Source organism: uncultured Marivirga sp. (genome assembly GCF_963974845.1).
Lineage (GTDB): Bacteria > Bacteroidota > Bacteroidia > Cytophagales > Cyclobacteriaceae > Marivirga > Marivirga harenae.
In genome coordinates this window covers 115,344-230,686 of record NZ_CAXBEQ010000001.1, presented here as the reverse complement: position 1 = coordinate 230,686, position 115,343 = coordinate 115,344, and the positions used below count along the sequence as shown (strand labels likewise).

Annotated in this window: 99 protein-coding genes (2 of these 99 cut by a window edge); 28 read left to right on the top strand and 71 right to left on the bottom strand. The window is 35.8% G+C overall.

Translation table 11 applies throughout. From position 1 onward, the window contains the following. The 13 genes from AAC601_RS00975 to cmk form a co-directional block, all read right to left on the bottom strand. A protein-coding gene (locus AAC601_RS00975; RefSeq protein ID WP_340152231.1) for an efflux RND transporter permease subunit crosses the window boundary here: on the bottom strand, positions 1 to 3,912 show its 5' portion. 3 nt of this gene lie to the left of the window's left edge; only the first 3,912 of its 3,915 coding nucleotides appear in the window; it begins with the start codon at positions 3,910 to 3,912; its stop codon lies off the left edge, out of view. Between the two features lie 79 nt (positions 3,913 to 3,991). Then, complete coding sequence (locus AAC601_RS00970; RefSeq protein WP_340152230.1) at positions 3,992 to 4,423, bottom strand: hypothetical protein; 432 nt, start codon at positions 4,421 to 4,423, stop codon at positions 3,992 to 3,994. A 74-nt stretch (positions 4,424 to 4,497) separates the two neighbouring features. Continuing rightward, positions 4,498 to 4,938, bottom strand: a complete 441-nt coding sequence (locus AAC601_RS00965) for a peroxiredoxin (protein ID WP_340152229.1) — start codon at positions 4,936 to 4,938, stop codon at positions 4,498 to 4,500. A 131-nt stretch (positions 4,939 to 5,069) separates the two neighbouring features. Then, complete coding sequence (locus AAC601_RS00960; protein ID WP_340152228.1) at positions 5,070 to 7,895, bottom strand: PD-(D/E)XK nuclease family protein; 2,826 nt, start codon at positions 7,893 to 7,895, stop codon at positions 5,070 to 5,072. 564 nt (positions 7,896 to 8,459) lie between these two features. Next, complete coding sequence (locus tag AAC601_RS00955; RefSeq protein WP_340152227.1) at positions 8,460 to 11,705, bottom strand: UvrD-helicase domain-containing protein; 3,246 nt, start codon at positions 11,703 to 11,705, stop codon at positions 8,460 to 8,462. A 347-nt stretch (positions 11,706 to 12,052) separates the two neighbouring features. After that, positions 12,053 to 12,619: a DUF502 domain-containing protein gene (locus AAC601_RS00950; RefSeq protein ID WP_303271928.1), complete on the bottom strand. Its 567-nt coding sequence runs from the start codon at positions 12,617 to 12,619 to the stop codon at positions 12,053 to 12,055. A gap of 86 nt (positions 12,620 to 12,705) precedes the next feature. Then, the gene (gene nqrE / locus AAC601_RS00945; protein WP_303271927.1) at positions 12,706 to 13,317 is read right to left on the bottom strand and encodes an NADH:ubiquinone reductase (Na(+)-transporting) subunit E; all 612 of its coding nucleotides are present in this window, start codon (positions 13,315 to 13,317) and stop codon (positions 12,706 to 12,708) included. Between the two features lie 19 nt (positions 13,318 to 13,336). Beyond that, positions 13,337 to 14,023 carry an NADH:ubiquinone reductase (Na(+)-transporting) subunit D gene (locus AAC601_RS00940; RefSeq protein ID WP_303271926.1) on the bottom strand — a complete coding sequence of 229 codons (687 nt, stop codon included), beginning with the start codon at positions 14,021 to 14,023 and terminating at the stop codon, positions 13,337 to 13,339. 18 nt (positions 14,024 to 14,041) lie between these two features. Continuing rightward, on the bottom strand, positions 14,042 to 14,788 hold the full coding sequence (gene nqrC / locus AAC601_RS00935; RefSeq protein WP_340152226.1) for an NADH:ubiquinone reductase (Na(+)-transporting) subunit C: 747 nt from the start codon (positions 14,786 to 14,788) through the stop codon (positions 14,042 to 14,044). After that, a complete protein-coding gene (locus tag AAC601_RS00930; RefSeq protein WP_303271924.1) occupies positions 14,775 to 15,968 on the bottom strand; it encodes an NADH:ubiquinone reductase (Na(+)-transporting) subunit B in 1,194 nt (397 codons plus the stop codon). The genes nqrC and AAC601_RS00930 overlap by 14 nt, the downstream gene beginning before the upstream one ends. A gap of 53 nt (positions 15,969 to 16,021) precedes the next feature. Further along, complete coding sequence (locus AAC601_RS00925) at positions 16,022 to 17,386, bottom strand: Na(+)-translocating NADH-quinone reductase subunit A (protein WP_303272097.1); 1,365 nt, start codon at positions 17,384 to 17,386, stop codon at positions 16,022 to 16,024. Between the two features lie 120 nt (positions 17,387 to 17,506). After that, positions 17,507 to 18,424, bottom strand: a complete 918-nt coding sequence (locus AAC601_RS00920; RefSeq protein WP_340152225.1) for a 4-hydroxy-3-methylbut-2-enyl diphosphate reductase — start codon at positions 18,422 to 18,424, stop codon at positions 17,507 to 17,509. Next, positions 18,414 to 19,103, bottom strand: coding sequence for a (d)CMP kinase (gene cmk, locus AAC601_RS00915; RefSeq protein WP_340152224.1), 690 nt, complete (start codon positions 19,101 to 19,103; stop codon positions 18,414 to 18,416). The genes AAC601_RS00920 and cmk overlap by 11 nt, the downstream gene beginning before the upstream one ends. Positions 19,104 to 19,377: 274 nt before the next feature. Here cmk and AAC601_RS00910 point away from each other — a divergent pair, with 274 nt between their 5' ends. Next, the gene (locus tag AAC601_RS00910) at positions 19,378 to 19,860 is read left to right on the top strand and encodes a DUF4199 domain-containing protein (RefSeq protein WP_303271921.1); all 483 of its coding nucleotides are present in this window, start codon (positions 19,378 to 19,380) and stop codon (positions 19,858 to 19,860) included. Positions 19,861 to 19,952: 92 nt separating this feature from the next. Continuing rightward, on the top strand, positions 19,953 to 20,231 hold the full coding sequence (locus AAC601_RS00905) for a hypothetical protein (protein ID WP_303271920.1): 279 nt from the start codon (positions 19,953 to 19,955) through the stop codon (positions 20,229 to 20,231). On the opposite strand, the gene AAC601_RS00900 is transcribed toward AAC601_RS00905, so the two are convergent. Beyond that, complete coding sequence (locus AAC601_RS00900; protein WP_303271919.1) at positions 20,219 to 22,645, bottom strand: BamA/TamA family outer membrane protein; 2,427 nt, start codon at positions 22,643 to 22,645, stop codon at positions 20,219 to 20,221. The genes AAC601_RS00905 and AAC601_RS00900 overlap by 13 nt on opposite strands. 20 nt (positions 22,646 to 22,665) lie before the next feature. Between AAC601_RS00900 and AAC601_RS00895 the strand changes: the two genes are divergently transcribed. Beyond that, positions 22,666 to 23,406: an RNA methyltransferase gene (locus tag AAC601_RS00895; RefSeq protein WP_340152223.1), complete on the top strand. Its 741-nt coding sequence runs from the start codon at positions 22,666 to 22,668 to the stop codon at positions 23,404 to 23,406. 57 nt (positions 23,407 to 23,463) lie between these two features. On the opposite strand, the gene AAC601_RS00890 is transcribed toward AAC601_RS00895, so the two are convergent. The 3 genes from AAC601_RS00890 to AAC601_RS00880 form a co-directional block, all read right to left on the bottom strand. Beyond that, on the bottom strand, positions 23,464 to 24,012 hold the full coding sequence (locus AAC601_RS00890) for a hypothetical protein (RefSeq protein ID WP_340152222.1): 549 nt from the start codon (positions 24,010 to 24,012) through the stop codon (positions 23,464 to 23,466). Positions 24,013 to 24,397: 385 nt separating this feature from the next. Continuing rightward, positions 24,398 to 24,931 (bottom strand): hypothetical protein, encoded by a 534-nt coding sequence (locus AAC601_RS00885; RefSeq protein ID WP_303271916.1) that lies wholly within the window; start codon positions 24,929 to 24,931, stop codon positions 24,398 to 24,400. A gap of 49 nt (positions 24,932 to 24,980) precedes the next feature. Then, positions 24,981 to 25,604, bottom strand: coding sequence for a CatA-like O-acetyltransferase (locus tag AAC601_RS00880; RefSeq protein WP_303271915.1), 624 nt, complete (start codon positions 25,602 to 25,604; stop codon positions 24,981 to 24,983). Between the two features lie 160 nt (positions 25,605 to 25,764). Here AAC601_RS00880 and AAC601_RS00875 point away from each other — a divergent pair, with 160 nt between their 5' ends. Genes AAC601_RS00875 through AAC601_RS00865 form a run of 3 tightly spaced genes read left to right on the top strand, consistent with a single transcriptional unit; the run spans position 25,765 to position 29,282 of the window. After that, positions 25,765 to 28,134 carry a TonB-dependent receptor gene (locus AAC601_RS00875; RefSeq protein ID WP_303271914.1) on the top strand — a complete coding sequence of 790 codons (2,370 nt, stop codon included), beginning with the start codon at positions 25,765 to 25,767 and terminating at the stop codon, positions 28,132 to 28,134. Further along, the gene (locus AAC601_RS00870) at positions 28,124 to 29,065 is read left to right on the top strand and encodes a DUF4249 domain-containing protein (RefSeq protein ID WP_303271913.1); all 942 of its coding nucleotides are present in this window, start codon (positions 28,124 to 28,126) and stop codon (positions 29,063 to 29,065) included. Before AAC601_RS00875 ends, AAC601_RS00870 begins: the two co-directional genes overlap by 11 nt. Further along, complete coding sequence (locus AAC601_RS00865; RefSeq protein WP_303271912.1) at positions 29,058 to 29,282, top strand: DUF2905 domain-containing protein; 225 nt, start codon at positions 29,058 to 29,060, stop codon at positions 29,280 to 29,282. The genes AAC601_RS00870 and AAC601_RS00865 overlap by 8 nt, the downstream gene beginning before the upstream one ends. On the opposite strand, the gene AAC601_RS00860 is transcribed toward AAC601_RS00865, so the two are convergent. Both AAC601_RS00860 and AAC601_RS00855 read right to left on the bottom strand, forming a co-directional pair. After that, a complete protein-coding gene (locus AAC601_RS00860) occupies positions 29,274 to 30,440 on the bottom strand; it encodes a hypothetical protein (protein WP_340152221.1) in 1,167 nt (388 codons plus the stop codon). The genes AAC601_RS00865 and AAC601_RS00860 overlap by 9 nt on opposite strands. A 119-nt stretch (positions 30,441 to 30,559) precedes the next feature. After that, entirely contained in the window at positions 30,560 to 32,785 is a 2,226-nt protein-coding gene (locus AAC601_RS00855) for a heavy metal translocating P-type ATPase (protein WP_340152220.1), read from the bottom strand. Between the two features lie 70 nt (positions 32,786 to 32,855). Here AAC601_RS00855 and AAC601_RS00850 point away from each other — a divergent pair, with 70 nt between their 5' ends. The 4 genes from AAC601_RS00850 to AAC601_RS00835 all read left to right on the top strand — a co-directional run bounded on the left by AAC601_RS00850 (position 32,856) and on the right by AAC601_RS00835 (position 36,746). Further along, positions 32,856 to 33,161 carry a metalloregulator ArsR/SmtB family transcription factor gene (locus AAC601_RS00850; protein WP_340152219.1) on the top strand — a complete coding sequence of 102 codons (306 nt, stop codon included), beginning with the start codon at positions 32,856 to 32,858 and terminating at the stop codon, positions 33,159 to 33,161. Then, positions 33,162 to 33,791 carry a Crp/Fnr family transcriptional regulator gene (locus AAC601_RS00845; RefSeq protein WP_303271908.1) on the top strand — a complete coding sequence of 210 codons (630 nt, stop codon included), beginning with the start codon at positions 33,162 to 33,164 and terminating at the stop codon, positions 33,789 to 33,791. It abuts the gene before it with no gap. A gap of 121 nt (positions 33,792 to 33,912) precedes the next feature. Continuing rightward, positions 33,913 to 35,328, top strand: coding sequence for an MBL fold metallo-hydrolase (locus tag AAC601_RS00840; protein ID WP_340152218.1), 1,416 nt, complete (start codon positions 33,913 to 33,915; stop codon positions 35,326 to 35,328). 71 nt (positions 35,329 to 35,399) lie between these two features. Continuing rightward, positions 35,400 to 36,746 (top strand): OprD family outer membrane porin, encoded by a 1,347-nt coding sequence (locus AAC601_RS00835; RefSeq protein WP_340152217.1) that lies wholly within the window; start codon positions 35,400 to 35,402, stop codon positions 36,744 to 36,746. A 1-nt stretch (position 36,747) separates the two neighbouring features. Here the strand turns inward: AAC601_RS00835 and AAC601_RS00830 are convergent, their stop codons facing one another. From AAC601_RS00830 to AAC601_RS00790, 9 genes are all read right to left on the bottom strand, one after another. Further along, the gene (locus AAC601_RS00830; RefSeq protein ID WP_340152216.1) at positions 36,748 to 38,670 is read right to left on the bottom strand and encodes a tetratricopeptide repeat-containing sensor histidine kinase; all 1,923 of its coding nucleotides are present in this window, start codon (positions 38,668 to 38,670) and stop codon (positions 36,748 to 36,750) included. Between the two features lie 63 nt (positions 38,671 to 38,733). Next, on the bottom strand, positions 38,734 to 39,012 hold the full coding sequence (locus AAC601_RS00825; protein WP_303271904.1) for a 2TM domain-containing protein: 279 nt from the start codon (positions 39,010 to 39,012) through the stop codon (positions 38,734 to 38,736). 83 nt (positions 39,013 to 39,095) lie between these two features. Continuing rightward, complete coding sequence (locus AAC601_RS00820; RefSeq protein ID WP_340152215.1) at positions 39,096 to 41,147, bottom strand: carboxypeptidase-like regulatory domain-containing protein; 2,052 nt, start codon at positions 41,145 to 41,147, stop codon at positions 39,096 to 39,098. 42 nt (positions 41,148 to 41,189) lie between these two features. Beyond that, positions 41,190 to 41,900, bottom strand: coding sequence for a tetratricopeptide repeat protein (locus AAC601_RS00815; RefSeq protein ID WP_303271902.1), 711 nt, complete (start codon positions 41,898 to 41,900; stop codon positions 41,190 to 41,192). A 74-nt stretch (positions 41,901 to 41,974) separates the two neighbouring features. Next, positions 41,975 to 42,265, bottom strand: a complete 291-nt coding sequence (locus AAC601_RS00810) for a transcriptional regulator (protein ID WP_303271901.1) — start codon at positions 42,263 to 42,265, stop codon at positions 41,975 to 41,977. A 2-nt stretch (positions 42,266 to 42,267) separates the two neighbouring features. Further along, the gene (locus AAC601_RS00805) at positions 42,268 to 42,843 is read right to left on the bottom strand and encodes a hypothetical protein (protein WP_303271900.1); all 576 of its coding nucleotides are present in this window, start codon (positions 42,841 to 42,843) and stop codon (positions 42,268 to 42,270) included. 14 nt (positions 42,844 to 42,857) lie between these two features. Beyond that, the gene (locus AAC601_RS00800; RefSeq protein WP_340152214.1) at positions 42,858 to 43,382 is read right to left on the bottom strand and encodes a hypothetical protein; all 525 of its coding nucleotides are present in this window, start codon (positions 43,380 to 43,382) and stop codon (positions 42,858 to 42,860) included. A 264-nt stretch (positions 43,383 to 43,646) separates the two neighbouring features. Then, positions 43,647 to 44,138, bottom strand: coding sequence for a hypothetical protein (locus AAC601_RS00795; RefSeq protein ID WP_340152213.1), 492 nt, complete (start codon positions 44,136 to 44,138; stop codon positions 43,647 to 43,649). Further along, the gene (locus tag AAC601_RS00790; RefSeq protein WP_303271897.1) at positions 44,138 to 44,662 is read right to left on the bottom strand and encodes an acyl-CoA thioesterase; all 525 of its coding nucleotides are present in this window, start codon (positions 44,660 to 44,662) and stop codon (positions 44,138 to 44,140) included. The genes AAC601_RS00795 and AAC601_RS00790 overlap by 1 nt, the downstream gene beginning before the upstream one ends. 189 nt (positions 44,663 to 44,851) lie before the next feature. On the opposite strand from AAC601_RS00790, the gene AAC601_RS00785 reads away from it, so the two are divergent. After that, the gene (locus AAC601_RS00785; RefSeq protein ID WP_340152212.1) at positions 44,852 to 46,051 is read left to right on the top strand and encodes a PAS domain S-box protein; all 1,200 of its coding nucleotides are present in this window, start codon (positions 44,852 to 44,854) and stop codon (positions 46,049 to 46,051) included. Here the strand turns inward: AAC601_RS00785 and AAC601_RS00780 are convergent. The 3 genes from AAC601_RS00780 to rpsT all read right to left on the bottom strand — a co-directional run bounded on the left by AAC601_RS00780 (position 46,036) and on the right by rpsT (position 47,490). After that, positions 46,036 to 46,404 carry a hypothetical protein gene (locus AAC601_RS00780; protein ID WP_303271895.1) on the bottom strand — a complete coding sequence of 123 codons (369 nt, stop codon included), beginning with the start codon at positions 46,402 to 46,404 and terminating at the stop codon, positions 46,036 to 46,038. The genes AAC601_RS00785 and AAC601_RS00780 overlap by 16 nt on opposite strands. A gap of 15 nt (positions 46,405 to 46,419) precedes the next feature. Further along, positions 46,420 to 47,124, bottom strand: coding sequence for a DNA repair protein RadC (radC, locus tag AAC601_RS00775; RefSeq protein WP_340152211.1), 705 nt, complete (start codon positions 47,122 to 47,124; stop codon positions 46,420 to 46,422). A gap of 111 nt (positions 47,125 to 47,235) precedes the next feature. Then, a complete protein-coding gene (rpsT, locus tag AAC601_RS00770; RefSeq protein WP_303271893.1) occupies positions 47,236 to 47,490 on the bottom strand; it encodes a 30S ribosomal protein S20 in 255 nt (84 codons plus the stop codon). Between the two features lie 266 nt (positions 47,491 to 47,756). Between rpsT and AAC601_RS00765 the strand changes: the two genes are divergently transcribed. Then, positions 47,757 to 48,740, top strand: coding sequence for a zinc dependent phospholipase C family protein (locus AAC601_RS00765; RefSeq protein ID WP_340152210.1), 984 nt, complete (start codon positions 47,757 to 47,759; stop codon positions 48,738 to 48,740). Positions 48,741 to 48,799: 59 nt separating this feature from the next. On the opposite strand, the gene AAC601_RS00760 is transcribed toward AAC601_RS00765, so the two are convergent. The 4 genes from AAC601_RS00760 to AAC601_RS00745 form a co-directional block, all read right to left on the bottom strand. Beyond that, entirely contained in the window at positions 48,800 to 50,245 is a 1,446-nt protein-coding gene (locus AAC601_RS00760) for a trypsin-like peptidase domain-containing protein (RefSeq protein ID WP_340152209.1), read from the bottom strand. A 158-nt stretch (positions 50,246 to 50,403) separates the two neighbouring features. Then, positions 50,404 to 52,824, bottom strand: a complete 2,421-nt coding sequence (locus AAC601_RS00755) for a TonB-dependent receptor (RefSeq protein ID WP_340152208.1) — start codon at positions 52,822 to 52,824, stop codon at positions 50,404 to 50,406. A 331-nt stretch (positions 52,825 to 53,155) separates the two neighbouring features. Continuing rightward, the gene (locus tag AAC601_RS00750) at positions 53,156 to 54,508 is read right to left on the bottom strand and encodes an aminotransferase class I/II-fold pyridoxal phosphate-dependent enzyme (protein ID WP_303271889.1); all 1,353 of its coding nucleotides are present in this window, start codon (positions 54,506 to 54,508) and stop codon (positions 53,156 to 53,158) included. 99 nt (positions 54,509 to 54,607) lie between these two features. Then, positions 54,608 to 55,231, bottom strand: a complete 624-nt coding sequence (locus AAC601_RS00745; RefSeq protein WP_340152207.1) for a 2OG-Fe(II) oxygenase — start codon at positions 55,229 to 55,231, stop codon at positions 54,608 to 54,610. A gap of 187 nt (positions 55,232 to 55,418) precedes the next feature. Here AAC601_RS00745 and AAC601_RS00740 point away from each other — a divergent pair, with 187 nt between their 5' ends. Next, positions 55,419 to 56,177: a hypothetical protein gene (locus AAC601_RS00740; protein ID WP_340152206.1), complete on the top strand. Its 759-nt coding sequence runs from the start codon at positions 55,419 to 55,421 to the stop codon at positions 56,175 to 56,177. A gap of 13 nt (positions 56,178 to 56,190) precedes the next feature. On the opposite strand, the gene AAC601_RS00735 is transcribed toward AAC601_RS00740, so the two are convergent. The 3 genes from AAC601_RS00735 to pfkA are packed head-to-tail and all read right to left on the bottom strand — an operon-like array spanning position 56,191 to position 59,053. Then, positions 56,191 to 57,171, bottom strand: a complete 981-nt coding sequence (locus tag AAC601_RS00735) for an ROK family protein (protein ID WP_303271886.1) — start codon at positions 57,169 to 57,171, stop codon at positions 56,191 to 56,193. Positions 57,172 to 57,220: 49 nt separating this feature from the next. Further along, positions 57,221 to 58,078 (bottom strand): hypothetical protein, encoded by an 858-nt coding sequence (locus AAC601_RS00730; RefSeq protein WP_340152205.1) that lies wholly within the window; start codon positions 58,076 to 58,078, stop codon positions 57,221 to 57,223. A 3-nt stretch (positions 58,079 to 58,081) separates the two neighbouring features. After that, positions 58,082 to 59,053, bottom strand: coding sequence for a 6-phosphofructokinase (gene pfkA, locus AAC601_RS00725; RefSeq protein ID WP_303272096.1), 972 nt, complete (start codon positions 59,051 to 59,053; stop codon positions 58,082 to 58,084). A gap of 101 nt (positions 59,054 to 59,154) precedes the next feature. Between pfkA and AAC601_RS00720 the strand changes: the two genes are divergently transcribed. The 3 genes from AAC601_RS00720 (at position 59,155) to AAC601_RS00710 (ending at position 62,914) form a co-directional block, all read left to right on the top strand. After that, positions 59,155 to 59,883 (top strand): NUDIX domain-containing protein, encoded by a 729-nt coding sequence (locus tag AAC601_RS00720; protein ID WP_303271884.1) that lies wholly within the window; start codon positions 59,155 to 59,157, stop codon positions 59,881 to 59,883. 298 nt (positions 59,884 to 60,181) lie between these two features. Next, positions 60,182 to 62,002, top strand: coding sequence for an asparagine synthase (glutamine-hydrolyzing) (gene asnB / locus AAC601_RS00715; protein ID WP_340152204.1), 1,821 nt, complete (start codon positions 60,182 to 60,184; stop codon positions 62,000 to 62,002). A gap of 45 nt (positions 62,003 to 62,047) precedes the next feature. Beyond that, positions 62,048 to 62,914, top strand: a complete 867-nt coding sequence (locus tag AAC601_RS00710) for a flavin reductase family protein (RefSeq protein ID WP_303271882.1) — start codon at positions 62,048 to 62,050, stop codon at positions 62,912 to 62,914. Between the two features lie 6 nt (positions 62,915 to 62,920). On the opposite strand, the gene AAC601_RS00705 is transcribed toward AAC601_RS00710, so the two are convergent. Then, positions 62,921 to 63,310, bottom strand: coding sequence for a hypothetical protein (locus AAC601_RS00705; protein WP_303271881.1), 390 nt, complete (start codon positions 63,308 to 63,310; stop codon positions 62,921 to 62,923). A 146-nt stretch (positions 63,311 to 63,456) separates the two neighbouring features. On the opposite strand from AAC601_RS00705, the gene AAC601_RS00700 reads away from it, so the two are divergent. Beyond that, complete coding sequence (locus AAC601_RS00700; RefSeq protein ID WP_303271880.1) at positions 63,457 to 63,867, top strand: hypothetical protein; 411 nt, start codon at positions 63,457 to 63,459, stop codon at positions 63,865 to 63,867. A gap of 53 nt (positions 63,868 to 63,920) precedes the next feature. Here AAC601_RS00700 and AAC601_RS00695 read toward each other — a convergent pair whose 3' ends face one another. Next, complete coding sequence (locus AAC601_RS00695; RefSeq protein ID WP_303271879.1) at positions 63,921 to 64,466, bottom strand: acyl-CoA thioesterase; 546 nt, start codon at positions 64,464 to 64,466, stop codon at positions 63,921 to 63,923. A gap of 134 nt (positions 64,467 to 64,600) precedes the next feature. On the opposite strand from AAC601_RS00695, the gene AAC601_RS00690 reads away from it, so the two are divergent. Then, on the top strand, positions 64,601 to 65,362 hold the full coding sequence (locus AAC601_RS00690; RefSeq protein WP_340152203.1) for a tetratricopeptide repeat protein: 762 nt from the start codon (positions 64,601 to 64,603) through the stop codon (positions 65,360 to 65,362). Positions 65,363 to 65,364: 2 nt separating this feature from the next. Here the strand turns inward: AAC601_RS00690 and AAC601_RS00685 are convergent, their stop codons facing one another. Next, a complete protein-coding gene (locus AAC601_RS00685) occupies positions 65,365 to 65,514 on the bottom strand; it encodes a hypothetical protein (protein ID WP_340152202.1) in 150 nt (49 codons plus the stop codon). A 34-nt stretch (positions 65,515 to 65,548) separates the two neighbouring features. Beyond that, the gene (locus AAC601_RS00680; protein WP_303271876.1) at positions 65,549 to 65,944 is read right to left on the bottom strand and encodes a TerB family tellurite resistance protein; all 396 of its coding nucleotides are present in this window, start codon (positions 65,942 to 65,944) and stop codon (positions 65,549 to 65,551) included. Between the two features lie 282 nt (positions 65,945 to 66,226). Here AAC601_RS00680 and AAC601_RS00675 point away from each other — a divergent pair, with 282 nt between their 5' ends. Next, the gene (locus AAC601_RS00675; RefSeq protein WP_303271875.1) at positions 66,227 to 67,441 is read left to right on the top strand and encodes a bifunctional alpha/beta hydrolase/OsmC family protein; all 1,215 of its coding nucleotides are present in this window, start codon (positions 66,227 to 66,229) and stop codon (positions 67,439 to 67,441) included. A gap of 162 nt (positions 67,442 to 67,603) precedes the next feature. Next, complete coding sequence (locus AAC601_RS00670) at positions 67,604 to 69,391, top strand: sodium:solute symporter family protein (RefSeq protein ID WP_340152201.1); 1,788 nt, start codon at positions 67,604 to 67,606, stop codon at positions 69,389 to 69,391. Here the strand turns inward: AAC601_RS00670 and AAC601_RS00665 are convergent. Next, positions 69,375 to 69,695 carry a DUF962 domain-containing protein gene (locus AAC601_RS00665; RefSeq protein WP_303271872.1) on the bottom strand — a complete coding sequence of 107 codons (321 nt, stop codon included), beginning with the start codon at positions 69,693 to 69,695 and terminating at the stop codon, positions 69,375 to 69,377. The genes AAC601_RS00670 and AAC601_RS00665 overlap by 17 nt on opposite strands. Before the next feature lie 60 nt (positions 69,696 to 69,755). Continuing rightward, the gene (locus tag AAC601_RS00660; protein ID WP_340152200.1) at positions 69,756 to 70,118 is read right to left on the bottom strand and encodes a hypothetical protein; all 363 of its coding nucleotides are present in this window, start codon (positions 70,116 to 70,118) and stop codon (positions 69,756 to 69,758) included. Between the two features lie 122 nt (positions 70,119 to 70,240). On the opposite strand from AAC601_RS00660, the gene AAC601_RS00655 reads away from it, so the two are divergent. After that, a complete protein-coding gene (locus AAC601_RS00655; RefSeq protein ID WP_303271870.1) occupies positions 70,241 to 71,011 on the top strand; it encodes a prohibitin family protein in 771 nt (256 codons plus the stop codon). 132 nt (positions 71,012 to 71,143) lie between these two features. Further along, positions 71,144 to 73,174 carry a S9 family peptidase gene (locus AAC601_RS00650; RefSeq protein ID WP_340152199.1) on the top strand — a complete coding sequence of 677 codons (2,031 nt, stop codon included), beginning with the start codon at positions 71,144 to 71,146 and terminating at the stop codon, positions 73,172 to 73,174. A gap of 98 nt (positions 73,175 to 73,272) precedes the next feature. Here the strand turns inward: AAC601_RS00650 and AAC601_RS00645 are convergent, their stop codons facing one another. The 4 genes from AAC601_RS00645 to AAC601_RS00630 all read right to left on the bottom strand — a co-directional run bounded on the left by AAC601_RS00645 (position 73,273) and on the right by AAC601_RS00630 (position 78,965). Next, positions 73,273 to 74,613, bottom strand: a complete 1,341-nt coding sequence (locus tag AAC601_RS00645; RefSeq protein ID WP_340152198.1) for an AarF/ABC1/UbiB kinase family protein — start codon at positions 74,611 to 74,613, stop codon at positions 73,273 to 73,275. A gap of 2 nt (positions 74,614 to 74,615) precedes the next feature. Further along, on the bottom strand, positions 74,616 to 75,266 hold the full coding sequence (locus tag AAC601_RS00640; RefSeq protein ID WP_340152197.1) for a TetR family transcriptional regulator C-terminal domain-containing protein: 651 nt from the start codon (positions 75,264 to 75,266) through the stop codon (positions 74,616 to 74,618). A gap of 360 nt (positions 75,267 to 75,626) precedes the next feature. After that, positions 75,627 to 76,946: a sugar porter family MFS transporter gene (locus tag AAC601_RS00635; RefSeq protein WP_340152196.1), complete on the bottom strand. Its 1,320-nt coding sequence runs from the start codon at positions 76,944 to 76,946 to the stop codon at positions 75,627 to 75,629. A 144-nt stretch (positions 76,947 to 77,090) separates the two neighbouring features. Further along, entirely contained in the window at positions 77,091 to 78,965 is a 1,875-nt protein-coding gene (locus AAC601_RS00630) for an amidophosphoribosyltransferase (RefSeq protein WP_303271864.1), read from the bottom strand. Positions 78,966 to 79,194: 229 nt separating this feature from the next. Here AAC601_RS00630 and AAC601_RS00625 point away from each other — a divergent pair, with 229 nt between their 5' ends. After that, on the top strand, positions 79,195 to 81,171 hold the full coding sequence (locus AAC601_RS00625) for a tetratricopeptide repeat-containing sensor histidine kinase (protein WP_340152195.1): 1,977 nt from the start codon (positions 79,195 to 79,197) through the stop codon (positions 81,169 to 81,171). Here AAC601_RS00625 and murI read toward each other — a convergent pair. From murI to AAC601_RS00605, 4 genes are read right to left on the bottom strand one after another with little or no spacing between them, the layout of a single operon-like run. Further along, positions 81,158 to 81,970: a glutamate racemase gene (gene murI, locus AAC601_RS00620; protein ID WP_303271862.1), complete on the bottom strand. Its 813-nt coding sequence runs from the start codon at positions 81,968 to 81,970 to the stop codon at positions 81,158 to 81,160. The genes AAC601_RS00625 and murI overlap by 14 nt on opposite strands. 51 nt (positions 81,971 to 82,021) lie before the next feature. Further along, a complete protein-coding gene (locus tag AAC601_RS00615) occupies positions 82,022 to 82,645 on the bottom strand; it encodes a hypothetical protein (protein WP_340152194.1) in 624 nt (207 codons plus the stop codon). Beyond that, on the bottom strand, positions 82,602 to 82,928 hold the full coding sequence (locus tag AAC601_RS00610) for an iron-sulfur cluster assembly accessory protein (RefSeq protein WP_303271853.1): 327 nt from the start codon (positions 82,926 to 82,928) through the stop codon (positions 82,602 to 82,604). Before AAC601_RS00610 ends, AAC601_RS00615 begins: the two co-directional genes overlap by 44 nt. A gap of 17 nt (positions 82,929 to 82,945) precedes the next feature. Further along, positions 82,946 to 83,353 (bottom strand): hypothetical protein, encoded by a 408-nt coding sequence (locus AAC601_RS00605; protein WP_303271852.1) that lies wholly within the window; start codon positions 83,351 to 83,353, stop codon positions 82,946 to 82,948. Between the two features lie 132 nt (positions 83,354 to 83,485). Here AAC601_RS00605 and mce point away from each other — a divergent pair, with 132 nt between their 5' ends. After that, positions 83,486 to 83,890, top strand: a complete 405-nt coding sequence (mce, locus tag AAC601_RS00600) for a methylmalonyl-CoA epimerase (RefSeq protein ID WP_303271851.1) — start codon at positions 83,486 to 83,488, stop codon at positions 83,888 to 83,890. Between the two features lie 184 nt (positions 83,891 to 84,074). Next, on the top strand, positions 84,075 to 85,109 hold the full coding sequence (gene thiL / locus AAC601_RS00595; RefSeq protein ID WP_340152193.1) for a thiamine-phosphate kinase: 1,035 nt from the start codon (positions 84,075 to 84,077) through the stop codon (positions 85,107 to 85,109). 557 nt (positions 85,110 to 85,666) lie between these two features. Here thiL and AAC601_RS00590 read toward each other — a convergent pair. From AAC601_RS00590 to accC, 4 genes are read right to left on the bottom strand one after another with little or no spacing between them, the layout of a single operon-like run. Further along, entirely contained in the window at positions 85,667 to 86,605 is a 939-nt protein-coding gene (locus tag AAC601_RS00590) for a CPBP family intramembrane glutamic endopeptidase (protein WP_340152192.1), read from the bottom strand. Between the two features lie 41 nt (positions 86,606 to 86,646). After that, the gene (locus AAC601_RS00585; protein ID WP_340152191.1) at positions 86,647 to 87,231 is read right to left on the bottom strand and encodes a Maf family protein; all 585 of its coding nucleotides are present in this window, start codon (positions 87,229 to 87,231) and stop codon (positions 86,647 to 86,649) included. Continuing rightward, positions 87,197 to 88,501, bottom strand: a complete 1,305-nt coding sequence (locus tag AAC601_RS00580; RefSeq protein WP_303271846.1) for a DUF1015 domain-containing protein — start codon at positions 88,499 to 88,501, stop codon at positions 87,197 to 87,199. The genes AAC601_RS00585 and AAC601_RS00580 overlap by 35 nt, the downstream gene beginning before the upstream one ends. Before the next feature lie 2 nt (positions 88,502 to 88,503). Beyond that, positions 88,504 to 89,997, bottom strand: a complete 1,494-nt coding sequence (gene accC, locus AAC601_RS00575) for an acetyl-CoA carboxylase biotin carboxylase subunit (protein ID WP_303271845.1) — start codon at positions 89,995 to 89,997, stop codon at positions 88,504 to 88,506. A gap of 173 nt (positions 89,998 to 90,170) precedes the next feature. Between accC and AAC601_RS00570 the strand changes: the two genes are divergently transcribed. Both AAC601_RS00570 and AAC601_RS00565 read left to right on the top strand, forming a co-directional pair. Next, entirely contained in the window at positions 90,171 to 91,421 is a 1,251-nt protein-coding gene (locus AAC601_RS00570; protein ID WP_303271844.1) for a pyridoxal phosphate-dependent aminotransferase family protein, read from the top strand. A gap of 102 nt (positions 91,422 to 91,523) precedes the next feature. Next, positions 91,524 to 91,700, top strand: a complete 177-nt coding sequence (locus AAC601_RS00565; protein WP_013453717.1) for a hypothetical protein — start codon at positions 91,524 to 91,526, stop codon at positions 91,698 to 91,700. Positions 91,701 to 91,878: 178 nt separating this feature from the next. Here the strand turns inward: AAC601_RS00565 and fbp are convergent, their stop codons facing one another. Beyond that, on the bottom strand, positions 91,879 to 92,859 hold the full coding sequence (fbp, locus tag AAC601_RS00560; protein ID WP_303271843.1) for a class 1 fructose-bisphosphatase: 981 nt from the start codon (positions 92,857 to 92,859) through the stop codon (positions 91,879 to 91,881). Between the two features lie 77 nt (positions 92,860 to 92,936). Between fbp and AAC601_RS00555 the strand changes: the two genes are divergently transcribed. Continuing rightward, on the top strand, positions 92,937 to 94,214 hold the full coding sequence (locus AAC601_RS00555; protein WP_340152190.1) for an aspartate kinase: 1,278 nt from the start codon (positions 92,937 to 92,939) through the stop codon (positions 94,212 to 94,214). 81 nt (positions 94,215 to 94,295) lie between these two features. Here AAC601_RS00555 and AAC601_RS00550 read toward each other — a convergent pair whose 3' ends face one another. From AAC601_RS00550 to AAC601_RS00485, 14 genes are all read right to left on the bottom strand, one after another. After that, a complete protein-coding gene (locus tag AAC601_RS00550) occupies positions 94,296 to 94,706 on the bottom strand; it encodes a GxxExxY protein (protein WP_340152189.1) in 411 nt (136 codons plus the stop codon). Positions 94,707 to 95,010: 304 nt separating this feature from the next. Next, positions 95,011 to 96,204, bottom strand: a complete 1,194-nt coding sequence (locus AAC601_RS00545; protein ID WP_340152188.1) for a class I SAM-dependent rRNA methyltransferase — start codon at positions 96,202 to 96,204, stop codon at positions 95,011 to 95,013. 58 nt (positions 96,205 to 96,262) lie between these two features. Continuing rightward, entirely contained in the window at positions 96,263 to 97,081 is an 819-nt protein-coding gene (locus AAC601_RS00540) for an endonuclease/exonuclease/phosphatase family protein (RefSeq protein WP_340152187.1), read from the bottom strand. After that, positions 97,078 to 98,199: an alkaline phosphatase gene (locus tag AAC601_RS00535; protein WP_340152186.1), complete on the bottom strand. Its 1,122-nt coding sequence runs from the start codon at positions 98,197 to 98,199 to the stop codon at positions 97,078 to 97,080. Before AAC601_RS00535 ends, AAC601_RS00540 begins: the two co-directional genes overlap by 4 nt. 70 nt (positions 98,200 to 98,269) lie before the next feature. Continuing rightward, a complete protein-coding gene (locus AAC601_RS00530) occupies positions 98,270 to 99,190 on the bottom strand; it encodes an alpha/beta hydrolase (RefSeq protein ID WP_340152185.1) in 921 nt (306 codons plus the stop codon). Positions 99,191 to 99,342: 152 nt separating this feature from the next. After that, the gene (locus tag AAC601_RS00525; RefSeq protein ID WP_303271837.1) at positions 99,343 to 101,079 is read right to left on the bottom strand and encodes a sulfatase; all 1,737 of its coding nucleotides are present in this window, start codon (positions 101,077 to 101,079) and stop codon (positions 99,343 to 99,345) included. A 138-nt stretch (positions 101,080 to 101,217) separates the two neighbouring features. Next, positions 101,218 to 103,500: a beta-glucosidase BglX gene (bglX, locus tag AAC601_RS00520; protein WP_340152184.1), complete on the bottom strand. Its 2,283-nt coding sequence runs from the start codon at positions 103,498 to 103,500 to the stop codon at positions 101,218 to 101,220. A 7-nt stretch (positions 103,501 to 103,507) separates the two neighbouring features. After that, positions 103,508 to 104,296 carry a prolyl oligopeptidase family serine peptidase gene (locus AAC601_RS00515; RefSeq protein ID WP_340152183.1) on the bottom strand — a complete coding sequence of 263 codons (789 nt, stop codon included), beginning with the start codon at positions 104,294 to 104,296 and terminating at the stop codon, positions 103,508 to 103,510. After that, positions 104,286 to 105,626 carry a glucoamylase family protein gene (locus AAC601_RS00510; protein WP_340152182.1) on the bottom strand — a complete coding sequence of 447 codons (1,341 nt, stop codon included), beginning with the start codon at positions 105,624 to 105,626 and terminating at the stop codon, positions 104,286 to 104,288. The genes AAC601_RS00515 and AAC601_RS00510 overlap by 11 nt, the downstream gene beginning before the upstream one ends. A gap of 111 nt (positions 105,627 to 105,737) precedes the next feature. Next, on the bottom strand, positions 105,738 to 107,726 hold the full coding sequence (locus tag AAC601_RS00505) for a glucoamylase family protein (protein ID WP_303271833.1): 1,989 nt from the start codon (positions 107,724 to 107,726) through the stop codon (positions 105,738 to 105,740). 69 nt (positions 107,727 to 107,795) lie between these two features. After that, entirely contained in the window at positions 107,796 to 109,109 is a 1,314-nt protein-coding gene (locus tag AAC601_RS00500; protein ID WP_303271832.1) for an Ig-like domain-containing protein, read from the bottom strand. A gap of 28 nt (positions 109,110 to 109,137) precedes the next feature. After that, positions 109,138 to 110,634 carry a RagB/SusD family nutrient uptake outer membrane protein gene (locus tag AAC601_RS00495; protein ID WP_303271831.1) on the bottom strand — a complete coding sequence of 499 codons (1,497 nt, stop codon included), beginning with the start codon at positions 110,632 to 110,634 and terminating at the stop codon, positions 109,138 to 109,140. A 13-nt stretch (positions 110,635 to 110,647) separates the two neighbouring features. Further along, complete coding sequence (locus AAC601_RS00490) at positions 110,648 to 113,614, bottom strand: TonB-dependent receptor (protein WP_340152181.1); 2,967 nt, start codon at positions 113,612 to 113,614, stop codon at positions 110,648 to 110,650. Between the two features lie 262 nt (positions 113,615 to 113,876). Next, a protein-coding gene (locus AAC601_RS00485) for a 7TM diverse intracellular signaling domain-containing protein (protein ID WP_340152180.1) crosses the window boundary here: on the bottom strand, positions 113,877 to 115,343 show its 3' portion. It continues 372 nt past the right edge of the window; the window shows 1,467 of its 1,839 coding nt (coding positions 373-1,839); its start codon lies beyond the right edge, outside the window — the gene reads right to left on this strand; it ends in the stop codon at positions 113,877 to 113,879.

Sequence of the window (115,343 nt, the reverse complement as noted above, 5' to 3'; positions counted from 1 at the left end):
GGATTTTTTTATTTTACTTTCCTCCTTTAATGCATAAAGCACAGGAATCAAAAAGTATGTTAAAGATGCCATTAACATTCCACCAAAAGCAGGAATTGCCATCGGCACCATGATATCAGAACCTTTGCCAGTTGAGGTTAGAATGGGGAGCAAAGCGATTATCGTTGTGGTTGAAGTCATGACTGCCGGTTTAATCCGCTTTTTACCTGCTTCAATCACTGCACTCCTAATTCCTTTGATATTATCAGTCTTATTTTTATTGAAACTCTGATCAAGGTATGTTGCCATTACTACCCCATCATCTGTTGCGATTCCAAAAAGGGCAATAAAGCCAACCCAAACTGCAACACTCAAATTGATAGTGCTGATTTGAAATAATGATCTGAAATTGATATCAAACCACTCGAAATTGAAAAACCAATCTTGCCCGTATAACCATAGCATTATGAAGCCACCGCTAAATGCCAGCGCAATGCCTGCGAAGACCATTAAACTGGTCAAAACAGATTTAAACTGAAAATACAGAATGAGGAAAATCACCAATAACACAATCGGCACAATAATGCTTAACCTTTTCTCAGCGCGCACTTGATTTTCATAGCTTCCTGAAAATATGTAATTCACGCCTTTCGGAACCACTAATTCACCTTCATCAATTTTTTGCTCAATCAGCTTTCTAGAATCTTCCACTGCTGTTACTTCGGCAAAACCATCCCTTTTATCGAACAGCACATAGCCCACTAAAAATGTATTCTCACTTTTAATAGCTTGAGGACCACGTTCGTATTCAATATCTAATATTTGACCTAATGGGATTTGAGCTCCTGATGGAGTAGAAATCAACATTCGAGAAAGTTCTTCCGGACTCTCCCGAAGTTCTCGAGGATATCTCACTCTGACAGGAAAACGTTCCCTTCCCTCTACTGTGTTCGTGATTGTCATTCCCCCAATTGCCGTTTCAATAAATTGCTGAACATCCTCAATACTTAAGCCATAGCGGACAATTTCTTCTCTGTTAATATTGAGCAGCATATAAGGCTTCCCCACTATTCTGTCGGCAAAAACTGCTTCGGATTTAACAGAAGGCACTTCTTTAAGGATATTCTCTAATTGCAATGAAAAGGATTCTATAGTTTTCAGGTCGGGTCCGAAAACCTTAATTCCCATAGGAGCCCTCATTCCAGTTTGTAACATTACTAGCCGTGTTTCTATTGGCTGTAGTTTTGGTGCTGAAGTAACGCCAGGAATATTGGTTACTTTCTCAATTTCATTCCAGATATCATCAGGACTTTTGATCTTCTCTCTCCAATTCCTAAAATATTGCCCGTCAGAATCTGTGATCAAATAATTTTCAAATTCTCCATCAATTGAAAGTGAAATTTCATCTTGCAATTCCTTTTCAAATTCATTTGCCTCTTGATCTACAAATTTTCTGCTCTTAGGATCAAAAAATATTTTTCTCTCATTTGAATCAAGCTGCGATAATCCGTTGTCAGACTTGATATAAAAGTCATCATTTGCATTCATTTTGAATCGTTGCCTCTTCCCTTTCTGATTTAAAATGTATTCAGGTTTGTAATTGATGACATTCTCAAACATGGAAACCGGGGCAGGATCCAATGCAGATTCTACTCGACCTAACTTGCCAACAGTCAGCTCTACTTCTGGAATATTGGTCAACATCATATCTAGCTGACCTAATACTTTCCTATTATATTCAACACCTGAATGAGGCATGGAAGTTGGCATTAGCAAAAAGCTCCCCTCATCTAATGTTGGCATAAATTCTTCACCAATCCCTGGGAAGGTTGAGGACAAGAATGTCCAGCCTCTAGTTTTATCTAATTTTACACCTACTTTCTCAAATCCTGTGGCTAGGAAGCCGAAAACAGTATTAAAGCCTAACCAAATTACAATTCCTAAAAGAATAAAAAAGCTTGGTATCGATAAAAAGACCTTCTTATTGTCAAGACAAACGCTTAAGATTCTTTCATAATACGCTTCAATAAGAATAAACAGCGTTAAAATAATTCCCACGATAACAGCTACAAAAATGAAATTAGTGAGGATAGATTTAGCAGGTCCAAGGGGTAGCCAGTAATCAGCCAACAACCACAAAACTGCGAAAAGAGCAATAATCAAATCAGAATGCTTCAACGACCACTGAATAAAATTCGTCAGTTTAACTTCTTTCTTCTCTATGACTTGCTTTGCTAAACCTAATAGTCCGAAAAGCAGTACCACAACCCCAGCCCACGTATGGCCCAGTACCAAAGCTGTTAATCCTAAAAAGATCAGAACAGGATTTGATAATTTCTTCAACCAAGCATTTTTAATTTTGAAACCGAAAAACACATGTGCTAATGCTGGCAATATCAACAAGCTTACTAGTAGCGCTGCTATCAAAGCAAATGTCTTAGTGAAAGCTAAAGGACTAAACAATTTACCCTCTGCTGCTTGTAAGGTAAATACTGGAATAAAACTCACGATAGTAGTAGAAACCGCAGTTAGAATAGCACCAGAGACTTCGGCAGCTCCGTTATAAATCGTAGTGATAAGTTTTTGATCTTTTGGGGCATCATCCAAATGTTTGATTACATTTTCTGTCAGAATAATGCCTAAATCTACCATAGTTCCTATGGCGATGGCAATTCCAGAAAGTGCCACTATGTTGGCATCTACTCCGGAATAGCGCATGGCTATGAACACCATTAAAACGGCAATCGGCAATAAGGATGAAATTAAAAGTGAGGCTCTCAGACGGTAAACTGATATTGTAATGACCAGTATGGAAATCAGAATTTGCAAGCTCAAGGCATCTTCAAGCGTCCCCAAAGTTTCATAAATCAACTCAGACCGATCATAAAATGGGACGATCGTCAATTGACTCTTTCGACCATCTGCTAAAATCTTGGATGGAAGGCCCTGTGAAATCTCTTCAATTTTATCCTTTACATTATTAATTACCTGTAAAGGATTAGCTCCATAACGCGCAACGACCACTCCTCCTACTACTTCTGCTCCATCTTTATCCAACACTCCTCTCCGAGTGGCAGGACCTAAAGAGACTTTTGCAATGTCTTTAATTCGAATAGGAGTATTATCGTTAATTGCCACTACTGCCAATTCTATATCTTCTATATTTTCAATGTAACCTAAACCTCTGACTAAGTATTCGGCCTGATTAATTTCGATCGTTTTAGCGCCAGCGTCTCTATTGGAGTTTCTAACTGCGCTCATCACTGTGGAGAGTGAAATATCATAGATTTTTAGGGCGTTAGGATCTACATTGATTTGATATTCTTTCACAAAACCTCCAATAGAAGCCACTTCTGAAACATCTTCCGCGGCATTCAATCCATATTTCACATAAAAATCCTGAACCGAACGGATTTCGTCTAAATCCCAACCACCAGAAGCATTACCTTTTTCATCTCTCCCTTCTATAGTGTACCAATAAACCTGACCCAGGGAGGTCGCATCCGGACCCAAGGCTGGCTGAACGGCATCTGGCAATAGCCCACTAGGAATTGAGTTAAGCTTCTCCAGAATTCGGGAACGAGTCCAATAAAATTCTTTGTCCTCATCGAAAATAATATAGATGCTGGAAAAGCCGAAAATGGAAGAACTTCTGATCGTTTTCACCCCTGGAACCCCAAGCAAATAGGTTGTCAAGGGATAAGAGATTTGATCTTCAATATCCTGAGGGGAACGACCTTTCCATTCTGTAAATACTATTTGCTGATTTTCGCCATAGTTAGGAATAGCATCTACCGGAACAGGATCAGAAGGTAGGAAATTAATATTCCAACTGAAGGGCGCTACAGCCACGCCCCATGCAAGTAATAATGCCAGAAATAAGAAAGTAACTAACTTATTGTATAAGAAAAATTTGATAATTCGATTTAACATAAAAAATCATTGATTTAAACATAGAAATTTCATCGATGGAAATAACTTCCCCGATAAGTGGTTTAAAACAATGGTTTTATTAAATCAAAAAGCTTTGATAAAGAACTTGTAGTGGTGCTTTGTAGAGCGGTGGACTGTCAAAAATCAGAATTGCTGATTGAGCTTGAGAATCCAGTGGATTGGAAAATAAGTAATTAACCAACACATAAATTACAGAAACAAATGAAGAACCTGTTTTCAAAACAGAGTTACTCTCCTTCTGCTGCTGGATATCTTCCGTTGCTATTTGTTGTGATTCAGTTGTACAGCAGCCTTCCTTTTCTGATTCATGCTTGTGACAAGGAGGCATTTCATTATGCTCAGCATGATGTGTACAATGACTATCTGGTTCAGCAAAAGCCACTTCTTGTAGCGCATCACCATAATAATGCTTGTACATTACTGCTCCTAAACTAGTGCTGAGAATCAACACTGATAATGAGATGGCCAATATGGATTTCTGCTTTAACACAATCTTTAATTACGTTCGTAAATTTAAAAGGTTTTTCTGAAATTAAAAAGTACAGAATCTTGATAAACAAAGATTTACATTTGCTCTAACATCTGCTTTACATGCTGATCGGCTGTAAACATATTTTCGTACACTGCTTTAATTCTCAAATCCTTGTCTAACAAGTAAGTTATCCTCCTATTCATTCCTATCACGGGCACTGTTGCCTTATACAGTTTTGCGACTCGACCTTTTGGGTCACTTAATAATTCGAAGGGTAACTTATTTTCCTTTCTAAATTTATGGTGGGAAGAAATCGAGTCTTGGCTAACCCCAACGACTTTTACCTTCAAATCTCTGAATTCAGAAAATGCGTCTCTAAATTCACATACCTCAGCAGTACATACTTTGGTGAAATTCTTTGGATAGAAAAACAATATAATGGGTTCTCCAACTTGTTCAGATAATTTAAAATCTGTACCTGAAGTTGATGCTAATTCAAATTCTGGTGCTTTCTGCTGTTCTTTTAATGGCATAAGAAAATATTTTTTACCTTCTTCAAACTATTTGAAAGTAAAATGGTTATTGAAACGAGTTATTTTAGATAATAATTTAGTTTTCATGTTCAATTAGGTTTGGCAACACGTTGAAGAGCGTGTTGCTTTTTTCAACGATTGCAAATCGTTTTGTAGGGACAGTAAGCACATTTTTCTAATTTATCCGTTTGATTAAAAGCTTGGTCACTGATAAAAATCTCAGATAAAACTTCCTTTAATCCTTTTTCAAATTCCTCCATTAATACTTCTGCCCTATTCAAATCTTTACCAGCCAATTTCAATTTCTCCGAAAAGTCTGACTTGAATAAACCCTTCCCATTATACAAACCTGGTACCACATTTTTCACCCCATCATATTCTTCATTTCTGATAAACAGATAAGAATAAATAAGGGTCTGCATTGCAGCACCATTTCTTTTATCATGCTCTCGATCGAATAAACTTTCAACGTCTGAAAATTTTACTTCATCACCACCTGATTTGTAATCAATAACTCGAATCGTATTATCTTGCTCATCCAATCTGTCTATTGAACCTTTCAAACGAATTTTTTCACCATTATCTAATGGTACTGTATGTTCAAATTCTCCTTCTACCTTTTTCACAGAGAAAGGGGCAATTTTTGCATCATAATTTAAAATTTGAACCACCATTCGTTTTACCACATCTCTTATGATGATATTTCTGCCTTCAAACTCAAAATCTGACTCCTCACTTTTCTTACCATAAAGTTCAGCAAACTCCTCCCTAATGAATTTATCTATATTTTTCTTCAGGAGGTAAATCTTATTCGGATCTAAAACTTCTCCGATCACCTCTCCATACAATTTTTCCATTACATGGTGAAGGATATTCCCGAAATCTGCCGCATCCAAATCTTCACTAACCTCATCTCTTTCTTTGAGACCCGCTATGTAACGAAAATAGAATTGTAATCTACAGTCCAAGTAAATTTTTAAGGCAGAAGCAGATAGAAACCTCTCTGAACTGTATAGCTTCAATATCTTTCGTATATCCTCACTCTTCTCTATAGTAATTGGTACTGGAGCAGCTGCTTGCGGATCTTGATTTAAGCTTTGCAATTTCACCTTTTGCGATTGAATCCCCAGTTCGTATTGCAATTGCAGAAGATACCGACTTGGCTCTCCACCTTTTCCCCCACTATTATCACTATTGTAAATCAAATGCATTTGCTGACTTCGCTGCATGAGCCTATTAAATAAATAAGCATAAATGGAATCACGTTGCTCTAAAGTGGGTAATCCGTAAGCCTTTCGAATGTTATAAGGAATAAAGGATTGATTGTTCGAACCACCAGGGAAATTATCTTCACTTATGCTTAAGAAATAGATATGCTCAAAATCTAGATTTCTGGATTCTAGCACTCCCATGATTTGGATACCTTCTAAAGGCTCACCAGAAAACGGCACTCGGATGGATTGTATAATTCGATTAAATAACCGGATAAAGGAATTAATGTCCAATTCCAGTTTAAATTCTCTCACAATTTGTTCAAGCTGATTGATTTGCTTAAAAATTTCAGCCATAAACTCCTGTTCTGTAGATTCAATTTGCTCGCTGTGAACGTATTGCAAAATGGTTTTTAGATAAAGAAAATAATTAACTGAACCATCTTTAAATAAAATATCCAAGAGGGGATTTGTCGTTTCCTTCTCCGAATATAAATCCTTCAATTCTAGCCTTATGATATTATCCCGTTCAATCTGTTGAATTTTGGCTTTCACTCCTTCCCCTAACAAGTTTCCCACAAAAGGGTGTTTTAAAACTTTCAATACATCACGATGATTAAAGCTGAGCTTATTGATTTCCTGTCTTCTATTTTTTTGAAGATGAAGACAAATACTCATCAATTGATAAATCGAGGCAAATCTTAGAGGATACCCCATGGTAACATTTACTTTTTCAATAGATTCGGGCAGCGCATATAAAACCGGAAAAAGCAAGCTTTCATCTCCCAAAATGATGGCGGTTTTTTCAGGCTGTTCTATATTTTGTTCAGAAAGCAGCTGTCCTAGAAATTTTGCTTGCGCAATATTTCCTTTTACTTCAGTTATTTTAATATCTGGTGTTTCCTCAATGATTCTATTGGGCATATAAGTAGGAAAAGTCTTCCCCAAAACCGAATGATTGGCATATTCTCTAAAGAAATTTCCAGCTTCTTGCATAATGTTTTCAGGAGAAGCATAATAGGCGTCCATATCCCAAAAAACACCTGCTCCTTCTTTTACCGCTTCAGAGATTATAATTTCCTCTGTTTTGGTCAAGGCATTGAAGCCCGCAAAAATCAGTTGCCCTGAAATTTTTGTTTGTCCAGACTTGAGCCTATCAGCATAATCTCTGTATAGCATACCATTGTAAGCCTTCTTTTCTTCTTTTAGCTTATCCCTAAAATCCTTATAAACCGGATAAAGAATATTCCAATTTCGGGCAAATTTTTCTTGTGCATCTTTGGGTTTGGCTTCAAAACTCTTCCAAAATTTCTGAATTAATTGAAGTTGCTCTTCGGTTAAGAAATCAGTATCCGCCAGCTTTTTCCATTCTAGTAAATTTGCAAATAAAGGACGGGCATCTGCCATGTAGTGATCGACATCATTGAAATCTTTCACCAGCATATCGCCCCAAAAATAAAACTGCTCAAAATCTTCTTTAAAAGGTGCATGCTTTTGGAATACCTCATGCAATGAGAATACTAAGCTCAATTGATCTGGTACTGCGAAATCACTTTTTTGCCGAACAAAATCTTCGATGGCCATGGCCTCAGGTGCCCAAATGGGTTGATCTATGAGTTTTCGTAGTGCACGATTAAAAAATAAACCAGCCCTTCTATTAGGAAAAATAACAGTATAGTTAGAAATGTTTTTTCCTAGTTTGTGAAATAATGATTGGGCTAGTTCTTCTAAAAATGTGTTTTGCATAGTTTTATAATGAGAATCTTTTTAGATGTTAATGAAAGAAATCAATCTTTACTTTCACAAATCTTAAGGGCTCTTTCTTTTTTGATTCGGAAACTCGGAATAATCTTGGGAAATAAAATCTTAGTGCTAAGATTTACCATGATTCCAGTTTTCAAATTAATTATTCATTAGCATTTCAAATTTACTTTACTTTCTTTTTGCTACTATATAACAAGACTATAAACCAGCTAAAGCTGGAAATTTAACCACAAAAGAATCAAAAGAAAACAAAAGAACAGCCAAAGGCTGTTTAGCCCTCGCTCACTTCCGTTAACACAGCAGAAATTTGTTATCTTCATTGAAGTTCAGTTCAATACACTGCCAGCACTTGAACAAAAAGAAATCAGCTAGAGGCTGGTCAGCCTCTGGCTGGCAAAAATTCAAGACAATCCGCCAGCTGGCGGACATCCCAAATCCATCCGTTGGCCCGCTGTTTTGTACTTCTACTTGCCCACACAGAACACATATCACTAGTCTTTTTTTTAGTACCTATGAAATCAAAACTTCAAGATCTAAAATATAAAACTAAACCTCGATAATTTCCAAAGGATTAAGGTAGGCGATGTGGGCTGTGACTTTCTCGTAACCCATTTTCCTTAAAGTATTTCTGTAAAAGCTTACTTGCTTATGATCCTGCTCTGATTTTAAACCCGTTTTAAAATCTAAGATCTTGGCTTCATTTTCCTTTATTAAAACCCGGTCCAATCGGATTAAAGAACCATCTGTCAAAAGTACAGGGACCTCAGTTTTCACCTGCCAATCTGTTTCAAACCAAGGTAATAAAATACTGTCTTTCTCAAGATTATCCTTCACCAATTTTTGGATAGAATCAAAATCCTCCTTATTCAACATCTTTTCTGTCTTAACCTTTTTCAAAATTTCGGGAAGCTCATGCAAATCATTCAACTTAGAAAATATATCATGCACATAGATCCCTAAATCTGTTTTAGATAAACCCGCATCCTCAGCCAGCAAAGTAGAAGAATGTTTGATTTTCAATTTATCATGCCAATTGTGACTTTCATAATAAGTCAAATTCACTGAACTAACAGCAAAAGTTTCCGCACCGGCTTTTTTCTCTTTTGCCATTAAAGCAAAATCTGCTTCACTTCCTAAGCTCAATTTCATATCTGCTTCTTCCCAATCTTCTTGCTGTTCCGAAAATTGTCTAAGTAGTTTTGATATATAACCTGATTTTGCCTTTGCATGAGAATTAATAAAGAGTGCATCTCCAGCTCTTGTCATGGCCACGTACATTAAGTTTAAATTATCCAGATAACTCCGCACTTCTTCTTCCCAATAAGAACGAGCAAAATCAGAATCCTTTAAAGAGGAAGAATGCTTAATAGGTAGGTATGGGATTTCCGCAAAGTGGCCTCCCTCTGTGTTCACCCAAAGCGTAGGTGCCATCAAATGATTAGGACTTAAGGTCCACTCCAAAAGGGGAATCATACATATTTTAAACTCCAATCCTTTTGACTTATGGATGGTCATCAATCGTGCTGAATGCTCATCTGATTGCAATTTAATTGCATAAGATTGATTGTTATCTTCCCACCACTCCATAAAATCAGGAATACCACCTTTATTTCCGAAGTCCAATAAAACATCCTGAAAGGCAGATAAATAGGCCTTTTCCTTTTTAATTTCCTTTAGCTGGAACAGTTGAATTAACTGCTCACTCATTTCCAACAAACTCAAACTCATCAAATCTTTTTGAGAAGTTAAAAATTCGGCAGGTAAAAATTCATCCGTACTATTCACTCTCACAATATCGTGAATGCGTGATTCGTCATTGTGAATTATTTTCTGATAATAAAATTTAATTTGAGAAAGGGCAATTTTATCTTCTGTATACAAATACTGAAAGCAGTTCAGCAAGAAATTGACAATATGAGCGCTTGACAATAGTAAAGTTTCATCGGAGATTATATTATATTGATAATACTGTACCTTATCAGGATTTTCGCTTTTATAATGCTCCAGAAAATCCTGAATTTCGATGCCCTCTTTCTTTTTCCTTACCAATATTCCGACATCCTGTAATTTCACACCCGCATCCTGCAATCGCTCCAAATCTTGAACAAACTTTTCCAATGCCTTGGTCTGCCAGCTCAATTTTTCTCCATCCTCCGTTTCTTCTTCTTCAAAAAACTGAAGCTCTACAAAGCCCTTGTACGGATAGTCTTTTTTCTTCTGTTGCACTACTTCGTTGTAGGCATCAGGAATGTCTTGCAAAAGATGTTCAACCTCTTTCGTAAAAGCATTGGAGTTTTTATTCACCGCGTTCAACTTCACCAAATCAGGCATAGCAGTAAATAAATCATTATTAAAATCAATGATATTCGGTTTGCTCCGGAAATTATGACTCAATGCCTCTTCTTGATAAAAAGCAGGGGAAATGTCCTCTCTCAATCCTTTTAACAACAATCTCCAATCACCACCTCTCCAGCGGTAAATGGATTGCTTCACATCTCCCACCACCAAATTTTCATTTCCTTCAGCTAGTGAATTTTCAATTAAGGGTTTAAAATTCTGCCATTGCAAAGTAGATGTATCCTGAAACTCATCGATCAAGAAATGGTCATAAAAACTCCCCATTTTCTCATAAACGAACGGACTTTCGGTTGGATCGGTACCAATGATTTCATTTAGAAATTGAGTGGTATCAGAGAGGAACTGAATACCCTCCTCTTTTTTGTATTCCTGCATTCGTTGATTGAAATGCTGAGTAATTCCTAATAAATAAATGTTTTTAAGAATATTTTCAGCGGAACGGTATTCTCCTATATTCCTTTTTATGAAATCAATTGCCTCTTGGAAAGAATTCATCAAGCCATCTGAAGCCGTTTTAAAAATCAAATCTTTCTTTTTGGAGGATTTTGAGGCTAAGGATTCACCTTCCGACTCTATCGCTGTTTTTACTCTTCCTTTTACCAAATCAGCTAAATCATAATTTTTGGTCTCTTCGCTAATTTTATTAAAAAAATTAATAGCTCCTGAATTTCCATAACTAAAATCTGCGATTTCTAGCCCATTTGACTCTATTAACTGAAAGGCTTTTTTACTGATTCCATCCAAAGTCTTTTCAAACTGCGCAATTATCTTGTTCAATTTGTCCTTGAAAATTTTCAGCCTTCGATAATCATAAATTTCTTCATTCAAAGCTCTTTCTATCAGCTTGAAATCATCCTTCATCAGCTCCTCAGTAAAGGCAAGAATATCTCTTCTAACATCCCACCTACCTTTCTCTTCAAGCTTATTGATCGAGAAATCAATCACCCAACTTTTGAGCGCTACATGTTTGGGATCACTAATATCCTCCATCAACAAATCCAAAACGGACTGCCTTACTTCATCTGTATTCAGCATAAGTTCTCCATCGCCTTGGATGCTTAATTCGCGAGCAAATGAACGCATAACGTTTTGAAAAAACCGGTCAATGGTCTGGACCGAAAACCTGCTGTAATTATGTAGAATTGAAATTAATAATTGTCTTGACCGAGTCCTCAATTCACTATCTGAAAACTCCAATAAGTCTTTCAGCTGATTGGCCATCACTCCTTCACTATTCTCAGAAAATTCAAACAAATTATGAATAATCCGTTCTTTCATTTCCTGAGTGGCCTTATTGGTAAAAGTTACAGCTAAAATTCTTTTAAACTGATCAGCATTTTTAAAAGCTAACTTGAGGTATTCTCTCGTTAGCGTAAAGGTTTTACCACTACCTGCTGAGGATTTATATACTGTGAAAAGATTTCCTTTGTGCATAAAGGAAATTTACGGGATGTAGGTATAAATTAAAAGAAGTTAGTTTATAATATTCATAATTATTACTGTTGAAGCGATGATGCATTCAATAGAAATTACTACTGCAGAAACAATGTCACCAGTTGAACTAGAATTTAAGAATGATTTATATTTTGCTTTTACGTTCACAACTTCTCCCCTAATCATGATACATTTTTCATGTGTTTCAAATATAATACCCTACATCATGAGTAAAAAATACATCAATAAATAAATAGCTTCATTATAATATAATTTACATTTATTAAAGCTAAAATACTATTATTTAAATTCAAAGAAAATATTTTTTTACCTTTTCTCTACATTTCTTACATATCGTCAATACCACTAACACCACCGGAAACAATAAATTTCATTGCATTGGTACTATTGACATTCCATTCATGAACTAATTCATTTTTAACTACTAAAATATTCCCTGAAAAGTTATATGAATGTGGCATATACACAGAGCAGAAACCCTGCATCTTTACCTTTTCTAATTCACTTTGAGTAATGAAGCCAGGCTTAAATATTTTTCCAGCCTCGTCAAACTGCACCATCACGGGTTGATTAAATTTCTTTTTATCGCCTACGAAAGCACCAATTAAATCTTTTATAGAGTTGTAAATCAAACTTAGCAGAGGTACTTTGGTGATAAACTGTTCAAACAACTCAAAGAAGGGCTTCATGAAATAGGTAGAACCTAAGTAACCAACCCCAATTATTGCAGAGGCTAAAATTAGAATACCAAGACCAGGTATATTTACTGGAAGCAAACCATCAAGCCATGTAAAAACGGCTTGAATAACTAAAATCGTAAAAGCTATTGGAGCTACAAAAAGTAAGCCTCTAAAAAAATAAGCAGCAATTTTAGTAATAATCTTTTGTCGCATAATCATTTAATTATTGAATCAGTACTATAACGAAAAAAGCCTTGATGAAGTCCATCAAGGCTTAAATTATATTAAAAGTATTCAATTTATATTGAAATCCCCATGAAGGACATAAATGCAATACCCATCAGTCCTGTAATCAGCATTGTTATACCTAATCCTTTCAAGCCATCAGGTACATTAGAGTACTTCAGTCTCTCTCTAATTGCTGCTAATGCTATAATAGCTAAAAACCATCCAATTCCTGATGAAAATCCGTAAACCGCTGATTCTGCTAAGCCATATTCTCTCTGGTCCATAAATAATGAAGAGCCAAGAATAGCACAGTTCACTGCAATAAGAGGAAGGAAAATACCTAATGAGCCGTATAAGGCAGGAGAAGTTTTTTCAATAACCATTTCTACCAATTGAACCATTGAAGCAATAACGGCAATGTACATGATAAAGCTTAGAAAGCTTAAGTCAACTGTTGCCAGATCTTTACTTAACCAAGTCAAAGCCCCTTCATTCAATATGAATTCGCTCAGCAACCAGTTTGTTGGAACTGTAATTGTCAGTACGAAAACAACAGCTAATCCTAATCCGAAAGCAGTACTTACCTTCTTAGAAACCGCCAAAAAAGAACACATACCCAAAAAGTAGGCAAATACCATGTTCTCTATAAAAATTGATTTTATTCCTAAATTAATTAAATCCATTGTCTAAAATTTTTAGCGATTAATTTTCTACGTATCCTGTTTTATTTCTTTGAACCCAAATAATGAGACCTAGTATAAAGAAGGCCCCTACAGGAGTTACCATTATACCATTAGCTTGATAGTCCATACCTACCCAGCCATCTTTTGAGAAACCGATTGCCTCAAAAACCTCAAATCCAAATATTGCACCAGATCCAAACAGTTCTCTAAAAAAGGCAACAGCTAAAATGATCCATGCATAACCTAAGCCACTCCCCAATCCATCAAGAATTGAATCGTAAGGCTTATTACCTAGAGCAAAGGCCTCCAAACGACCCATAATAATACAGTTAGTAATAATCAATCCCACGAATACACTTAGCTCTTTGTACATATCGTAAGCAAATGCCTGCAATACTTCATTTACCAATGTTACTAAAGTTGCAATTACAGCTAACTGAACAATAATTCTAACACGGTTTGGTATTAACTTTCTTAATAAAGAGATGATCAAGTTTGAAAAAACGATAACGAAAATTACCGCTATTGACATCACCATAGTTGGTTTCATCTGGGTAGTTACCGCAAGAGCAGAACAAATCCCTAAAACCTGAATGGTAATCGGATTATCATCATTTAACGGGTCAGTTACAATCTTCTTTCTTCTTTTGGAAAGTAACGCTTCTGACTCCTGTTTTACTGGTTTATCTACAGTTTCTGTACTCATAACTTTAATATCTTTAAATTATAAAGTGGCAGTAGCACCTTTTTTGTTAAAATAAGACTGGTAATGCTTGAAATAATTCTTTAACATATCATTCAAACCATTACCTGTTATTGTCGCACCAGACATCCCATCAACATGATGCTCATCTAATTTGCTTTCAGGATTACTTTCTCCTTTCAACATTTTAACAGACACTAACTCTCCTTGGTCGTTGTATAATTCTTTCCCTTCAAATCTAGCTTGTACGGCATCCTCAGTAATTCTTGCGCCTAGTCCTGGAGTTTCACCTGCATGTGCAAAAACAGCACCTTTAATCACTTTACCTTCAGTATCTAGAGCAATGTACCCCCAAATATTATCCCAAAGGCCACTACCATAAACTGGAAGGATATAAGATTCAATTTCTTCCCCACCATCTTTACCGTAATATTTAAATACAGGGTAAAGTCTTTCTTCCGGAGCTTTTTTGTATTGCTTTTCAACACTTACGTTTTCAGCAATCATTTTTTTCCCTTCTTCATCTTCAGTAACCACATTACCTTCGTAGTCCGTCACCTCCGATTTAATCACTTTACCGTAAGTCTCAATTACATCCATTTCTGAAGTCACTTCCAGAACTGCACCTAAAATTTGCTTTTTAGTGTCCAATTCGATTGACTTTTGCTGAATTGGGCCCAAGCCAACTGAAGTGGCTGCCAACAATCCGCCTAATACTACTGTAAGTATGACGGAGAATAATATTACATAATAATTAGACTGTCGCACGTTTTAACCTCCTCTTTTTATTAGATTCAACAACATAATGATCAATTAACGGAGCAAACACATTCATTAAAAGAATGGCAAGCATAATTCCTTCTGGATAAGCTGGATTTACAACCCTGATTATCACTGTTAAGATTCCAATCAAGAATCCGTATATCCATTTCCCTGTTTCCGTATGAGCAGCTGAAACAGGATCTGTGGCCATAAACACGGCTCCAAATGCCAAGCCACCTATTACCAAATGATAATGCGCTGGCATATCCATAAAAGCATTATATCCGATCGCGTTAAAGCCTAATCCCATCAACCAAGCACCTGCGAAGACGCTGAAAATAATTTTCCAACTACCAACTCCGGTTGCGATCAAGATCAATGCACCGATTAAGACCATAAGAGTAGAAGTCTCACCAATTGACCCTGGTATTGCCCCCAAAAACATATTTTTAAAGGTGTACATTCCTTCCGCCCAATAGCTAGAAAAAGAACTAACTACTGTACCGGTGCCATTTAAAGCAGTATCATAAGCAACAGCTAAAGCAGTTGCTCCAGAATATCCATCAATTGGAGCGGCATCACCTAAGTAGGTCCAAACCTCCCCAGAAATGTCAGTCGGGTAAGCAAAATATAAGAATGCTCTCGCTGTTAAAGCAACGTTTAATACATTCATACCTGTTCCACCAAAAACTTCTTTTGCAATGATTACAGCAAAAACAGTAGCTAATGCAACTTGCCAAAGTGGAATACTAGGTGGCATAATAAGTGCAATTAACATACCTGTAACGAGGTAGCCTTCATTTACAGGGTGGTTTCTTATTACACAAATTGCAAATTCCGTCCCAAGTCCTACTGCATAAGAAACAATTACGATTGGAATAACCTGAATAGCTCCAATTCCTATTTTTTGGATAAAAGTGGCCGTTTCGCCTAGTGCTAAAAAATGCTGATGACCGATATTCCAGATTCCAAATAGTAAACAAGGAATCATAGCAATCACCACCGTAATCATGGTTCTCTTCAAATCGTTAGCATCTCGTACTTGCACCCCTTTCTGTCCTGTAACTAATTTAGGTCTGAAAAGAATTGTCCGGTGCCCTTCGTACAACGTATAGTACTTCTCGTATTTCCCCCCTTTCTCAAAAAGAGGTTCAATTTTATCGAAGAATTTTTGTATTGGATTCATATTTTATAGTATGATTATATTTACTGATATTAACCCTGTGGATTAATTACCTTTTATCCATTTATCATTAAATTGATTCCTTTTCTCAAAATGGCTTGAAGCTCATGTTTGGAAACATCAATAAATTCACATAATGCAACATCTTCTTCTATCAATTCGAAGATCCCTAATGCCTCCATTTCGTCAAAATCTTCTGCCATTATAGCTTTAAACAAATAATTAGGCAGAATATCCATAGGTAAAACTTTTTCAAATTCTCCTGTCATTACGAAAGCTCTTTCTTCACCGTTTGTATTAGTATTTAATACATACTCTTTCTTTTTGTTCAAGAAAGACAATAAGCCAATCGCCCTGTGAAAACTTAATTTCGAAGTGGTTGGTTTAATCCATCCCAATAATTCTTCAAAATCTCCTTCAGGCACAACAGTGATCTGCTCATCATAATACCCTAAATAACCTTCGGCATCAATTCGTTCCCCAGTCAACGGATTTCCTGAAATATATCTCACATGATCTCCAGAAATATTATCTTTTATAATATTTTTAATTGAAGCACCAACGTAGGTTTGATAATACTGAGGATCCTTAACCTCTGACCCTGTCAATGCCACTTTCTTAGAAGCATCATACTTTCCATTTAAGAATAGTTTTCCTATTTGGATTACTCCATATGGCTTTACTGTCCATGCAATATCCCCTTTGCTGATTGGATCGATATGGTGAATCTGTACCCCTACATTACCAGATGGATGTTTACCAGAAAATTTATTAATTTGAACACCTTCAGCTTGGCTGAACATTTTTAGCATTTCTTTATCCTCAGAAATGTTAATATGAACCTTACCTTCAGTAAATTTTTTGATGATTTCTAAACCTGCAGCAAAAGATTCTTCTTCGTCTTTGTATATAAAGTTATAATCTGGTGCTAGTGGATGAGTATCAAAAGCTGATATAAAAATTGCTTTTGGTGCATCTTCAGGATTTGCCACTATACCATATGGTCTTTGAATAATATTAGGCCAAACCCCGCTTTTAAGCATTAACTCCTTAGCTTTTTCAACCTCCAATGATTTAATATCCGATTTCGAATGCTTTCCAAAATCTTCAAAATCATTTTCCTTATCAGCTAAAATCCTTAATTCTAATAACTTTCGCTTTTCCCCTCTCTTAATTTCGGCTACTTCTCCACTAACGGGAGAGCAGTACAATACATCAGGAGCCATTTTATCGTAGATAAGAGGAGTACCCGCTTTAACAGAGTCACCTTCTTCTACTAATAACTTGGGCCTTGTGATTGCCGGGAAATCAGTTGGTTTAATTGCGAATGTTTCTGGTTTAGGTGCATTTGATACTTTGTTCTCGGCTTTTCCAGCCAAGTTTATATCAAAACCTTTTTTAAGTTTAATGGTATGAGACATGTCTTTGTTTAACAATGAACCCTTATTTGAAATTGAGGCAAAATTAAGAATTATTTTTCTAAAAAAAATCTTTTAATATAATAATACTCCACTTAATTTAATCAAGCTGAAACTTTCTGCTTAACAGCTTACAAGGCTTTCGTGTTCAATATTTTCCACAAAATTTTTTACTTTTTCCATTAGCCACATTGGTGTAGAAGTTGCTCCGCAAATCCCTACCCTTTCTATACCTTCAAACCAACTTAGATTCAACTCCTCTTCGCTTTCAATAAAGTAACTATTTGAATTTTGAGATTTACAAACCTGATATAAAGCCTTACCGTTGGAGCTCTTTTTACCACTTACGAACAGTATTACATCATGCTGTTTTGAAAACTCTAACAATTTTGGTTCTCTGTTAGAAACCTGCCTGCAAATACTATCATTAGCATTCAAAGTGGCAGCTTGTCCTTCCTCTACAGCCTGTTGTATTTTAAGTCTATCTTCAATTTTCTTTTTGATATCATAAAAGCCCTTGGTACTTTTAGTAGTTTGGCTAAACAGTGTTACAGGCCTACTAAAATCTATTTTCTCCAGATCCGAGTCATCCATTACTATGATAGCATTTCCATTGGTTTGCCCATCCAAACCAGTCACTTCCGCATGACCTTTTTTACCATAAATAACAATCTGCCCCTTGTCTGAACACATTTTATCGTGTGCATTTTTTACTCTGTTCTGTAATTTTAGTACTACAGGGCAACTGGCATCAATAAGTTCAATATTGTTCTCCATTGCAATCCTGTAGGTTTCCGGAGGCTCGCCATGTGCCCTAATTAAAACCTTACAGTCTTGCAAATCCTTTAAATCTTCGTAATTGATGACTCTTAGCCCTTTTTCATATAGCCTTTTGACTTCCATATCATTATGGACTATATCACCCAAGCAATATAATTTTCCGGCCTCTTCCATTGCATCTTCTGCCATACGTATGGCATACTCTACACCAAAACAATATCCGGAATCGTGATCTATGGTTACTTTTAAATTACCCATCATATTTAATCATTTTTTCTGTCGCCAATTGCAAGACATATTCTACTTGCTCCGGCAAAGTAATTTCGCTTGAATCTAAAATATAAGCATCCTCAGGAACTATCAATGGATTTTCCTTTCTTTCCGAATCCATTTTATCTCGTGCCAATAAGTTTTCTTCTATTTCTGGGATAGGAATTAATTGGTCTTTTTCCAATAATTCTTTTTGCCTTCTTTCAGCCCTAACGGCCAAGTCAGCTTTCATAAAGATTTTTAATTCCGCATCTGGGAAAACATTGGAACCAATATCTCTGCCATCCATCACTACTCCTTTTTTCTTCCCCAATTTTCGCTGCTGGCTGACCATATTTCTTCTTACTTCAGGTATGGCACTCACCTCGCTAACTTTATTTGAGATATACATTTTCCTTATCTCCTCCTCAACGTTTAACCCATTCAAATAAGTTTCACTAGAAGCTTTTCGTTCATTAAATTGAAATGAAATCTTGATTTCTTCAATCGCTTTTACTATTTCCTTTGAATTATCAATGTTCACGTAGTTCTGATGAAAATACAAAGTCACTGCTCTGTACATAGCACCTGAGTCAATGTAACTATACCCTAGCTGACTTGCCACTTCCTTGGCAGTACTGCTTTTCCCGCAAGCTGAAAATCCATCTATGGCTATTACTATTTTGCGCATTTTAACAATCTTTTACTGGACAAGGCAATGGTTTCTTTTTAGGCATTGATTTACGTCGTCCATTGTTGGCACAGGCAGACAAAAGTAAACCAATTATCAATAAAGTGAAGATCTTTAATACTATCGCTTTTCTAAGCATCTATTCGTTTCATTGAAATTCCTAACGCAAATATACAAGATACGGAAGGAATTTAATGGAATATTAGATGAAATATAAATAATAACAACAATTGAAAATATCACGTGTTGTATATAAACAAAAAAATATAAAACTATGAGAAAAGATTCAATTGAATACAACGGACTTTTAGGTGGGATACTGGTTTTCATTGGACTTACAGCTTATTTTTTGATTATGAATGCTATTGGGTTAGAACATAATTTAGAGCTTCGCGCTTTAAACATCATCATCATGGGAGCTGGGGTTTTCTTCTCCATCAAATCAATTAAAAAAAAGAACGAGAACTTCGACTATTTTAAAGGGATTGGTACTGGTATGTTGACAGCTGTAAGTTCATCATTGGCATTTGCTATTTTCATTTTCATATACTTACTATCAAACCCCGAATTTTTGCAGGAAATAAAAGAAGTTGAGCCATTCGGCAATTACCTTAATGCCTTTCTTATTTCATTTATTATCATAATGGAAGGTGCTGGATCAGGTTTTTTTCTCAGCTTTGGCATTATGCAATGGTATAAAAAAAGAACACCTGAATGGTTTTTAAAAGAGCAAAAAAACAGTAAAGAAAGCAAGTGAAATTATCTCCCTTTTAAGATTTTAGTAAATATGATTTTCAAATTCAATCATATAATTTATTAACTTTAAGTACGATTTGAAAATCAAGTACTATGGAATACAAAAAAGGTAAGGCTGAAGAATTTTTCAGCAAAGCGGGAAAAAAAATTGATAGTCTGTTTTCAGAGATTAGCCAAAGTAATATTTCAGATAAACTGGAATTAAAAGAGCGATTGCAAGAACTGAAAAGAAATAAGGAATCACTTGAAAAGGATTTTGATCGATTTACAGAAGACAATAAAGAGGTCTTTAAAGACTTAGCGAATAGCTTTGAAGAATCTTTCGAAGATATTAAAAACATCTTTCGGAAAAAGAACAATCAAAAGGGGTAACCAATTCCAATGTTGAGTGCTGGCCCGTAATTTGACCTTGTCCCCAAGTTCCATTCGCTTATGGTCCACCTGTCTCCCGAATCTCTTGCAGGATCGTACAATTTGAAAGCAAAATCAAATCGTAATATTAGGAACGAAAAATCGACTCGTAATCCTACTCCTGTTCCAATTGCTATTTCGTTATAAAACCTATCCCATTGAAAATCACTACCAGGCTCATCATTATCTGAAAAAGACCATACATTTCCTGCATCAATAAAGAAAGCACCATCCAAAAAGTTGATCAAGTTTCTTCTTACTTCTACACTGGTTTCGAAAATTATTTCTCCTGGTCGCTCGATGTTATATAAAAAATTCCCTTCATCATCTGTATCTACAAAACTTCCCGGCCCCAACCTCCTAGGTGCCCAAGCCCGAATACTGTTACTACCCCCAGCAAAATAATATTTCTCATAAGGTAAAACATCTTGTGAAAACTCTCCATAGGGTTTCGCAAAACCCACATTAAAGCGGTAGGCAAACGTACTTTTCTTTCCATAAGGTATATAGGTCCTATAATCTAAAGAAGCTTTAATAAACTGGAAATACTCCAATGATGATTGATTAACTTGCTCTCCGATAGCATTAATATTCAATAAATTACCCCCGGTTTCACCAAAGAATTTAATAAAACTAGCTCTACTTTGGGCTTGGCCATAGTTATTGAAATTTTTGGAAATAGTAATTGAGCTGCTTGAAACAAATGAAGGCAAAAACGACCTACTTAGCTGTCTGCCAAAAGTAGTTTGCTCTTCTAAAGCCCTAATAAATTCCTCTTGTAAATCTGACTCTATAAGATTTATATCAGATACGGTCAAATCAAAAATCCATCGCATTTTATTTTGCCAAGAATAACCAAATGATCCATTTAAATTGCTTCTTACATACTCTGGTCTATCTGTGAAATTGAAACCTAAACCAGTTTTGGTCTTAGGATTCAATAAAGCAAATCTAGACTTGAGCTGAGTCCCAAGAGGAAATAAAAAATGAGGAAATGTAAATGACAAATTTGCCCTAGCTTCAGTGGCAGTAGTCACATCGGTCTGATCTGAAATATTGGCTACTCCTTCAAACCCTAATCTCCCTGATAGCTCCATAACTTCTGCTCCTTTAAAAGGGTTTCTGTTCTTTAAGGAAACATTATAAAAAGGCCCAGGCAATCCAAAGGTCACGTTAACATTGACTCCAATTTCATTGCTCAACTGAAATTTATCTAAAGGACTTGTAAATATGTTAGCTACAAAGTCGCCTCCCGCTGTATCGTACTTAATATTCACAAAGCGGAACATATCTAAATTGGCTAATTGGCGCTGCGTATTAAGTGTCTTTTCTAGGCTATAAAATTCATTTGGCCTAATGAAGACTCTCTGATCAAGAATCTTCTTTCGATAAGAATAATCATAGTAAAAATAATTGATAGAATTGACCTTTTCTTCAGTCCTATTAGCTCCACCTACTTGCGTGTTTACGTCAGTAGTGAAATTGACTTTATCTAATTTGTATCGCTTATGATTTTTAGCATCTTGAGGTTTATTAATGATTATTTCTAATGCTAAATTAGTGGTGTCTGGGTCGCGATAAACGTTGTACTCCACAAATTGTCTAGAAAAAGTATAATATCCATTATTTTTCATAATGTTTTCTATTCTCTCCCTTTCCGCGGTCAATTTACTTTGGTCGTAAATGTCACCAGCTTTTATCAAACTATTTCTTTTCCCACCTACCAAAACACTCATCATTACTTTATTACCTCCGGTATTATAAATAATAGTATCTATAATATAGGATTCTCTTTCAGCTATATTATAAGTTACATTTGCTCTCTTATTTTTTATTCCCTTATATTTCACTTCATAGCCAACTTCTGCATCAAAAAAGCCTTTAGATTCCAAGAAAAGTTGAATTTGATTTTTCGTTTGCTTAGTAGCCGAAGAATCAAAAATTGCCAAAGGCTCTCCCCACCTCATAAAAAGATTACCATCTTCTAAAAGCGTTGAAAACTTATCGTTCTTTTTATTTAATTTTCTTTCTAATCGAGTGGCTTTATTGAATTTCTCAGCTTCTCGCGCTTCGGTGATCTTCCCCTGCAATTCCTCTAGCACAACTTCTTTTTCTACTTGGATTTCTTCGGGGTCATAATACTGCAGTCCAGTTTCGTATAAGGCTACATAAGGTGAAATAGGCAATAATAGAATTCGACTGTTTGCTTTCTGATTGTATAAATTTTCCAGTCGATCGGAAGAAATATTTTCATTACCTTTAATTTTCTGTTTAAAGAGAAGTTTCTCATCATTTTTCAAATAGCTTGTGCCCACACAAGAAGTGAAAAAAATGATACTGCTCAGCAGAAAGGATTTTATTAATTTTATATTCAATTTCAGTGCTATCGAAATAAATGCTTACTAAGACTCATACAAAGTTCATCAAATCTCTTCAATTAAAGAAATTCCGGCAGAAAGAAGGGCTATTTATAGTTGAAGGAGCCAAAAATACCCTTGAATTATTAAATTCTTCCTGTAAAATAAAAGATTTAATTGTTACAGAAGCTTTTTTGAAAAAGTTTCAACTAGAACTCAATAATGCAAAGGTCGAACCAATTATTATAAAAGAAAAAGAATTAAGAGGTTTAGGAACATTTCAAAGCAATACTGATGCACTAGTGGTGGCACATGATCAAATGCCTCCAACATACAAATCCAAGGGCTTTGATTTAGTATTAGATGACATAAGAGACCCAGGAAATTTAGGCACTATTATCAGATTAGCAGATTGGTATGGCATACAAAATATAATTTGCTCCGAGACTACTGCGGAATTTTACAATCCAAAAGTGATTAGCGCTTCCATGGGTTCCATTTTCAGGACTTATTTGTATCGAAGAGATTTGAAAGAATTCTTGTTTGAAAATAACAGCAGAAAAGTTTATGGTGCGTTGCTGGAAGGAAAAAATGTACATCAAGTTAATTTTGACACAAATGGACTTCTGATAATTGGGAATGAATCACACGGAATTGATTCAGAACTTATTTCATTTATTGCAGATAAGATCACCATTCCAAGAATTGGAAAAGCTGAATCATTGAATGCCGCAATGGCTACTGCTATAATTTGTGATAATGTTTTTAGAAATCAGTAGGCATAAAAAACCTGCTCTCAGCTTGAAAACAGGTTTTAAACAATAATTTACAAATTTTTATTGAACGCCAGCTTCAATAGTGGCTTCCATAGTAAAAGTAATGGTATAATCCATTGGAACATCTGCATATCCTTCAAGAGTAATTTCTAGTAAGGTACCATCATCAAGTACATATTCCTCAACTGCTTGTTTGAGAGCAGTAACATACTGAGGACTAAGGCTGTTTAATTGTTCTTCAAATGTTGAACCACTAAGAACCCCCGTTCCAGTTCCTACTCTATTCTCCCCTGCATAGAACAAAAGCTCTACATTAGTAGGAATACCACTGCCTCCTTCTAAGTTATCAACTACTGCAAAGTTAAAAGACTCAACTGTGAAATCCTTCATCTGCTCACGTCTTTCAGCAATCTCATCAGATGCCAAATCAACTTGTTCTATAATTTCAAAAGTACCAGTTTCTGTACTTGATACTCGAAAAGTTTTTGTTAAATCAGTTGGAACATCTACAGTAACTTCCTCTGATAAATCTTCACAAGAAATAGCCATGAGGCTAAACATCCCTACAAAGGTAAATGCATACAACAATACTTTTTTAATATTTTTCATCTTTTTTAGTTTTATTTAAAAGTTCAAAAGTACAGTTTAATATTAGATAATTGAATTAACCCCAATCAAATATTCTATTTTTTCGATAAACACCACTCAAAACTAGGAGAAAAGGTTGACTTGAGCCAATCAGATACTGAAAAGGCTGCTAAAATGGACGGATATAATAGCATGAATATGCATAAACCCAAGTCCATAAAAGAAGAAAAGCTCTTGATTGAGCAATTTAAAAAATCAATTTAATTTAATTCCATGATTGGTTAGACAGTAGCATTGAATCTTGTACAAGCTTCGGTTATTTTTTTATTATAAGGTTTATAGAATAAAAAAGTAAAAAACCTATTAAATAAAAAAAAGCTAAGAGACATACTATTTCTTGACACTGTTAATTTGATGATACTGCAGAAACAGTCATTACCCCTTCTATTGTAATTCCAACAGTATAACTAATAGCTCCATCGGATGTCAATTCTAATTGAATGTCAAAAGGTTCAAAAGCTTCCAAGCTTCTCGCAATTGCATCTTGTATATCAGCATTCAAATCAATTTGTGTTCCATCTAGATCATTAATGTCATCTATCGTCAAAAACGAGAAATCGCCATATTCAGAAATTAAGATAATCTCTCCAGATCCAATATTCCCTTCTGAGCCATTATCCGTAACATCAATAATTAATTTATTAGCAGAAATATTTATTATCCTGTCCTTATATTCATCAATTTCCTCTCCACTTGGATTTACAGTTTCTGTAAATGAGGTGTCTTTTGCCTCAGTGGTCGTAATATCAAATGAACGCTTTATATCAGTGGGCACATCAACATTTAATAAATCATCAGTATCTTCGCAGGAAATCGCAGTTAAACTAGACAACCCTATAATTGCTAGTGAAAAGGTGAAAAATCTTTTGAACTTTATCATATTCTAAATAATTTCTATATAACAAAAATACAGTTTATTATATGAAAAATCACGTTCGATTAAATAAACTTTCCAATTTTTCAATAAAACACCCTAAATGATAGCCATCCACCAATGCATGGTTGACGTGGACTGAAAACGGCATAAATATTTTGCTATGTTCCTTATAAATTTTTCCAGTTGAAATTTTAGGCATGCTATCTTCTACAGCAAAATGACGGGCATGCGAAATGGAAGTAAATTTGATCCAAGGAATAGCCGTAAAATGAATAACATCCACCATTCCTTTCATCACATCTAAACCAGACTCAGCTTTTATTCTATCAATTTCGGCTTTAACATTAAGTGAAAAGACCTTCAAATCTTCATCAAAAATCATCCTGGAATACCCAAAAGTTTTATCATCTCTCAAAACGGTGGCAGAAGCATGAACCGTCTCCACATCATATACTTCTTGTTCAATTAGCCTATAGCGCATTTCGGGGATTGCATTTACTGCCGTTAGTATCTTATGCAAATAATAATGGTAAAATGATATCCCATCCCTTTTGCAGTAACTATAAGCATCCGTGCATTCCAAATTAATGTTTACACCATAAAATGGTTCGTCAAATGCATTAAAAAAATTAAAATGGTCTTTGCGTGGATGTTTCTTAAAATTGAGTTTATTCACTAATGAATAGAGTTTATCTTAATCAGAGTTAAAATCAAATTTACTTTTAAAAACACACATTTTATAAGATGCTGGAAAATTATATTATTTATTTTCATAATACCATCCTTTGACTTACGTTTGTATCCAAAAATAGAACTATCAACCCAATCCAAATTTGATGAAACAATTACTATTGCTAATAACTTTATTTGTTTTTAGTCAACTTACCCTTGCGCAAATCAGAATAAGCGGCTATATAAAAGATGCGCGAACCGGTGAAAATTTAATTGGTGCCAATATTTGGCAACCTGCCACTAAACAAGGAACTGCCAGCAATACTTACGGCTTCTATAGCTTAAACATAGGTGGAGATACTGCCACTTTGGAAGTTTCTTATGTAGGCTACCAAACCATCAGAAAATCTATAAAATTAGAAGGGGATACCAATATCAATTTTGAATTGGAACTCTCTGATGAATTGTCTGAGGTGGTGGTCAAAGGTACCCGACCAGATTTAGAACTCACTAAGATGAGCAGTATGAAAATCAGTGCTCAAGACATTAAAGCCATTCCGGCATTATTAGGAGAGGTAGATGTTCTTAAAACTATACAGCTTATGCCTGGTGTTCAAAGTGGTTCGGAAGGAAGCAGTGGCATTTATGTTCGAGGAGGTGGACCTGACCAAAACTTGATTCTGCTCGATGGCGTTCCCGTTTATAATGCCTCTCATTTATTTGGATTTTTTTCTGTTTTCAATGCTGATGCGATCAGTAATGTAGAAGTGATAAAAGGTGGGTTTCCTGCAAGGTACGGAGGTAGGCTTTCATCGGTAATCGATATCAATATGAAAGATGGCAATATGAAAAACTGGCAAGCGGAAGGCGGCATTGGCTTAATCTCATCTAGGTTATCAGTTGAAGGCCCCATCAAGAAAGATAAAGGTTCAATTATCCTTTCTGGTAGAAGAACCTATATTGATATTTTAGCAAGACCCTTAATAAGAGCAAATGCCGATGGTGCAGATTTAGGATATTTCTTTCATGATTTTAATGCCAAGGCCAATTATAAATTCTCTGACAAAGACCGTATTTACCTTAGTGCATATACAGGCAAAGATAAATTCTACGCCAGAGATGAATACGAATATGATGATGGCGGTTCCATCAATGAGTATAAAGATGAAGCAGGAATTCAATGGGGTAATTTCACGACTGCTGGCCGATGGAACCATCTATTTTCAAATCAATTGTTTTTAAATACAACTGCCACCTACAGTCAATATAACTTCAGCTTATTTAATGAAAGCTATTCACGCTATGCCACAGCTGATGATGAAACTGAGGAAAATTTTTATGCATCATATAATTCAGGGATTCAGGATTACGGTTTAAAATTAGATTTTGATTATTATCTAAATAACGGGCATTCCTTGAAATTTGGTGCCAATTACATTTACCATATTTTCCAGCCCGAGGCTTTCAATTTTGAAGCAGACTTTGAGGCAGACTTTGACCAACCCGATACGAAACCAATTTACGGTAATGAGTTTTCAGTTTATATAGAAGATGAATTTGAACCCTTTGAAAAGCTAAAAGTAAATGCGGGTCTACATGCTTCAGCATTTCGAGTGAGGGAAGAATTTTACCCATCTTTCCAACCCAGAATTAGTGCAAGATATTTAGTGAGCAATAAATTATCTTTTAAAGCTTCTTATGCTGAAATGGCTCAGTTTCTTCATTTGTTGACGAATTCGGGAATTGGATTACCGACAGATTTATGGGTGCCCGTTACAGATAAAATCAAACCACAATTTGCACAGCAAACTGCCATTGGAATGTCCTCTTTAATTGCTGATGGGAAATATGACTTGTCAATTGAAGGCTACTATAAAAACATGAACAACCTGATTGAATATAAAGAGGGTTCCAACTTTCTGAATTTGGAAGAAAGCTGGGAAGATAAAGTAGCAGTTGGAGACGGCTGGAGTTACGGTGCTGAATTCTTATTTAGGAAAAAAGAAGGTAAGTTCAATGGTTGGATCGGCTATACTCTATCTTACAATAATCGCCAATTTGATGAATTGAATTTTGGACGAGTATTCCCTTATAAATATGATAGGCGACACGATATAAGTGTAGTCACAAATTATAGGCTCAACGAAAAATGGGAAATTAGTGGTACATGGGTATATGGAACAGGTAATTCAATAACATTACCAATAGCAAAAATATCAGAGCTTTCTGAGAATCCAAGATCAGAAAATGAGGGTTATTACGGATATTCCGATGTTTATCAATATAGTGACCGTAATGCTTACAGAATGCCGGCATATCACAGGGCGGATGTCGGGATAACACGACACAAAGAAAAGGACTGGGGAAGCTCAAGCTGGACTATAAGCGTTTATAACCTTTACAATAGGCAAAATCCCTTCTACATCACCACATCCAACAACAGCATAGGGGAAACATCTTTTAGCCAAATCAGCTTGTTTCAATTAATACCATCCTTTACTTACAACTTTAAATTCAGACCAAATGAAAAATAATCTTAAGCTAATTATCCTGTCAGCTTCTCTTTTGCTTGCCTGTGAAAAAGAAGTTGAATTAAAGATTGATGAAAACGATTCAAAGTTGGTATTGAATGCATGGCTAAAGACTGATAGACATCCACTTGTTGAAATCAATCGTTCCACCTTTATATTTGATAAAAGAGGAACTGACCATATCGATAATGCAGAGGTCATTATTTTTGAAAACGATCAGGAAATCGCATACTTAGAATATTTTCAATCAGGATATTATCAAAACAAAAACATTAAAATTAAGCCTGATACAGAATATAAAATTATTGCAAGAGTAGAAGGATTTGAGGAAATTTCAGCTACGGAGAAATCTGCAAGTAAAATCACGGATGAAGATTACGAATTTGAATTCAACTCAATTGAAAGAAACAGCCAATTTGGAGGTGAAAAACGATCTGAAGTAAACATCACTATCAATGATAATGCTTCCACAGAAGATTTTTACCTTTTCCGGTTAAAAGCGATCAGCACTGAATGGAATACCGACCAACCCGAGGAGGATACGACCTACAATGAATATTATGAATACGTAGAAGCCACTGATTTACAAACCGAAGAATTATATTTAGATGGAACTGGAAGCATACAAGTTCTAAAAGACGAGCTATTTAACGGACAAGAATATACTGTTAGGTTTAATTCCCATGATTTAAGAAAAGATATTTATGTCAACGGCCATTACAATGCTATTTTTCAATACAAGGTAGAGATGCATAAAATCAGTAAATCCTTATATTTATACTTAAAAAGTGTGGAAAACAATCGATATCCTGACCCATTTACAGAACCCACCCAAATATTCACTAATGTTAAAAATGGTTATGGAATTTTAGCCACTTCTACTGTTGTTGAAATAGCAATAGAAGAACTTGGAGATGTAGAAATCAATGAATAACTCATTAGGGAAATATCTAATAATAATTGGTGCTTTGATAATTTTAGCTGGAATTATGATTTATTTCTTTCAGGACAAGCTTCAATGGATTGGAAAATTGCCTGGTGATATAAGAATAGAAAGAGAAAATTTCAGCCTTTACTTTCCTATAACCACCATGCTATTGGCCAGTTTGGTGGTCTCTCTTTTAATCCGATTATTTAGAAATTTATTCTAATTTAAATTTTCGAGTATAGGACAAGGTAGGAAAAGCTATCATTCTGGTTCTTTCGTTTCTATAACCATATGGATCCCAAGAAGGCGAATCATACGGAGAAGGAATATCACCAGGAGCAACCAAAACGTGAGTCAAACCAATTTGCCAACTTACCAATTCCTTATTCTTCCTGACAAAACGAATCCCTGTTAATCCATACCATAAAGTTCTTTTTAAATCATATTCTCCTTCTTCATAGCTGTAATCGCCATTTGGGAGCATAGTTTCTCGGTAGACATACTCTCTACTACTAACATTAAAAATATAATTCTCAGTAAGAAAGTAGAAAAATGGTCCACCTCGAACTATACCGGAAAAATTACCTACAAAGGAATCACTACTAGCTTCTGTAAAATCATTATTGTTTACAGTGAGATATCCTGCCCCAATTGTCAAATTATTGTGACTATCGCCATAGCTGTAGGTTACAAACGCAAGATTTCCGAAAAAATTAGTGCCATAGGTACCTAAAATCATCATATCGCCTATTGCTACGCTATGTTTTTCTTGAAGGGGAATAGAAAGTTTGGCAGTGAAATACACTGGAAAACCAAACAAGGTAGTTCCCATTCCTATTGACAAATTATCTGAGAGGCCATATTGAATATCATGTAAAAGAAAATAAATCGAATTGTAGTATAGTTCTCTTTCCTTCAATCCGAAAGATGTTGGGGCAAAAAAGTATCTTGAATGGTGCTCAGAATTTATATTTTCATTACCTGCCTCATTACTTTCTGATAACTCCTGAGAGGGCTGCGTTGGGTTTTCAATAATATCTAATACCGCATAATAGATAACAATTGCTTTTTCTTCATCTGTACTAGATGCTAAATTTTCACCATTAGACTTCGATCCTAAAAGCTCACCATCACAATTTGAAAGTTCTGTGATTATTCGATTTCCATTTTTATAAATCTTAGCAAAATAATAATTGCATTTTTCTTTGATATCAACTGTAGTGCTTAGCGATATATCACTCTGCTTGAACTTTTCAGAAAGTAAATATTCAACTTGAGAATTAACTATGTTTGCACGGTCATCGAAAACTATTCGATCTTGGGCTATTATTGAATGGTAACTAATAAAAAAAACACCTAAAAATATCGATAAGACCCTCATAGCTCAAATAATTGATGTTAAGTAAATATAGGGATAATATTCAATTTAACAACGATTGTAAGCATTATTTCCAATTTAAATTACTGATATTCAGAACTTAATTTGATCACTCTCACAACTTAAAGTTTCATACCTTTCAATCTCAAACTATTCAACACTACAGAGACCGAACTGAATGCCATGGCCGCCCCTGCGATCATTGGATTTAATAAGAAACCGGTGAATGGATATAACAAACCAGCAGCCAGTGGAATTCCAATAATATTGTAGATGAAAGCCCAAAATAAATTTTGCTTGATCCCTCTTATTGTTAATTGAGATAGATGAAATGCTTTAGGTAAATTTTCTAAATCCGAACCTATTAAAGTCATTTTAGCCACGTCAATGGCTATATCCGAACCTTTGCCCATGGCGATACTCACATCTGCTTGAGCTAGAGCTTCAGAATCATTTATACCATCACCCACCATGGCTACTACTTTTCCCTTAGCCTGCAATTCCTTTACAAAGTCAGATTTATCGGAAGGCATTAAGTGGGCTTTTACGTTTTTTATTCCGACAACATTAGCTACAGCTTGTGCAGTTTTTTCGGCATCCCCGGTGAGCATATAAACTTCCATGCCTCTATTTTGCAATTGCTCAATACTTAATTTTGCATTTTCTTTGATTTTATCGGCTATACCTATAATGGCCAATATTTGCTTTTCATCAGCAAAATAAATGACGGTTTGACCTTTCGATTCCCATTCATCAGCAGTAATCAAAACTTCATCGCTGGTTTTTAAGTTTTGCTCTTGCATCCATGCAAAATTTCCTACAAAATAATTTTGATCATCGTATTTTGCTTTTACGCCTCTACCTGAAATACTTGCAAAGGATTGAATACTTATTTTTGAAAGTTCAGCAGATTTTAATTGTTTTAAAACCGCCTCAGCCAAGGGATGCTCGCTTTTAGATTCAATATGAAATAAAATTGATCTCAAAGAAGTTTCTTCAGAAAACCACTTTTCATTTACCACCGAAGGCTGGCCTTCTGTAATCGTTCCTGTTTTATCCAAAATAATCGCATTTGTCTGATAGGCTTTTTCCAAACTCTCAGCATCTCGAATCAACATATTATTTTCCGCTCCTTTTCCAACACCAACCATAATAGCCGTTGGAGTTGCTAAGCCAAGCGCACATGGACAAGCAATTACAAGCACCGTAATTGCAGATAGCATTCCTTGAGTCAAGGAATTTTCTCCACCAAAGATTTGCCACAAAACAAAGGTTAGAATTGCTATTCCGATTACAGTAGGTACAAAAATACCAGCAATTTTATCAACCAATTTCTGAACTGGGGCTTTACTTCCTTGGGCTTCTTTTACTCTTTCAATGATAGAAGCCAATAAAGTATCTCCTCCAACTTTCTCAGCTTTGAAAGTAAAGCTTCCTTTTTGATTAATTGTACCCGCAAAAACCTTTGCTCCAGATAATTTTTGCGCAGGAACCGGTTCACCTGTAATCATGCTTTCATTCACATAAGAATCACCACTCTCAACTGTACCGTCAACAGGAATTTTATCACCAGGCTTTACCAAAATTTCATAGCCTACTTTTACAGATCCGATGGGTATTTCCTCCTCACTTCCATTAATCAAAACAATAAGTGTTTTCGGCTGCAGCCCAATCAGTTTCTTCAAAGCCGAAGAAGTATTAGTCTTTGCTTTTTCTTCTAAATATTTTCCTAAAGAAATAAAAGTAATGATGACAACAGCTGCTTCATAGTAAACATGTGCCTCTAATCCCCTCTGAAGCCAAAATTCAGGATAAAACGTATTGAAAATACTCAGTGCAAATGCAATTCCAGTACTAAGTGCCACCAAAGTATCCATATTAGCTTTGCCATGTTGGGCTTGCTTCCACGCACCTTTGAAAAAATGACCCCCAAAATAAAAAAGAACTACTGCTGATAATGGTAAAGAAATATATTGGCCTATTTCCCAGCTCATGAAAAACATACCAAAAATAAAAACCGGAATTGAGAGAATTGCGGATCCTATTAGGCTTCTTTTGACTTCCAGAAACTGAGCTATTTGAGCTTCTTCCTGCTTTTCGGCTACATTGTCTTCCTCCATAATGGCATCATAGCCTACTCCTTGCAGTGCAGATTTTAAATCCGCCAATGAAACTTCATCAGGATTGAAAGTAGCCCAAGCTGTATGAGTTGCAAAATTCACATCTGCATCTTGAACACCTTTAGTACTTTTAAGTGCAGACCCCACACTGGAAGCACAGGCCGCACAGCTCATGCCAGTTATTGGAAATGTTTTTTTTATTATTTGGGCTTCAGCTTTTTCTGTCATTTAAATCTTTTTCTTAACGAACTTAAAAATCTTTAAAAAAATACATAAACAATTTTTCATATATTACGATATGAAAGTCATGGAAGTTCAAAAGTCTGATGAAAAGTTAGCCAAAATGGCTAAAATATTGAAAGCTGTAGCCAATCACAATAGATTGAGGATTGTACAGCTACTATTAAAAACAGGAGAAATGACAGTGAATGAAATTTGTGAAGAGCTGGAGAACTGTGAACAGTCATTGTTATCACATCATTTAGCCGCTTTAAAAGAGGCTGCAGTTTTGAGTTCAAGAAGAGAAGGGAGAAAAATTTACTACTCTTCTGCCAAAAAAGAGATTGAGAATTTAATGAATTGTATTGAAAACTGTTGTAAATAAATGAATGATAAAATAAAAGAAGTATTAGAAAGAACGCCATTCGAACCAGAGTTAAAGGATGAAATCTTAAAATCCGGTCGATTGAAGAAAGCTAAGACAGGTCAAACCGTCATCACGCCAGATGATGAAGCACAGGAAATGCCTTTAGTGATGTCTGGTTTACTAAGAGTAATGCGAAACGATGACAATGGCAATGAAGTCTTTTTATACTATTTAGAGGGAGGGGAAACATGCGCCATGTCCATCACTTGTTGCTTAGAAGGAAAAAGAAGTTCATTCCACGTAGTGGCCGAAGAAGATTCCGAACTATGGATGATGCCGGTTTCCAATTTGGACAATTGGATAACAAAATATCGGAGCTTTAGACGGTTCGTCTTCAATTCTTACCAAACAAGGTTTGATGAATTACTACAGACGATCGACAGTATGGTTTTCATGAAATTAGATGAAAGACTTTACAATTATCTTTTAGATAAGAAAATTGCAAGCGGATCATTTGAAATTAAGAAAACTCATCAGCAAATTGCAAATGAATTGAACACCTCCCGAGTTGTAGTTTCTAGACTATTAAAGAAGTTGGAAAAGGAAGATAAGATTGAGCAAAGAAGAAATTATATTGAAATACTTTAAAACTTGTTTTCAGGATGGCAAATTAGAGCAGTTATTATAAGTCAGTAACTCATGTTACAATCCACCTTTGGACACTGCCGTATATTTGTGGTAAGTTAAAAAATGAAAAGAATTTAGAATTATGAAAATAGAACAAATTTATACAGGATGTTTGGCACAGGGCGCCTATTATATGGAGAGCAATGGTGAGGCTGCTATAATTGATCCATTAAGGGAATCTGCTCCCTATATCGAAAAAGCAGATAAAGATGGCGCTAAAATTAAGTATATTTTCGAAACTCACTTCCATGCTGATTTTGTTTCAGGACATGTGGATTTAGCCAATAAAACTGGGGCAACAATTGTTTATGGTCCTGGAGCTAAAACTGACTTCGATATGCATGAGGCGACAGATGGAGAGCTCTTCCAGATAGGTGACATAAAAATAAAGGTTTTACATACTCCTGGTCATACATTAGAAAGTTCTACCTTCCTATTAATTGACAAAGAAGGAAAAGAAAAAGCCATTTTCAGTGGTGATACTTTGTTTATAGGAGATGTAGGAAGACCGGACTTAGCACAAAAAGCGGGTAAAATTACTCAAGATGACCTAGCAGGAATGCTGTTCGACAGCTTAAGAAATAAGATTATGACATTGCCAGATGACGTAGTTGTATATCCTGCGCATGGAGCGGGTTCTGCCTGTGGTAAAAACATGAGTAAGGAGACTACGGATCTGTTAGGTAATCAAAAGCAAACGAATTATGCCTTAAGAGCAGATATGACTAAACAGGAGTTTATTGCCGAAGTAACTGACGGATTATTACCTCCACCACAGTACTTTGCTCAAAACGTGGCCATGAACAAAGCAGCTGATACTTCTGGTTTGGATAAGATCTTAGAAAAAGGAAATGTGGGATTGGATGTTGAAACATTTGAAGCAATGGCAAATCATGAAGGTGCTTTAGTGTTGGATACTCGTCATCAAAATGAATTTGTAAAAGAACATATACCCAATTCCATTTTCATTGGTATTGACGGAAGTTTTGCCCCTTGGGTTGGTGCTTTAATCCCTGATTTGCAGCAACCTATTGTATTCATTGCAGAAGAAGGTCGAGAAGAAGAAATAGTGACCCGTCTATCAAGAGTGGGGTACGATAATACATTAGGATATCTAAAGGGTGGAGTAAATGCTTGGAGATCAGCAGGAAAAGATACTGATAGTGTTAAATCTATTCCTGCTACAGAATTTGCATCAGAATTAAAATCATCAGATTTGACAGTTCTAGATGTTAGAAAACCGTCTGAATTTCAATCTGAACACGTGGAGGATGCACAAAATTTTCCTTTAGATTATATCAATGATAACTTCGATGAGTTAGATAAAGATCAAACTTATCATGTGCATTGTGCAGGTGGATATCGTTCAGTGATTGCTGCATCTATCATGAAATCAAGAGGTGTTCATAATTTAGTAGATATTGCTGGTGGTTTTAAAGCTATTAGCGAAACAGATATTCCTAAAACAGATTATGTTTGTCCCACTACTTTGAAGTAAATTCAATTTTAAATTAACTAGCAAAAGGAGGCTCTCTTAGTTTATGCGAGCCTCTTTTTTAATTCTTTTATATGAAAACATATTCATATATAATATTCTTATTGCTGTTGCCTTATGCTACTACAGCTCAAAACCACGATCAACAATTTGAATCCATAGACTCTGTCAAGCATGGTTCATTCAACCCCAATGAAGCCCACAGTTTTCATGAATGGTTTAAGAAAGGACATGTAAGCGGTTTATTTCGCTCCAATACTATTCAAACCTACAGACCAGCTAGCCAAAATTTCAGTGGTGCTTCTGGTTTAGGTGGAAGAATCTATTACCACAGTGCCTATTGGCATGGACTCCAAATGGGAATTGGTGGAATCTATACTTACAATGTTTTATCCACTGATTTAAGTGGTTCAGATCAAAACCCATATGCACCAAGATGGGAAAGGCAATTATTTGATTTAGAAGATCCAAAAAACAAACATGATTTGGATCGACTGGAGGAGCTTTTCATCAAATATCGCTATAAAGACTCTTATGTTAAATTAGGAAAGATGCTTTTGAATACACCCTTAGTTAACCCTCAAGATTCCAGGATGAAGCCTTCGGCATTTCAAGGAATCTGGTTGGACTGGAATGAAGGCCACCGATTTGAGATCAATGGAGGTTTCTTCAATAAAGTTTCACCCAGATCTACTACCGAATGGATTAAAATCAATGAAAGTATAAACCTTTATGAGCACTTGCTAAACCCAGATTCAAGTCATTACGACTTAAATACGAAGGGAATAGCCATTGCAGGTGGTCATTATATTCCAACTGAAAAACTCAGTTTCCATTCCTGGCAATATCTCATTGAAAACATTAGCTTTATAACATTTAATCAAATAGAGTATCAAGAAAGCAAAATCAAGCTTGGACTTCAGTACTATTTTCAAACCGCCATTAATGAAAATCACTATGTAGAAAAGGATCACAAAACTCACAAAATATCTGGTCAGATCAAATGGATGGAGGATAAATGGCAATTGTCCTACAATCAGACTACTAATATATCTGACTACGCAATGAAATTTCCGTCAGAATGGGGAGCAGAGCCTTTTTATACATTTATTAGCCGACACAGAATTATTGGTCTGGAGGAAGTTAATAGTCGAGCGATAAAATTAGATGTTCAGCCTTTTAATAACTGGAAATCACTGAATCTCGGACTCTATGCTGTGCATAGTTTATTCGAGCAGTCTAAGGTTAAAAATTCAATGACACAATTAAGTTTAGATATTCAAACCCATTTCAAAGGTAATTGGAAAGCACTAAAGTTGAGATTTCTGAATACCTATTTTATTACAGATGGCTTTGAAGAAGATTCCTTTTTATTTGAGTCAATTCTTCATACTCAATGCATGGTAAATTATCAATTTTGACTTATGCCTTCCTCAATTTCAAAATAACCGAAGTACCTGATTTCCCGTCACTATGGATATCAATTTTACCATTCATTTTTTTAACAAACTCAATTACAATCGAAAAGCCTAGTCCGCTTCCATGCTCATTTGCAGTTCCTGTACTACTTACTACATGTTTCCCTTCTAATACTTTTTGAATTGCAGTTTGACTCATTCCTACTCCACTATCAGAAATTCTGATTTCAATAAAAATACCTGCCTTATTGGCTTCTAAATCAATCTCCCCGCCTTTCCTTGTAAATTTAATTGCATTAGAAATTAGATTTCTAAATATGGTCAACAAAGCATTTTCATCTGCCAGCACAGCGAAATCTTCATCAATTTCATTTACAACTTTTATATCTTTCTCTGCTAATTGATAATCAAAAACCTCAATTGTTCTTTCAAAAATAGTTCGTACTGCAATTTGTTTAATATTAAAAACAAAATCACCTTTCTTACTAAAGGTCCATGACAATAACTGATTAGTAAGCACTGAAATATTTTGTATCGACTGAGTTAAATACTTAAAATACTTAGATTTTCTATTTTCGTCAGTTTCAATTTGCAGTAGGTTTATCATAGCTCCAATATTTCCAATTGGACCTTTTAAATCATGAGCAATTATTCCAAATAATTTATCTTTACTATTGTTTGCAGTGATAAGGGTTTGACTTGCCTTATATAATCGAATAGCCAAAAACAAGGATATGACAAGAAAAATAATGATCAAGATACCGATAGTGTACTGTAATTGAATTAAGTCTTTCTGAGCCGTAAGTTCTTTTTGTTTCTTAGTATTTTGAGATATCAAGTCCTCATTTTCCCTATTTTTCCTTTCCACTTCATAGCGTGCATTTATTTCTTCTAATTGACGTGTTCTCTCTGACGCAATCAATGAATCCTTTTCGGCACTATGTAATTGATGATATTTATATGCCTTCCTATAAGATCCCTGAGCCGCATAATTTTCAGCTGTTAATTTATAGACCTTTTCTTTTTCACGCGTCTCTGAGGTTTCCTCCATCATCAACAAAGATTTATTATAATAATACAGCCCACTATCATAAGACTGCGTAAGGGTATGAATTTGACCTAAAGTATAATAAGTGTAAATCAATACAGATTTATATTGATGTTTTTCCTGGATCTTCACTGCCCTGTAGAGGAGTTGTAACGCTTCTTGATATTGTCCGAGTTCCATTTTAGGTTCGGCAAGATTCCCAAGAGTAATTGATAATCTGAATGTATTATCTCCCTTTTCATTAATCGCTAATGACTTTTCATAATTAGTAATTGCATCCCTGTATTTACCCTGAAAGCAATCTACTATTCCCAAATACTCAAAATTCGATGCAATGTATATGGAATCATTTGATTGAATCGCATATTCTAACATTTTCTCATACGTGGCTCGAGCGTCATCATATTTTTTAATACTCACAAAAATACCGGCTAAAATATTAGATGCTGCAATTAAATGTGATGTATCCTGTAGCTTTTCAAAAATCTGAATGCCTTCTAATATCTCTTCAATTGATCTTACATTATCTGTCATTCGCCATAGAGAGTGTGCAATCCCGATCTGTGCCTTACCTTGATAGAACTGATCTTGGTTTTCAAGAGCAATTGATTTCAAAATCTCGAAATTCTTCAATGCGACCGGATATTCCCCTGTAATGTATAATGCATCTGAAAAACTTAAATGATACTTTAATCTTTCTTCCTCAGAATCAAACTTTACTGAATCAGCATCAAAGCTAGAATAAAACTGAATTGCACACTGATAATTTTCGGCCGCAAAACATGAATCACCTTTTTCAATGAAGTCATGGTAATTTTTGACCTCTTGCTCAAAAATTAGATTAAAATTTAGTAGGAGTAGGTTTAATAATAAAATCACAACATCTCAAGAGATTAGAATTACAAATTAAGCTATTGTGATTAAATTCAATAGGTATTTATACTATTTTTTATTTTTTAATTTTTCATACTCCCGATCAACAGAGTAATATGAATTATTTACATACACGCCAAGAAAATGTAATGTAATTCCTATTCCCCAACCAAAAGTCATCCAAGCAGGCCATGGAAGAAAAAAGTCACCATAATTAGCACCATAACTGCCGGTAAAATACCACAACAACCACACTAATACATTTACTGAAAGGTAAGTTGATAAATGACGTTTAAAACCAACTCTGGCCTCAGCTAATTTCCATAATTCTTCGTCTCTATTTTCCATATGTTTAATTTAAATAATTTTTCATTTATAAAATGAATATTTTTGATCTTTTTATTTGCTGACTTCTCACGTACTCTTCCAGTTTAATCATTCACAAAATTGAATATTATCCCCGCATAAATACTCCTTCTGGTTAAGTAGTTAGACTGATAATTGCTGTAATCATAATTATAGCTTATCGAATTTTCATTTTTGAAGTCAAATACGTTAGCGACATTAATAAAAAAAAGACCGTTAAATTTTTGAGAGAATTGGAATAACCTGCTCACTCCCAGTGTAAAATTCATATACGGATCAAAGAAAATTGGTGATGTTCTCGTTTGTGGTACATATACTTCAAGGTCTGAAAAATAATCAGCGCTGTTTACTAATCGGTAGGTGTTTCCTTTAAAGATCTGAAATGAGGCATTAAAGGTCCATTGAGGAAATGGATTATATTTAAAAAACGTGCGAGCAAACCAATCCCAAGAGCTATCTAGATGATAAAATGAAGCGGATTGATCCAACTGAAACTTATTTTTTACAAAAAAGCTCAATCGACTCTCGCTCCCCGAAACTGCACTATCTCCATGAATTCGAAAAAAGCTTTGATGAATTGCCCAGTGCTTATCGCTAAAATCTAAGTCCATACTGGACTGAACTTGTTCTAATATTTGCGGATTCGTATCTATTCTCGTTTGATAATACTTCCCATGAGCTCCTATCAAATTCAACCGTTTATTAATATCCCATAAGTAGTTAAACTGATAGCTCCATAATTGCTCACTACTATTAGGTATATAGGCAGTTCGCATTCCACTGCCAAAAGCATGATCCCCCCATTTTTTTCTTCCATAAAAGTAATACTCATGACTTTCGAGTTGTTTGTTCGAACTGATTGTAAGTATAGGATGAATTGGTGCTAGTGCATAAGCAAAAGTGGGCACATCTCCACTAAATACACTATTCTGTAGCCAATAGGCATAGCCCGTTTTCAACACATCACCTTTTTTAGAATAGGTTAGGTTTACAGACGTGTAAGGGTCAGAATTTTTTACAAGGTAATCCATATTCCCAAACTGGAATTCATTTTTGCTAATAGAATTTCCTGCTATCAAAGAGCTTTGCCAGGAACCAAAATCCTGCACCCATTGAACAGTGGTTAAGCTCCTCTCAGCGTATTGTAAAAATCCATCCTGATAGCTAGGATGTCTGAAATTAAAATTATAGTTATCAATTATTGCATACTGGTATATTTTGATCGATCCCCAAGGTTGATGAGTAGTGAAAAGAGCACCTCCCTCTACAGCGTTAAAACTATTAATGTCTTTAAAATTCACTGTATTCACTCCTTTCAGAACTTCATCAAATTGGTAGTTGCCAAAAACACCTAAAAAAGATTGCTCACCAATTGCTCCTCGACTAGAGTACCCAAAGTTGGCCATTGAAAGACTAGCTGTATGTTGCCAATATTCAGGAAAACGATCAGCTAGTTCCAAAACTACAGTACCTGAAGTCGCTTGTCCGTACTCCACAGGTGGGTTTCCAGGAAAAACGGTAGCACTTTTTAGAAAATCAGTATTGAAAATACTTAGGGTCCCGGTATTCGTTAGTTGTGCATATTTCACAGGATTCTTTACAGGAACACCATTCAAAAAATACCCAGTTTGCTGCGGAGATGCACCTCTAAAAGCAACTGCTGCATTTTCGTCTTTGATGGTTGACGACATTTGTGTGTTTATAGCTACTAAAGCGTCCGCTTTAGAATTTGGATTTATATATATATCAATAGGATTAAGTTTTTCAAAAGCGAAATTTTCCGCTCCTAATACACTGGCTCTTACCTCAACACTTTGCAATTGTTGAGAATACTGCTCCATATTGATCAGTAGGCTATCATCTGATTTTTTCACAACGAACCACTTTTCCTTATATCCAATAAAGCTACAGACTATAGTATCCCCGTCCTCGAGGCCTATCAGATTGAAAAAACCATTAATATCTGCTACATCATTGATGGTATAATTAGTCTTTTTCCAAATATGTGCTCCAGGAAGTGACTCACCATCTGCTTCTATCTTACCTGATATTCTAATTTGTGCAGAAGCACTTGAAAAGAAAAAAAATAAGAAAATTGAATACAGCAAATTCTTCATTACGGATAAGCTTTAAATAATACAAATAGAATAGTTCCTTACCTATTTGCTCGCTTGAGCCTTAGGTAAAAGCTGGGAAGAAACCCATCTGAACTCAGGTTCTACAGCCAAAGCCTTCTGATATGTGGCAATAGCCTTGCTATGCTGGCCGACCTCTTGGTAAGCTTGTCCTAAATTTGCAAGTGTATTAATATACAGCCATCCTTTGTAATTATGCTTTTCGAACAACTCCACTGCCTTCTTAAATGATACGATTGCGGCTTCCTTATCTCCACCAAAGGTTTCAGGTGTATAAAATAATGAAGATCCCGAAATCATATGAACAATAGGTGAATCAGCATTGGCCTTCAATGCACTTTCAATAGCTCCTGAACTTTTTGGACCATAGTACATGCCTTTCCAAGGGGAGTAGGCCATTATAAATCCATAAATTGACGAGCGCAGCGCCATGGCCTCTGCCCTATAAATACCCTTTTCTTCTAAGGCCTCTAGATAATCTAATGCTGGATCTACAAACTGATCAAACTTCTTTTCATTTTTGGTGACCATAGTATTATTCAGAATACCGTAATAAGCAATGCCTTTCTCTATAGACCATTCCTCGTTGTACTGATCAAGAGCAGCCTCCCATAAACTCTCACTATTCATTAGATAGGCTTTATACATTAAACTATCGACTTCCTGTGCTTTGGTAATGTGTGCATTCACAATCATTACTAAAACAATTCCTAAGATTCCACTTAAATTTCTCATAATAAACTACTTTAATTTATAAACTATATTTTGATAAAAAAAGACTAATTAAAGTCTTCAAATCCTTTTCAAGATCAATCTGTTGGCTTAATATATGATCGCAGAGCGTTCAAATACGTTTCGAATGCATCAACCCCTTGTTCTGTAATCTTACAACTTGTGTGTGGATAATTGTCCTTAAATGTTTTATCCACTTTTATATAACCTGCATCCTTCAATTTATTAACCTGTACACTTAAATTTCCAGAGGTGGCACTTGTTTTCTCCTTTATAAAGTTAAAATCCGCTTCCTCAACGTTCATCAAAAGGCTCATAACAGCCAAACGTAATTGAGAATGCAATAATGGATCTAATGGCTCAAACATACTTATACATTTAACTTTTTCGGCAACAGATGCCCTGGGATAACAAAGCTAACAATTACTGATAAGGATAGCAGGAAAAGTTGCGTTTCAAATCCAGCATAAAATGCGAAAAAACCTACCAGCATGCTTAAATATCCACCAACAGTTAGTGCTTTATACTTTATGACACCTCCTGTGCTGGCAGTTCCTATTCCATATAAAACCATTAAAATTGGATATATCCCATTCCAACCTAAAGCGGGTGATGCAAATAGAAACACAAAGAGCGCTGCAATGAAAGCTCTCCAAATGGATGCTAAAGCTCTATCTGTAAAACTAAACGCTCGAGTTCTTCTCTTCTTCCTGCTAAAGTAAATACCGTTGTAAATGCCTGCGATTGGCATCGAAAGCCATACTAGCCAAGCCATTTCAATACCAAACTGATATTGCAGTAAATAATGCAACATCGATGAAATTGCCACTGCATAGCCCCACATCAAATAGATTACCTTATCTTGACTGATATTGTACTTAGTGGTACTAATCATCTCTGAGATGATGCTCAAACTTTCCTCTACTTTTAATTTTTCTTGTTCCATGTTTCCTTATAATTTTATAAATTCCCAAAATTTACACTCAACTTTATTCCGAAATTATTAAGGTGTTGTTGATTTAAATTTGCGTCTGCATTCAAATAGGCAATTCGATAATACACTCCAGCCGATAGATGCATGGTATGATTAATAGAGTACCAAACTTTGATATTAGGCTCTAGAAAATAAAAACTTTCAGAAATATCATCTAGTGAATAACCTCCAGAACCTGCCAAAACATCTCCTCCAAATCGAACTGATTCTTTCAACTCTGAAAAATATCCTAGCATTAGCCCACCATAGCCTAAGGAATTGAATTCTCCATTTGGCGTAGCCACACTATTTGCACTTCCGTATCCGGCACCACCCAGGTAAAAGTTAGGATTAATCACCCAAGCTCCACCGCCACCGATCATTAATAAGTTTCCGTGAGAAGTAAATTCAGAATTGGCATGCACACCTCCGAAACCACCTTGCGCTTTAGCTTTTTCAGCAATCACAACTGAAAAACAAATCAAAACTGTTAAAGTCAATAGTCTTTTCATACTTCAATATTTTGTTCACAAAACAAATATAATCTAGTTTATTTTATAAACCAAATTACAAATAAATTATTTTGGGGAAGCTACTATAATTTTGTTTTGAGCTGTTATCTTCAATCACTGTTGAAACAGAGAAAGAAATTATACTTGTGGAACTTTCGGCTTAGAACTAGTAAGCCATTCAATTAGGTCTTATTATACAGATTTATTAAAAACAACCTTATGTTGTGCTTCACGACCAAAAACCATAAGGGTGGCAAAGACGGATTAAACGATGGTCTTGAGCAAATTCCACAGCATAAGCTTTTTGGAGGTGTCTTGATTAAGGTCTACAAGGTCATGTGCGTAGATAGCACTGCCTTTATTTATTTTTAGAATGCTGTATTCTGAAGACTGCACATATTGATTGTGAAATGAGAGAAATAGCTTCAGGTGTTGGACTAATTTTAATTGTTCAGGGTGCTCATGAATAATTTCATATTGACCTTCTTCTATATTAATGGCTCGCAATAATTTATTGAGTGTTTCCTTTTCTTGACGCCCTAAATTATCCTTTAATAAAATCACTACCTCTTTTTGGTCCTTCTGAGTTTCAGCTCCATTTGATTTTGACTGTACCACATTCTTCGGCTCTTTGACCAACTGTTTGTCTATAGTATCCTTCTGCACTTTATATTCAACCGTATCGCTTTCCTCCTGAAAAACATAAATTTGGTCACCATCAAATAGTTGCGTTAAGTAATCTTGATCAATATCCATTACTCATTTAGTTTAAAAATAGACTTCAATTCTGTAGCTTCTTCTGGCTTCATTCTCTTACCTAAAACTAATCGTAATTGCCTTCTTCGCAGAGCCCCATCAAAAAGTTCTTGTTCCTCATCTGTTTCAGGAACTAATTCAGGAACGTCAATCGGTCTTCCAGATTGATCCACAGCAACAAATGTAAAGAAAGCTGAGTTGGAAGGATATTTTTTTCCCGAAGGGATATTCTCCCCTTTAACCACTATATGAACCTCCACGGAAGAACTAAACGCTCTAGTTACTTTAGCTTCTAAAGTCACTACATCTCCCAGGGCTATTGGATGTTGAAAAGAAATATTATCAACCGAAGCTGTGACTACTATTCTGTTGCAGTGCTTTTGAGCTGCAATAGCTGAAACAATATCCATCCAATGCATCAAACGTCCACCCATAAGATTATTGAGCGGATTGGTATCATTGGGCAATACCAATTCGGTCATTATAGTATAAGTATCTTTTGGGTTTTTTGCTTGTTTTGCCATAGTAAATTTAATTTGTCACAAAGATAAAACATAGATATCAAACGGACTTCTAAAAACGGAAATTTACTGACCTCAAATTTTCAAGTACCATCCCAAATAAATTTTGTCATATATATTAAAATAAATAGATTTTTTTTACCTTAACAAATAAATGATAAATCAAATTATTAAGACATTCCCCGACTATTCATGACACTTGAAGAAAAAGATTGGACTATACCTCTAATTTATCTATTTGCGGGAATAATATGGATTGGTCTTAGTGATGAATTACTATTTTTTTTGAGTGATAAGTTCCAGTTTAGCACAAATACGCTTAACAGCTTAAGCCAATGGAAAGGTTTCTTCTATGTTGCTCTAACAACCTTTCTCTTGTACTACTTAATAAAAAGAAAAACTAAGCTCATTTTATTTGTTATAAACGACTTTAAGCGTCTATTCCATGATAACCCTAATCCAATGTATATTTTTGATATCCATACCAAAAATATCATGTTAGCTAACAAGGCTGCAAGTGACCAATATGCATATACGATACAGGAATTGTCTCAATTAAATCTCCATGATTTAAGACCTGACTCAGAAAAGGAAAAACTGAAAGCGCATCTACAAAATTTGACCGATGACTTTAAAGATAGTGGGGAATGGATTCATCAAGATAAAAATGGTCAGCTTTTTTATGTAAATATCTTCTCACATAAAACCGTCTATAGAGGAAAAGAATGTCGAATTGTGAATTCCATTAACATCAATAAAAAAGTTTTAGCGGAAATGGAGCGTGCAAATTTTGAGAAAGCGTTGGATAAAGCTGCCTTAGTATCTGTAACAGGCATTGATGGAAACTTTCAAGACGTAAACAGTGAGTTTTGTAGGGTAAGCAATTACACCAAGGACGAATTAATTGGACAGTCTATGGAAATTTTGGAATCGGGAGAACACGATTCCAAGTTTTGGAATGATATGTGGAAAAAAATTAAGGCGGGAGAAATATGGAGGGCAGATGTTAAAAATAAAAGCAAATCAGATGAGTATTACTGGGTAGATATTGTAATCAGCCCAATTAAAAATCATGAAGGGCAAATCTACAAATTCATGTCAATCAGTTATGACATTACTGAAAAGAAAAAACTAGAACTTAATCAACAAAAGTTGCTGGATGATTTTACTGAATATGCCTTTCAAACTTCACATGAGCTGCGAGGCCCTCTAACCAGCATGATGAGTTTCACTTTACTATTCGAAAAATATGAAAACCAATCTCTTCTAATTGAGAAATTAAAAGGCACAGCAGCCGAAATGGATAAAGTCATTAGAAAAATGAACGACAGCTTAAGCAGAACTGCTTTGGAACTTATTCAAGAAAAAAGAGATAATCAATCTTCAGGATAAGGCACATAAACAAAGCTGGTCATATCTGTATCAACTACGAAGAGACAGCAGAATTCATCCGGATTTTTATAAGCTCTTTTAAATTCCTCCACTTTATCTTCATCAACGATTTTCCTCTGAATAAACTCATCCAAATAAGTGATGAAATAATTCCAGGTTAGATTTAATTCTCCTGCACCGATCAATACTTGCCCGATCGGTTGCTCAGTTTTACAAATAGGAAAAATAGGGAATTCCGAAAAACCTTGCTTTCGAACGGCATAGGAAGCCTCTTTTAACGTTTCAGAAATGGCCACAAAATCTTCCGTGATTGTACCTAAATATTTTCCGTTTAATTCGGGATTATTATCCATAATAGTTAATCTATTTTAAAGCATTGCCTCATCAGCAAAGCTGTAGTACTTATCTTCTGCAAAAATAATATGATCTAAAACCGGAATATCCAGCAAAAGACCGCTTTCCTTCATTTTCTTTGTCAAACGTATATCTTGCTCGCTTGGGTTTCGATTTCCAGAAGGATGGTTATGCGCTAATATAAGCGCTGAAGCCATCTGGTCAATAGCTTCTTTAAAAATGATTTTAACATCTGCTACAGTTCCTGAAATGCCACCGCTACTAACCCTCTTCATTCGAATAACGCGGTTTGCCCTGTTCATCATTATGACCCAAAATTCTTCATGATGCAAATCTAGCATTACTGATTTAAGCAAATCATAAGCATTTTCAGAGGAAACAATTTTCGGCTTTTCCTGAACAGCTGATTCTTTTCTCCTTCTACCTAATTCTAAAGCCGCGATAATTGAAATTGCCTTCGCTTCACCAATTCCTCTAAACTTCATAAGTTCTTTCACCGAGAATTTAGCCAAATGATTTAGATCATTGTTGACGTCTGCCAGGATATTCTTACCAACATCAATGGCTGACAAAGATTGTGTTCCTGAGCCTATCAAAATAGCAATTAACTCAGCATCGGAAAGGACTGCTCGACCATGGGTTATTAATTTTTCCCTTGGTCGGTCTGCTTCGGCCCAACTTTTAATACTAGAGACTGCATCGTACTGTTCATTTTCCATTTGGGTGCCGTTAAGGTTGAACTTTTAGAACCCAAAATTTATGAAATTAGTACAAACTAAAAAAGCCTCAACTGATAGAGTTGAGGCTCAAGACTAATATCTTAAAAATTCTTAAGCTAATTTAGCTACGTGCTTGGCTAATTTAGATTTGTTATTATCCGCTTTTTTCTTGTGGATAATATTCTTCTTTGCCAATCTATCCAACATTGAAGTTACAGTTTTCAATAAGTCTTCAGCTTGCGCTTTGTCTTCTGTAGCTCTCAACTTACGGATATAAGTTCTAGTGGTTTTAGCCTGATATCTGTTTCTCAAACGTCTTGCCGCACTTGAGCGAATTCTTTTTAATGCTGACTTGTGATTTGCCATATTGATTTATATCTAATGAAATTCTTGCTTTCTTTTTAAGGACTGCAAATTTAAAAGAATTTGTTTTACTAAACAAAGCCAATTCGTTTTTATCAGCATTTATTTTTGCGAATAGCAATAAACTCTTCCGAAATGGCTGTTTTTATTTTTCAAAATTGTACAAAAATAGGCTTTCTTCCTAAATAATAAACCATTTATTGAATTCTACTCGATGTTTTTTCGAATACAATTTTTACTTTAGATTCTGAAACAGCCAAAATCCTGAGATGAAACGTTTTTACTTGATAGTATTCATTTTAATATTTTTCTCTCCAACACTTTCTTTTCAAAATATCAGAAAAGCAAACTGGGGCTTCTTTGCACACCAAAAAATCAACAGATTAGCAGTTTTCACGCTTCCACCTGAGATGATTACTTTTTACAAGCACCATATTCAGTATATCACAGAAAATGCGGTGAATCCAGACAGAAGACGCTATGCGGTGGATTATGAGGCCCCCAGACATTATATAGATTTGGATGTTTATGGTGATAGTGCTGTATATAAAATGCCTCGTTCCTGGAATGATGCAGTGGAAAAATTCACAGAAGATACTTTACAGGCCTATGGTATCGTACCCTGGCATGTACATTTTGTCACCTACCAACTAACAGAAGCCTTTAAGAATAATAATGCCGAGGATATTCTTCGATACTCAGCTGATTTAGGTCATTACATCGCAGATGCAAATGTCCCATTGCATACCACGAAAAACTACAACGGTCAATTAACAGGGCAATACGGGATTCATGGTTTTTGGGAGTCTCGTTTACCTGAACTCTACTCGAATGAATACGATTTCTTTATCGGAAAAGCTGAATATGTGGACAATACTCAATTTGCCATCTGGAATGCTGTTAAAGATGCTCATTTAGCATTAGATTCAGTATTTGGTTTCGAAAAAAAATTAACCGAAAAAATGGCTGATGACCGAAAATATAGTTCAGAGCTAAGGGGAAATGTAAACGTAAAAGTCTACTCAAGAGATTTCTCTAAAGCTTATCACGATTTGCTAAATCATCAAGTAGAACGAAGAATGAAGAACTCTATTAAAATGGTGGGAGATTTCTGGTTTACTGCTTGGGTAAATGCCGGACAGCCCGATCTGGATATTTTAATTGATGAAAGAGCTATTTTCAGTACTGAAGAATTCATTCCCCAGGATAAAGGAGAGGAATTAAGAATACATGAAAGCGGTGTTCAGAATTGAATTTATATCACAAAAGGCATCAGCTTTTTTACTAATGCCTTTTGTGATATTATGTTTCCCTAGAAATAATAGGAATAATAGCCCTTGACGCCCTTCTTATTGACTCCACGAACCACTACTTTTCCCTTTACAGATTCTAAGATATCCGATAGTTCTTTAGGACTATTCACCTCAGTTCCATTGATGTTCGTGATAATAAAGCCTTCGTCAATATTTAACCTCTTAAAAAACCCATTTTTTACATCTACTACTCGTACTCCACCAGTGATATCCAGTAAATTTCTTTCAACAAGGGGAACACTTTCAAATTCAGCACCTAATGATTTAGAGAAGTAAACGTCTCGTTTCAGTAATTCTGTAGTATTTTCACTGTTAGTCAGAATTAATTCCTTTTGAATTTTTTTCCCACTTCTATCAATGGTCAAATAGAGTTTATCACCCGGAGACAACATGCTCAGCTTTTCCTCAAACTCTGAATGTGTAGTAATATCTTCGCCATTTAATTCTCTGATGATATCTCCTTTCTGCAGATTCGCTTTATTAGCTGCACCTTTTTCTTGAATGTAGCTTACTACAACTCCATCTAAATCTTCAGTTTCCAACTTTTCAGCTATTTCGGTTGTAAGACTTGAAACTTCTGCTCCTAGAAAAGCCTTTTGTACCATACCATATTCTATAATATCGGTAGCTATTTTTCTGGCAATATCAATGGGGACAGCAAATCCGTAACCAGCATAAGAACCTGTTCGTGACAGTATAGCCGTATTAATTCCTACCAATTCTCCCTGAGGGTTTACCAAAGCTCCACCGCTATTGCCTGGGTTGATAGCGGCATCCGTTTGAATAAAAGACTCAATTGGAAAATTGCTTTTCAAAATATTAAGTTCCCTACCTTTTGCACTTACAATGCCAGCTGTTACAGTAGAGGTCAAATTAAAAGGATTACCAACAGCCAAAACCCATGACCCTACTTTTAAATCTCTTGAGGATCCGATGGAGATAGCTGGAAGATTATTGTCATCAATTTTCAAAACAGCCAGATCGGTTGATGGGTCTCGTCCGACTAAGCTCGCTATATAGGTTTTCTTCTTTCTGACTACTTCTATTTCGTCTGCTCCTTCAATCACGTGATTATTAGTAATGATGTAACCATCCGATTTGAAAATAACTCCAGAACCAGAGCCTACTTGCTGCATACTTCCGCCTCCACCAAGCCATAAGTCTAACCAAGAACTCCTGCCATAGGCTTCTGAAACCGTTTTAATGTACACTACACTTTCACGGCTATTTTTGGACGCCTCCACGAAATCTAAATCGGGTATTGTGGCAGTGGAATTCGCATTATCTGCTGTATAATTCTGATTCGATACCTGGCTAATCGGAGTCTTAAATGAATTTTCATTTATTTGGGAATCTTGATTTTTATCAGTTAGTTGCAGAATAAGAAGGGCTCCTACAATTCCTCCTAGAAACGCACTTATTGTTGTTTTCAAATATTTATTCATTTTCTATTTATTTTATCCTTTATCTACTTAATGAAATTAACTGACATATATTGTGCCGATTGATTTTACGAAAAAGTAAATAGTTCTGTTTTGAAACAAAAAACGGCAGTCCTAACAGACTACCGTTCCACAGTTTTAATGTTAACCTAAACTGTGTATTATCCTCCTGCCCTGTTCAATTCTTCTAGATTACTATTTCTTTGACGGGCTTTAAATTCTTCACCTTTGCTAAACATATATCGTAACGTAAATCCTATACTTTGTTGTCCAAAATATTGACTAATTTCATTAATGTTACCATTAAAATTTGAACTCCCTTCAAATCTTCTGGTTCTGAAGATATCTGTAATATTTATGGATGCATCAAACTTCTTATCCATGAAGCTTTTCTTAACTGCAAAATCAATGCCCCATTGTTCGCCAATTGCATATAGTCCCCAAACTGTATTAGATCTATAGTCACCATTAAGCTCCAATTTGAAATCATTTGGTAGTATGAAAGTGTTGCCCATTCTAGCGAAAGCTGAGGTAGCATTGTTCTCCACTTGGTTTCCGTTTAAATAGGTAGTGAATTCCTGGTGAAAAACGGATATATTGCTATTGATTGACCACCATTTGAATGGTTGAAAGGGAATTACCGCTGTAGCACTGTAGTTAACTTGATCGTCAATATTTTCTTGGATAAACACAGTTGTCCCGTCTTCAGGATTTTGTGTAGGGACCTCTGCTATGAAATCACTTGTTAAACCATAATTCAATACTAAATTATATTGACCTAAAATGGTTTGTGTTACGGACATAGAATGAGTAAACTGTGGCCTCAAATAAGGATTTCCCTGAGCCCAGGTGTATGGGTCCAAATACATCACAAATGGGTTTAGATTATGGTAGTTGGGTCTATCAATTCTACGGCTGTAGTTATAGTTCACTTGATATTGATCTGATATATTATGCTGCAAGAAAAAGCTAGGGAAAAGATTAAAATAATTTCTCTCATTTACTGTATTTAGGGTCAGAGATTCTCCAGAGGAAACCGTTTGCTCCCCTCTTAAACCTACTTTATATGATACTTTTTCACCAATGGCTCCCGCAAAACTACTATAGCCAGCAAAAATTTGTTCTGTATAAATAAAATGATTGGACCGATTTCGATCGAGTGTTTTCTGATTATCCTCAATTTCATAAAAATTAAGTAAATTATCCGAAACCACATGGCTTGCTTTTAGTCCCGCTTCCACCTTAATTTCATCAAGTAATTTTGCTTCAAAATCCACTTGTGCTGAATAAATATCATATGCAAATGGGTTCTCATTTTCTAGTCGCTCTACGGCAAATGGCTCACTATTATTTTCTTGGAAATAGCTGTTAGTAAAAGTAGATCCTCCATCATTAAACAGTCTAACATAGTTTAAATCCGTGGTGATTTTCGTGCCGTTAGTATCCAATTTGTGAACATAATGCAAATTAGCCTGTGTATTTAAAAACTGGTAATCAATTTGATTATCAGAATTAATCATGAAATCGTTAGCACCTTGCTCTAAATCAGTATCGATATTAAAGTCATGGTAGACATCTTGTCCATAAACATTAACCATCACTCCAACAGACTGCATATCATTTATGTCATAATCTGTTCCTACTCTAATCGATGGAATCACTCTGTTTACATACTCTTTACCTGTTTGATCAAAAATGGTCAGAGTACCGTCAGTCTGTGTGATTTCTCTGTAAAACCCAGCATCTCTGATTCTTCCTCTTTGAGATAAATCCGCATTGACAAATGAATTCCACTTCCCTTTTTTATGGTTCAATTGTATTCCTGAGTTATAATTTTGCATTTCATTATAACGATAGCTTGCATTTATACTTCCATTGATTCCTTGAATACTATTTTTCTTCAGAGTGATATTGATTATTCCAGCATTTCCCTCTGCATCATATTTAGCAGATGGATTATTAATGATTTCAATAGTTTTGATATTATCTGCAGACATGCCCTGTAACATATTCTGTAAGTCTGTAGCAGATAAATAGGATCTTCGACCATCAATCATTACTTGAACTCCAGATTTGCCATTCAGCTGAATATTTCCGTCTTGATCCACGAATACGCCTGGGGACTTTTCCAAAACCTCATATGCCGTAGCACCTGCTGCCATTGCAGTTCCTTCTACTGAGACAATCATTTTATCTGCTTCTACAACTACTTGTGGACGCATAGCTTTCACTTCTACAGCATCCATCACTTGCACATCTTCCTGCAGTCTAATAGTGGAAACATCAACAGTTGAATTAGTAGCATTCACAACTATGCTTTTAGAAATGTAGGTTTTAAAACCAACAGCGGATATTTTTAAATAATATTCACCATACTCCACATTGATACTAAAAAGACCATTTTCATTGGTTATACTGCCCGTTACTAAACTTGAATCAGTAGCTTGGTAAATCGCTACATTGCTATAAGGAAGCGAGGCATTTTGGGTGTCAGTCAAGACACCTTTGATCGAGCCAGTTTGCGCTTGTGCAAAACTGCTTAACAAAAGAGTTAGCGTTATTAAAGATAAAAAAGTTTTCATGTTCTTGAGCGTTTGCATTTTCTTGTCCTTTAGTTATTAGATGCGTTTATGCTAGCTCTTGATGCACGGAATGTGCCATATTGTATAGGTGGCTTATTCTAGATGTAGAAGGTGATTTTAAGAAATTTCAACATAATCCATGTACGATTTTGAACACTTTTTAATTTCAGAAACGAACAATCGTACAAAAAAAAGACTGATTGACCACAAAATTTTTAAGAATGGAATCACGGAAACCCAAGCCATAAAAAAACCTGTGAAGGAAACTCCACAGGTTACTGAAATCTATATTAAAAACCGGAAGCTTATTTTAGACAGCGATAATCACCCTTTAAATAATCTCCAAATCCTTACCAATCTCTTCAATTTGCTTTAAAGTATAGTCTAACTGCTCGGTTGTAAAGCCAGCGGTAACTGTCATTCGCACTCTAGTTAGCTTCCTCGGAACTGCTGGATACGGCACTGGATTTACAAAAATATTTCTCAAATGCAATCTATATGTCATTTCTTTGACCTTGTTGTCATCCCCTATGATAATAGGAAAAATCGCAGTTTCAGCATTCCCAATATTAAATCCTGCTTTCAACAATCTTTCTTTAACGTACTGAATATTCTCCCAGAGTCTTTCCTGACCTGCCTCATTATTTTCAATTAGCTTTAAGCCTTCCAAAGCCGCTGCAACTCCAGGCAAATATGGGGAGGTGGAAAACATGTATGACCTACTACTATACTTTAAATAATTGATTAATTTCTGGGAAGCGGAAACAAACCCTCCTACAGCACCGACAGATTTACTTAAGGTACCGGTAATAATATCTACCTTTCCCTCTAGACCAAAATAATCAACAGTCCCTTTTCCATTTTTACCAATCACTCCGGTTGCGTGCGCTTCATCCACCAAAACCCATGCCCCATAATAATGCGCAATGTCCAAAATTGCTGGCAAATTACATATGTCACCATCCATGGAATACACACCATCAACCACAACTAGTTTATTAATAAACTTATTTTGGACACTTTTCAATACTTTCTCCAGCGATTCGGGGTCATTATGTGCGAAGAACTTCTTATTAGAGCCTTTACTTCCATCAATCAGGCTGGCATGAGAAAACATGTCATAAATAGCGATATCCTTATGACCTAATAGCCCTGAAATGGTCCCAATATTGGCCGCGTAACCAGAAGTATAGACTATTGAGGCTTCCATAGCCTTCATTGAGGATATTTTCTCCTGCAACTCTCTTATGATGCCCATTGTCCCACTCAATAACGGAGCTCCACCAGCACCTCCTCCATATTGATCAATAACTTCATTCACCTTCTTCAATATTCTCTTGTCTTGAGTAAGATTCAAATAGTCATTGGAAGCAAAATTGAGCATCTCTCTGATCTCCTTCGATTCCGGATCAATTACTTTGGAAACTACCTTTGAGCCATCAATTGATTCTCTTTCATATAAAAATCGGTTACTTTTTTTCATATCCGAAAACCAACTATTCATCATATCCATTCGACTATCCCATTCGGCATATTCGAGTTTGGGATCACCTGTGAAATTATATAAAGAATATTTGTTGGCATCTATTTCCCCTGCAGGAGAAATATCAAAATACATATGATCTACATTTTGCTCATCGAACAGATGATAATGCTTTCTATATGGGGTTGAAGATAAAGACATATTGTAAAATTTTGGTTTATGAACATTTACAATTTAAGGCCGCTTTGTTTAAAATTCAAACCTTAAATACTGTATTTAATACTATACTAATAAACTGAATTAAGGTAAAAATGTTAGGTCCATGTTTTTGTCTAGCATCCAGCCTGTTATGCTATAGCGAGTTTTATAGGACATTAATACCTCATGTTCCAGTTCGCTTCTAAATAGAAGTAATCGTCCAGCAAACGGCTGCACTTTCTCAATTGTCCCACTTGGATAAAGTGCCAATTCCCCTCCATGACCATCTTCCCAATTTTCGTTAAGATAAAGAACAAAAGAAATTACCCGATGAGCGTTTTGTTGAAATCTATCTACGTGTTTCTTATAAAAGGTATTTTCAGGATAAATAGCAAAATGGGTTTCAAAGTCTTTAATTCCTAGATAGCAGGTTTCATTTAATTTATCTTTCAGTAATTCAATTTGGTTTAAAAACTTTTTGACAATCTCATGCTTGCTACCTCTGTCTATCCATTGTATAAAATCACCTCTTATGCTTTTGTCTAACTGAAAAAGGGCTTGTTTACCAATTCCTGCCTTTTTAAAATCACCGGAGAGACGACCTTCGTTAGCAATCGAAACGAGATTCTTTACATCTTCTAGCGAGACGAAATCATCCCAAACATAGTATCCTATTTCACTCAATTGATCTATTGCTAAAAGAAGCTTGTTGGAACTTATATTCATCTGCCGCAAAAATAGCTTAAAATTTCTTTAAAATTGAAGTTTCTTTACTCAAGCAGTAAATTTTTCAACAAAAAACATAGACCTACTTTTAACGTACTGTTTTTATAGGTAGATTTATCAGCCATTTTACAACGCACGAACTTCAACCAGCCCTTACGCTTTTTAAAAAGTAAGAAATTTTATTTATATGATTTCACAGAAAGAGGGAGCAGTTTTAGTTTTCGATTTACATTTTAAACTAAGAACTACAACTGACGAAATTATTGCCTTTTTAAATCAATTTAAAAACGCAGAAATTAATCAGAGTGAATTTTATGGAAAAGTAAAATTCCAAACCATTATTGACATTCTTAATCACAATAAGCATCTTAAAGGCAAAGAGGAAGCATTTCAGAAAGAATTGGATGGAATGTTTTATGAAATTAAGTTAGAAATATGTAGAAGATTAAGGGTTCTATTAGCATTCGAACAATTAAGCAATGCATTAAAGGAAGATTGGCAAAAAATTAAGGTTTTCAATTCTATTTTAATTGACTTAAAGCAGCAAGGCCTGTTTAATATGTTTGAAAACTTAATGAAGGAAAACAACATCAATCTAGGAAAACGGATTGCCTTTGAAGAAAAATACAAACCTTTTACACCTAATTTAAATGGAAAGAAAAATCAGAATCATTTCAAAGCATACCTAAAATCAAACCATTCTGATGTGGTCTCTGATTGTGTGCTTTGGTTGAATTCATTGGAATTTGAAAAGGCATTTAAAAATGATAAGCAATCAAGAACTGAAATACCTGTTCATGAGCTTCCTGAAGAATTAATTTACGAAAAAATTATCCCCAAAATCATTGATCGAAATACATTGGATTTTAATGTTAAGGAAGGTAACATCCAAAAATATAAAGAGACCTTTACTCTCGCCAACTATTGCTTAAGCAAATTGGAATAACAATTAGAGATCTCTACTTATTCTCAATTAGTGCTATCTCATCTTTCTTCAGTTTGTCAACAATCAAGCTACTCGCACCAATTATAGGGGCAGATTGATTCTGCAACTGAGAAGAGATTACTCTTACCTTACCTTTAAAAACTGGCATTAAGTTTAACTCTAAGTGCTCCTTAACTGGATTAAAAATTAAATCCCCTGCTTGAGATAGTCCTCCAAATATAAATATCGCCTCGGGGTCTGTATGAATTACTGTATCAGCTAATTTGGTCCCTAAAATCCTTCCCGTATATTCAAATGCTTGCTTGGCTATAATATCGCCTTTTAATGCATATTTAGTAATCATTTCAGGACTTAATTCGTCAAAACTAACAGATCTTAAGGCACTATCCTCGGTATAATCAGCCAGCAATTTATAAATGGTTCTTTTGATTCCTGTTGCAGAAACATATGTTTCCAAACATCCTCTTTTACCACATCCGCAAAACCTTCCATTTCCATAAGTAACAGTAGTATGCCCTAACTCTCCTGCAAATCCATTTGCTCCATTCACTAATTGTCCATTACAAACAATCCCAGCACCCAGGCCAGTACCTAAGGTTATGACAATGAAATCTTTCATTCCTTTAGCACCTCCAAAAATCATTTCCCCTACTGCTGCTGCATTGGCATCATTCGTTACAACAACTGGCACCGAAAACTCATCTTCCAAGGTTTTAGCAAGGGGTAAAATCCCTTTCCATCGTAAATTGGGAGCATGTTCCACTGTTCCTTTGTGGTAATTAGCATTTGGAGCACCAACTCCAATTCCAATCAACTCATGTTTGTCATGATCCAAACCTTTTCGAATTTCATTTGACAAAACATGAATATAATCTGTAAAAACAGCTTCTGTTTGAGTTGGAATTGCTCCTTGATATAAAACTTTCCCATCCAAAGTTACAATACCAAATTTTGTTCCCGTACCTCCTATATCGATCCCAATGCTAACTTTCATATCAATAATATTTAAGAACTGCTCTGCAACTTTTCACCTGGCTGCAATACTATTTTCTATAATGCTTTTTAATTAAATAACTTACCAATAAATCAATAGGTTCCTCTACAAAGATCCCCTTTTTTAACTTATACTCCTCTACCACCTCATTCACAATTTCTTCAAAGAAATAAGGGACAGAGCCAACAAAATGAATGGGGAGATTTTCATAATTTTTAATGCTACATATATATGTTTTCACAAACTCTGAAATACTTTCCTTTACCAGATTGTGTAGATATGGATTCTCGATCCTTTCCTTTATGAATTGACTAAAGGTGCTTAAGTAAACGTTTGCATATGGTTTTATGTAAACATTTAAAAGAATATCCTCTTTTGTTAATTGAAACTCACGTTCCAAATCCCGAGATATTTCAACAGGCAGTTGCTTCTTCAAAAATTTACTTAATAAGAGCTTTCCAAAGTGGCTTCTACTACCTTCGTCACCCAAGATGAAGTCCATTCCGCTAACTTCCTGGCGAACTATATCCCCATCAAAATGACAGGAATTAGAGCCTGTACCCATAAGGGCAGTTATGGATGGTTCGCCATTAAAGGTGGCAAATGCAGCTGCTACAATATCTTCCTTCACATAGAGGTGCGATTTATTGAAAATCATAGAAAGTCCTCTTTCCACCATGGCTGCGAAATGCTTACTTGAACATCCTGCACCAAAATAATAAACAACTTCAATTTCGGAACTATGATCAAGTATATCAGGCCCAAGAGATTTTACAATATCACTAATGGCTACATCATCCATAAAAAATGGATTTATACCCTTGGTACTTTTCCGCACCAAAGAATCTTGAGCATCAACCAACTGCCAATCACATTTTGTGGAACCACTTGTGCCTATTAAAATCATAGCTTATATTGATAAAATTTTAGCAATTCTTAAATCATCTTTATGAATATCTTTTGGCTGATTCATAATATCATCAAATTTATTGAATATAATATCGTGATGCCTAATGCCAACCATAGCATCAGTTTTTCCCTGGTCCAAACCTTCTATTGCCGCAACACCCATTTTACTAGCCAATACTCTGTCAAAATAAGTAGGAGTCCCCCCTCTTTGCAGATGACCTAATATAGTAACTTTTGTGTCAAAATAGGAAGATTTTTCTTTCACCTTTTCTGCAATTTCCATTGCGGAACCAGATTTTCCACCCTCAGCCACAATTACTAAACTAGAAGTCTTCTTTTTCTTACCCCCTTTATTCAATTTCTCCACCAATTCGTCAATTGATGTTTCTTCTTCTGGAATTATAATGGAAACAGCACCACCAGCAATCCCACTGCTGATCGCAATATATCCTGAATCTCTACCCATCACCTCAATAAAAAACAAACGATTATGAGACAATGCTGTATCCCTTATTTTATCGATAGCCTCTACTGCCGTATTAGTTGCTGTATCATATCCTATTGTATAGTCTGTTCCTGGAATATCATTATCAATCGTACCCGGGATACAAATATAAGGAAGGCCATGCTCTAAATATAAATGATGCATTCCCGTAAATGAACCATCACCACCAATACCTATCAATCCATCAATATTGTGTTTCTTAAGCTGATCGTACGCTTTTTTCCTACCTTCAGGAGTTCTGAATTCTTTGGAACGTGCAGATTTCAGCATTGTGCCACCTCTCTGCAAGATATTAGCTACTGATCGCACATCCATCTCTTCAAAATCACCCTCAATCATGCCCTCATATCCCCGATATATCCCAACAATCTCCTTATTGTAATATATACCTGCTCTCACCACAGCTCTAATAGCTGCATTCATGCCGGGGGCATCCCCACCTGAAGTAAAAACACCAATTCGATTCATCTTATTCATCTAAAAAATTATTCGCCCCGCCAAAGATAGTGTAATGAGTACACTTACCCAATACTATTTTACTATCTTTGCAATACTAATTGAATAGAAACATGTCAGAATTCCATTACAATCCGCATATATCGGTCGACTGTGTCGTTTTTGGCTTTGATGATGAAAAGATCAATATTTTATTAATAAAGCGAAAGCAAGAAAGGGAAAATGTTTATGCATTACCAGGAGATTTAGTCCAAAGAGGGGAAGATTTAGATGTAGCTGCAAATAGAGTCCTTTTTGAACTCACTGGAATGGAAAATTTATATTTAGAGCAATTTAAGACTTTTGGATCTCCAGATAGACTCTCAGATCCGGTTGATGTGGAATGGATTAATTCGATCAGGGAACATCCCGAAGCGAGGGTTATAACTGTTGGTTATAACTCATTAGTTAAAACTGACGATTTCGATTACAGACCTTCTTCATTTGCTGAAGAGGTGCTTTGGCATCCAATTGAAAAACCGCAAAAACTAGGTTTTGACCATAATGAAATCGCCAATACAGGTTGGGCTATGTTAAGGGAGAAAATCAAAAGGGAGCCCATTATTGCATTTTCCCTGCTACCTCAGAAGTTTACTTTAAGGCAATTGCAGACCCTTTATGAAGCTATTGTTGGTCAAGAATTGGATAAAAGAAATTTCAGGAAACGGATGCTAAGAAATAAGTTTTTAGTCCCAATGAACGAAAAGGAAACTGGCGTTTCCCATAAACCAGCACAATACTATTATTTCGATGACCTCAAATACAAAGAAGATTTTGCTAAGGACCAATGGTTTTTATTTTAAGTATTCTTTCGTATTTTTAACTAATGAATTTGACTAAAAATAATCCCTATACCAATTGGCAAGAAACCCGCAAAATAGGTCGCTGGAAATTTTCTATTGCTTATGGTATCAGCTTTGGATTGTTTATTTTTTTCTTCAATCTTCTACATTTTCTATTTACTTCGACTGATCTAATTACCTTTTTATTTACAATAGAATTTCTGTTAATATCTATTCTAGGGTGTATTTTTGTCTACTATACCTTAATGTGGTGGATTCAGGAAAGATTATATCAAAAAAGGAAAAAGTAATTAAATAAATGTGTGGGATAGCAGGGGCTTGGAGAAAAAAGGGTGCATTGGACAAAACCCAATTTGAAAATGCATTGAATCTTATGCAACATCGGGGCCCTGATGCAATGCACTCCATAAAAACACAAAATCTAAATCTAGGTACCCAAAGATTAAAAATAATCGGCATTGAGGAAGGAAATCAACCCAGAAGTGATAAATCGGGAAATCATCTAGCATTTAACGGAGCCATATATAATTATCCAGAATTAGCCAATTCTCTAAATATTTCATCAAGATCAGACACAGAAATCTTATTTCAGCTTATTTTAAATAGAGGAATTGTTAAAACTCTTAAAGAAATAAGAGGAATGTTTGCCTTTTCATTTTACAATGCACAAGAAGACCTATTTTATTTGGCTCGCGATAGAATGGGACAAAAACCACTGTTCTACTATCAAGATGAGGGAATACTGCTGTTTGCCTCAGAAATTAAAAGTCTTAAAAAACTGATGCAGCTCAATGACATTGCGGTTCAAATCAATGAAAATGCTATTTATCATTATTTGTGTTACTCTAACATCCCTGAACCAGAGACTATTTATGAAAATGTATTTGCTATTCCACCTGCCCATTTTCTAAAATATCAGAAAGGAAAAACCAGTATAACCTCTTATTGGGAACACCAATATTTGCCTAAAGAAAATCTTTCATTTGCGGAGGCAAAGGTAAAAGTTCAGCATGCCATTGAGAATTCTGTAAAAATTAGGTTAAGGGCAGATGTGAAAAAAGGACTGTTTCTATCTGGCGGATGGGATAGTTCAGTGATTGCATTGGAAGCCTCTAAACATGAGCAAAATTTGCAAGCTTTTACTGTTGAATACCCTTTTCAAACTAGCCAAAATGAAAGCAAGATAGCAAGTGAAACAGCGCAAAAATTTGGCTTAGAACATGAAGTAATTAGAATCGATAAAAGTCCATTGACGTTGTTGGAAAAATCAATTTCAACTTTTGACCAACCGTTGGCAGACAGCAGTGCCTTGCCCAATTTAGCAATAGCTGAATCCGCTTCTAGGCACGTGAAAGTGATGTTGAATGGAGATGGAGGTGATGAGTTATTCGGAGGGTATAGAAGGTATTTTACCGCTAAAAACATCTCATATTTGGCATTTACCCAATATCTCAATAAAATTATACCCAACGGAGAAAGGCGATCCGAATTAGGCTTTCTTAAAAGAACTGCCAGGATCACCAGTTCATCAGATTCAGAAAGGTATTTATTATTCACTACGGACATGTTCCAAGACCATGACATTCCTTCCTTATGGAATCATGAGTTGGAAACTTCCACATCTAACCTAATTAAATCACACTTCAATAAGAATTTATCAGATTTAGATCAATTGATGCATTGGGATCGTACTTTCAATCTACTCTCTGGCATTTTAGTGAAAATGGACAGAGCAAGCATGGCGTATTCTATTGAAGCTAGATCTCCCTTTTTAGACCATCAACTGTTTGAATTAATGAATCAATTTCCTGATTCATTTAAAATTTCAGGTTTTAATAGAAAGCATATTCTAAAATCTATTTATGCCCAACAGCTTCCTAAATCCGTGACAAAAGCAACAAAGACTTCCTTTGAAGCACCACTCGGAAATTGGATAAAAAATGATTTTAGAACGCTCATCAAAGATCTACTTCTCAATCCGCAGGCAAAAATTTATAAGTTTGTAAACTATACAGAAATCATGCTGATGATGAAGGGCGTGAAATATCAGGAAAGAAATACTCAATACATGATTTATAGCTTGCTGGTGCTAGAAATGTGGTTACAAAAAGACAACTAAAAGAAATTATCTTGAATAATCGAAAAACTTTAGCAAAATTCGAGCATGAGTTATAAAGAAATAGACCCGAAATCGATTAAAACACCAGAACTGCACGGCCTATTATTGGGGGCTATTGCCCCTAGACCTATTGCCTTTGCCAGTACTATTGATCAAGAAGGAAATGTGAATTTAAGTCCCTTTAGTTTCTTTAATGTATTTGGAGCAAATCCACCCATACTCATCTTTTCTCCTGCAAGGAGAGGTAAAAATAATACAACCAAACACTCCTATGAAAATGTGAAAGAAATACCTGAGGTTGTCATTAACATAGCCAATTATCCTATGGTGGAGCAAATGTCTTTGGCTTCTACAGAATATGATAAAGGTGTGAATGAATTTATAAAGGCAGGATTCACACAGGCTAAATCGACAAAAGTAAAACCGCCAAGAGTGGCTGAAGCGCCTATTGCTTTTGAATGTAAAGTCAATGAAGTGATAGAAACTGGCAAAGAAGGTGGTGCAGGAAATCTTGTTATTTGCGAAGTTATTCATATTCATATTAATGAGGAAATTTTAGATGAAAACGGAAAAATTGACCCCTTAAAATTAGATCCAATTGGTAGGCTCGGAGGGAATTGGTATAGTCGATCCAAAAAAGCACTATTTGAGGTTGAAAAGCCGTTGCAGAAGCTGGGAATAGGTATTGACGCCCTACCTGAGGAGATAAGAAGAAGTAAAATGTTAACAGGCAATGATTTAGGAAAACTGGGAAATACGGAAAAAATTCCTGAATCTGATGATTTACAAGGCTTACAGCTACCTGATAAGTATCAAACATTTACTGAAGATAGCAATGAACTTCACGAGATAGCTCATCAGTTATTAGAAGAAAATAAAGTAATGGAGGCATGGAAGGTGCTTCTGCGTTAGAAACCCTTATCTAAATGGATATTTAATAAACTTAATTCTCGATTGGCCATCTATGCTTGCATAGGCAATACAATAAGCTTGAGCTTCTTGGCCAATTCCTTTCATCCTTAATTTTACATCAGAATTTGTGAATTCATCACTCAAAAAATAGTAAACTTCAGTGCTTCCGTATTTAGTATGAGGTAATAAATCAGCATGTTTTTCCATTTCTGACCATAATGTATCATTTATCGAATAAGCATAAACTCTGTGAATTGGTCCGATATTATTTCCATTTCTCATAAATGCCAGCTCCTGAAAGCCACCTTTCAATGAATTTATATTTTCTGATGTCAGTAAAGAATATATAATCATTGATATGATCAAAATGGAAATAGTTAAAATTATTTTCTTCATCTTTATTTAGCCACTAATTAACGGTCAGAATAATATGACCACCCATGTATTAAACTTATAAAAGATGAACAATATACTATTTATAATTTTAGTTTCTTTGATGAAAATATTATTTTGAGAAATGTTTAACCAAAAAAATTATTGCAATGAAATTTAACACTAAAAACAATTTAGATAGAGTAATCTGTAAGACAGAGTATAATGCAGATGATAATTGGATTTACTGCGATTGGGAAGGATATGCAAATGTTGATGCAGTAAAAAGTTGGGGGCTAGAGTTTGCTGACCTCATTAAGAAAAGTAAATGTCCTTATTTACTAAATGATGATAGCAAATCAACGGGTCCATGGACTCAGGCAATGGATTGGATAGAATCAGTTCTAATTCCAAAAGTTATTGAATCGGGTCTAAAATATTATGCTCATGTGGTATCCAGTAACACTTTTTCTGAAATGTCAGCCAAAGAATTAAATATGAATATTGGAGGACATTTAGAAATGGCCACTTTCAAAACAGTTGATGAAGCGAAAGAATGGTTAAAATCTAAACAATCATAAAGTATCAAGGTGGTCTTTTAAAGGCTAGGTTCCTTTAAAAGACTACTTTATTCTTACATTTGCACTTCGCAACGCTGGTTTTCTATTAAATTCTTTTGCTTTTCAACAGTAAAAGCAGATTTTTCACTTTCCATTTGCTCTTGATAACTTTTTCTTAATTGCTTTCTTTTCACTGCTTCGGCAAATCTTCTTAGGTCGTCCTTAGATTTAAGGATCAACTTTGGGACCGTTTTCAAACTACCATCCTCATTTTTGGCTACCATTGTAAAATAGCTGGTATTGGTATGCTTAACCAATCCAGTTTTCACATTTTCTGCAATTACTTTAATGCCAATGATCATACTGGAATTTCCAACATAATTTACTGAGGCCAGCATTGACACTAAATCTCCCACTTCCACTGGTTGGAGAAAATCCACATTATCAACGGAAACCGTTACGCAATAAGCCCCACTATGCTTGGTGGCAGTAGCATAAGCCACCTTATCCATTAACGAAAGTAGAATTCCGCCATGTATTTTACCACCGAAATTGGCATAAGAAGGTATCATCAATTCGGTAATTGTAGTCCTTGAATTTTGGGCTGATTTGCCTTGCATATCACTTATAATTGTTAAAACTTCAATTTACTTAATTTTTACTTAAGCATTATCATAAATCCTAAGTCCAACAAACACCATTCTCGTTCGTTAGGGTTGCAGAATGATATCAATCACATAAAAACTAGCTGTAAATGAGATTCATTTTGCTATCAATAGTATTCATTCTTTCGATTGAACTTCCAGTTTTTTCTCAAAGTAAATTAAAAGCTGCTGAAGAGTACTTTAGCAAAAAGTATAATATCATTGAAAATGGAAAGGCTAATAGTCAAAACATAGATCGAGCCATCCAATTATTCGGAGAAAGTACTTCTGAACCTGATAAAACCATAGGTTTACTGAAAAGCTACGAATTCAAAGCTTCATGGACCGAAGTTTCAGAAAGCGAAAAAAGGGACTTATACGAAAAAGCAATCGCTTTAGCTAAAAGCAAAGCTGGAGAATATCCTAATAATGGTGCGATAGCTTATTGGTATTCAGCAAATTACGCCAGATGGGCAAATCTAATTGAAATCACTGAAGCAGCACAAGAAGGTGTTCTTGATAAAATCAAAAAATTGACTGAAAGAGCCATTGAACTAGATAAAAAATATAATCAAGCAGGCGCTTTACGATTACTAGGAGGATTGCATATGGAAGCACCAAGTATTCCTTTGATTCTTAGCTGGCCTTCCAATGAGGTAGCTGAGAAATTATTGAAAAAAGCCTACAGCATAGCCCCTGAACACACGGCTAATGTTTATTTGTATGCTAAAATTCTTCATGTGATTGGAAAAGAGAAAAAAGCTCAAAGAATATTGAAAGAACTTACAAACAGACAGGCTAGAGAACAATATTTTTTAGTGGATAAAAAATATATCCAAAAGGGGAATGAACTTTATACCGAAAACTACTAGGGTCAGTCTCCTAATGAATTCTTGGTTACTATATAGCGAAAGGCTACCACTGCCTTTTCCCACTTTTTGAGCTTGGTCAAATCCTTTTTGGCCATGCTGGGAAGTACTACCTTATTAATTTTAGCAAGAACCTTAAAAAAACTTTGTTTCATAAAAAAATTTATGCCCCAGTAAAGGGGCATAAAATTATTTAGTTAAATGCTTTCTCAATCTTGTTTTTAATTCTTCCCTATCACTTGTAATGCTAGGGTCACTATAAATACTTTTAGACAGTTCAGCAACTGCTTTTTTCTTATAGCCTAATCTTTCTGCAATATGCTGGCAAAAAACTATTTCGCTTTTATATACTTTGCCATCAATCTTCATCAATTGAATAATATTGTACAAGTATTCAAACCTTTGGTCTTCTGATAAAGTATCCAAGTTTTTCATAGGCTCAGGATTCTTCATCATATGATAAATTTCATCCTCAGTAACCCCATTAGCCTTTCCAATTTTTTCAATTAAGTTTGCTTCTTTATCCGCCAGCTCATTATCAATTGTGGCTAATTTAATTAAGATTTTTAGCTGTTCTTTTAACATGGTTTGAGATTTAGACTTTTAAGTTTTAGTATCTATTTATGGTGTTAGACAAGAAAGATGAATAGATAACCTCCCGTCATTAACTATTAGCAATTTTAATATTTGCATCTAAAGTTAATAATACTTTTGAATATTCACATTTTTTTGTCGGCTAATGTAATTATTCCATAGTTTTTAAAGTAAAATTTGAATTGTCTGCAATACGTCATAAAGTCTTTTCTTCTATTCAAATCCGATTCCTTTTCATAAATTAGGAAGTCCAAGCATAAAACTATTAATTTCATGAAGAAGGAAAATATTCAATTCGAAGGTTCAACGGGTGATAAACTATCGGCTGCAATTCATTTTCCTGCTGATGATCAACCTCATAATTATGTCATTTTCGCCCATTGTTTCACATGCAACAAAAACCTTAATGCGGTTAGAAATATTATTTTATCCATGACCAAAAAAGGCTTCGCTGTCTTAAGTTTCGATTTTACTGGTTTGGGTCAAAGCGAGGGTGAGTTTTCTGATACTAATTTCTCCTCCAATATAGACGATTTGATTAAAGCGTCAAACTATTTAAAAGAAAATTACCGAGAAGCAAGCTTATTAATTGGCCATTCGCTGGGTGGAGCAGCAGTTTTAATGGCTGCAGATTTAATAGATTCAGTTGCTGCAATTGCTACCATTGGAGCTCCTGCAGAAGCAGATCATGTTTTAAATTTAATTGAAGATAAAAAGGAAGAAATTCTCAAAAAAGGCGAGGCTAAAGTGAATATAGGTGGAAGACCCTTTAAAATTAAAAAACAGTTTTTAGATGACCTTCAAAGTAAGGACAATCTGAAAAAGATAAAAGACTTACGGAAAGCATTACTAATTTTACATTCCCCACAGGATCAAACTGTGGACATTTCCAATGCAGCAACCCTTTATGAAAAAGCACATCATCCAAAAAGTTTTATCTCATTAGACGGTGCAGATCACTTATTGAGTAATAAAGAAGACTCACTATATGCAGGTGAAGTAATTGCCACATGGGCAGATCGGTATATTGAAAAACCAAAGCAACAAAAAATATCTACTGATTCGCAGACAGTGGCATTTATCGGCAAAAAGGAAGATCAATACACCACACAAATTGTAGCAGAAGGTCATCATTTGATTGCAGATGAACCTGAAGATGTGGGCGGTAATAATTTCGGTACTTCCCCTTATGGATTATTAACTTCTGCATTAGCCGCTTGCACAGCCATAACATTGAGAATGTATGCCAATAGAAAAAATTGGGATGTGGATGAAATTTTAGTGCATGTGGATCAAGATCAACGCTATGATGAAGACAGCCAAGATTGCGAATCGGATAATAGCAAAATCACATTCTTTGATAGAAGCATTGAAATTAAAGGCTCATTGGACGAAAAACAGAGAAAAAGACTGATTGAAATAGCCAATAAATGTCCGGTTCATAAGACCTTGGAAAGCAAAATAAAGGTAGAAACTAAGGAACGATAGGGAGTTGGAAGCTTGAAGTTTGTAGATTGTCGATCCCTAAATAGAATTAACCGTTTTGATTTAAAATACATTTTGATTTGAAAAATATTCTGGCCTGACCTTCTTATCTCATGCTAAGCTAAAATTCTTTTCTATATTCAGGCAAATTTTTAGTATTTCAATATGATTTTAAATACCATTGACTGGATTATACTTTTTGGTTTTTTATTAATTTCCTTAGGAATAGGTTTTTGGACGTCCAGAAAAAATAAAAGTGCCTCCGAATTTTTTGCAGCTGGAGGTAAAATGCCATGGTGGCTTTTGGGTGTTTCAATGGTAGCCACCACTTTCTCAACTGACACCCCTAATTTAGTAACAGATATTGTCCGCCAAAATGGTGTTTCTGGTAACTGGGCATGGTGGGCATTCCTGCTGACTGGAATGTTGACCGTTTTCGTTTATGCGGGCTTATGGAAAAAATCAGGTGTGCTCACCGATGTTGAATTCTATGAATTAAGATACTCTGGCAAAGCTGCTCGGTTTTTAAGAGGCTTTCGAGCCATCTATTTAGGATTTCTTTTCAATGTGATGATCATGGCTTCCGTGAGTTTGGCAGCCATTAAAATAGGAGGCGTTTTATTAGGACTAAGCCCTGTGCAAACGGTAGTGATTGCAGGAATTATCACAGTAATCTATAGCAGTTTGGGTGGCTTAAGAGGGGTTTTGTTTACAGATTTCCTGCAATTCTTTCTTTCTTTGGGGGGTGCTTTGGTCGCTGCCTACGTAGCTTTGAACCATCCCAAAGTTGGAGGTTTAGATAAATTGTTAGTCCATGAAAATGTGGTGGACAAATTATCCTTTTTCCCTTCATTCTCCAATCCTGAAATGTGGGTGATGCTCTTGATCATCCCTCTACTTGTGCAATGGTGGAGTACGTGGTATCCAGGAGCGGAACCTGGTGGAGGCGGATACATTGCACAAAGAATGTTTGCTGCTAAAAATGCGGATCATTCCATCAAGGCTGTATTATTTTTTAATGTGGCACATTATGCCATCCGTCCGTGGCCATGGATAATCGTTGCACTGTGTTCCATTATTGTTTTTCCCGATTTGGATAGTTTTGCGAAGGCATTCCCTGCTGTAAATTCAGGAGTGGCTACGCACGACATGGGTTATCCAGCTATGCTGACTTTTATTCCTGCAGGCCTTCTTGGATTGGTAGTCACTTCATTAGTGGCAGCTTATATGAGCACAATTTCCACTCATTTAAATTGGGGCTCATCTTATTTGGTCAATGATGTTTACAAAAGATTCATTAATCCTAAAGCTTCTGAAAGTAAGCAAGTACTGCTAGGGAGATTATTAACTGTAGTTCTTATGATTTTCAGCATGCTAATGGCCTTGGTATTGGAAAACGCTTTACAAACCTTTGAAATATTGTTGCAAATCGGTGCTGGTACTGGATTAATCTATATTCTCCGCTGGTTTTGGTGGAGAATCAATGCCATCAGTGAAATTGTAGCCATGGTGGTCAGCTTTATTATTGCACTTTATTTTGCATTTGCAGATCAGCCATTTGGTTTTGATGAGCTACTCTCCTGGCAAAAACTAATTATAGGGGTCACTATTACAACGGTAAGCTGGGTAACAGCTAGTTTTCTTACCGAAAAAACCACCGATCAACAATTAGCCAATTTCTTAAATAAAGTAAATCCGGGTGGGCCAGGTTGGAAAAACATCATTGCAAGATTATCATCAAAAGGATTAATACAGGAGAAATCTCAGAAATGGAAAGTGCCTACAGGAATCATTTGTATGATAGCAGGAAGTATGGGAGTGTATGGATTCCTTTTCAGTACTGGCTTATTTATATATGGGGAAATCTTAAAAGCCAGCGCCCTATTACTGTTCAGTATTTTATGCGGAGCAGTAATCTTTAAATTATACCCGAAAATCATCGCTGAGGATTGAGTGGTTGTTTACCTACTAAAATCTGAAAGAACAATTTAAAATCCGAGGCTAAACTCCAAAGTGGGTAGATGAAAGTAGCTGGCTTGTTTTTCTCAAAAAAGAAATGTCCTACCCAAGCAAAACCATAGCCTACAACGGGAATTAATGCTAAACCCCAATAGGTTTGGGTAATCAAAGCCCAAGCTAAAACACCAAACAATAAAGCGGTACCTATAAAATGCAATTTCCTACAAGTAGGGTCTTGGTGTTCGGTTAAGTAGTATGGATAAAACTCTTTAAAGCTTTTATATTTTCTTTCTGCCATGACCTTAAAATTTGTTAACAAATTAATCAAAAAGGACAAGATTCGAAAATCAGGAATTCATTAATCATTCTTGAATTTATTTTTATTTACAAATTTTCCTTGCGGCTTTTTTTCCTTTTTATAAAATATAAAGGAAAGCGTAAGTAAAAATACCGTTACAAGTCCAAATTCTAAATTTTCCAATTTAATCATTTCGTAACTATATGCTAAATAGAATAAGCAAAGTGCCATTGTAACCAAAATGCCTACCCCAGATTTTTCGTATTTAAATCTTCTCTTTGCAAGCTTAGGTTCAACGGAATTTAATAAAACAATATCATCAACCTCCTTAATTATACTTGCAATCTGCTTTTCGTGCAGGCCCTTTTCTTCTAACTCTGTCCTAATTTCATCAAAAAGAAAACCCTCAAATACTACTTTCATGGCATAATTCGTCTCTGATTCTAATTTTTCTTGTTCACTCATCATTTCCGTACAATATAACATACTAAATACTTAACACATCGGTATAATTATTGGTTATAAATGGAAAAAACTAGAAAACCATGAAAAATCTAATGATTCCCTTAGTTGCACTATTAATTTGTAGTTGTACTGTTGTCCGTCAAGGTGAAGTTGGCGTAAAAAGAAAACTTGGCAAAATAGACCCTGATGTATATTATGCTGGTCTTTACGGAATAAACCCATTTTTTACGAAGATGATCAAAACCCCTACAAGAACCGAGAACCTTGAACTAAATCTAAGCCTGCCCAGTAAAGAAGGTCTAAGCATTCAGTCCGAAATTTCCATTCTTTATCGAATAAAAGAGGACATGGCTCCTTTAATAATAGAAGACATTGGTCAAAACTATGTTAGAAATGCCATACTACCTGTTTTCAGATCAGCTTCCTCTGATATTTCCGCCAATTTTATGGCCAAGGATATGCATTCGGGAAAAAGAAAGCAGATAGAAACGGAAATTAAAGAAAGAATGACTGAAGTGTTAAGTCCGCGAGGATTCATCATAGAGGAAGTTTTAATGAAAAGCATTGAACTCCCACGTGAATTATCAGCCGCCATAGAACGGAAATTACAAGCGGAGCAAGAATCCATGAGTATGGATTTTATTTTGGAAATTGAGCGCAAGGAAGCTGAAAGAAGAAGAATTGAAGCAGAAGGCAATAGAGATGCACAGAAAATTTTGGCCGAAGGATTAAATGATGCCATCATTCAATTAAGAAGTATCGAAGCTTTCAAAGAATTGGCCAAAAGCCCGAATGCAAAAGTGATTATAACAGATGGTAAAACCCCTATGCTTATTCCAGGTAATCAATAAAATTTAAATTAATACCCACTCCAAAAGGCTTCATAAATTTGAGGCCTTTTTTATAAACCATTAATATAATATCCATCAATACAATTGAATAAATTCATAACTTGAGAAGTAACAATAATAAAACTTAAGATTATGAAGAAAATTCTACTGCTAACTTCCTTCCTATTCCTTTTGGGAGTGGTTTCATATGCTCAGGAAAAAACTCCATTAGAGTATATGGATATATTCGATTTGCAATATGTTGGTGATCCACAAATTTCTCCTGATGGTGAAAAAATAGTGTATGTAAGAAATCAATTTGACGTGATGACTGATCGAAAATATACTAATTTATGGATCATAGATTTTACTGGTGAAAATCATATGCCGTTAACGTCAGGAAAGTCTGGTTACAAACAGCCTATTTGGTCGCCCGATGGAAAAAAATTGGCTTATGTGTCAGCGGAAGAAGGAAGTTCTCAAATATTTGTTAGATGGATGGAAACCGGCCAAACAGCTTCTGTCACAAACCTGGCATCTGGACCTGGAAATATCACCTGGTCACCCGATGGAGAACATATTGCTTTCAACATGAGTGTTCTTGAAAAACAAGAAAGTTTTGGGCAATTCCCCTCCCCTCCAAAGGGAGCAGATTGGGCTTCCCCCGGAAAAGTAATAGAAGAAGTTTCTTATAAATCAGATGGTAATTTTTCATTTTTAGAACCTGCTTACAATCATGTATTTATCGTGAATTCAACAGGAGGAGCTCCGCGCCAACTGACTAGCGGAGATTACAATCATGCGGCCCCATCATGGACTGCTGACGGAAGACATTTGGTATTTTCAGCTAATCGATCTGAGAAGGCAGATTTAGAACCAAACAACACACACATCTTCAAAATCAACATAGCGACAGGAGCTTTAACACAATTAACAGAAGGACAGGGTCCTCATCATAGTCCTATTGTTTCGCCAGATGGTAAGTCTATTGTCTATTTAAGCTATGAAGATCAGTTTGTGGGTTATCAATTAGACCATGTTTTTGTGATGGACATTGAAGGTAACAATACGAAAGAGCTCAATCATGGATTAGATAGGGATTTCAAAAATTTTACTTGGGCCAAAGACAGCAAAAGCATATTTGCTTATTATGATGACCATGGAAATGGTGTTTTAGCAAATCTAAAAATGGACGGAAATGCAGTTACAATCACAAAAGGAATTGGAAATGGATCTTTCGGAAGACCTTATTCAGGTGGAAGTTATAGTATAGCTAAAAACGGAAGATATGCATACACCAAGGCTAACACCCAACGTCCAGGAGAATTATCAGTTGGTCATTTCCCAACAAAAATGGCCAATAGAACCATCACAAATCTGAACGATACATTCCTTCAAAATAAGAATATTGGTAAAGTAGAAGAGGTTAATTTCAAATCTTCATTCGATGATAAAAACATTCAAGGTTGGATTGTTTATCCTCCAGATTTTGATGAAAATGAAAAATACCCATTGATTTTAGAAATTCATGGAGGTCCTCATTTAGCTTATGGGCCTCATTTTAGTCCGGAACTTCAATTAATGGCTTCAAGAGGTTTTGTAGTTTTATATACCAACCCTAGAGGAAGTACTACCTATGGTGAGGAATTTGGAGGCTACATCAATCATAATTATCCAAGTGAAGATTATGATGATCTAATGTCTGGTGTTGACATGATGCAGGACAAAAGCTTTATTGACCAAAATCGACTTTATATTACTGGTGGAAGTGGTGGTGGAGTATTAACAGCATGGAGCATTGGCAAAACAAATCGTTTTAGAGCAGCGGTTGTAAGCAAGCCGGTAATCAATTGGTACAGCTTTAGTTTAACTGCAGATGGCTATAATTATTATCCTCAGTATTGGTTTAATAAAAAGCCATGGGAAGATCCTCAACAATATTTAGAGAGATCCCCGATTTCATTGGTTGGAAATGTAAAAACCCCTACCCTCTTGGTGACAGGAGAAAATGATTATAGGACTCCCATGAGTGAAACTGAGCAATATTATGGTGCATTGAAATTGCTGGAGGTAGAAAGTAAAATGGTGAGAATACCGGGAGCAGGACACGGTATTACGGCAAGACCAAGTAATATTATTAGACATGTTGCCTACATCACGGGCTGGTTTGAAAAATATAAATAGATCCCTAAATTAATACTTCAAAATAAAAACCTCATTCATTAAAATATGAATGAGGTTTATAAATTTATTTTTAACCATAAAGGGAACAAAATGATCGCTTAAGCCACTTTCTCTGTGCTTCCTTTCAACCAAACTGGCTTGGTGATTTTTACTTCCGCATCCAATTGATTGAGCATATTATATAGACCAAAATAAGTTCTATTTACATATAGCCCATGTTTTGATCCTCTAGCACCATTACTATTTCGTACTTCTTTCATCTTAGAAACTCGTTCGCCCATGGCATATATTTCTTCGAAGAAGGCATTGTTTCCAAAATTGAATATATCATATTGAAAGGGCTTGCTCAACATACCAATCATTTCAGTAAACACGCCACTAAAAATTTCTCTTTCGGCAGGAGTATCCTTTTCGTGGAAGAAATCTAAAGCCTTAAAACGTTTATCTATTTCTGCTTTATCTTGCAAAAATCCTGGCTTAAGCAAAGCAAAATAATTTTCGTAGAACTCGTCCGGGATTTCCTTGATACATCCAAAATCTATAATACCCATGGTACCATCATCCATGAACATAAAATTACCTGGATGTGGATCTGCGTGCACTTGCTTTAATTCATGAAATTGGAAATTATAGAAATCCCAAAGTGCTTGACCAATTTTGTTTTTGGTTTCTTGAGATGGGTTAGTTGCCAAAAATTCTTTCAAATGCACTCCATCCAACCAGTCCATAGTAATTACTCGTCCGCCAGAATACTCTTCATAGTATTTAGGGAAATAAAGTCCTTCAATTTTTCCAGCTAAGGTTTCAGTAATTTCTTTGGAACGTCTCAATTCCAAATCATAGTCAGCTTCCTCCATTAATTTCCCTTCCACTTCGCTCATGTAATGATCCAATTCAGCATTACTCATATTGAATAAGCGAGTAGCAAAAGGTCTAACCAATCGTAAATCGGAGCTTATGCTATCTGCAACTCCTGGGTATTGAATTTTTACAGCAAGCTTTTTACCATCCTTGGTGGCCCGATGAACCTGTCCCATCGAAGCTGCATTTACGGCATTCTTTGTAAAATCATCGAAAATCGCTTCTGGACTTTTACCCAAAGTTTTTTGAAAGGTCTTTACCACTAAAGGATAAGACAACGGTGGAGCGCTGTATTGTGACATGGTAAACTTATCCTGATAAGCAGGCGGCAGTAAATTTCTATCCATGCTTAGCATTTGAGCCACTTTAAGAGCGCTTCCTTTCAATTCACTCAGAGACTCATATATATCTTCCGCATTATCTAAATCCAATTGAGATCGATCAAGCTTAGAATTGAAAGCCTTCTTTGAATAATGTTTTATATAGTTCCCTCCAACTTTTGCCCCAGTGGTTACAAATTTGCTAGCTCGTTGAATTTTTGATATGGGGATTCGAGATTGTTCTTTTCTTTCGCTCATGATTATCGATTTTGAAAAATGAATTTGGCGAAATCAAACATAGAGTCCAGAGGACTTTTACCCATCAAATCATAGGCAACATTTACCGCTTTTTCTATAGCTGCATCTGTTTTTTCAAAATCCTTACTGTCGTCATTAGCCCAGAATTGAAGTATGAAAAGGGTTTGAATCCACAAGCCTTCTACATATTTATCTCCAATTACAGGCCTATCAATTATTTCTTCCGTTTCCTTTCCTTGCAATAAAATTTCATCCACAAATTTATGAAAATGCTTCTTGAAGGCTTCCAAAAAGGCTGGCTTTACATCTCCCTTTCGCATTTTCTGTAAATCCATCATGGCATAAGAACGATTCGCTTTCAATACCTCTATTAATGTAAAGTACAATGCCAATAATTTTTCACGCGATGAATATTCCACAAAAGATTCTTCGGAATGTAAATTTTCGATCGTTTCCTTGAGGAAATCTGCCCAAATATGTTTTTGTAAAGCTTTGAAGGAATTGTAGTGATTATAAAAATCTACCTCACTCATCTTCAAATCTTTAGCGAATTTGTAGATAGAAGCAGGTTCTTTTCCATTTTCTAAAACAAAATCCACGTAGGCTTCCTTTATTTTTATATCAATTGGTTTTGCTGTTTGCTTTTTTGCCATAATTTAATTTCTAATTACGGTAGTGTAACAGCCTGATAATAGGAAAGGTTTTAGGAAATGGAAAAGAAAATTGCAACGGCCTTTTCTTTAATGATTTTACTTCCTTAGTTCCAAATAAATATATGTGATATAATGAAAACACTTTCTATTGACAGTTTGACTTTTTAGCAGAATTATAAAAAAATCTATATTTTAAAATTCCCACATTTAGGAATAAGATTTCCAGATATTAAAGCCAAATCATTTCTAATGCTTCACGCCATTTATACCGTAGCAAAAATTTAATAAACCAAATGGCAGTCATTTGATCATCATTTTCAAACAGTTATAAATTGCCCTGGAGTATTTGGGGAATAAGCTCTATTTTATTTCTTCCAGCTCTCGTCCTTTGGTCTCCGGCATCACAAAAATAGCCCATAATAGCTGTATAAACATCATTATAGCAAAAAACCAAAATATAGCCGATGAACCGAAAGTGTTGGCGAAAAATGGAAAAACATTGGCAATGATAGCGGCAAAAAGCCAATGAGTGAAACTACCAATAGACTGTCCGTGTGCCCTTAGCTTATTGGGGAAGATTTCTGCTATAAAAGCCCAAATAATAGAGCCACTTCCCACTGCATGTGCGGCAATAAATAGAAATACAAAGAAGGGAAGGAGGTTTGAAGGAATTATATCTCCACTGAAACTGATGGCCATTAAACTCAATGAAATTAAATATCCCCCAGAGCCTAAATAAAGTAAGAATTTCCTACCCATCCTATCAATCAAATAAAGACCGATCATGGTGGCGATCACATTAATGAACCCGATTCCCATGGTGGACAGCAATCCATTTTCTGTACTTATACCTGCAGATTCAAATATTCTTGGGGCGAAATATATAATGGCATTGATACCGGAAAGTTGATTAAAAAAAGCAATTAAAATAGCCATTAAAGTGAATTTGAAATATTGCTTTTTAAAGAGGGCAAAAAAGCCTTCTTTTCTTTCCATTTTTGCTTTTTCCTTTTCAATGTTTTTGATTATATGATCTACATTTTCAGGATCGGTCTTGGTTAAAACCATTCTGGCATCCTCATAATCATTACGGTTGGCAATTAGCCATCTAGGGCTTCTCGGCAAGCGGATGCTCAATAATGAATATAATATGGCAGGAATTATTTCTACCCCCAACATCCATCTCCAGCTACTTTCCAAATCTGCCAATGCAATTAAATAATTAGAGAAATAGGCAATCAAGATTCCCAATACCACATTGAATTGAAATAAGGCCACTAACATTCCCCTTTTACCGGCAGGAGCAATTTCACTAATATACATCGGGGCAATTACAGATGAAGCCCCAACTCCCAAGCCGCCCAAAAAACGAAAGAACATAAAAGTATTCACATCAGGTGCTAAAGCTGAACCTAAAGCTGAAACCGTATAAAGAACGCCAATTAATAACAACATAGGCTTTCTTCCAAAACGGTTAGCGGGATAACCTGCAGCTAATGCACCTATTACTGTCCCGTAAAGTGCAATAGCAATAGAAAAGCCATGCATCCAGTCAGAAAGCTCCCATATTTCTTGAATAGCTTGCTCTGCTCCGGATATTACAGCCGTATCAAAACCAAACAAAAAGCCACCCAAGGCAGCTGTAAGTGAAATGAAAAATACGTATGAGTTCTTAATCATGCTTTCCTTAGTCAATTTGCGGTGATTAAAAATAGGAAAGTATTTCGAGAATGGAAAAACTATGTTAGCAGGTTCGTGAGTTTAAAGTTTAAAAGTGGTCAGTTAGCCAACTTGACAACCTGTAACCTTGCCAACTAGAAAATTCTAATAAGCCCTCACTTCTTTTCCTTCCATAAAGTTAACAAAGGCCTTATTCACCACTCTATTGCCTCCTTGAGTTGGGAAGTCACCTGTAAAGTACCAATCGCCTAAATGCTCCGGACTTGCTTTGTGTAGATCTTCTACTGTTTGGTAAATCACTTCCACCTCTGCTTCAATCGTATCGATTTTTACTAGTTCAGCTATCTTCCTTGAGATTTGTTCATAAGTGAAAGGTGCAAATACATCTTTTACGTGATTCTCTGTATTGTCACTATGTAAACATTTTTGATAAGCCTCTTCTAATATATTTTCCTGCTTCGTCTCTTTTAACAGAGCTAACACAGCACGGAAAGCAATAAAATCTTTCATTTTACTCATGTCAATCCCATAGCAATCCGGGAAACGGATTTGAGGCGCTGAGGAGACTATGATGATCTTCTTTGGTTCTAATCTATCTAGCATTCGTAAAATGCTTTTTTCCAAGGTAGTACCACGAACAATGGAATCATCAATCACAACCACCGTATCCACTTTCTTTTTGATTACTTCATACGTAGTGTCATATACGTGTGCCACCAAATCATCTCTATGCGCATCATCGGTAATAAAAGTTCTTAATTTGGCATCTTTGATAACCAATTTTTCTACTCTTGGCCGAAATGATAGTAGTTTTTCAAGAGCATGGTCATCTTCTCTGGCACTTCGCAGTTCTTTAAGCTGTCTTTTAGCCAAATGCTCCTCCATTCCTTCCATCATTCCTAAAAAGGAAGTTTCTGCAGTATTGGGGATGTAGGAGAAAACCGTATTTTCTAAATCGTAATCGATAGCCTTAAGGATCGTTGGAACCAAAAGCTTCCCCAGCATTTTTCTTTCTGCATAAATCTCAGGATCGGATCCTCTGGAAAAATAAATCCTCTCAAAACTGCACGATTTCCTTTCCAACGGCTCTATAAACTGCTCCATTTTGTAATCTCCATTGGTATTCATCACTAGAGCATGAGCTGGTTTAATCTCCTGAATATCCTTGTAATTTACATTAAATGCAGTCTTAATTGCTGTTTTTTCGGATGCTACTACAATTACCTCATCATCAGCATAGAAATGTGCTGGTCTTATGCCAGAAGGGTCACGAGCTACAAATGCGTGGCCAGCACCTGTTATACCTGCCATTGCATACCCGCCATCAAAATCTCTACAAGCCCTTTGTAAAACTTGCAACAAATCTAATTTCTCTTCAATTATTTGAGTGATTTCCGCATTGGTATACTCATCCTTGTGCTCCTCAAATATCCTTTGGTTTTCTTCGTCTAAGAAATGGCCGATTTTCTCCATCACGGTAACGGTATCTACCTTTTCTTTCGGGTGCTGTCCTAGTTCAGTTAAAATATCAAAAAGCTCTTCAACATTTGTCATATTAAAATTGCCAGCCACCATCAAGCTTCTGTTTTTCCAGTTGTTTTGACGTAACATTGGGTGGCAGTTTTCAATGGAATTTTGCCCGTGTGTTCCATATCTCAAATGACCTAACCACACCTCTCCAGTAAAGGCACAATTCTCTTTTAACCACTTTTCTTGGTTAAACCACTTCCCACCTTCCTTCTTAGCTTTTTTATATTTCTTCGAGATTTTCTTAAAAATATGGGTGATTGGTTGATTATCAACAGAGCGATAACGACTGATATATCGATGACCTGGCTCCACATTAAGCTTTACATTTCCTACTCCAGCACCATCTTGCCCACGGTTGTGCTGCTTCTCCATCAGCAAATAAAGCTTGTTCATGGCGTAAAGCGGACCATATTTATCGATGAAATATTGGAGAGGTTTTCTTAAGCGGATAAAGGCTATCCCGCATTCGTGTTTGATGATATCGCTCATGATTTTTTACTTAAAGTGCAAAGTTAAGTTTATTATAATTGATGTTCAATCTTTTTCTTTGATTAAGACCATATCTAAAAATAATCCAAGTAAGATATTCGATAGAACTATGGTTTAATTGGGATGAAATTTACTAATTGGTACAGGTTAAGTTTAAAAATAATCCTATTTTTGAATTTATATTATTGATGCTCACTGCCTCAAGCCAAGACTCAAACTAAGTATAGAAGTGATAAGGACTTTTTTAGTACAATTTTTATTGATTTTTTCCTTCATAACTGTAGGTGTTTCACAGAATTTATCTTTTGATTCATTGGATAGTTATTATAAACATGAAATCAACTCAGATCATTCAGTTGAGGTTGATAATAAAAAGTTAGCTCAAGAGATTAATGAAATACCATCAAAGCAGATATCCGACTTCTCAGAATTTAAAAAGCATTTGAAACTTCTGGCTTTGGCCGAAAGAAACAACGAATACCAATTAGGAATTAAACAGATTTCGAAACTAATTCCAGTCACTAAATCTTCTAATGAATTTCAAGCTTTTCTATATTATAAATTAGGCCAATTCTACTACCGAGAGAATAGATTGGTAGAATCTTTAGAATGTTATTTAAAAACTTCTTCAATACTTGAAAAATTAAAAGTCCACGCCACCCTGGCAGCCGTTTACAATAGAATCGGGAGAATAAATATGAATGGCTGGAATAACGATATTGGTATTGAATATGCAGACAAAGGATTGGAAACTTTAAAAAAGGTGAAAAAATTTAGTCGTTCAGATTCCTTTTCGTTGCTGGGATTATATGAAATAAAAGGAATTGCTTATCGAAGAACTCATCGTTTTGACGATGCCTTAATTAATATCGATAAGGCAGTTAAGTTATCTTCCGTTTTAAATGACTCCGTTCGGTTAGCACTTAATAATGGAAATAAAGCTACTATTTATTATGAAAAAGGAGACTACAATTTAGCAATTCCTCTCTTGGAAAAAGATTTTGAAACCAGCATAAATGCAGGCGTGTACAATAGTGGAATGAATGCTTTAATTTACTTATGTTGGATTTATCTTGAAATGGATAATGCCGACTCTGTTGTAAGTAAATTTGAAACAATGCAGGATATTGCAAATAACTATCCCATTACAAACCCAAAATCTAAGGCAGAATACTTAAAAGTCGGAGCCACAGTAGCAGAAATTAAAGGCGATACTGCTATGGCAAATCAGTACTTGAAAGACTACATTTTACAGGATAATATAAGAGATTCCATTAATATGAGCAATGACGTGGCAAGTTTGCATGAAAGACACCTGATGGAACAAGAAATTAGTAAATTAGAACTACTTCAAAACACTAATAAACTTCAATCCTCCCATTTAAAATTAAGGACAGCTCTTTTGATTATCATTGCTGTCACACTTTTGGTAGTTCTTTGGTACGCTTTTACCCTTAGAAACAAAAATCGGAAAATTGATAAACTCAATGAGATGTTGGAAGCAAAAGTGTCGGAAAGAACAACACGATTGTTAGAAATCAATAAGGAATTAGACACCTACTTATATAGAGCTTCCCACGACATTAGAAGGCCTATCAGGACACTATTGGGATTGAATAACATTGCTCAGATCAATGAAGATCCTCATGAAATGAAAGCCCTTTTTAGCAAAGTGCATACCACAGCTATGAGTATGGATAAAATGCTTTTCAAATTACAAATGGCTTATGCACTTAATAATTCTCACAAGATCGAAAATGTTAAAATTACAGAACTTGTGAATGAATGTATTAAGGATATGTCACTGGAAATTGAGGAGCATAACGCAAGTATAAAATTAGATATAAGGGAAAATGCAGCAGATGTACAAGCCAATAAGTCCCTTCTAAGAATAGCTCTTGACAATATTATAGAGAATGCTTTGCTCTATCAAAACGGAACGAAAAATGAAATAGAAATATTCACTGATTCAGGTAACTACTATTTTTACATACATGTGAAAGATAATGGTGACGGCATTCCAGAAAAATACTTTGAAGATCTTTTTAAGCCGTACTTTAAAATAAGTAATAAAACACAAGGATCCGGCTTAGGATTGTTTTTAGCACATCGGGCTATTTCCTTTTTAGCTGGAGAAATCTCCGTTACTTCTACAGTAAATGAGGGATCACAGTTCACACTTAAAATTCCGATTAATCCCAAATAGGATACTTCTCTAAATGCACTTCGTCATGGAAGAATATTTTAGCAGACGCCTCAAAAGATGCCGTAATATCAGAAACCAAAAATCTATCTTTCCTATCTTTTTTAGTTGAGAGCAAAGCATTCTCTTTTAAAAAGTATTCCAATCGCTTGGCAACGATGCTGGCTGAATCCAAAATATCAACTCCTCCGTTGTAAAATTTATCAATTTCATTTTTGATTAGAGGATAATGCGTACATCCCAATATTAAAGCTTCGATATGCTTTAATTCATCGTGATGAAGATATGCTTCAATTATATCATGACTAATTCTATTTTCAAAAAACCCTTCTTCTATCATAGGTACTAAAAGTGGAGTGGCCAAACTCTTTAATTCAACATCGGGGTTAAGTTGCTTTAACTTCAACTCATAAGCGTTTGAATTTACTGTTTGTTTCGTACCGATCAGTCCGACTTTTTGCTTGCTGTAGTTTTGTCCAACATGCTCAACCACAGGATCAATTACATTGAAAACTTTAGCTTTGGAACCTACATACTCCTTAACCAATTCGAAGGCTGCTGAGGAAGCTGAATTACAAGCTATCAATATTAACTTACATCCTTGCTGTAACAATACATCCGTTACTTTAATGCTGTAGGCCTGAATAGCTGCCGCTGATTTATCACCATAAGGTAAATGCGCAATATCGCCAAAGTAGACCATACTTTCATTAGGCATAAGTTCTTTGACTTTATGCGCCACAGTTAGTCCGCCAATACCAGAATCGAAAATACCTATAGGTGCTGAATTATCTTTATTCATATCACAAAGATGGGAAGTTGTTGGAATAATTTAGAAATTGAGATGAAAATTCTATATCTCAATATCAAGTTGCTTGCCCTGTTCTTCAGCCTCTTTATCTTTTTTAGAACCAATTGCAATTCCAATTGCAAAACCAATAGGTATACCTACCGCCATGAGACCGTAGTTATTTAATGAAGCTCCAAACGCTATACCTAAAGGGATTCCAAATGCGCTCATCCCTATTGCCAACCACATATTTTTGTAATGATTTTTAGCAACTAAATTCATTTCTTTCTCTGCAATCTTTAATATCGTTCGAAATGATTTTGCCAACTGAGCCGTTAATAATTTTTTCGAATCTGCTTGATTTACCTTATCGACTTCTTCGTTAATTAAGTTTACTACTGATTTGGGAATTTCTTGCTCCTCCAGAGCATGCATTAATTGATGGAATTTCTGTTCCTGCTTGCTGGTGCTTTTGGTTTGAACTCCTTGATACTTAGGATTAAATTTATTAAGTGGCATTTTGTACAAATTATATCCCAAAATATACAAATGATGCCCTAAATAAAATAATAATACACAAAAAAACCCTTGACATTCGCAAATATCAAGGGTCAATTTACATAAAATTTTATGTGTATTAGACTCAGATGGAAAAGCTTTCGCCACAACCGCAAGTTCGAGTTGCATTGGGGTTGATGAATTGGAATCCGTTCCCATTCAAGCCATCGGAAAAATCTAAGGTGGTACCTAAAAGATACAGCATGCTCTTTTTATCCACTAAAAGCTTCACACCCTTATCTTCAAAAATTTCATCCCCATCTTTAATTTCCTCATCGAAACTTAAGTCGTACATTAAGCCGGAGCAACCTCCACCCTTAACTGACACTCTTACATTGCTAGTCTCACTGTGCCCTTCTTCAGTTTTTATCTTTCCTAATCTGTCTTTCGCTTTGTCTGTAACAATAATCATAACTGTAACTATTTATTTTATGATACCGGATTTAAAACTACACTAAAAACGGTTATTGTATTACGATCTCTGCCGTAGTAAAGTTTGTCTAAACTATCTAAAATATTGCTTGCTCTAAAATAAGAGGTATGTAATTGCTTATCATCCTTTGTCATCCACTGGATAGTGTAAGAACTTTCTCTATCTCGGAAATTTTTCACATAATCCGTCATTTTCTTCAAGGCTTCCAACTTATCGTAACCTGATTCCGAATGAAACAAAAAGGATTGATTATGCCTAGGATTGATCGTTATTAAGTCCAGTTTAACCTTCCCATCTTGAGAGCCAAACTCAAAAACCAACTCACTACTGTTTAAACCCAAATAGCTAGTAATTTCTTTTTGCAATCTGGCACTTTCAATATGTATGTCTGTGGATGTTTCCATCTTTAATAATATCCTTTTTGAAATTTAAATAATGATTTTGAGTAACCCAACTTTTTTATCCGTGGAAAAGTTTCTGCATTTTTGCATTTACAATTGCAAAGTTAATCATTTAGTTTTAGAAAATTCAAAAGCATGTTGAAAGTAGAACATATAGGTATAGCAGTAAAAGACATGGAAAGTGCTAATTCACTTTTTAGTAAACTATTCAATAGGCAACCTTATAAACTTGAAAAAGTGGAAAGTGAAAGTGTAGCCACCTCTTTTTTCCAGATGGGAGAAACTAAAATTGAGTTATTAGAAGCTGAAAGTGAGGACAGCGCTATTGCCAAATTCATTGAAAAAAAAGGCGAAGGAATCCATCATATAGCTTATGAAGTGGGAAACATCGAATCTGAAATGAAGAGACTGGAATCTGAAGGTTTTCAACTCATCAACAAAACCCCTAAAAAGGGAGCAGACAATAAATTAGTTTGCTTTTTACATCCAAAAAGCACCAATGGCGTACTAATAGAACTGTGCCAAGAAATCAAAAAATGATTATTGGTGCTGAATGGAATTATAATACTTCAGCTTTTTCTTTCCTTTTCTGGTTTGAAAAGAACTCTTCTGGCAGGCAGAAAAAAGAAATGCGCCTAAAAGCAAGAAAATGAATGACTTAAATAATTTCGTTCGCATAATACAAAAGTAAATAATTCAATTTAGAAACTCAAAAAAATATATAATGAGCGATCAAAATAGAACAGAGATCAATAAACTCGGTGAATTTGGTTTAATCGATAAAATCTCAGAAAAGTTCAGCAAACAGAATAATTCTACTCATTATGCCATAGGAGATGATGCAGCAGTCATTGATGTAGGTGATCATTTCCAGCTGGTTTCAACCGACTTGCTCCTTGAAGGGGTTCATTTCGACCTTTCATATTTCCCGTTACATCATTTAGGGTTCAAAGCAGTGGCGGTAAATGTCTCAGATATTGCGGCTATGAATGGGATAGCCGAACAGATAACGGTTAGCTTGGCTTTAAGCAATAGATTTTCGCTGGAGGCGGTAGATGCATTTTATGAAGGAGTGAAAGCTGCTTGCGATGCTTATAAGGTAGATTTAGTGGGAGGCGATACTACGGCTTCACCATCAGGCTTAATGATTTCAGTTACGGCCATAGGTAGAGTAGATAAAGACAAAATCGCATACCGATCAGGTGCTAAAGTAAATGATATTGTATGCGTAACCGGAGATTTAGGAGGTGCTTTTATGGGACTGCAAGTTCTGGAAAGAGAGAAACAAGTTTTTTTAGAAAATCCTGAAATGCAACCGCAACTCAACAATTACCAATATATTGTGGGTCGACAATTGAAACCTGAAGCTAGAATGGATTTAGTCCACGAGCTTTTGGATTTAAAAATTGTCCCTACATCAATGATTGATATCTCTGACGGACTTGCTTCTGAGTTGCATCATATTGCTAAGCATTCAGATGTGGGTATCAATATCCATGAAGATAAATTGCCCTACGCCACCAATATGCAGGAAACCGCAATTGAGTTCAAACTAGATCCAAATACTGCTATTTTGAATGGTGGAGAAGATTATGAATTGCTTTTCACCATCTCACAAGATGATTTCGAAAAAGTAAAAAAGCATCCGGATATTCATTTTATTGGTTATGTAAATGAAAAATCAAGTGGTTTGAATATGGTGACTGCTAAAGGAAATCCTATCCCGTTAAAAGCGCAGGGCTGGGATCATTTTGGGTGAAATATCCAGTATCAAACCGGTAAAACGGTCTTGGTTTCGTTCGTGGTCCTTGAACCAAGGTTAAAACCGTGGTTTTAATCAAGCTGGTGCGAGCTTAATGATATTAAGTTAAGATAATAGTAACTGAGCAAGATGTAGATTAATTACGGATTAGGCAATTATCATCCCTTTTGGAAAGGAATTAAAGATGGGGCTTTAAAGCTTGTATCGTCCATTTCGAAGCAACAAATGTGCAACCGAAAATAAAGGCCCAAAGGGCTAACATAGCAAAACGTAGGGTGAAGCCCTACGTAAAAAAGAAGGGAAATCAGCTCTGAAAGGGCGCAATATTACGCCCTTTCAGAGCTTTTGAGCTGAACTCGGCTTGTTATCACAGGTCTTCACCCTGTGTTATAATATTACGTCCTTTCAGGACTAAAGCAACAAACTAAGATTATTGATTAATCAAAAAAATTTAAAAATCAATTACTTAAAAACACCTAATCAATAGGGCATTCACCTTATTAAAAGCTTAACTTAACAACATAATGTGAGAGCTTCTTAGTTCGCACCATTTTTTAATTAAAAACCTTCTGCATCCAAGCGGCCAATTCCATTAACAAAGCAATTCCCATATGTGCCACTATTCCTCCCCAAATATTCTTGCTTTGGTAGGTCAAAACACCTAAAATATATCCCCCGAAAAATGAGCCAATGGTCTCACCAAGGGGTTTACCATAGTGCAAGGCCACATATAAACCTACCATCGGCAAAATAGCCCTAGGGCCTAAAAAGGCAGTAAAAGCAAGCACCATAAATCCACGAAAAAGAAATTCAGTAGTGACAAAATCCCATGCATAGAAGATTTCGAAAACTACAGCTCTTAACTCAACCGACCAATCCATAAATTGATAGGTTGGGGAAAACCTTGGGTAGAAACTCCTAAAGCTCTCCTCAAAAGACGCTCCAACAATTAACGGTATCATTAAAAGTATCAGAGGGAAATACTGACTAATTTTTCGAGCGGAAGTGCGTAATCCGTAAAAGTTGTTATTACTTTTTTCAAATTTTTTATAGTATATGAAAAGTGGCAACATCATTGCAAAAACACTAGTGATCTGTCCGATCACTTTGTATAAATAATACCGGTCTTTGTACTCAAATAGATCATTGATGATGACTTTATGATATTGAAAGCAAACATCTACAGTTAACACTATAAGCATAAACAAGCTCTTGGCCATAAATGCTTTGTCTTTAAACAGATTGGGAATGGTTTTAAACCGATAACAAAGAAAAATTATGCCATAATAAATGAATGAAAACATTATAAAATGCGCAAGATATGGTAGTGAGTCAGGTTTCAATCTGTCGATCCATTTTTCGAACCTGACATCCATTATTAAATAGTTGAAGGCAGTAAGAATTCCAATGAAAATGCTAATGGAAATATACAAGGCGGGAGGGTGTTTAACTTCCTTGTGAAAATCCGCAAAATAACGCCAAATTGTCTTCATATTTTTAAATTCCATTATCAAAGCTCTAAACTTTGGAAAGTTTAATATCCAATACTATATCTAGATAAAGCTTGATAAACCTTATGAATCGGCAAACCCATTACCGTAAAGTAAGAACCTTCCAATTTTTCAATATGAGTTAAGCCTATACCTTCCTGTATTCCGTAAGCTCCTGCTTTATCAAATGGCTTATGATTTCGAATGTAATCGCAAATGATTTTCTCCTCTATCGGATTAAAATAAACCAAAGTCTCATCAGAATATTTTTCAAATTCTCCATTTTGCAACACGCAAAAGCCTGAAACTACCTGATGGGCTCTCCCACTCAATTTACTCAACATGCTAAAAGCCTCATTTTCATCTAGAGGCTTTTCCAATAATTCATTATCAATCAAAACAGTAGTATCAGCTGTTAAAATTATTTTATCTGAATATTGAGCATCTTCAGCAAAAGCCTTAGCTTTCTTCTCTGCTAAAAAAGCCGCGACCTCATTATGAGGCATATCTTCTGGATAAGATTCTTCTGTATCCTTAGCTTCAGCTGTAAATTCAAAGCCTGCTTTGGTCAGTATTTCTTTTCTTCTAGGTGACTTAGACCCTAAAATAAGAGGGTAACTCAAATTCATCTTCCTGTATTGATCCAAATAAAAATCCACAAATAGTTTTAGGGTAGAAATAAGTTGATTTCTGAGGCATAGTAAAGCCTGTATTGCAGACTTTCTTCACCTGCTCCATGCTTATTTCCTTTGTAATTAGAGCACACTGCACTTCATTTTTCAACAACTTGCGAATACAAGCTGTGAAGTTTCTTTCAAACTGTATGGATTCTGAACTTCGTTGTTCCTTTCCTTTAATTCCCAATATCTTTTCAATGAAAAAATAATGTAAAACCGTAAGATCAAGATGCTTTACCTCATTAGGAAAATTCCAATTCAGTTCAGAAATCTTTTCAGGTTTTAGTCTGATTTTGTAAGTGTTTTCTTTAAACAATAGACCAAAAGCCCACATTTTTCCTAAAATAATTTCATGGACATCTTCCGGATTTTCTAGCGTTTTGATGATGAAATCATCTTCTAACGCCTTTAAAATTTCCTTTTCTGAAAAATCAGGAATATCCTTTATCAACCGGTGTGTGGGTAGAATTCTTAAATCATCCGAATCAGCATTGGTCAAATACATCATGTGGAAATTATAGCCTTCCTGACCCGTGTGATTGGGATTCTGTTCTATCATCTTTTTTCGATAGAGCAAACTTCCTTCGTATCGATGATGGCCGTCTGCTAAAATTATCTGCTGAGACGCAATTTTAGCTATGAATTTTTTAATGATTTTGGCATCATGGATAACACTTACAACCTCCTTTACGCCTTGGTAATCTTCTAATTCCCCCAATGGCATTTCCATGCTCTCATCCATGTAAGGCTCCAATTCAAAATCAGGATCGGAATAGAGACCGTGAGTTGCACTTACATTTAATTGAGTTTTATCTAACAAATCAATTCTGTCATTCACTGACTTGGGAATGGTATTTTCATGCCTTAATATAACATTTTCATCCCAATCATAAGCTTTAATGAAAGTGATAAATCCTTTTCTAACTCGTTCACGGGTTGAACCAGGCAAAGTAAAATACTGATAATATACATAAATGCCCGGCAAAGGATCCTGCTTGAGAATTCCTTCCGCTTTCCATTTAGCTAATCGATCCGCAGCCATATCCGCAGATTCTTCTCCACCTTTTGGCACTGAAAGATGAATGCTGTTTAAAGGATTTTTATATAATGCCTCACGTTGCTGGGGAGAAACTACATCAAATAATGGACTGGTCAAATTCTCAATCTCCTTTTGAAGTTTAGCATTATAACGCCAGGCTTTAATAGGCTTAATTTCCGCCATTGCTATAATCTATTCTTTTTCCACAAAGATATTTTCTTCCCGTTTCCTTCTTGTGCAGTTTGCTTTTTTTGCCTTTCAGACCATAGTTTCACTGCCAAAGCCGCTGCTATTTCCGACTCAGTATCACTCACTTTCTCATCTAGGTCACTTGGTTTGAAGTGATTTTCTATAAATTTGGTATTAAAATTACCACTAGTGAAAGCCTCGTGTTTTAGCACATATTTACAAAAACTTAAAGTGGTTTGTATTCCCACAATTTCATATTCATCTATTGCACGGAGCATTCTGCTTATAGCCTCTTCCCTGTTGTCTGCATAGGTTATTAATTTAGCTATCATAGGATCATAATGAATTGGAATATCCATTCCTTGTTCAAAACCATCATCTACACGAACCCCAGTGCCCTGCGGTCTTTTATAAACTTTCAAAGTTCCAATATCAGGTAAGAAATTGTTTTGCGGATCTTCTGCATAGACCCTTACTTCCACCGCATGTCCTTTAATACTCAAATCTTCTTGCTTAAAAGACAAAGCTTTACCTTCAGCAATTCTTATTTGCTCTTTTACCAAATCAACGCCAGTGATCTGTTCCGTCACAGGGTGTTCCACCTGCAGACGGGTATTCATTTCAAGGAAGTAAAAATTCAATTTATCATCAACTATAAATTCAACAGTACCTGCACCATAGTAATTACATGACTTTGCCACATCGATTGCAGCTTGTCCCATTTGATTTCTTATTTCAGGAGTTAAAACACTTGAAGGCGCTTCTTCTATCACTTTTTGATGCCTTCTTTGAATAGAACATTCTCTTTCAAATAAATGTACGACATTTCCTTTTTGGTCACCTACTACCTGGATTTCAATATGGCGGGGTGAGGTCACAAATTTTTCAATGAAAACAGCCCCATTACCAAAAGCATTTTTAGCTTCACTTACCGCTCTATCCATTTGAGATTCAAAATCAGCAGGATCCTCAACAATTCTCATTCCTTTTCCACCACCTCCAGCACTTGCTTTTATCAGTATCGGATAACCAATTTCATCTGCTTTCTTCTTAGCAAATGCCACATCGGTTATGGCCTTGTCTAAACCCGGAACTAATGGCACATCTCTTTTCAGAACTGCGGCTTTAGCAGAAAGTTTGTCCCCCATAATTTCGATGGATTCAGCTGACGGCCCAATAAAAATTATACCTGCTTTTTCTACTTGTCTTGCAAAATCTGCGTTTTCAGATAAAAAGCCATATCCAGGATGGATGGCATCAACATTTAATTCCTTGCAAGTATCAATGATTTTATCTATTCTCAAATAACTTTCTGAAGAAGCCGGAGGACCTACACATACTGCTTCATCTGCATATCGCACATGGAGTGCATTTCTATCGGCTTCACTAAATATTGCTACGGTTTTTATACCCAGTTCTCGTGCAGAACGCATTACTCTAAGGGCTATTTCACCTCTGTTAGCAACTAAGATTTTTTTAATATTCGGCATTTTGATTAGTCGTTCAATATCAAATAAAAATTGAAGTACAATGCTACATAATAATTGTCTTTTTTACTAAAAAATAAGCCTTAAAAGCAGGGAATCAATTTTTTAGGTAACGGCTTTTTTGTTACCTTTGAGGTTTAATTAGAAATAGTATTCATACAATAAAATAGATAAACGTGGATTTATTTGAGAAATTGAAGGTGGATCGTGGACCTTTGGGTAAGCATTCCAATGTAGAAGAAGGTTATTTTATGTTTCCTAAATTGGAAGGAGAATTATCTCCTCACATGAAGTTTAGAGGAAAAGAAGTCTTAACCTGGAGTTTAAACAATTATTTGGGCTTGGGTAACCACCCCGAGATCAGGAAAGCAGATGCTGATTCTGCAGCTAAATGGGGTCTAGCATACCCGATGGGGGCTAGAATGATGTCAGGAAATACTTCACAGCATGAAGAATTAGAAAGACAACTGGCTGACTTCATTAAAAAGGAAGACGTAATGCTATTAAATTACGGTTACCAAGGTGTACTTTCTATTATCGATGCAGTAGTAGGTAGAAAAGATGCCATTGTATATGACGCTGAATGCCATGCATGTATAGTGGATGGTGTTCGATTACACATGGGCAAAAGATTTGTATACCCACATAACGATATTGAAAACTTAGAAAAGCAATTACAAAGAGCTACTAAGTTAACAGAAGAAACCGGTGGCGGAATATTGGTTATTACCGAAGGAGTATTTGGAATGACCGGGGCAATGGGTGATTTGAAATCCGTAGTTGCTTTGAAAGAAAAATATAATTTCCGTTTATTATGTGATGATGCTCACGGTTTTGGAACTATGGGAGAGACTGGCGCTGGAACAGCTGAGCAGCAAGGCGTAATGGAAGAAATAGATTTATACTTCAGTACTTTTGCTAAATCCATGGCCTCAATTGGTGCCTTCGTAGGAGGAGATCCAGATATCGTTAAATTTCTAAGATATAATATGCGTTCGCAGATTTTTGCGAAATCACTGCCAATGCCGATGGTTGAAGGTGCATTGAAAAGATTAGAATTGTTGCGAGACCAGCCTGAACACAAAAAGAATCTCTGGAAGATAGTAGATGCGTTGCAAAGTGGCTTGAAAGATAAAGGATTTAGTATTGGATTAACTCAGTCGCCAGTAACTCCTGTAATGTTAAATGGGACCGTTGGTGAAGCAGCGGCTTTGGCCTACGATCTAAGAGAGAATTTCGGCATATTTTGTTCCGTTGTTATCTATCCTGTAGTGCCAAAAGACACTATTTTACTAAGATTGATACCAACTGCATCACACAGTTTGGAAGATGTTGACCGTACAATTAAAGCATTCGAGGCAATAAAAGATAAGCTAAAAGAGGGTCATTACAGAGAAAATGAGCTCGCAAAAGCATTTAAAGAGTAATTTTTTCGGAAAAAAACCACTCTAATTGTTGTTTTTATATGTTTTTGCCTATATTGCTTTCAATTAAATAATTTATTTAGTCAACCGTAAACTAAAATAAGAATGAAAAGATTCGAACAAGTAAGAGACCTTATCATGGGTCTAGAAGGTGATTTTGAAAAATTCTACGACAAAGAGAATCAGGCAGCTGGTACTCGAGTAAGAAAAGGAATGCAAGAGTTGAAAAACTTAGCACAAGAAATCAGAATTGAAGTTCAAGATATCAAGAACAAATCTTAATTAGAATTTGAACGATTTCGAAAGAGGCTATCATACTTGTTAGCCTTTTTTTATGCCCAAGATCTTGAAGTCTGGAATGTTATCTCTAAAAACGAAAAATCATATTCTCAATAGTAAACTTCAGAATCGGCAAAAGTAATTTTCTTCAAGCTAAGGGAAATGGTATCAACAAAAGATATTACTTCATGGCCTCCTCAACCATTTTTTTGGACCCTACATAGAAGGGAACTCTCTGATGAAGTGATTCTGGTTGTATATCCAATACTCTCTTTTTTCCATCAGTTGCAATTCCTCCCGCTTGTTCGCAGATCATAGCTAAAGCATTACATTCGTAGTTCAGTCGCAACTTTCCTGTAGGAGCTTTTTCAGTAGACGGATAAATATAAATCCCTCCCTTCAATAAGTTTCTATGGAAATCTGCAACAAGTGATCCAATGTAACGTGCGGTATATTTTTTATCTTTACAATTCTCAATGTAATCCTGCACTTTTTTTTCAAAGCTTCTGTAGCCACCCTCATTAATAGAATAGATCTTTCCATCTTCAGGAATCTTCATGTCTGCATGGGATAAGAAAAACTCACCTAGGGAAGGATCATATGTAAATCCATTTACACCTCTTCCTGTAGTATATACTAACATAGTTGATGAACCATATAATAAATATCCTGCTGCCACTTGTTCTGAACCTTTCTGCAAAACATCCTCCTTAGTCACCTTACTTCCAACCGGAGAAACCCGTCTAAAAATAGAGAATATGGTTCCGATGGAAACATTTACATCAATATTCGATGAGCCGTCCAAGGGATCCATCGCTACGATATATCTTCCATCTTGATTGTTCAAATCAAGAATTTCATCATCCTCCTCCGAAACAATTGCACAAACTTCTCCTCCATTTTTGAGTGCTCTTATGAACCGAATATTAGCAATGACATCTAGCTTTTGTTGTTCTTCCCCTTGAATATTCTCGGTTCCAAACGCCCCGCCTATATTCAATAAACCGGCCCTATTAACCTCTCTATGAATGATTTTACCAGCTAAAGCTATATCTCGCAACAATTGGGAAAGTTCCCCAGATGCAAATGCAAAATCATTTTGTTTCTTTTTAATAAATCGGTCTAAAGTGATACCAACAGAGGTGGCTAATTTAGTTTGCATGGAATATTTATTTGTATTGCCGCTAAATTATGAAAAAAATGTAGCTTATTTTGCCAATTCTTACAGAAAAGGAACATATGCAGGTATTTAAATTTGGAGGTGCATCTATAAAAGATGCTAAAGCAGTTCGCAATATGTCGGGAATCCTTAAAAGATTTCCAAATGAAAAAATAGTTATAGTAGTATCCGCAATGGGTAAAACTACCAATGCCCTGGAGGAAATACTGCACTTGAAGTTGCAAGACCTATCAACTGATGCTGCTATTCAAAACCTATTTCAGTATCATGAAAATATTATTTCAGCCCTTTTCTCCAGCAATGAGTCTAATGGACTCCAAATTCTCAAGGATATATTTGGTAGGCTAAAGGCGAAACTTGATGAAGTTGCTGATTCTCATTATGATAGGTCCTATGATAGTATAATTTCATTTGGAGAAATCATTTCCTCCTCAATTCTATTTGAATTTTTAAAAAGTGAGAATCTTACTATTTCAAAAATTGAAGCTAAAGATTGCATCAAAACGGACAAAAGTTTCCGGGATGCGCTGGTGGACTGGGGAAAAACAAAAAAACTAATCGAAACCGCTGTTCATGAAGACTTCCAGCAAAATCAATTCATTATAACTCAAGGTTTTTTAGGAGGGTCTGAAGACGGTAGAATTACTACTTTGGGACGAGAAGGATCTGATTTCAGTGCTGCAATTTTTGCTTACTGCACCAGTGCAACAGCGGTTACCATTTGGAAAGATGTACCAGGAATTTTAAACGGAGACCCGAAAAAGATTAAAGATGCAGTTCTGTACCAAGAACTCTCCTATCAGGAAGCTGCAGAAATGACTTATTATGGAGCATCAGTCATCCATCCAAAAACTATAAAACCTTTGGCAAATGCTGGCATTCCTTTACATGTGCGTTCTTTCAGTTCTCCTGAAAAAGGTGGGACAATTATCCATGATTGTAAAACGATTCATCGAACCCCTTGCATTATCATAAAGGAAAAACAAAGCCTGATTACTTTTAAGTTAAGTGACTTTACTTTTATAACAGAGGCTTTGATCGGGAAAATATTTAAGACCCTAAACAAACACCATATCAAAATCAATATGATGCAAAACACTGCTATTTCTTTCTCAATTTGTGTAAACGATGATTTGCACCGCTTAGATCAACTCATGAAAGATTTAGAAGAAGACTTTTCTATTTTCTATAACAAAGGGTTAGAATTAATCACCATCAAAAATTTTGAAGAAAGATTAATCACTAAAATGACAACGGGCAAAGAAATTTACATGGAACAAAGAAGTAGAAAAAATTATCAGGTGGTGGTGAAGGGGAATCTGATAAGCTTCCAATAAATTAGCAAGCTAAAACTCTGAACATATTGATTCAACCACAAAGTAACAAAAGAGCACAAAAGAAAATAATCAAGATTATGTTTAAATCATATTGCTGAAATATTCATTTACAAAGGTCTTTTGTCCTTCATTATAAAGGTTATAAACATTAAAATTAAAAAGAGTACCCTTAGGGACTTTTAAAAGTTTCATATAAGACAATATTTGCGCTTCATATACTGGTATTATTTCTTTAACTGCCTTCAATTCGATGCAAATAGTATCCTCAACTGGTAAATCACATTTTAAATTTACATCCAATTCCAATCCTTTAAAATCAATTGAAATTATTTTTTCAGTCTGGATTTCTATATTCCGATTTTGAAGTTCATGCGCCAAACATTTTTGATACACATTTTCTAATAAACCTGTTCCTAATTCCTTGTGGACTTCAATTGCTGCACCATTAATTTTATAGGTTAATTCGTTAAGATAGGCCTTACTATTTTTCATTTTTTATGGGTTCGGTTGAATTGCATAGAATTTCAAATGTGTTATTTATGATGTATTATTCCAAAACTGCAGTTTCTAAATAGAAAATTCATACCATTCAATTTGGCTTTATGAATTGCCTAAGGCAATTCAACTTTTGTTTTCTTTTGTTACTTTGTGGTTAAAACAAACAACAAAGTGATTAATATATAAATTTTTAAATATTATCAATCGGTTTTTAGGTGGAAATACCTAAAAGGAGAGCTGCTAATGAGGAAGGAAATTAATAAAGGTCTTTTTTCTTGACTTTACAATCAAGTCAACTTTAAACCACCCTCAAAACCAGTCCTTTTAAATACTCTCCCTCCGGATGGAAAATATTGATTGGATGATCAGCAGGTTGGTGAAGTTGATGCAAAATTTGCACTTCTCTCCCAGCACGAGCAGCGGCAGAAAAAACAACAGTTCTAAATTGTTCTTGGCTCACCACTTGAGAACAACTAAATGTGAAAAGCACGCCTCCTGATTTCATATTCTTCATGGCTTTCTCGTTGATGGTTCTGTAGCCCTGTAAACCATTTTTCAATACTTTTCTGTGCTTGGCAAATGCAGGCGGATCCAATACGATTACATCATATTGCTCAGGCATTTCATTTAAGAAATTAAATACGTCTGCTGTAAAAGATTGATGGTTTTGAGCATCTGGAAAATTCAATTTCACATTTTGATCAGTTAAATCCATAGCTCCTTGAGAACTGTCCACACTATGGACCAATTCTGCACCTGCCTGCAGGGCAAAAATGGAGAACCCACCAGAATAGCAGAATGTATTGCAGACTTTTTTACCTTTACTGTACCGTTCCAACAATTTCCTATTCTCTCTTTGATCGATAAAAAAGCCTGTTTTTTGCCCTGTTACAACATTGATATTAAAGGTATTTTCGTATTCTTTAACTAGCCATTCTTCTTTTTCTTCACCATAAAGGAAAGTATCAGTAGTTTCTAAATCTGCTTTGAACGGAAGTGTATGATTACTTTTGTCATATACCGATTTCAATTGATCTCCCAACAGCTCTTTAAGCGCTTCTAAGAAGACTTCCTTGATTTGGTACATACCGACAGTGTGCGCTTGAAAAACCACACAGCCGTCATAATAATCGACAATAAGCCCAGGGAAACCATCACCCTCTCCATGAACTAATCTAAAAACATTTGTTTTAGCATTTCCCCATAGATTGGCTGTTTTTCTTAATTCAATAGCGGATTGTAATTTCCTCTTCCAAAAATCCTGATTGATTTCCTCTTTTTGAAACGTCAGCATTCGAACGGCTAGAGAACCCACCTGAAAATAGCCAATGCCGATAAACCGCTTATCCTGCGTTTGAATTTCTACAAAATCTCCTTCCTTTACTTCAGTAGGCACCGGATGAATGGCACCGGAAAATATCCAAGGATGGAAACGTTCCAATGATTTTTCTTTGCCTTTTTTAAGATTGATGATGGGTAATGAGCTTTGCATAAAATTGAATTCTAAATAATATGCAAAGATGGGGAATTTGGATTTAATTTCAGCCTACTTATTCAAAAACGACCACTACAGGAAAATGATCTGACAAAAATGTATCCTGAATTCTGAGACTACAATTCTTATAACTTTTTGAGGTAAAACCCTTGTAGAATACATAATCAATGCGCCTGTTATAATTTTCTCCAATTTTAAACCCATTATAAGTTCCGACCGGTCCTAAATTTAGTTTGGTCTCAAAAGCATCATGCAATTGGGTACTGAGCACTTTCTTTATTGGTTCTGACTGTGGTTCTAAATTAAAGTCTCCCATTAGTATCACTTTTCCACTTTGATTTAATTCTTGAATTTTCGATAAAATTAAATCTACGCTATTAGATCTGGCTGCTTTTCCCACATGGTCAAAGTGAGTATTTAGAAATAGAACGGTGTCTTTTGATTCTAAGTCTGCAAGTCTAGCCCAAGTGCAAACTCTTGGCAAAGCTGCATCCCAGGCTTTAGCAGGAATTTCAGGATTAGGAGACAGCCAAAAAGTGCCACTCTCCAAAATCGAAAATCTATTCTTTTTATAAAAGATTGGAGAATACTCCCCTTTAGTTTTACCGTCATCACGTGCAACTCCCAAACGTCCATACTCTAATAAATTACTTTCTAAAAATTCAATTTGAGAGTGCAATACTTCTTGCATACCAAAAACATCCAGTTCCTCTATTTGAATAAAATTTAAAATTTGATCCTTTCTATTATCCCATTGATGTACACCTTCTTTCGGATTCTCATATTTTATGTTGAAAGTACAGACTTTAAATGTTTGAGCACTTGAACCTACGGCTATGAGTAGCGCGAAAATTGTAATTGCAAATCTTCTCATTTTGTCAAATTTAAAATCTTTTGAAATATTTCAGTGTTTTCATAAATCCCTGTAAATACTTCTGCATTTGGGCCATAGGCTAAGACAGGGACCATTGCTGCAGAATGCCCTCCCGTTGAGAATGAAGGATTAATAACGTTATAATCTGTATGACCTTTTTCATTCTTACCAGATCTAAGCGTATAACCTCCAGTTTCATGATCAGCAGTTACGACAACTGTAGTGTTCCCCTCTTTTTCAGCGAAGTCTAATGCTACACCAATAGCATCATCAAAATCATTCATCTCTCCCACTAAGTATTCATGATGATTATCATGCCCTCCCCAGTCAATTTGTGAACCTTCTACCATGAGAAAGAAAGGGGATTCTGTCTTTTTGAAATATTCGATTGCTAAAGAAGTTGCATTCGGTAAGAATTCATCTCTTCCGTCTATTTTCTTCGGCATAGCGCCATTTTGCAATAAAAATCCATACTTCTTATCGCCCGAAATTTCATCTTCAGTTATTAAAGCAGTTGTATCAACTGTAAAATCAAAAGCAGTTAAACTATCTATGTAATTTACTCCATCCTTTCGTTTGTTAAAATGCTTTAATCCTCCGGCAGCAAAAAAATCTACTTCTGAATTATGCATTTGAGCAGCCATTGCATCTTCTTTACCTCTGGCATCCGAATGCGCAAAAAAAGATGCTGGAGTAGCATGAGTTAAAGTTGAAGTAGCTATTATTCCTGTGCTGTAATTTCTTCTTGAAACAATTTCAACAAGGTTTTCAACCTTATTGGTATCGACATCTACACCAATGGCCCCATTATAGGTTTTCACACCATTAGCCATGGCCGTCCCGGCCGCACCTGAATCGGTGATTTTTTGAGTTGCTGATGAAGTTCTAGAAAATCCGGTATGCTTAAATCTCGAAATATTTACTTCTCCCTCCTTGAAATAGTAAACAGATGATAATTGTGACATCCCCATCCCATCACCTATCATCAAAATTACATTTGGTGAATCTTGCTTGGAATTTGCTCCATCTCCTTGTTTTTGGACAGGATTACAAGCAGTGATGAGTAAGTAAATTGGAACTAACAGAATTAAGTTTTTCATCGTTTTTTCTGAATTCATCTGTAAAAATAAATTGATATTCAATAATTAGTAGTAATTGAGAGTTGCTAAATTATTAAGGTTTCGTTTCCTAATCTAAACATATATCAGCCGCATCAACTAATTGACAAGAATCGAATTCTTTAATCACTTGATGATGTTGACGAAGTTTTTGTAGCACTACATCATGATATACAAAATCTGCAATTTCGGATCGAAAAGAAAAAAAAGGTTTTCCAGACCAGGAATGATTATCGTTGCATCCCGTAACTAAGTAAAATCCTTTATTTAGCTCTTCCAATTTTTCAACTATACTGCCTGCACCGTGCAGTAGCAAATAGCCAATATCGGATTCATTACAATAATGATGAGGAGCCGTTCCATAAGGAACTAGATCATCGCAAGTTCCGTGGAAAAACTGCATGGGAATTGCGGTCTTCTTATTAATTAAGTCTAGGTCATAAATGGCACCGGCCATTGAAATTAATCCTCCGAATTGGAAATTATCTGGAAGTGGGGTATTAGCTTCTGGCCAGAATGCTGCATGCAAAACTGCTTCAGCTCCTGCACTGCTGCCTGTCAAAACGATTTTTGACGGATCTATCTTTAACACTTTTGCTTGATTAAGAAGGTGCACTGTGGCTTTCGAAATCTCCAATCCTGCTTGCTTAAAAGTATTCATTTTATTTTCTGCAGCTTGATTGCATCCAAATGACTGTCCCTTCATGCTTAAGGTATAAGACATGCTTACGGCCACAATTCCCCTTCTTGCCATATTCTTACAAAACTCCATAATGGCATATTCATCTCGTGCTCCACCTGCAAAACCACCACCATGCACAAATAACAAAATTGGCCGATTTTCCATTTCATCATTTTTAGGCTGATAAATATCAAGCTTCAATTCTTCAGAATCAGTTTCTAAATAAACTTGCGTTTGAATATCTACCTCATTGAAGATTTGATTCTCGTAACGCTGAGCTAATGATTTCAAATGTGAAGAAAAACTCATTGCTAAGATTAATAAAATGAATAATCTAGATTTTATCATTTTTTGTCTTTCCTTAAATTCATAATCTAAATGTTTTGTAGCCAACACCTCCTCCTTTACAACCCCATGCTTATCAGTAAATTAGTCAAAATTGATACTATTCCTAAGGTAATTCATAAACATAATTTTATGTCTTTATCAAGAATAGGATCATATGAAGTGCCTGTATTTCCACGCAATTTTTCAAACTGCTTATATGCTCTATCTACTCTCGCTTTAGGCGTGGGCTCAAATTCCTTTGCCGTCACTTTATACAATTTTTGAAGTGAATCTAATTTAACTCGAAGGTTTGCTTCAATTTGATCATATTCAGGATTATCAATCTGATTGTTAATTTCTGTTGGGTCGGTTTCCAAATCGTACAGTTCCCAAGTATCAATATCATCATAAAAATGCATCAATTTATATTGATCTGTTCGCACTCCATAATGCCTTTTCACCATATGGAAAGCAGGAAAATCGTAATAATGGTAGTATATGGCATCCCTAAAATCCTGATCGCTCACTTCCCCCTCTAAAACAGATTTGAAGGATTTCCCCTGCATGTCTGATGGAACTTCCGCTCCGGCAAAATCTAAAAAGGTCTCGGCAAAATCTAGGTTTTGAGTTAAAGCATTCACTACGGTTCCCGCTTTGATCTTTTCTGGGTACTGAATTAGTAATGGCATTTTTAATGATTCCTCATACATATACCGTTTATCGAACCATCCTTTTTCACCCAAATAAAAACCTTGATCTGATGTGTAAACCACAATGGTATTTTCACTTAGGTTATTCGCCTCCAGATAATCTAATATTCTTCCAACTCCTTCGTCCACTGAGGCAATCGTAGCCAAATATTCCTGCAAATACCTTTGCCCTTTCCATTCCGCCAATGCTCGACCAGATAAATTAGCTTCATGAAAGGCATCATTTTTTGGCTGGTATGCTTCATCCCATTGTTGACGCTGCTCCGGAGTCATGCGTTTAAAATCTGATTTCCAGGGATTCCAGGCCAACTCCGGGCTCCCTTTTTCTTTGGTCATTTTCAAGTCATGCCCTTCATACATGTCTTTGTAAATCGTTTGCAATTGCTCTTTTGAGGCCCTGGAACCATCATGATCCGTAAAATAACTCTCCGGCAAAGGAAACTTTACAGCGTCATACTTATTGAGATGTCTTAAAGCAGGCATCCAATTTCGATGAGGTGCTTTATGATGTATCATTAAAAAAAAGGGTTCCTCCTTGTCTTGGTTTTGTTTGATATAATCTACTGCATAATCAGTAATCAAATCGGTGGCATAACCATTTACGATGCTTGTATCTGCCAAATCAGTTGTCCAATGCGCGGTAGTATCAATTCTATCTTTATTGATATTGACCGTGTCTTGGATTTTAATGAACTGTGGATTATAATAATTTCCCTGGTCATTCAAGATATTCCAGTGATCAAAACCTTGAGGATAGCCATGCAAATGCCATTTACCCACTATTCCTGTTTTATAACCTGCGGCTTGAAGTAATTTGGGCAAAGTTTGTTGAGTGCCATCAAAGCGTTCACCGTTCATCCTGAAACCATTGATGTGACTATGCTTCCCGGTTAAAACTACAGCACGGCTTGGTCCACAAATGGAGTTGGTACAAAAATTACTATTGAAAATCGCACCGTTTTTTGCAAGCCTATCAATATTTGGAGTCGGTGCTAATTGACTAATTTCATGCCCATAAGCACTAATGGCTTGCTCAGCATGATCATCGGCCATAATAAAAATAATATTAGGCCTTTTCCGCGTATTTTCACTTTCTGTATTCTGTTCAGTATTACAAGACAAAACACAGAACGATATAAGTAAAAGGCACAAATTCTTCATAGTATCATGGTTTTCGCATTTCAATGACATTCAATTTAAGCTCCTCTTTTTAAGTCTTAAAAGAGATTTTTAACCCTGTTTTCGCCATCTGAAAAATGAATTTCTAATTGGAACAATTAAAAATTTCATTCAACTATATCATTTTAATTCAAACTCTGATTCTAAAACTTCATCCGAATTAGTTCCTACAAAGACCTTGAATTTTCCCGGTTCCGCATAAAAACTCATGTCTTGATGATAGAATCCTAGATCACTTTTACTTAAAGTAAATTCTATGGTTTTAGTCTCTCCAGCCTTTAATTCGATTTTTTCAAAGCCTTTTAATTCTTTAACAGGACGCGTAACAGTTCCCACCAAATCACGGATATATAATTGAACAACTTCTTTACCTGTAAGATCTCCGGAATTCGTTACCTCCACAGATAAGGTTAAACTTTCATCCATACCTATGCTTTCTGAACTCAAGCTTAAATTATCATAAGAGAAACTGGTATAACTTAATCCATACCCGAAAGGAAATTCCGGCTCGTTAGAAACATCCAAATAATTGGTCTTAAATTTTTGGAACCATTCTCCTTCCAAAGGACGTCCCGTGTTTTTATGGGCATAGTAAATTGGAATTTGTCCTACATTTTGAGGATAGGTCATGGTCAATTTTCCAGATGGATTAACATCACCGTATAAAACATCTGCTAAAGCCAAACCTGCTTCAGAGCCTGGAAACCAAGCATTCAAAATAGCATCTGAATCTTCTAATATTTCATTTAAAACTAGTGGCCTTCCACTTAACAAAACCACTACTATTTTTTTCCCAGTGGCCTTCAATGCCTTTAATAAATTCACCTGAACATCAGGAATACTGATATCCGTTAAGCTTGAACTTTCGCCAGAGCTTTCGGAAGCCTCGCCTAAAACAGCCACTACCACATCAGCATTCTTAGCTAATTGCACTGCTTCAGCAATCATTACTGCTTCAGGTCGGTCGTCTCGGTAAGTGTTTTTGCCAAACATGCCAATACGCTCTTCCAGATCAGCATCTTCGACCAAGTTAGAGCCTTTTGCATATTTCACATTCTCAGGATTAGTAGAGACTTCTTTAATCCCATCATAAATCGAAACTGATTTGCTGATATCCGAGCTAACACTCCAGGTTCCCACCATATTTTCTTTATTATTGGCTAATGGACCAATCAACGCTATTTTAGCATCTTTTTGAAGCGGTAAGGCCTTATCATTCTTCAATAAAACCATAGATTCAGCAGCAATTTTTCTTGCAACTGCTCTGTTTTCAGCTGAGAAAATTTCCTGAGAAGCTCGTTCTTCGTCCATATATCGGTAAGGGTCATCAAACAAGCCTAATTGAAACTTGGCTTTCAAAATCAGTCTAGCTGCATTTGTTATGGTTGCTTCCGTAACCTTGCCTTCTGCTACAGATTTTTCTAATGTCGTTAAAAAGCCTTCACTTGCCATATCCATTTCCACTCCTGCATTGATGGCTAAAGCCGAAACTTGTTGTAAATCACCCATTCCGTGGGCAATCATTTCGCTAACACCTGTGTAATCACTCACCACAAAGCCATCAAAGTCCCAAGCATAACGAAGTACATCCGTCATCAACCATTTATTGCCTGTGGCTGGAACCCCATCTATTTCATTGAAAGAAGCCATAGCAGTACCAACTCCTGCATCTACTGCTGCTTTGTAAGGCGGGAAATAATCATTATACATCCTCAAGCGTCCCATGTCCACTGTATTATAATCTCTACCAGCTTCAGAGGCACCGTAAAGCGCAAAATGTTTTACGCAGGCCAACAAAGTATTGGCTGCAGATAGATCATCTCCTTGATAACCTCTCACCATGGCCGAAGCAATTTGACCACCTAAATAGGGATCTTCACCACTGCCTTCTGAGACTCTTCCCCATCGTGGATCTCTAGAAATATCAGTCATGGGAGAAAAAGTCCAAGCAATACCATCAGCAGAGGCTTCTTCAGCGGCTATTCTTGCCGATTTTTCTATCAAATCCATATCCCAACTGGCAGATAGGCCAATAGGAATCGGAAAAGTCGTTTTATAACCATGTATAACATCTTTTGCTATTATTAAAGGGATTCCTAAGCGGCTTTCCTCCACTGCAACCTTTTGCACTTCGCGGATTTTGTCCAATCCATTAATATTGAACAATCCTCCTACTTTTCCTTCCTTAATTTGTTTGGCTATACCTTTATTTGTACTAATTCCAGTACTTACATCTCCAGCGGAAGGCAGGTTCAATTGCCCAATTTTTTCTTCCAGGGACATAACAGCCAGTAGAGAATCTACTTTTTGGTCTATACTAGAAGTGTTTTCATTTTGCTGAACATTTGTACAACTGCCCAAAATCAACAAAAAACCAAGAAAGGATACTATTAAAAATTTCATTTGTAATCTATTTTGAATTTGAAAATAACCAACTAAGTAATTCAGGTTCTGCAAAAGCCAGGTCCCAGCTATTATGATTAGCCTTAGGATACTGTGTGAATTTCACATTAGCTCCTGCTTCCTCTAATGATTTCACCATATTTTTAGAATAAGAAGGCTCTACAACATCATCCTTTGCACCATGGAAAACCCACATATCTACTTTTTTGGCGTAATTCCCTACAGAATAAGGATTCCCAGCACCACAAATGGCAAATGCTGCGGCAAATGTATTCGGCATTCTATGCAGTATTTCGAAAGTCCCCATACCTCCCATGGAAAGGCCACCCACATATAATCTTGATTCATCAATGAAGTGATTTTGGCTAAAACTCTTTACCAAATCCATGACCATTCGCATACTAGCATGAGGGTCAAGTAAATAATCAAAATCAAATGTGTTCCCTTCAGAAGAGCGAACTATTTCAGCTTTCGCCCAGTATTCTGATTTAGGGCACTGTGGAAAAATAACAACAGCTGGGAAATTCTCACGAGTATCCTTTGCAAGAAAAAGATCACTACCATGAACAAGCTGCTTTTCATTATCGCTTCCTCTTTCGCCTGCTCCATGTAAAAACAAAACAAGAGGATACTTTTTAGCTGGATCAAAATTTTCAGGATACAAGATTCTATATCTTAAAGTATCTTTCCCTTCAATCAATTCAGCCCTGAGGAAGCTCGAATTATCTTGTCCACTGGCATTGAATACCAGAAGGCTCAAAAGAATACCAAAGAAGTATTTCCCCTTATTCTTCATAGTAAAACCCTAGTTTAGAAAGCCCATTTTCAATTTCTTTATTCTGCATAAACAGCTCCCAAATCAAACCTGAACGATGGTTTTCAATCATGACTGGGATTGGTCCTTGATCAATCGCCAAGTAGCGAGGTACATACCAATCATGTTCAAAAGAGAAAGCATCATACGCACCGAAATTTCCTATCAAACTATCTCTTTTAGGTTCATATAAAAATTTTAGAAACTGCATACTTTCCTTTGGGGTATAAGGAAAGGAAGAGAGTGCCGCAGTTGGAGAAATCACACCTAAATCATCACTAGGATTATGTCCAGCATATCCTCTCATGGAATAGCTGGAGGTTAAGCCCCACATATTTTCTCCGTATCCCTCAAAATTATTAGGATTCTCTACTGCATATCTATATTGAATGATTGCATGATTTTTATTCAAATCCCAGTAGTTGCCGTATTTGTCATTCAAATTTTTAGGATTTAAACCCAAATAGGAATAGTGAGCCCAAAATAAAGGCCCAACAGCTTTATTGGCATGTTCGAAATGATCCAATATAGTTGGCAAGCCAAAGACAGTTGTATCATTAGCAATTGCGCCATCTCTTGCCCAACCTTTGTGATATACATCGGCCTTTATAGGATGCGTTGGAGAAGAGGCTGCCAACACATACATAATTAGGCATTCGTTATAGCCTCCGACTGGGAAATTCATGTCCCAGCCATGGTTAGGCGACCAGTGCCAATACAACACATTTTCTCCACCTTTTGTGTACCAATCCCATTCTACTCCTTCCCAAATGCTTGTAATTCGTTGCGCAAGTTTTTCCTCTGCTGCAATTGAAGAATCTAAAAACTGTCTGACTGTTAAAAGTCCTTGAATCAGAAAAGCAGTTTCCACTAAATCTCCACCATCATCTTTTTTGCTAAATGCCTTTACTTCTCCCGTTTCACCATTTAACCAATGCGGATAAGCTCCATGAAAACGATCAGCCGTTTCCAGAAAATCTAATATCTTTCCAAATCTTGCAATCGCTTCATTTCGTTCGACAAACCCTCTTTCTACACCTACAATGATGGCCATTAAACCAAAGCCTGAGCCTCCGGTAGTTACGATATGCTTATCATTTGAAGGATAAACATCATCCTCGTGAAATCTTTCCCTAGCTAGCCCAGAATTAGGTTCTGCCCCGTCCCAGAAATACTGGAAAGTTTGATATTGCACTAAATTCAATAGTGAATCATCATCCATTTTATTCGTGTTTTCTTCCTTTTCCTTTTGAGGGGAAGAACAAAAAGAAAAAAGCAATGCCGTAGTAATTAATAAAAGTATATTTTTCATTTCAAATTATTTGTATGGAATCTAATAATTAATTTTAAAAATATTTATCATTTGACACTGACTATCAAAGAGATACAATTTTCCCTCGAGTAGTTACCTAATAGACTCTCTTTAAAAAGTAAATCCTAAATCATCTAACCCATTCTGCACATCTGAATCTTGCATGAAGGTATTCCAGATTAATGCCGTTCTATGATTTTCTATCATAGTAATGATCGGTCCTTGATCGATAGCTAAATAAGAATTGGCATACCAATCCTGGGTCACATTAAAAGCATCATAAAAGCCATATTCGCCCCATAACCTATCTCCTAACAAATAATAAAAATGCTTAATAGCTTTCATAGATTCTTCAGGAGTATAGGGAATTGATGATAAGGCAGCAGTAGGGGTAATTACTCCTAAATCATTCCCAGGAGAGTGAGCGCTATATCCTACGTGATTGTCACTTGCTGTTAATCCCCAAGAAGCTTCACTGTAGCCCACAAAATTGTTGGGGTTGTCAATGCAATAAGCTTGGTTAATTAAAGAATGTGCTTGGTTTTGTTCCCAATAATTGGCGTATTGATCTTGAAGGTTTCGAGGATCTAGGCCCAAAAATGAGTAATGTGCAAAGAAAAGGGGGCCTCCTCTATCTTCCCCTACTGGCATTGAAATACCATAAGTTGAAGTACCATTAACGATCCCGCCATTTCTGGCCCAACCAGCATCATAAACTGATTTTTCAATAGGATGAGTAGGGGAAGAAGCAGCAAGTACATAGATTATTAAGCTCTCATTCCAACCTCTAATGGGAAGATTCATTGCCCATTCATTTTCGGGTGACCAATGCCAATACAATACATCTTCTCCACCCTTGGTAAACCAATCCCATTCTACTTCTTCCCACAATGTAGTAATCTGGTTAATAATAGCCAGTTCTTGTGCATTTGATCCATTCAAATATTGTCTTACCGCCAACAAACCTTGGATCATAAAAGCGGTCTCTACTAAATCAGCACCATCATCCAACTCACTAAAAGGAATCGTATTTCCTGTATTTCCATTCATCCAATGCGGCCAAACACCATGAAAGCGGTCTGCCTGAGATAAAAAATCAACAATTTTCTCAAGTCGATCAATTCCCTCTTGCCTTGTGATAAAACCTCTTTCAATGCCCACAATAATGGCCATAACTCCAAAACCAGAACCACCAATAGTCACCACATCTCCAGAGGTATTTCTCTCTCTGGCTAATCCACTATTGGGATGGGCAAAATCCCAAAAATACTTAAAAGTTTGGGCTTGAACTTTTGTTAAAAGCGCTTCATCTGATAGTTCGTTAAATTTGAAGGTAGAGTCTAATTGGGTATAGAATATTTTGTCAAATCCTGAGAATTGAAATTCATTTTCACTTGGTAAATCATTCGATATATTAAAGTTATATCGAACCAAATCTCTTGCCTCTTCTTGGCTTTGGACTTGCAATGTTTTTTGGTCTTCTGAAAGGTTGAAACTTAAAGGCAAGCGAGCTCCTTTATTGATAAGTGAAATGAAATCGCTAAAATCAGTATTAGGATTTAGCATTTGGTTAAAAGCCAAGATAATTTCAGGATTTAGGGATATGTTGTCAATTCGGTTAGTGCTTTGTAATGATATACCATCTACTTCTACACTAAGTAATTTTATCTCCCCTTGTTCTGTCTTAAATTGATAGGTTCCACCAGGGAACTCTTTGTTGTTTACAGAACGTAAAGTCCCAACTGTTATAGTATAAACAGTATTATTTTGAAAGTCATTTTCAGGCAATGCTGATATGGCTTTATCTTCGTTCAGATAAGAAAAGTTCAAGGCTAAATCAACCTCTTCAGTTGAAATACTAATGTTTTCCTCAGCTGAATTTCTATCCAATGGATCAGTAAATTCAATGACAAGACCTTTGTCAAATGGAGCATTTTCGGTTACCTCCCCTTCAACTAAATCAAGGGTACCTAATCTTATACTTCTCAATTGTAAAAGACCTAATTCCTCAGGCTCTTGCTCCTCCTTACAGGAGACCAAGATTCCACTTAGTAGGAACAATACTAGGAAGGATAATAAAGGCTTAGGTGAATATGACATCGAATTGGTTTTTAAAAGAAAAAGCAGAGGCTTTTTACAGCCCCTGCTCTATGAAAAACAATTAAACTATTATGGTCTTTCGGCTTCGTAAAGAGATGTCACATCGTCTTCAGAATATGCTGCATGAATAATTCTGAAATCATCTAACCAACCTTTAAAGTGGTTTGCATTTGGATTCTCGTAGTTTCCAAAAGCGGCATCATCAAATAAACTACCTGCTCTGGAATGGATAAATCCGAATGCAAGATCATCAAATACCTCAGGTTCTGCTCCCCTGTAAGTTACCCCTGTGATTGTTCTTTTTGTATCGCCTTCTGGCCATAAGTTGAAATCAAAACTCTTCATTAATTGTCCATCAAAATACAAATAGCCTTTTTTCTCTTCAGCATTATATGTAAATACATTATGGTACCAATTGTCAACAATAATGTCTTGCATTTGAGTTGGAGAAAGACTTCTTGCGAAATCCCAGCCTTGCCATCCACCATTAGTATTGTCAGTAGCTTCACTTGGATAGAACATGTCTTCAGCAGTTTCTACTCCCTCATCGTTTACATAGCTTACTGCGTATTTGGAACCTTCAAAAGAACCAAAAATTTCATATTGAATCCCGAAAAATGCTCCCAAACCAAAAACAAACATCCCTGTTGGATCTCCATTATCATTTACATGACCTTCTGGTTGAACTTTTAACCAAAAGCTAAGCGTAAAACTTTCAGTATCATCTAATAATGAAGCTGCTGCAGGTACTTCAATTATACTAGCATCACCATCAAAATATGCAGTGCTATTAACGGAACCAAATCGGTCTTCCTGATATTCTATAGCAATTTCCTCTCCATCTTGGAAATTACCCATCTCATCGGAAGCATCACCATCAAATTTCCAGTATGCAACTTGGCTTGCCTCTTGAGGGGCTACTACTGGTAGTCTACCAGCTGTATCGAAAGTTCTTGAGCCATTTGTAACTGCTCCACCATCAGCGCCAGTAAGTGCGCTTGAAACTGATACTGTGTAGTCAGTCCCCTGAATTAAGTCTTCATCTGGGGTTACAGTTACAACGCTACCGCTTGCTGATACAGAAATGGAAACATTATTATCTCCATCGCTAACTGTGATATTTGAAGCTGTGGCTGTTGCCGCATCTACTTCTCTATCAAATGTTATTTCAAACACAGCATCAGGCGGAACGTCTGAGGCAGACGTAGCTCCATTTAAATCAACAGTTACCTCATCACCAGTTGTGATGTCTGTTCCAGTTGCAGTTAAAGCTGTGATAGTCAAATCGGGTGCCTCATCCGGTTCATCATCACAAGCTGTAAAAACCAGCGCACTTAGCATTAAGGCACCGATCCAATACTTCATTTTACTTAGCATTCTCATAATCGTTTTTGTTTTAAGTGTAAAAAATTTAATTCCAATTTGGGTTTTGGGAGATCTTTCCTTCCGAGATGTTAATTTCAGATTGCGGAATAGGGAATAATTCATGCTTCCCTGTTTCAAATCCCAAAGGACCTAAAATTTCTTCCGCACGATCAGTTCTAACTAAATCCCAATAACGTAAGCCTTCAAAAGCTAGCTCTCGGCTGCGTTCTTCGTAAATAATTTCTCTTAATTGATTTGGATCGGTTGTAGTAATATCTGACAATATCTGATCATTATCCTCCCTTGCTCTTTCTCTCACGTCATTCAGGTAATTTAATGCTTGTGCTGAATTGCCAGTTTCATTTAAAGCTTCTGCCGCCATTAACAAAACATCAGCATATCTAATCACTCTTCTATTATGCCCCCATCGATCTGCGGCTAATTCTCCTGTGGCATAAACCTTTTGGTTGTAAGTTTCGATTTCAGCTATAGCACCATCTTCAGCGTAAGTGGTATCAGGTGTGGTACCATCACCTTGAATAGTGATTCCATCAATAACATCGCCTAAAAAGATAACAGATCCATCCAGTCTCGGATCATTTTCATTATTTAATTTCTCTATCCAGGTATATGACGGCCTACCAAAGCCCCATCCCCAATTGGGAGTTCCTCTTACCCCCTGCGTATTGGCATATTGATTTCCTCCTAAGGCAAAACTATTTTCAGCAACAGCACCAATCTCAAAAACAGACTCATCACCATGTTCCGTAGCTACACGAAAAGCCATTTGAAACTCATTTTCCAAGTCATATTGCTGGGAATTAATCACCTCTAGTGCATAAGTGGCCGCTTCAGGGAATTCGCTTCTGTATAAATGGATTCTTGCTAACATGGCTCGCGCAGCACCTTTTGTAATCCTACCTGCATCTTCATCCGCATATTCTGACTTCTCAGGTAAATTATCTACAGCAAATAATAAGTCAGGGAAAATTATATCCTGATAAATGATTTCTTTATCAGTTCTTGCCAATCCATCTGGAGCTTCGGATGACTCAACTAATGGAACATCTCCAAAGGCCTGAACTAAGGAAAAATAAAAAAATGAGCGTAAAAACCGAGCCTCACCCAATAATCTGCTTTTGAGCTCCGCATTCATTTCAATAGAAGGTACTTTTTCCAAAACCAGGTAGGACCTCCTAATCCCTAAGTATAATGTTCTATACCAGGTTTCAATATTTCCATCGTCTGAAGTAAAGGTATAGTCTTGAAAATTTAAGACTTGAACTCCATCTCCCGGATTACTTCCTTTGACCATTTCATCAGTCATAATATCGATTAAAGGAAATCCACCAGAATAAATTCCCCAAATTCTTAAGGTATTATAAATACCATTGGTGGCAATAATAGCTTCTTCAGCAGTGGAGGGAAAATTACCGGCCACCAAAGTTGCTTGCGGTGGTCTCTCCAGAAATTCTTCTTTACATCCAACAATGAGAAAGAAGGCGATCAAACCGATTAATGAATATATTTTGTAAGTCTTCATCAATTATAATTTTTTAAAATGTCACATTTAAACCTCCACTTAGCACCCTAGTGGTTGGGTAAATACCATTGTCAATCACACCGCCTAATGCAGAATTACCACTCCCAATCTCTGGAGTATATCCTGAATAATCAGTCCATACAAAAAGGTTGGTTCCTCTAAAGAAAATTGAGGCATTGCTAAAATTAATCTTCTCGAGTAGGGATTGTGGTATCTGATAATTTACGGTAATTGTTCTTAGTTTTAGGAAAGAGGCATCCTCCACAAAATAATCTGAAGGTTGGTAATTAATACCTGAAAGAGAAGCTCTTGGGTCAGTATTTGAGGTTCCCTCGCCAGTCCATCTATCTAAAAAACGATCCTCGAAATTCAGAGTCGAGAATCTGATGGCTTGTTTTCCATTGTAAATACTATTCCCCATTTGTCCTGCAAAATCAGCTGAAACATTAATGCCTTTATAACCCACATTAAAGTTAAAGCCATAAACAAAATCGGGGATCCAAGAACCAATAAATGTCTTGTCCTCATCATTTAATTCTCCGTCACCATTCACATCCTCATAAATAAAATCACCAACTCTTTGCTGGCTTAAGCGAGGAAATTCCTCTAGTTCTTCTTCATTTTGAAAAACGCCTGCCACTTTGTAGCCATAAAAATACCCAATCGGTTGCCCGACCTCAGTATAGGTAACTCTTTGTCCATTGCCTAAATCTCCACCGATAATCTGCTCTGAGGCTCCTATATCTTCACCTAAATTCAGTACTTCGTTTTTATTGGTATAACCATTAATCCCCAAACCGTAGGTGAATTCCCCTATATCATCGACCCAATTTAATGCAAATTCGATTCCGCTATTGTTCACTGTGGCAGCATTAAACCTCTTCTGAACAAATGCCCCAGCACCGGCATAGCCTGGTAAGTCTAAATTTACCAGTATATCTCTTGTAGTACGATTATAGTAATCCAACTCTCCAGTTAATCGACTTTGAAACAAATCAAATTCAACGCCTAAATCATATTCTGCAGTGGTTTCCCATCTTAAATCAGAGTTCCCAGGACTTCCCACGAAAGAAGCTCCGTTAATTAGGGTATCATCAAAACCAAAAACTGTATTAACGCCAGAACCAATTCTAGAGAATTGATCATTTGCCGGAATATTTTGATTACCATTTAAACCATAACTAGCTCGAAATTTCAAATTATTCACAATAAAATTAACCGGATAGAAATCTTCATTTGAAATATTCCAACCTAATGCAGCAGCCGGAAAGTTTGCGTATCTATTATTTTGTCCAAAGCGGGATGAACCGTCTCTACGAAAAGTGATAGTAGCTAAATATCTACCATCATAAGCATAGTTTGTTCTAAATAGAATGGAAGTTAAAGCACTAGTTCCTCCACCATTTGAATTGGTCTGCAAATCTTCAGCACCAGCACTTAAATACCAAAGGCTTGGGTCAACACCTATTAAGTTTCTTCTTCCACCATTTATAAACTCCGAATTTATTTCCTGAGCGGTATATCCAATAACACTATTTATTGTGCTTTTATCGAATTCCTTATTGTAAGAAAGGGTATTTTCAAATATCCAATTTCTGCTCTCCCCAAAGCCTACACTAATACTACTTTCTTCATTTTGCTGCAAGGGGGCAACAAAATATTCTGGAGTAAAAGAACGGTTTTTACTATTACTCAAGTCAAACTGATAACTTGTTCTAAATTCAAAATCTTCCAAGAAGTAGAATTCCGCATAAAAGTTACCTAAAGCTCTTAACTCATTTCTAGAGGAGTTATTATATTCAATAGCTGCCAAAGGGTTACTTCCTTCCACCTCAGCAAAGGTGTCATCGCTATTATAAGGAGCATTGATTGGCCAGGCTCTGATTAAAGTATTCACAACGCCCGGAGGATTAGTAGCCTGAAGATTAATCCCCGTTAGATTAGTCCCAATGGTCAAGTAGGGCTTTACTTCGTAGCTCGTATTCAATTTGAAAGTAAATCTTTCAAAATCTGACTTGGGCACAATACCCTCTTGCGAGAAATATCCACCTGAAATGTAATAATTAAGTTTTTCTGTAGCCCCTTTAGCTGATAGCGTATAAGTTTGAACGGGTTGCGCATCTTGAAAAACCAAGTCCTGCCAATCGGTATCCGGGAGAATTCCAATGTTATTATATGTACCGGGATTAACGTCATTTATATAATTAGCAAATTCAGGTCCTGACATGACCCCTATTTTATTAGCAATGCTTTCAACCCCATATTCGGATGAGAAAGAAATACTACCTTCGCCTTCTTTTGCAGATTTTGTTGTTACTAGAATTACTCCATTAGCACCTCTCGTCCCGTAGATTGCTTTGGACGAAGCATCTTTCAAAACCTCCACAGATTCAATGTCATTACTATTCAAAAATCCGATTCCCCCCTCAATTATGACCCCATCTACGACATATAATACTCTATTGTCATTTAATGTATTGATACCTCTTAACCGGACGTTTGACTCTGATCCAGGCTGACCTGAACTATTCAACACCTGCAATCCAGCTACCTTCCCTTGCAAAGACTGCATCGGATCTGCAGCAGGAGCTTTAATCATCTCTTCTGACTTTACAGAAGAAATCGAACCAGTCAAATCGCTTTTTTTGATAGCTCCATAACCTACTACCACAACTTCTTCCAAGGCCTCAATGTCTTCTTCTAATTGAATGTTAATCACGCTCCTACCATTCACATTTATTTCTTGAGTTTTGTAACCAATAAATGAAAATCTCAAAGAAGCATCTTCTGCAATAGTTAAACTATAATTACCGTCAAGATCAGTTACAGTACCGCTTCCAGTTCCAATTACTTGAATAGAAACACCGGGAATAGCTTCTTTGGTAGAAACATCAGATACAGTTCCTTTTAATTCCACTTGAGCCATGGACGAACTGGCGATGAAAAATAATAACAAGACTAATCGTATAATTTTGTTCATAAGAAAACATTTTAGGCCCTAAGAGCGACCTCTACTACAACTTACTTTTAATGAAGTTAAGAGAATGTTTTTATGAATTCAAAATTAAAAAATAGATATTTTTATATTATACAATTGAGAAAAAAGGCTTTTTTCAACTTTCTATAACGCTTTAAAAACAGGAAATATATTTCGATAAAGGCTAAAGAAGCGATACTTTGATTTTGATTTCCTGTTAAAAAAACAATGAAAATAATTTTAAGGATATATTAAAATAATGCAATTATCGCTTCACTTCTACAAAATTTGTTAATCTTTCATATCCAAAGTGTAGCAGGTTATTGAGATATGCTTTACCATTATTTTCTACTTCATCGTGTACTTTTCGCTGGAAATCCCAAATGGTATTCCTCCTCATGTTCATGATCTGTGCTAGTTCATCCAACGTATAACGGTCCTCATTGAGATGGGCATAAACAATAAAGAAAGCTTTGGGTAAGTCGAATTTAATACCTTTAAAAATGGTGTATGCAGTTGGACTTTCATTGTATCCACATTTAGTGCATCTTCTAGCTAGATTCTCTTCATTAAGTTGATACTTAGTATTATCACACCTTTGGCATTCGTATCCGTTTTTCCATTTGAAAGAAGCCAAAACTTCAAGACATTGATCTTTGGTGGTGAAAATTTCTGAAAACTCAGAAAAATTTAAGTTCTTATTCAGTAGTCTTTCCCGCTGAATCTTCTTGATATTGTTTTTTAGTTTCCAATTATCCAGATCAAGCATTGAGTTAATTTCAGCGATTTCCCTCGATTGCTTATTAATTTGCTCATTTGAAACTTGTAGCTCAATATTTTTCTCATGAAGGTCTTTTGTTCTTTCCTCCACCTTCCTTTCTAGCCCTTTGTTGATCTTATTGATCACTTTTACATTTTGTTCATGTTGCGTAACAATCCTTTTTAAGGCCCTGTCTCTGTTAGCCTTCAAAATTCTTACCCTATCAGACAGGGCAAAGGTTAAAAACAACATTTCTAATATAAAGCCAATATGAAGACTATAGTAACTGAAGGTAGTAAATGGAATTACCGACCAATTGATGAGGGCTCGCATCAGAAACCCTAGGAATAGTATTCCATACGCCACAACAAAGAAACGAGCCGGTTTATATCCTCTTCTAAAAACAAAAATACTACTGACAAATATGATGGAAAGTAATATAATCTCCAGATTTCGAAATCTAAATAAAGAGGGATCAAAAAATAATGAGTAAACAAATAGTAATGATCGAGCTGTCAATACTGCTACTATCAATTTATGAAGCTTTGGCGCTCTAATTTTAGTATTCAAAAAGCGCATGGAAAATATAGATGACCAAAGAATAATTGAATACAGGGCAACGCCATAGGCCAGCTGATTCCAATTGGGTTGTTCAGGCCATAAGTATTGGTACGCTATCCCATCAATACATAGGGCATAAAAACCCACACTCAAAATGTAAAAAGTATAATAAATATACTTTATCTCTCTGATAGCCAGATAAATCAATAAATTATACAGTGAAATGATTAAAATCATTCCATAAAATATCCCATACAAAAAGTATTCATTGAGACTGTACTGTATAAAACGATCAATCCGCTTTATAGCCACTCTTATATCAGCATATTGAGAATTCCTTATTTGAATATAAGCTTCATATTCACTATTGGCATCTAACGTCAAATCAAAATTCTTGTGCTTGATTGATTT

Excerpts from the sequence above, each read along its gene's own strand:
- AAC601_RS00965 (WP_340152229.1), bottom strand. The coding sequence starts at position 4,938 with ATGCCATTAAAAGAACAGCAGAAAGCACCAGAATTTGAATTAGCATCA.
- AAC601_RS00960 (WP_340152228.1), bottom strand. The coding sequence starts at position 7,895 with ATGCAAAACACATTTTTAGAAGAACTAGCCCAATCATTATTTCACAAA.
- AAC601_RS00955 (WP_340152227.1), bottom strand. The coding sequence starts at position 11,705 with ATGCACAAAGGAAATCTTTTCACAGTATATAAATCCTCAGCAGGTAGT.
- AAC601_RS00950 (WP_303271928.1), bottom strand. The coding sequence starts at position 12,619 with ATGCGACAAAAGATTATTACTAAAATTGCTGCTTATTTTTTTAGAGGC.
- nqrE (WP_303271927.1), bottom strand. The coding sequence starts at position 13,317 with ATGGATTTAATTAATTTAGGAATAAAATCAATTTTTATAGAGAACATG.
- AAC601_RS00940 (WP_303271926.1), bottom strand. The coding sequence starts at position 14,023 with ATGAGTACAGAAACTGTAGATAAACCAGTAAAACAGGAGTCAGAAGCG.
- AAC601_RS00930 (WP_303271924.1), bottom strand. The coding sequence starts at position 15,968 with ATGAATCCAATACAAAAATTCTTCGATAAAATTGAACCTCTTTTTGAG.
- AAC601_RS00925 (WP_303272097.1), bottom strand. The coding sequence starts at position 17,386 with ATGTCTCATACCATTAAACTTAAAAAAGGTTTTGATATAAACTTGGCT.
- AAC601_RS00920 (WP_340152225.1), bottom strand. The coding sequence starts at position 18,424 with ATGATGGGTAATTTAAAAGTAACCATAGATCACGATTCCGGATATTGT.
- cmk (WP_340152224.1), bottom strand. The coding sequence starts at position 19,103 with ATGCGCAAAATAGTAATAGCCATAGATGGATTTTCAGCTTGCGGGAAA.
- AAC601_RS00910 (WP_303271921.1), top strand. The coding sequence starts at position 19,378 with ATGAGAAAAGATTCAATTGAATACAACGGACTTTTAGGTGGGATACTG.
- AAC601_RS00905 (WP_303271920.1), top strand. The coding sequence starts at position 19,953 with ATGGAATACAAAAAAGGTAAGGCTGAAGAATTTTTCAGCAAAGCGGGA.
- AAC601_RS00895 (WP_340152223.1), top strand. The coding sequence starts at position 22,666 with ATGCTTACTAAGACTCATACAAAGTTCATCAAATCTCTTCAATTAAAG.
- AAC601_RS00890 (WP_340152222.1), bottom strand. The coding sequence starts at position 24,012 with ATGAAAAATATTAAAAAAGTATTGTTGTATGCATTTACCTTTGTAGGG.
- AAC601_RS00885 (WP_303271916.1), bottom strand. The coding sequence starts at position 24,931 with ATGATAAAGTTCAAAAGATTTTTCACCTTTTCACTAGCAATTATAGGG.
- AAC601_RS00875 (WP_303271914.1), top strand. The coding sequence starts at position 25,765 with ATGAAACAATTACTATTGCTAATAACTTTATTTGTTTTTAGTCAACTT.
- AAC601_RS00870 (WP_303271913.1), top strand. The coding sequence starts at position 28,124 with ATGAAAAATAATCTTAAGCTAATTATCCTGTCAGCTTCTCTTTTGCTT.
- AAC601_RS00865 (WP_303271912.1), top strand. The coding sequence starts at position 29,058 with ATGAATAACTCATTAGGGAAATATCTAATAATAATTGGTGCTTTGATA.
- AAC601_RS00860 (WP_340152221.1), bottom strand. The coding sequence starts at position 30,440 with ATGAGGGTCTTATCGATATTTTTAGGTGTTTTTTTTATTAGTTACCAT.
- AAC601_RS00855 (WP_340152220.1), bottom strand. The coding sequence starts at position 32,785 with ATGACAGAAAAAGCTGAAGCCCAAATAATAAAAAAAACATTTCCAATA.
- AAC601_RS00850 (WP_340152219.1), top strand. The coding sequence starts at position 32,856 with ATGAAAGTCATGGAAGTTCAAAAGTCTGATGAAAAGTTAGCCAAAATG.
- AAC601_RS00845 (WP_303271908.1), top strand. The coding sequence starts at position 33,162 with ATGAATGATAAAATAAAAGAAGTATTAGAAAGAACGCCATTCGAACCA.
- AAC601_RS00840 (WP_340152218.1), top strand. The coding sequence starts at position 33,913 with ATGAAAATAGAACAAATTTATACAGGATGTTTGGCACAGGGCGCCTAT.
- AAC601_RS00835 (WP_340152217.1), top strand. The coding sequence starts at position 35,400 with ATGAAAACATATTCATATATAATATTCTTATTGCTGTTGCCTTATGCT.
- AAC601_RS00825 (WP_303271904.1), bottom strand. The coding sequence starts at position 39,012 with ATGGAAAATAGAGACGAAGAATTATGGAAATTAGCTGAGGCCAGAGTT.
- AAC601_RS00820 (WP_340152215.1), bottom strand. The coding sequence starts at position 41,147 with ATGAAGAATTTGCTGTATTCAATTTTCTTATTTTTTTTCTTTTCAAGT.
- AAC601_RS00815 (WP_303271902.1), bottom strand. The coding sequence starts at position 41,900 with ATGAGAAATTTAAGTGGAATCTTAGGAATTGTTTTAGTAATGATTGTG.
- AAC601_RS00810 (WP_303271901.1), bottom strand. The coding sequence starts at position 42,265 with ATGTTTGAGCCATTAGATCCATTATTGCATTCTCAATTACGTTTGGCT.
- AAC601_RS00805 (WP_303271900.1), bottom strand. The coding sequence starts at position 42,843 with ATGGAACAAGAAAAATTAAAAGTAGAGGAAAGTTTGAGCATCATCTCA.
- AAC601_RS00800 (WP_340152214.1), bottom strand. The coding sequence starts at position 43,382 with ATGAAAAGACTATTGACTTTAACAGTTTTGATTTGTTTTTCAGTTGTG.
- AAC601_RS00795 (WP_340152213.1), bottom strand. The coding sequence starts at position 44,138 with ATGGATATTGATCAAGATTACTTAACGCAACTATTTGATGGTGACCAA.
- AAC601_RS00790 (WP_303271897.1), bottom strand. The coding sequence starts at position 44,662 with ATGGCAAAACAAGCAAAAAACCCAAAAGATACTTATACTATAATGACC.
- AAC601_RS00785 (WP_340152212.1), top strand. The coding sequence starts at position 44,852 with ATGACACTTGAAGAAAAAGATTGGACTATACCTCTAATTTATCTATTT.
- AAC601_RS00780 (WP_303271895.1), bottom strand. The coding sequence starts at position 46,404 with ATGGATAATAATCCCGAATTAAACGGAAAATATTTAGGTACAATCACG.
- radC (WP_340152211.1), bottom strand. The coding sequence starts at position 47,124 with ATGGAAAATGAACAGTACGATGCAGTCTCTAGTATTAAAAGTTGGGCC.
- rpsT (WP_303271893.1), bottom strand. The coding sequence starts at position 47,490 with ATGGCAAATCACAAGTCAGCATTAAAAAGAATTCGCTCAAGTGCGGCA.
- AAC601_RS00765 (WP_340152210.1), top strand. The coding sequence starts at position 47,757 with ATGAAACGTTTTTACTTGATAGTATTCATTTTAATATTTTTCTCTCCA.
- AAC601_RS00760 (WP_340152209.1), bottom strand. The coding sequence starts at position 50,245 with ATGAATAAATATTTGAAAACAACAATAAGTGCGTTTCTAGGAGGAATT.
- AAC601_RS00755 (WP_340152208.1), bottom strand. The coding sequence starts at position 52,824 with ATGAAAACTTTTTTATCTTTAATAACGCTAACTCTTTTGTTAAGCAGT.
- AAC601_RS00750 (WP_303271889.1), bottom strand. The coding sequence starts at position 54,508 with ATGTCTTTATCTTCAACCCCATATAGAAAGCATTATCATCTGTTCGAT.
- AAC601_RS00745 (WP_340152207.1), bottom strand. The coding sequence starts at position 55,231 with ATGAATATAAGTTCCAACAAGCTTCTTTTAGCAATAGATCAATTGAGT.
- AAC601_RS00740 (WP_340152206.1), top strand. The coding sequence starts at position 55,419 with ATGATTTCACAGAAAGAGGGAGCAGTTTTAGTTTTCGATTTACATTTT.
- AAC601_RS00735 (WP_303271886.1), bottom strand. The coding sequence starts at position 57,171 with ATGAAAGTTAGCATTGGGATCGATATAGGAGGTACGGGAACAAAATTT.
- AAC601_RS00730 (WP_340152205.1), bottom strand. The coding sequence starts at position 58,078 with ATGATTTTAATAGGCACAAGTGGTTCCACAAAATGTGATTGGCAGTTG.
- pfkA (WP_303272096.1), bottom strand. The coding sequence starts at position 59,053 with ATGAATCGAATTGGTGTTTTTACTTCAGGTGGGGATGCCCCCGGCATG.
- AAC601_RS00720 (WP_303271884.1), top strand. The coding sequence starts at position 59,155 with ATGTCAGAATTCCATTACAATCCGCATATATCGGTCGACTGTGTCGTT.
- asnB (WP_340152204.1), top strand. The coding sequence starts at position 60,182 with ATGTGTGGGATAGCAGGGGCTTGGAGAAAAAAGGGTGCATTGGACAAA.
- AAC601_RS00710 (WP_303271882.1), top strand. The coding sequence starts at position 62,048 with ATGAGTTATAAAGAAATAGACCCGAAATCGATTAAAACACCAGAACTG.
- AAC601_RS00705 (WP_303271881.1), bottom strand. The coding sequence starts at position 63,310 with ATGAAGAAAATAATTTTAACTATTTCCATTTTGATCATATCAATGATT.
- AAC601_RS00700 (WP_303271880.1), top strand. The coding sequence starts at position 63,457 with ATGAAATTTAACACTAAAAACAATTTAGATAGAGTAATCTGTAAGACA.
- AAC601_RS00695 (WP_303271879.1), bottom strand. The coding sequence starts at position 64,466 with ATGCAAGGCAAATCAGCCCAAAATTCAAGGACTACAATTACCGAATTG.
- AAC601_RS00690 (WP_340152203.1), top strand. The coding sequence starts at position 64,601 with ATGAGATTCATTTTGCTATCAATAGTATTCATTCTTTCGATTGAACTT.
- AAC601_RS00685 (WP_340152202.1), bottom strand. The coding sequence starts at position 65,514 with ATGAAACAAAGTTTTTTTAAGGTTCTTGCTAAAATTAATAAGGTAGTA.
- AAC601_RS00680 (WP_303271876.1), bottom strand. The coding sequence starts at position 65,944 with ATGTTAAAAGAACAGCTAAAAATCTTAATTAAATTAGCCACAATTGAT.
- AAC601_RS00675 (WP_303271875.1), top strand. The coding sequence starts at position 66,227 with ATGAAGAAGGAAAATATTCAATTCGAAGGTTCAACGGGTGATAAACTA.
- AAC601_RS00670 (WP_340152201.1), top strand. The coding sequence starts at position 67,604 with ATGATTTTAAATACCATTGACTGGATTATACTTTTTGGTTTTTTATTA.
- AAC601_RS00665 (WP_303271872.1), bottom strand. The coding sequence starts at position 69,695 with ATGGCAGAAAGAAAATATAAAAGCTTTAAAGAGTTTTATCCATACTAC.
- AAC601_RS00660 (WP_340152200.1), bottom strand. The coding sequence starts at position 70,118 with ATGAAAGTAGTATTTGAGGGTTTTCTTTTTGATGAAATTAGGACAGAG.
- AAC601_RS00655 (WP_303271870.1), top strand. The coding sequence starts at position 70,241 with ATGAAAAATCTAATGATTCCCTTAGTTGCACTATTAATTTGTAGTTGT.
- AAC601_RS00650 (WP_340152199.1), top strand. The coding sequence starts at position 71,144 with ATGAAGAAAATTCTACTGCTAACTTCCTTCCTATTCCTTTTGGGAGTG.
- AAC601_RS00645 (WP_340152198.1), bottom strand. The coding sequence starts at position 74,613 with ATGAGCGAAAGAAAAGAACAATCTCGAATCCCCATATCAAAAATTCAA.
- AAC601_RS00640 (WP_340152197.1), bottom strand. The coding sequence starts at position 75,266 with ATGGCAAAAAAGCAAACAGCAAAACCAATTGATATAAAAATAAAGGAA.
- AAC601_RS00635 (WP_340152196.1), bottom strand. The coding sequence starts at position 76,946 with ATGATTAAGAACTCATACGTATTTTTCATTTCACTTACAGCTGCCTTG.
- AAC601_RS00630 (WP_303271864.1), bottom strand. The coding sequence starts at position 78,965 with ATGAGCGATATCATCAAACACGAATGCGGGATAGCCTTTATCCGCTTA.
- murI (WP_303271862.1), bottom strand. The coding sequence starts at position 81,970 with ATGAATAAAGATAATTCAGCACCTATAGGTATTTTCGATTCTGGTATT.
- AAC601_RS00615 (WP_340152194.1), bottom strand. The coding sequence starts at position 82,645 with ATGCAACTCGAACTTGCGGTTGTGGCGAAAGCTTTTCCATCTGAGTCT.
- AAC601_RS00610 (WP_303271853.1), bottom strand. The coding sequence starts at position 82,928 with ATGATTATTGTTACAGACAAAGCGAAAGACAGATTAGGAAAGATAAAA.
- AAC601_RS00605 (WP_303271852.1), bottom strand. The coding sequence starts at position 83,353 with ATGGAAACATCCACAGACATACATATTGAAAGTGCCAGATTGCAAAAA.
- mce (WP_303271851.1), top strand. The coding sequence starts at position 83,486 with ATGTTGAAAGTAGAACATATAGGTATAGCAGTAAAAGACATGGAAAGT.
- thiL (WP_340152193.1), top strand. The coding sequence starts at position 84,075 with ATGAGCGATCAAAATAGAACAGAGATCAATAAACTCGGTGAATTTGGT.
- AAC601_RS00590 (WP_340152192.1), bottom strand. The coding sequence starts at position 86,605 with ATGAAGACAATTTGGCGTTATTTTGCGGATTTTCACAAGGAAGTTAAA.
- AAC601_RS00585 (WP_340152191.1), bottom strand. The coding sequence starts at position 87,231 with ATGAATTTGAGTTACCCTCTTATTTTAGGGTCTAAGTCACCTAGAAGA.
- AAC601_RS00580 (WP_303271846.1), bottom strand. The coding sequence starts at position 88,501 with ATGGCGGAAATTAAGCCTATTAAAGCCTGGCGTTATAATGCTAAACTT.
- accC (WP_303271845.1), bottom strand. The coding sequence starts at position 89,997 with ATGCCGAATATTAAAAAAATCTTAGTTGCTAACAGAGGTGAAATAGCC.
- AAC601_RS00565 (WP_013453717.1), top strand. The coding sequence starts at position 91,524 with ATGAAAAGATTCGAACAAGTAAGAGACCTTATCATGGGTCTAGAAGGT.
- fbp (WP_303271843.1), bottom strand. The coding sequence starts at position 92,859 with ATGCAAACTAAATTAGCCACCTCTGTTGGTATCACTTTAGACCGATTT.
- AAC601_RS00555 (WP_340152190.1), top strand. The coding sequence starts at position 92,937 with ATGCAGGTATTTAAATTTGGAGGTGCATCTATAAAAGATGCTAAAGCA.
- AAC601_RS00550 (WP_340152189.1), bottom strand. The coding sequence starts at position 94,706 with ATGAAAAATAGTAAGGCCTATCTTAACGAATTAACCTATAAAATTAAT.
- AAC601_RS00545 (WP_340152188.1), bottom strand. The coding sequence starts at position 96,204 with ATGCAAAGCTCATTACCCATCATCAATCTTAAAAAAGGCAAAGAAAAA.
- AAC601_RS00540 (WP_340152187.1), bottom strand. The coding sequence starts at position 97,081 with ATGAGAAGATTTGCAATTACAATTTTCGCGCTACTCATAGCCGTAGGT.
- AAC601_RS00535 (WP_340152186.1), bottom strand. The coding sequence starts at position 98,199 with ATGAATTCAGAAAAAACGATGAAAAACTTAATTCTGTTAGTTCCAATT.
- AAC601_RS00530 (WP_340152185.1), bottom strand. The coding sequence starts at position 99,190 with ATGAGTTTTTCTTCACATTTGAAATCATTAGCTCAGCGTTACGAGAAT.
- AAC601_RS00525 (WP_303271837.1), bottom strand. The coding sequence starts at position 101,079 with ATGAAGAATTTGTGCCTTTTACTTATATCGTTCTGTGTTTTGTCTTGT.
- bglX (WP_340152184.1), bottom strand. The coding sequence starts at position 103,500 with ATGAAATTTTTAATAGTATCCTTTCTTGGTTTTTTGTTGATTTTGGGC.
- AAC601_RS00515 (WP_340152183.1), bottom strand. The coding sequence starts at position 104,296 with ATGAAGAATAAGGGGAAATACTTCTTTGGTATTCTTTTGAGCCTTCTG.
- AAC601_RS00510 (WP_340152182.1), bottom strand. The coding sequence starts at position 105,626 with ATGAAAAATATACTTTTATTAATTACTACGGCATTGCTTTTTTCTTTT.
- AAC601_RS00505 (WP_303271833.1), bottom strand. The coding sequence starts at position 107,726 with ATGTCATATTCACCTAAGCCTTTATTATCCTTCCTAGTATTGTTCCTA.
- AAC601_RS00500 (WP_303271832.1), bottom strand. The coding sequence starts at position 109,109 with ATGAGAATGCTAAGTAAAATGAAGTATTGGATCGGTGCCTTAATGCTA.
- AAC601_RS00495 (WP_303271831.1), bottom strand. The coding sequence starts at position 110,634 with ATGAAGACTTACAAAATATATTCATTAATCGGTTTGATCGCCTTCTTT.
- AAC601_RS00490 (WP_340152181.1), bottom strand. The coding sequence starts at position 113,614 with ATGAACAAAATTATACGATTAGTCTTGTTATTATTTTTCATCGCCAGT.